84 protein-coding genes and 2 pseudogenes are annotated in these 98053 nt (G+C 41.5%); 53 read left to right on the top strand and 33 right to left on the bottom strand.

Annotation, left to right across the window (positions count from 1 at the left end; translation table 11 throughout):
• The coding region (locus tag F9Y84_RS21980; RefSeq protein ID WP_211091637.1) for a hypothetical protein at positions 1-206 on the top strand (206 nt) is incomplete at its 5' end.
• A gap of 278 nt (positions 207-484) precedes the next feature.
• A complete protein-coding gene (locus tag F9Y84_RS14020; protein WP_147390837.1) occupies positions 485-889 on the top strand; it encodes a hypothetical protein in 405 nt (134 codons plus the stop codon).
• 435 nt (positions 890-1324) lie between these two features.
• On the opposite strand, the pseudogene F9Y84_RS14015 reads toward F9Y84_RS14020, so the two are convergent.
• Positions 1325-2207, bottom strand: a pseudogene (locus tag F9Y84_RS14015) (transposase).
• A 1116-nt stretch (positions 2208-3323) separates the two neighbouring features.
• Between F9Y84_RS14015 and F9Y84_RS14010 the strand changes: the two are divergent.
• From F9Y84_RS14010 to F9Y84_RS13995, 5 genes are all read left to right on the top strand, one after another.
• Positions 3324-3980, top strand: coding sequence for a hypothetical protein (locus tag F9Y84_RS14010; protein WP_128731705.1), 657 nt, complete (start codon positions 3324-3326; stop codon positions 3978-3980).
• A 93-nt stretch (positions 3981-4073) separates the two neighbouring features.
• Positions 4074-4352, top strand: a complete 279-nt coding sequence (locus tag F9Y84_RS22225) for a pyridoxamine 5'-phosphate oxidase family protein (protein WP_225740812.1) — start codon at positions 4074-4076, stop codon at positions 4350-4352.
• A 66-nt stretch (positions 4353-4418) separates the two neighbouring features.
• A complete protein-coding gene (locus F9Y84_RS22220; RefSeq protein WP_345719113.1) occupies positions 4419-4652 on the top strand; it encodes a pyridoxine 5'-phosphate oxidase C-terminal domain-containing protein in 234 nt (77 codons plus the stop codon).
• A 621-nt stretch (positions 4653-5273) separates the two neighbouring features.
• On the top strand, positions 5274-6302 hold the full coding sequence (locus F9Y84_RS14000; RefSeq protein WP_147390846.1) for a S66 family peptidase: 1029 nt from the start codon (positions 5274-5276) through the stop codon (positions 6300-6302).
• Positions 6299-6733: a GNAT family N-acetyltransferase gene (locus tag F9Y84_RS13995; RefSeq protein ID WP_125253435.1), complete on the top strand. Its 435-nt coding sequence runs from the start codon at positions 6299-6301 to the stop codon at positions 6731-6733. The genes F9Y84_RS14000 and F9Y84_RS13995 overlap by 4 nt, the downstream gene beginning before the upstream one ends.
• Before the next feature lie 18 nt (positions 6734-6751).
• Here the strand turns inward: F9Y84_RS13995 and F9Y84_RS13990 are convergent, their stop codons facing one another.
• Positions 6752-7696: a bile acid:sodium symporter family protein gene (locus F9Y84_RS13990; protein WP_147390847.1), complete on the bottom strand. Its 945-nt coding sequence runs from the start codon at positions 7694-7696 to the stop codon at positions 6752-6754.
• A 216-nt stretch (positions 7697-7912) separates the two neighbouring features.
• Between F9Y84_RS13990 and F9Y84_RS13985 the strand changes: the two genes are divergently transcribed.
• Positions 7913-8158 (top strand): hypothetical protein, encoded by a 246-nt coding sequence (locus F9Y84_RS13985; RefSeq protein ID WP_147390839.1) that lies wholly within the window; start codon positions 7913-7915, stop codon positions 8156-8158.
• A gap of 169 nt (positions 8159-8327) precedes the next feature.
• Here F9Y84_RS13985 and F9Y84_RS13980 read toward each other — a convergent pair whose 3' ends face one another.
• Complete coding sequence (locus F9Y84_RS13980) at positions 8328-9173, bottom strand: EamA family transporter (protein WP_147390840.1); 846 nt, start codon at positions 9171-9173, stop codon at positions 8328-8330.
• Between the two features lie 538 nt (positions 9174-9711).
• Between F9Y84_RS13980 and F9Y84_RS13975 the strand changes: the two genes are divergently transcribed.
• The 12 genes from F9Y84_RS13975 (at position 9712) to F9Y84_RS13920 (ending at position 23674) form a co-directional block, all read left to right on the top strand.
• A complete protein-coding gene (locus F9Y84_RS13975) occupies positions 9712-10575 on the top strand; it encodes a tetratricopeptide repeat protein (protein ID WP_147390841.1) in 864 nt (287 codons plus the stop codon).
• 459 nt (positions 10576-11034) lie between these two features.
• Complete coding sequence (locus F9Y84_RS13970) at positions 11035-11793, top strand: metalloregulator ArsR/SmtB family transcription factor (protein WP_147390842.1); 759 nt, start codon at positions 11035-11037, stop codon at positions 11791-11793.
• Positions 11794-11833: 40 nt separating this feature from the next.
• The gene (locus tag F9Y84_RS13965; protein WP_147390843.1) at positions 11834-12844 is read left to right on the top strand and encodes an ArsJ-associated glyceraldehyde-3-phosphate dehydrogenase; all 1011 of its coding nucleotides are present in this window, start codon (positions 11834-11836) and stop codon (positions 12842-12844) included.
• A gap of 5 nt (positions 12845-12849) precedes the next feature.
• Complete coding sequence (gene arsJ / locus F9Y84_RS13960; protein WP_147390844.1) at positions 12850-14043, top strand: organoarsenical effux MFS transporter ArsJ; 1194 nt, start codon at positions 12850-12852, stop codon at positions 14041-14043.
• A 92-nt stretch (positions 14044-14135) separates the two neighbouring features.
• Positions 14136-15248, top strand: coding sequence for a hypothetical protein (locus F9Y84_RS13955; RefSeq protein ID WP_147390845.1), 1113 nt, complete (start codon positions 14136-14138; stop codon positions 15246-15248).
• A 350-nt stretch (positions 15249-15598) separates the two neighbouring features.
• A complete protein-coding gene (locus F9Y84_RS13950; RefSeq protein ID WP_128731696.1) occupies positions 15599-15832 on the top strand; it encodes a FeoA family protein in 234 nt (77 codons plus the stop codon).
• Between the two features lie 176 nt (positions 15833-16008).
• A complete protein-coding gene (feoB, locus tag F9Y84_RS13945) occupies positions 16009-18093 on the top strand; it encodes a ferrous iron transport protein B (RefSeq protein WP_147391431.1) in 2085 nt (694 codons plus the stop codon).
• A gap of 572 nt (positions 18094-18665) precedes the next feature.
• On the top strand, positions 18666-18824 hold the full coding sequence (locus tag F9Y84_RS13940; protein ID WP_167508309.1) for a hypothetical protein: 159 nt from the start codon (positions 18666-18668) through the stop codon (positions 18822-18824).
• A gap of 354 nt (positions 18825-19178) precedes the next feature.
• On the top strand, positions 19179-19598 hold the full coding sequence (locus tag F9Y84_RS13935; protein WP_125253444.1) for a GNAT family N-acetyltransferase: 420 nt from the start codon (positions 19179-19181) through the stop codon (positions 19596-19598).
• 511 nt (positions 19599-20109) lie between these two features.
• The gene (locus tag F9Y84_RS13930) at positions 20110-21963 is read left to right on the top strand and encodes a monovalent cation:proton antiporter-2 (CPA2) family protein (protein WP_147391428.1); all 1854 of its coding nucleotides are present in this window, start codon (positions 20110-20112) and stop codon (positions 21961-21963) included.
• 11 nt (positions 21964-21974) lie between these two features.
• Complete coding sequence (locus F9Y84_RS13925; RefSeq protein WP_147391427.1) at positions 21975-22871, top strand: LysR family transcriptional regulator; 897 nt, start codon at positions 21975-21977, stop codon at positions 22869-22871.
• Positions 22872-22906: 35 nt separating this feature from the next.
• Positions 22907-23674, top strand: a complete 768-nt coding sequence (locus F9Y84_RS13920) for a sulfite exporter TauE/SafE family protein (RefSeq protein WP_128732441.1) — start codon at positions 22907-22909, stop codon at positions 23672-23674.
• Between the two features lie 251 nt (positions 23675-23925).
• Here the strand turns inward: F9Y84_RS13920 and F9Y84_RS13915 are convergent, their stop codons facing one another.
• Entirely contained in the window at positions 23926-24360 is a 435-nt protein-coding gene (locus F9Y84_RS13915; RefSeq protein ID WP_125253448.1) for a hemerythrin domain-containing protein, read from the bottom strand.
• Between the two features lie 176 nt (positions 24361-24536).
• Positions 24537-24905 carry a hypothetical protein gene (locus F9Y84_RS13910; RefSeq protein WP_225740814.1) on the bottom strand — a complete coding sequence of 123 codons (369 nt, stop codon included), beginning with the start codon at positions 24903-24905 and terminating at the stop codon, positions 24537-24539.
• A gap of 524 nt (positions 24906-25429) precedes the next feature.
• Here F9Y84_RS13910 and F9Y84_RS13905 point away from each other — a divergent pair.
• From F9Y84_RS13905 to F9Y84_RS13870, 7 genes are all read left to right on the top strand, one after another.
• Positions 25430-27613, top strand: coding sequence for a M4 family metallopeptidase (locus F9Y84_RS13905; RefSeq protein WP_128732738.1), 2184 nt, complete (start codon positions 25430-25432; stop codon positions 27611-27613).
• Between the two features lie 563 nt (positions 27614-28176).
• Positions 28177-30006 carry a M28 family metallopeptidase gene (locus F9Y84_RS13900; RefSeq protein ID WP_147391197.1) on the top strand — a complete coding sequence of 610 codons (1830 nt, stop codon included), beginning with the start codon at positions 28177-28179 and terminating at the stop codon, positions 30004-30006.
• 273 nt (positions 30007-30279) lie between these two features.
• Positions 30280-32001 carry a sensor histidine kinase gene (locus tag F9Y84_RS13895; RefSeq protein ID WP_147391198.1) on the top strand — a complete coding sequence of 574 codons (1722 nt, stop codon included), beginning with the start codon at positions 30280-30282 and terminating at the stop codon, positions 31999-32001.
• Positions 31994-33346 carry a sigma-54-dependent transcriptional regulator gene (locus F9Y84_RS13890; protein WP_125253453.1) on the top strand — a complete coding sequence of 451 codons (1353 nt, stop codon included), beginning with the start codon at positions 31994-31996 and terminating at the stop codon, positions 33344-33346. The genes F9Y84_RS13895 and F9Y84_RS13890 overlap by 8 nt, the downstream gene beginning before the upstream one ends.
• Positions 33347-33876: 530 nt before the next feature.
• Entirely contained in the window at positions 33877-34821 is a 945-nt protein-coding gene (locus tag F9Y84_RS13880; protein ID WP_147391200.1) for a porin, read from the top strand.
• Between the two features lie 12 nt (positions 34822-34833).
• Positions 34834-36282 (top strand): SLC13 family permease, encoded by a 1449-nt coding sequence (locus F9Y84_RS13875; protein ID WP_147391201.1) that lies wholly within the window; start codon positions 34834-34836, stop codon positions 36280-36282.
• Positions 36283-36702: 420 nt separating this feature from the next.
• Positions 36703-38103, top strand: a complete 1401-nt coding sequence (locus F9Y84_RS13870; RefSeq protein WP_147391019.1) for an aldehyde dehydrogenase family protein — start codon at positions 36703-36705, stop codon at positions 38101-38103.
• A 94-nt stretch (positions 38104-38197) separates the two neighbouring features.
• On the opposite strand, the gene F9Y84_RS13865 is transcribed toward F9Y84_RS13870, so the two are convergent.
• Positions 38198-38923 carry a tetratricopeptide repeat protein gene (locus F9Y84_RS13865; protein WP_147391025.1) on the bottom strand — a complete coding sequence of 242 codons (726 nt, stop codon included), beginning with the start codon at positions 38921-38923 and terminating at the stop codon, positions 38198-38200.
• A 137-nt stretch (positions 38924-39060) separates the two neighbouring features.
• Between F9Y84_RS13865 and F9Y84_RS13860 the strand changes: the two genes are divergently transcribed.
• Positions 39061-39846, top strand: coding sequence for a DUF6279 family lipoprotein (locus F9Y84_RS13860; RefSeq protein WP_147391020.1), 786 nt, complete (start codon positions 39061-39063; stop codon positions 39844-39846).
• Between the two features lie 4 nt (positions 39847-39850).
• Here F9Y84_RS13860 and F9Y84_RS13855 read toward each other — a convergent pair whose 3' ends face one another.
• From F9Y84_RS13855 to F9Y84_RS13845, 3 genes are read right to left on the bottom strand one after another with little or no spacing between them, the layout of a single operon-like run.
• Positions 39851-40492: a flavin reductase family protein gene (locus F9Y84_RS13855; RefSeq protein ID WP_125253458.1), complete on the bottom strand. Its 642-nt coding sequence runs from the start codon at positions 40490-40492 to the stop codon at positions 39851-39853.
• Positions 40493-40499: 7 nt separating this feature from the next.
• Positions 40500-41225, bottom strand: coding sequence for an SDR family NAD(P)-dependent oxidoreductase (locus tag F9Y84_RS13850; protein WP_147391021.1), 726 nt, complete (start codon positions 41223-41225; stop codon positions 40500-40502).
• Positions 41215-41607: a thiol-disulfide oxidoreductase DCC family protein gene (locus F9Y84_RS13845; protein WP_147391022.1), complete on the bottom strand. Its 393-nt coding sequence runs from the start codon at positions 41605-41607 to the stop codon at positions 41215-41217. Before F9Y84_RS13845 ends, F9Y84_RS13850 begins: the two co-directional genes overlap by 11 nt.
• Positions 41608-41732: 125 nt before the next feature.
• On the opposite strand from F9Y84_RS13845, the gene ppc reads away from it, so the two are divergent.
• From ppc to cdd, 3 genes are all read left to right on the top strand, one after another.
• Positions 41733-44366, top strand: coding sequence for a phosphoenolpyruvate carboxylase (gene ppc, locus F9Y84_RS13840; protein ID WP_147391023.1), 2634 nt, complete (start codon positions 41733-41735; stop codon positions 44364-44366).
• Between the two features lie 217 nt (positions 44367-44583).
• Positions 44584-44952, top strand: coding sequence for a hypothetical protein (locus tag F9Y84_RS13835; protein ID WP_125253462.1), 369 nt, complete (start codon positions 44584-44586; stop codon positions 44950-44952).
• A gap of 43 nt (positions 44953-44995) precedes the next feature.
• On the top strand, positions 44996-45862 hold the full coding sequence (gene cdd / locus F9Y84_RS13830; RefSeq protein WP_147391024.1) for a cytidine deaminase: 867 nt from the start codon (positions 44996-44998) through the stop codon (positions 45860-45862).
• An 86-nt stretch (positions 45863-45948) separates the two neighbouring features.
• On the opposite strand, the gene udp is transcribed toward cdd, so the two are convergent.
• Positions 45949-46713 carry a uridine phosphorylase gene (gene udp, locus F9Y84_RS13825; protein WP_125253464.1) on the bottom strand — a complete coding sequence of 255 codons (765 nt, stop codon included), beginning with the start codon at positions 46711-46713 and terminating at the stop codon, positions 45949-45951.
• Positions 46714-46882: 169 nt separating this feature from the next.
• Between udp and F9Y84_RS13820 the strand changes: the two genes are divergently transcribed.
• The 3 genes from F9Y84_RS13820 to F9Y84_RS13810 all read left to right on the top strand — a co-directional run bounded on the left by F9Y84_RS13820 (position 46883) and on the right by F9Y84_RS13810 (position 50161).
• Entirely contained in the window at positions 46883-47662 is a 780-nt protein-coding gene (locus F9Y84_RS13820) for a DUF2189 domain-containing protein (protein WP_125253465.1), read from the top strand.
• Between the two features lie 297 nt (positions 47663-47959).
• Positions 47960-49072, top strand: coding sequence for an arginase family protein (locus F9Y84_RS13815; protein ID WP_125253466.1), 1113 nt, complete (start codon positions 47960-47962; stop codon positions 49070-49072).
• A gap of 378 nt (positions 49073-49450) precedes the next feature.
• On the top strand, positions 49451-50161 hold the full coding sequence (locus F9Y84_RS13810; protein ID WP_147390614.1) for a substrate-binding periplasmic protein: 711 nt from the start codon (positions 49451-49453) through the stop codon (positions 50159-50161).
• A 171-nt stretch (positions 50162-50332) separates the two neighbouring features.
• On the opposite strand, the gene F9Y84_RS13805 is transcribed toward F9Y84_RS13810, so the two are convergent.
• Both F9Y84_RS13805 and F9Y84_RS13800 read right to left on the bottom strand, forming a co-directional pair.
• A complete protein-coding gene (locus tag F9Y84_RS13805; RefSeq protein WP_125253468.1) occupies positions 50333-50575 on the bottom strand; it encodes a VF530 family protein in 243 nt (80 codons plus the stop codon).
• Positions 50576-50608: 33 nt separating this feature from the next.
• A complete protein-coding gene (locus tag F9Y84_RS13800) occupies positions 50609-50890 on the bottom strand; it encodes a DUF1496 domain-containing protein (RefSeq protein WP_147390613.1) in 282 nt (93 codons plus the stop codon).
• Between the two features lie 60 nt (positions 50891-50950).
• On the opposite strand from F9Y84_RS13800, the gene F9Y84_RS13795 reads away from it, so the two are divergent.
• On the top strand, positions 50951-51181 hold the full coding sequence (locus tag F9Y84_RS13795) for a TIGR02647 family protein (RefSeq protein WP_125253470.1): 231 nt from the start codon (positions 50951-50953) through the stop codon (positions 51179-51181).
• A 69-nt stretch (positions 51182-51250) separates the two neighbouring features.
• Here F9Y84_RS13795 and maiA read toward each other — a convergent pair whose 3' ends face one another.
• Together maiA and hmgA are read right to left on the bottom strand one after the other, a co-directional pair.
• Entirely contained in the window at positions 51251-51877 is a 627-nt protein-coding gene (gene maiA, locus F9Y84_RS13790) for a maleylacetoacetate isomerase (RefSeq protein WP_192503301.1), read from the bottom strand.
• Positions 51878-51885: 8 nt separating this feature from the next.
• On the bottom strand, positions 51886-53181 hold the full coding sequence (gene hmgA, locus F9Y84_RS13785) for a homogentisate 1,2-dioxygenase (RefSeq protein ID WP_147390611.1): 1296 nt from the start codon (positions 53179-53181) through the stop codon (positions 51886-51888).
• A gap of 112 nt (positions 53182-53293) precedes the next feature.
• Here hmgA and F9Y84_RS13780 point away from each other — a divergent pair, with 112 nt between their 5' ends.
• Entirely contained in the window at positions 53294-53764 is a 471-nt protein-coding gene (locus F9Y84_RS13780) for a MarR family winged helix-turn-helix transcriptional regulator (protein WP_147390610.1), read from the top strand.
• A 56-nt stretch (positions 53765-53820) separates the two neighbouring features.
• Here F9Y84_RS13780 and F9Y84_RS13775 read toward each other — a convergent pair whose 3' ends face one another.
• From F9Y84_RS13775 to F9Y84_RS13765, 3 genes are all read right to left on the bottom strand, one after another.
• A complete protein-coding gene (locus F9Y84_RS13775) occupies positions 53821-57099 on the bottom strand; it encodes a TonB-dependent receptor (protein WP_125253474.1) in 3279 nt (1092 codons plus the stop codon).
• Positions 57100-57828: 729 nt separating this feature from the next.
• Positions 57829-60963: a TonB-dependent receptor gene (locus tag F9Y84_RS13770; protein WP_147390609.1), complete on the bottom strand. Its 3135-nt coding sequence runs from the start codon at positions 60961-60963 to the stop codon at positions 57829-57831.
• A gap of 40 nt (positions 60964-61003) precedes the next feature.
• Positions 61004-61855 carry a S1/P1 nuclease gene (locus F9Y84_RS13765; protein WP_147390608.1) on the bottom strand — a complete coding sequence of 284 codons (852 nt, stop codon included), beginning with the start codon at positions 61853-61855 and terminating at the stop codon, positions 61004-61006.
• A 344-nt stretch (positions 61856-62199) separates the two neighbouring features.
• On the opposite strand from F9Y84_RS13765, the gene F9Y84_RS13760 reads away from it, so the two are divergent.
• Both F9Y84_RS13760 and F9Y84_RS13755 read left to right on the top strand, forming a co-directional pair.
• Complete coding sequence (locus tag F9Y84_RS13760) at positions 62200-62973, top strand: PhnD/SsuA/transferrin family substrate-binding protein (RefSeq protein ID WP_244297404.1); 774 nt, start codon at positions 62200-62202, stop codon at positions 62971-62973.
• On the top strand, positions 62960-63886 hold the full coding sequence (locus F9Y84_RS13755) for a hypothetical protein (protein WP_147390607.1): 927 nt from the start codon (positions 62960-62962) through the stop codon (positions 63884-63886). The genes F9Y84_RS13760 and F9Y84_RS13755 overlap by 14 nt, the downstream gene beginning before the upstream one ends.
• Positions 63887-64166: 280 nt before the next feature.
• Here F9Y84_RS13755 and ushA read toward each other — a convergent pair whose 3' ends face one another.
• From ushA to F9Y84_RS13740, 3 genes are all read right to left on the bottom strand, one after another.
• Entirely contained in the window at positions 64167-65753 is a 1587-nt protein-coding gene (ushA, locus tag F9Y84_RS13750) for a bifunctional UDP-sugar hydrolase/5'-nucleotidase UshA (protein ID WP_147390606.1), read from the bottom strand.
• Positions 65754-65814: 61 nt separating this feature from the next.
• Complete coding sequence (locus F9Y84_RS13745) at positions 65815-66006, bottom strand: hypothetical protein (protein WP_125253479.1); 192 nt, start codon at positions 66004-66006, stop codon at positions 65815-65817.
• 102 nt (positions 66007-66108) lie between these two features.
• Positions 66109-66531 carry an MAPEG family protein gene (locus tag F9Y84_RS13740; RefSeq protein WP_147390605.1) on the bottom strand — a complete coding sequence of 141 codons (423 nt, stop codon included), beginning with the start codon at positions 66529-66531 and terminating at the stop codon, positions 66109-66111.
• A gap of 117 nt (positions 66532-66648) precedes the next feature.
• Between F9Y84_RS13740 and F9Y84_RS13735 the strand changes: the two genes are divergently transcribed.
• Positions 66649-69534 carry an insulinase family protein gene (locus F9Y84_RS13735; protein WP_147390604.1) on the top strand — a complete coding sequence of 962 codons (2886 nt, stop codon included), beginning with the start codon at positions 66649-66651 and terminating at the stop codon, positions 69532-69534.
• A 297-nt stretch (positions 69535-69831) separates the two neighbouring features.
• The gene (locus tag F9Y84_RS13730; protein WP_147391180.1) at positions 69832-70341 is read left to right on the top strand and encodes a GNAT family N-acetyltransferase; all 510 of its coding nucleotides are present in this window, start codon (positions 69832-69834) and stop codon (positions 70339-70341) included.
• Here F9Y84_RS13730 and F9Y84_RS13725 read toward each other — a convergent pair.
• The 4 genes from F9Y84_RS13725 to F9Y84_RS13710 form a co-directional block, all read right to left on the bottom strand.
• Positions 70336-70920: a PqiC family protein gene (locus F9Y84_RS13725; RefSeq protein ID WP_147391179.1), complete on the bottom strand. Its 585-nt coding sequence runs from the start codon at positions 70918-70920 to the stop codon at positions 70336-70338. The two genes, F9Y84_RS13730 and F9Y84_RS13725, sit on opposite strands and share 6 nt — an antisense overlap.
• Complete coding sequence (pqiB, locus tag F9Y84_RS13720) at positions 70917-72575, bottom strand: intermembrane transport protein PqiB (RefSeq protein ID WP_147391178.1); 1659 nt, start codon at positions 72573-72575, stop codon at positions 70917-70919. The genes F9Y84_RS13725 and pqiB overlap by 4 nt, the downstream gene beginning before the upstream one ends.
• Positions 72572-73777, bottom strand: coding sequence for a PqiA/YebS family transporter subunit (locus F9Y84_RS13715; protein WP_147391177.1), 1206 nt, complete (start codon positions 73775-73777; stop codon positions 72572-72574). The genes pqiB and F9Y84_RS13715 overlap by 4 nt, the downstream gene beginning before the upstream one ends.
• A 226-nt stretch (positions 73778-74003) precedes the next feature.
• Positions 74004-74798, bottom strand: coding sequence for a thioesterase family protein (locus F9Y84_RS13710; protein WP_147391176.1), 795 nt, complete (start codon positions 74796-74798; stop codon positions 74004-74006).
• 343 nt (positions 74799-75141) lie between these two features.
• Here F9Y84_RS13710 and dnaK point away from each other — a divergent pair, with 343 nt between their 5' ends.
• Together dnaK and dnaJ are read left to right on the top strand one after the other, a co-directional pair.
• Positions 75142-77064, top strand: coding sequence for a molecular chaperone DnaK (gene dnaK, locus F9Y84_RS13705; protein WP_147391175.1), 1923 nt, complete (start codon positions 75142-75144; stop codon positions 77062-77064).
• Between the two features lie 153 nt (positions 77065-77217).
• Complete coding sequence (gene dnaJ, locus F9Y84_RS13700; RefSeq protein ID WP_125253487.1) at positions 77218-78354, top strand: molecular chaperone DnaJ; 1137 nt, start codon at positions 77218-77220, stop codon at positions 78352-78354.
• Positions 78355-78880: 526 nt separating this feature from the next.
• Here the strand turns inward: dnaJ and F9Y84_RS13695 are convergent.
• Positions 78881-79054 (bottom strand): hypothetical protein, encoded by a 174-nt coding sequence (locus F9Y84_RS13695; protein ID WP_168756765.1) that lies wholly within the window; start codon positions 79052-79054, stop codon positions 78881-78883.
• A gap of 278 nt (positions 79055-79332) precedes the next feature.
• Here F9Y84_RS13695 and ybaK point away from each other — a divergent pair, with 278 nt between their 5' ends.
• The 4 genes from ybaK (at position 79333) to F9Y84_RS13675 (ending at position 84707) form a co-directional block, all read left to right on the top strand.
• A complete protein-coding gene (gene ybaK, locus F9Y84_RS13690; RefSeq protein ID WP_125253489.1) occupies positions 79333-79791 on the top strand; it encodes a Cys-tRNA(Pro) deacylase in 459 nt (152 codons plus the stop codon).
• Between the two features lie 615 nt (positions 79792-80406).
• Positions 80407-82662, top strand: coding sequence for an acyl-CoA dehydrogenase (locus F9Y84_RS13685; protein WP_147390955.1), 2256 nt, complete (start codon positions 80407-80409; stop codon positions 82660-82662).
• Positions 82663-82934: 272 nt separating this feature from the next.
• Entirely contained in the window at positions 82935-83876 is a 942-nt protein-coding gene (locus F9Y84_RS13680; RefSeq protein WP_147390954.1) for a phosphotransferase, read from the top strand.
• A complete protein-coding gene (locus F9Y84_RS13675; protein WP_147390953.1) occupies positions 83877-84707 on the top strand; it encodes an EamA family transporter in 831 nt (276 codons plus the stop codon). It abuts the gene before it with no gap.
• A gap of 21 nt (positions 84708-84728) precedes the next feature.
• Here the strand turns inward: F9Y84_RS13675 and F9Y84_RS13670 are convergent, their stop codons facing one another.
• Both F9Y84_RS13670 and F9Y84_RS13665 read right to left on the bottom strand, forming a co-directional pair.
• Entirely contained in the window at positions 84729-86375 is a 1647-nt protein-coding gene (locus tag F9Y84_RS13670) for a S8 family serine peptidase (protein WP_147390952.1), read from the bottom strand.
• Between the two features lie 159 nt (positions 86376-86534).
• A complete protein-coding gene (locus tag F9Y84_RS13665; protein ID WP_147390951.1) occupies positions 86535-87584 on the bottom strand; it encodes an ABC transporter substrate-binding protein in 1050 nt (349 codons plus the stop codon).
• Positions 87585-87823: 239 nt separating this feature from the next.
• Between F9Y84_RS13665 and F9Y84_RS13660 the strand changes: the two genes are divergently transcribed.
• Entirely contained in the window at positions 87824-88219 is a 396-nt protein-coding gene (locus F9Y84_RS13660; protein ID WP_125253495.1) for a cytochrome b562, read from the top strand.
• A gap of 61 nt (positions 88220-88280) precedes the next feature.
• Here the strand turns inward: F9Y84_RS13660 and ykgO are convergent, their stop codons facing one another.
• Together ykgO and F9Y84_RS13650 are read right to left on the bottom strand one after the other, a co-directional pair.
• A complete protein-coding gene (gene ykgO / locus F9Y84_RS13655) occupies positions 88281-88418 on the bottom strand; it encodes a type B 50S ribosomal protein L36 (RefSeq protein WP_080672543.1) in 138 nt (45 codons plus the stop codon).
• 5 nt (positions 88419-88423) lie between these two features.
• Positions 88424-88681: a type B 50S ribosomal protein L31 gene (locus F9Y84_RS13650; RefSeq protein ID WP_125253496.1), complete on the bottom strand. Its 258-nt coding sequence runs from the start codon at positions 88679-88681 to the stop codon at positions 88424-88426.
• 531 nt (positions 88682-89212) lie between these two features.
• Here F9Y84_RS13650 and F9Y84_RS13645 point away from each other — a divergent pair.
• Positions 89213-89467, top strand: a complete 255-nt coding sequence (locus tag F9Y84_RS13645) for a hypothetical protein (protein WP_125253497.1) — start codon at positions 89213-89215, stop codon at positions 89465-89467.
• Positions 89468-89811: 344 nt separating this feature from the next.
• On the opposite strand, the gene F9Y84_RS13640 is transcribed toward F9Y84_RS13645, so the two are convergent.
• On the bottom strand, positions 89812-90465 hold the full coding sequence (locus tag F9Y84_RS13640; RefSeq protein ID WP_125253507.1) for a DUF6058 family natural product biosynthesis protein: 654 nt from the start codon (positions 90463-90465) through the stop codon (positions 89812-89814).
• Between the two features lie 174 nt (positions 90466-90639).
• On the opposite strand from F9Y84_RS13640, the gene F9Y84_RS13635 reads away from it, so the two are divergent.
• The 4 genes from F9Y84_RS13635 (at position 90640) to F9Y84_RS13620 (ending at position 96458) form a co-directional block, all read left to right on the top strand.
• Complete coding sequence (locus F9Y84_RS13635) at positions 90640-91554, top strand: 4-hydroxy-tetrahydrodipicolinate synthase (protein ID WP_128732325.1); 915 nt, start codon at positions 90640-90642, stop codon at positions 91552-91554.
• A gap of 55 nt (positions 91555-91609) precedes the next feature.
• Positions 91610-92893 (top strand): DEAD/DEAH box helicase, encoded by a 1284-nt coding sequence (locus tag F9Y84_RS13630; RefSeq protein ID WP_128732324.1) that lies wholly within the window; start codon positions 91610-91612, stop codon positions 92891-92893.
• Between the two features lie 506 nt (positions 92894-93399).
• The gene (locus F9Y84_RS13625; RefSeq protein WP_147391409.1) at positions 93400-95169 is read left to right on the top strand and encodes a hypothetical protein; all 1770 of its coding nucleotides are present in this window, start codon (positions 93400-93402) and stop codon (positions 95167-95169) included.
• A gap of 92 nt (positions 95170-95261) precedes the next feature.
• Positions 95262-96458, top strand: a complete 1197-nt coding sequence (locus F9Y84_RS13620) for an alpha/beta hydrolase-fold protein (protein ID WP_147391410.1) — start codon at positions 95262-95264, stop codon at positions 96456-96458.
• Positions 96459-96526: 68 nt separating this feature from the next.
• Here F9Y84_RS13620 and F9Y84_RS22435 read toward each other — a convergent pair whose 3' ends face one another.
• The 3 genes from F9Y84_RS22435 to F9Y84_RS13610 form a co-directional block, all read right to left on the bottom strand.
• The gene (locus F9Y84_RS22435) at positions 96527-96658 is read right to left on the bottom strand and encodes a hypothetical protein (RefSeq protein ID WP_280177928.1); all 132 of its coding nucleotides are present in this window, start codon (positions 96656-96658) and stop codon (positions 96527-96529) included.
• A 69-nt stretch (positions 96659-96727) separates the two neighbouring features.
• Positions 96728-96964: a hypothetical protein gene (locus F9Y84_RS22215; RefSeq protein ID WP_225740815.1), complete on the bottom strand. Its 237-nt coding sequence runs from the start codon at positions 96962-96964 to the stop codon at positions 96728-96730.
• A 25-nt stretch (positions 96965-96989) separates the two neighbouring features.
• Positions 96990-97478 carry a hypothetical protein gene (locus F9Y84_RS13610; RefSeq protein ID WP_125253511.1) on the bottom strand — a complete coding sequence of 163 codons (489 nt, stop codon included), beginning with the start codon at positions 97476-97478 and terminating at the stop codon, positions 96990-96992.
• Between the two features lie 391 nt (positions 97479-97869).
• Between F9Y84_RS13610 and F9Y84_RS13605 the strand changes: the two are divergent.
• Positions 97870-98053, top strand: a pseudogene (locus F9Y84_RS13605) (transposase); the annotation flags it as partial.

Genomic DNA, 98053 nt, shown 5'->3' with positions numbered 1-98053 from the left:
TTTTTGTTAATATCAGAGCGAGTTTCTTCTACAACTGTAAGGTGTTCAATCAGGTTCATTGGTTGCGCCTAGCAATGGGATTGGCGCTATTTGATCATAAATTAGCTAAAAGTGCGATCCCGCCCTGGGGAGGAAGCAGCGGTCATTGGATACAAGAAAATATTGATAGTGGAAAATTAATAATTCTAGAAGGTGACTCTATTTGAGAAATAGAGCCTTTAGAGCAAATTGATGCAATGCTATGGCTTCCTATTTCAGAAATCACAGTTGCAACATCCGATAGGGGGTCTCCTGGATACGACTACTTACTTATCAATACTGATGATAATGAAAAAGCTCACGCCAAGTATTTAGGTAGCAAGTAAGGCTAAATAAGTTAATTAAGTATGGGACTGCTAACGCTTGGCTCAGTTCCACTACACAAGTTTATCCAAGCATTATCAGCTCCTTATTGGGGCGTTAGAAATAAAATGGAGTATCTGCAATGAAGAAAGTCTTAGTGGTCTTTTTCACTTTATTAATTTTCGGATGTAACACTACACCTAAAGAATCTATTTCGACGGATAGCTTTCACTTAACGTCAAATGATCCTGAATACGGCTACACAGAGAAAAAGCCAATAGAATTGGGCAGTTTTTTACGTGGTACTAAAAGTGCGAGTGCACACATAGAATATTTTGACGGGCTAATAGGTCCGAACGGTGAAAAAGTTAAAGTGACACGGCTTGGGAGTTGCTGTGCATTTGAAGATAAATCCATGCCTTTTGGCGGTGGTTTATTAGATCGCTACCAACTGACATACGAAGGTCAAGAAAAGCCAGCTATTATTTACGTCAATTTATACAAATTTAATAAACCTTTAGCGCCTAAAGGTTTTTCATTGCTGTAAATTATTTCTAACAAGGCAGTTATATAACTCGGAGTTACATTGAGTTAAGATTTAAATTATAAATTTCGAATTTGATTACCTTCATGTGCCTATATGGCTGCACCTATGGTTCTTGGTTCATTTTTAATGCATTTACTATTAGTTACTAAAAATGCCGCTGAAGCTAATGTTTTAACGCTTCTCAATATTAAAGGTGTTACGGTTTGATTTACAAAAACAATACAGACATCCACTGTTATCTATTCACCATAGTTACGGCAGTTTCGACTTCGAATTGCAAAAAAGTGTTCGCCACTCATATCAAAAATGCTCCTAAAATAAGCTAATTATTGGCGTTTACGTATTTCTCGACGCCAAAATCAGCGTATCGCACACGGCATGAGGGAGACTGCGTTTCGCGCAGCTTGCGGGGTTATCGCGAAAAGTTTTATTTCGTTAGACCAACAAGCGTTCACAATTGGCTAGATTTGTGCGCCGTCGTTTTTTAAGTGTTTCACAGTAAGCGGTGAGTACTTGCTCTCGACCAACAGCACCATGGAAAATACGAGAAAATTGGGTTGTGAGTTTCATCCAATTATCAGGTTCGATATTGAGTCGAGACAAAATTGGTTGAGACTCTAAGATAGCGCCTTTTTTATCGGTGCGAATACATTTACCCGTAAGCTCTACTAATGCTAAGTAAGACTTGAGTTCAAAAGGCAGCCCTTTTGGCATGTGCTTCCGGGGGCTTCCCGCAAATCGCAATAGGCTGTTTCCCCTGCCTAGCATGGTCGATGCGCTTTTTGATACTGGTAAAATCAGAGGTCTCAGGGGTTGGGGCTAATTTGGCTCGAATGGGGGTTAAGTCGACTTATGCCATACAAGCAGCTAATGCAGCTTCGCCTAGCAAGGGTTGAGATTTGAATCTGCCTTCCCAAAATCGGCCTGTACATTCATCCTCTTTATTTGCTCTGCGGGCAATATGCTCGTTGAGTATCCGCATAAACCAACTAATATCTGTCAATCTTTGTCTGTACTTGGCAATATATTCACTGAACATCAACTGCTCTGACTCGCTTAGAGGCTCCTCCTCAATAAACTTCCACGTTACCCAGTTACCTTTAAACAGCTTGTGCCAGCGTATCACAATGGCTTTGTCAGATAAGCGCTTTGCCTTTTTATCATCAACATGCAATACAATGTGAGTGTGATTACTCATCACCGCATACGCACAGACGTCGATACAAAAGACGGCAGACAATATCAGGAGCTTTTCTTCAACCCAATCACGGCGCCTTGAGTACAGAGTTAGAGCGTAGACGACTTTTAAAAAAGGCACAAATTAACAGTGGGTGTCTTTGGTTTCTTGCGATTCCCAAGTTCTAGGCGTTTTACAAACGCTATCCAAAGCATGAGTTTTGGTTAAACCTAAAGAATAACGACGCACGCTCATTCGAAACTCTATATGAGTATCTATATGGAAAAAATGTGGCCTTATTGTGATGACCTTTAAAAACGATATGAAGTGGTTTAGTAACAAGGGGGCGTCTTCACGGTTAGCGGATATTAATAATGTAAGCGTTGTCGGTTAGGCTTTTTTACGCTGGATGCGAAGCATAACTCCTGAGTGATTTAGGAGCACCGTTCTTTTAACACAGCCTTCGGTGACAATGTACTTTTAGGCCTACCCAAAACGCCTAGGATCAAGGTTGCAGAACTGTGAATCGGTTGCCTTTCTTTGGTATTGACATCGTTCGATTACCCAACTCTGCTATGACGTTGTCACATCAGGTATTGGTCTTACCACTAGAAATCTTAGTTTTTACGTGCAACCCATACTGTCAAAAACCATCAAAGCATTAACTAATAAACCCGGCTCACCAGCTTTAGCCAAGCTCTACTAGCCAATTGAACGAAATTTTTAAACGTCTGGTAGTTAACACTCAATTATTGCCTCTTCGAAGTTTTAACAGCCATGAAGACTTATTTTTTTCAGCGTCATAAAACACTGCCATGGTGAAAAAAAACATCAGTAACAGTATTACATGAGCTGCTAAGCTAATTCCAAAATATATTATACTTCCAAAATAGATAGCAAAAGAAAAGCTCCACATACCCGCTAAAATTGTCATTATGTAGAATCTACTGACAGGGTCAGGAATGTGCCTGAGAGGGTTTTTCTTTGAATCAAAAAAATATGTGTAGCACTCATATAATCTCAGTGTAAACATCTTCATAATATGCTCACCTTTTCAACCATTTTTTCATGATCCAATACGGTTGAATTATCAATTTAGATCTTAAATTTTCACAAATTTAGCCATTATGATTTTAATGTTCATGTAACAAGCTGTTAAATAAGGACGAAATACAGTTGGCTTTTGTTCCTTCGTCGCTTATTCTAGCCAAAATTTTTTGCTTGTTATTTAGGCGTTACACCTTAAAAGGAATTACTATGTTAAAAGTAGCTACTTTAGTATTATCATTATTTGCATTCAATGCGTATGCTGATTTTTCAGCTATTGTAATCGCATACGATACAGGCGATGTTCCAGTAAACGGCTCCATTGATATTGAAGCCGAATACATAGCGATGTCTGTGACCCTGTCAAGCGATGCGAAGTATCCTTCTGAGAGAGCAAAACTTATTAAAAGCCTGCAGAACTCTATACGCTCAGCGGCATCAAAATCTGAAGGAATAGATTTTCAACAAGGTGTTATTTCGCTTTCGCCTCAAGAAAAATCATCTTTCTCTATATCTAAATCCTATGGTAGGAGTGCAGGCTCTAGCTTTTATATACTTTCTAAGTTACGCAAAGGAAAGGATGTCTACTCAGCCACTCAAGATATATACTCCTTCATAAATCGTATCAAAAGGCCTGAAGACACTAGCTTAAGGCTGGGCAATACTTCACTGGCCATAAGCTCGCCTAGTGAATATAGGGCATCTTTACTTGAAAAAATAAAATTAGAGATTAACACAACAAAGGAAGCCTTAGGAACAGGCTATAAGGTATCTATATCAGGCCTTGAGAACCCTGTGATCGTAAGGCAAAAGGATGATAAGCAGGTAACTCTTTTTATTGACTATCAAGTCCAGTTTAGTGAATAGATATAATAAGTCGATTAACTTCGCGCTTTCGGTGCCGGACGCAAAAAGCTGCGCTGGTTAGTGAGGCGCTATACCTAAGGGAGAATGTTGTAAATGGATGATCCAATAGATAAGTTTAATACCTTATGGGAGCAGGCGCTTTTGGATACGCCGCTCAAGCAAAAAAGTGCAGTCTGCGTTTCAACAATAAATGAAGACGGATTTCCTGAAAGTCGTTTTGTCGATTTAAAATCGGTAAGTAAATGTGGCTTGGTATTTTGCACATATCTTGATTCAAATAAAGGAAACGATATTCGCAGGGATCCAAAAGTTTCTTTAGCTTTATGGTGGGATCATATTGGCATTCAAATACGAGCCGTTGGCGTTGCGTAACAAATATCTGAAGACGAAGCAATTAAATATTGGCAAACGCGTTCAAGGGATGCTCAATTGACCACAATGTGTTTTAACCAGAGTAAACCTCTATCTTCAGAATCAGAATTAATATCAAAATTTGATGATATAAAAGAACAAATGGCAGGTAACATCGTACCAAAACCAAAAAATTGGGGTGGTTACATAATAAAGCCTTTATCAATTGAGTTTTTGACATTTAAAGAAAACCGCTTACATCTGCGTGAGCTATACAAAAATGCGGATGGGCAATGGAGCAAGATGCTATTGCAACCTTAAATTCCAAGACTCAAAGCCGAACAGGTAACCGTTGGCTTGGTTTCACTTCGTTTCATAAAATAGCTAACCCACCGCTTAAGGCAGGGTTAGCTATTGAACGGAGTTAACATGCTGAAGTATATAATGAAAAGCAAGGGTGGGCTATTTCCTGGTGCTGGAACCTTTTTACGTACACTTGTTTTTCACTGCTTTTTGAACGCAAATTTTCAGCCAAACTAAGTACTATAGAGTCAGCATGTGGATGCTAAGGAAGTTGATGGTTTGTATAATGTTTCATCTAATGAACTGACCAAAGTGGAAAAGTGACAAAACGGTTTCGGACGATTCAAGTGTTAATGAACGAAGGGAGGAATGACTCGCAATTTACTATTCCTCAGTTACCTCAATTAATGAAGCTCCACAAAGTTTTTGCATCAACACTGACATTCACTATTATTTGCTCATCATGCCTAGGCTAGCTATTTATGCACAAATTTGACTTGTAGTAAGAAGTAACTTCAGACTAGAGCGATATTACGCTTTTGAGCATAGGTATGTTAGTGGATTAACTAACTTCTTTATATCGAGCTCAGATTAAAATAGAAATAGATCGGGTACAATGGAGTAAAAGAAGGAGTCATGATGAAGTATCCTAAACCGTTAAAAGTGGGCAGTAAAATTGCAATCACAGCATTCTCAGCAGGTGTCCCTGCTTCTATGCACGCGAGACTAGATAATGCTTTGGGTTATCTAGCGCAACAAGGTTTCGAGTTGGTGGTTGGTGAATGCCTGAGAGATAACCACAATTATGTAAGCGCAGATGCCAAAACCCGTGTTAATGAACTTATGGGATACTTACTCGATGATACAATAGACGCCATTATGCCACCATGGGGCGGAGCAATTGCGATGGATGTTCTGAGCCAACTTGATTGGGAGCAGTTAGCACAAGCTAGGCCAAAGTGGATCATCGGTTTCTCTGACGTCAGCACTTTGCTTAGTGCCGTAACTTGCAAACTAGGTTGGGCGAGCGTTCATGGGACTAACCTTATGCAGTTAAATGGCCACCAGCAAGACCCGCTGACGATAGGGCTTTTTGACCATTTGAGGTGCACGCCTAATAACTCCTTCACACAGTTTCCTTCTACTCACTATGAGGCTGATCCACTCAATTTTGTTGACTTTCCCGATGCTGGATTTAACTTGTCCACCACGACTCAGTGGCGTACTTTAGCGAATCGCGAAAGCAGCAAGCGGTTTGCTGGTAGATTATTAGGCGGCTGTTTAGATATTCACATGTTATTGGCAGGCACTGAATATTTTGATTTGGATGCTTTTTTACAGGAGCATCCCAACGAATCAATAATTTTATACTTTGAAAACGGCGAAATGCCGCCAGCTGCTTACTATCGTGCGCTGCAAAGTATTAAACTACGGGGCTGGTTTTCGAAAGTTGCAGCGGTCTTAATTGGTCGTAACCCCGAGCCGCTAGCAAAAGATAGCGACTGGACGCACGTAGATGCCTTACAATATGTATTTGCTGATTGCGATTTCCCCGTGCTATATGATGTCGACATCGGCCATCAAGCACCGAATTTAACGCTTATTAACGGCGCATTTGCTGAAGTGATATGTAACGACGCTTTTTCAATTACACAGACATTAATATGAACCTAGAATATAAAATTGGCTTGGTAGATGACCTGCTTGCGATAGAGAACCAAATTCCTGAATTTGCTACGCCAAGAAAGCGTGAGGAAGTCGTAGATAAGCTGCGAGATAAACAACATTTATTGCTGGTGGCGTACGATCAAGGTAAGCCTGTAGGGTATAAGTTAGGTCACGAACTACCAAACAATGAGTTTTATAGTTGGTTAGGCGCGGTTGTTCCTGAACATCGTGGTAATGGTATTGCGAAACAGCTATTGGTGATGCAAGAGGCTTGGTGTAAGGCACAAGGCTATAGCGCCATCAGAGTAAAGTCGAGAAACCTTTTTAAAAACATGCTATTGATGCTAATAAGTCGCGACTACCAAATTGTAAAATGTGAACAGATCAATGGCGTATCAGATAGCAAAATTCACTTCTATAAACAATTATAAAAAGCCCAGTATTTGATACTAGGCTATGTTGTCATCAGATGAGCTGGTGGCGCTTCGCCGCCATATTCCTGCTAATATTGAGCCACTGATATTATGCCAAATTGAAAATAGGGTACCAGCCACAGCCGCCGCAGGAGTAAAGAACTTCATGGCAAGTGCGACGGCAAGTCCTGAGTTTTGCATCCCCACTTCAAAAGCCATTGTACGGCATACTTTTTCTTCAAAACCGAGTCTTTTTGGAATGAAATAACCCAAAAGTAATCCTGTGATATTGTGTAAGATCACAGCGACCAGCACAACGAGTCCGATATTTTCAAGCTTAGGTTGATTAAGAGAAACAATCACTGCGATAATAAAAATGATGGAGAGCATGGACAGTAAAGGTAAAATAGGGGTTGTGTTGATAACGGAACGCGCCAACGACTTGGCAAATAAAGTATTGAAGGCAACGCCAACAGCCACTGGAACTAGCACAATTTTTAGCAGGCTCATCAACATATCAGAAAATTGAATATCAACCACTTGTCCTATCATTACCGTAGTGAGTAATGGTGTTAAAAGCACGCCGAGTAACGTACTCGTTGCTGTCATAGAAATCGATAACGCGACGTCTCCTTTGGCGAGATAACACAAAACATTACTTGCCGTACCGCCAGCAACTGTGCCCACTAAAATCATACCAATTAATAAGTCGGTTTCTAAGCTCATTGTGGTTGCAATAAAGTAGGCAACACTCGGCATCACTGTAAATTGTAGGCAGACCGCCACGATAATCGCTTTTTTGTTATCGAGAACACGCAAAAAATCTTTTGCGGTAAGGGTCAACCCCATAGTGAGCATAATAAACATAAGTAGAGGAATAATTGTACTTTTAAATGGGATCAAGAAGGCAGGGTAAAGGTATGCAATCATTGCTGCTGCGATAGCCCAAAGTGGAAATAACTGTAAGATTTTTTTCATGATGTTTTGATTTGAGTGGGTAACCATGTATTGATACCCCGATACTAACGAACTTTTTAAAAAATACCTATGGCGTGAAGAGTTTGTAAGTTATTTATCCAAGCCTCAGGTTAATTAAATAACATAGATGGTTACACTTTAGGTCATATTCTCATTGAGATTGTTACTTGGCGCTGTGTATAGTTGTGAAAGTTACGTCAAGGTCCATGGAATATAAAAATGAAAACAATTTCTTCTAGCTTTAAAAAACTACTATTACTGGTTGCATTGATTTTAGTTGCGGGATTCTATGGGTATTCAAAATATCAATTTGCACTAACTGTAAGTAACGATGTAAAGCAGCTACAACCATACGGCTCAGAGCAGTTAGAGTTAATAGATGTCTCTGATTCGGCAAAGCGTTTTACTGTGCGTATTGCCGTTAGCGGGCTGGAGCCTAAATTTGGGGAGTCGGCAGTACAGTAACATAGCACGCAACTATGTTTGCCAAAGTGATTATTTTGAGCCTAAATTTGAAGAAGGACACCAAATTAGCATTGAGTTTAGCAAAGCCGATTCTGCTCAAACCGTTTATGAAAGAGCCTCAGTGATAAAAAGTGACTGTAGTGTAAGCCGCAGTTAACGTATCTCAAAATTAACCTGAACTGGCTCGTTTGCTATGCACTAGCGCAGCAAATATAATTAGACTCCCGATCCCAAGTCGAATGAGATCGGCTTCTTTGTTCCAGATAAGTAAGTTGACTAAAATTCCCGCAGGGATAAGGGCGTTATTCATCACAGCTAACTCGCCGACAGATACGCGGGTTAATCCCACATTCCACACAAAATATCCTATACCCGAAGCAATGAGGCCTAAGTAAATCAAAATCCCCCACTGTTGGCCAGTAGTGGGTAGCTGTTGTAAATTACCAAATAAAACAAGGCCAAGAGCTAAGACACAAGATGCACCGATGAAGAAAAAGCCGAAACTTTGGCGATGAATTAGCGAGTGTTGTGCACTCAAGCGCTTATAACTGACTTGTCCTATAGCAAAACAAAGGTTTGCACCTTGTACCAATAATAAACCAAAAAAATAGTCACTCGTTAGCTCTGTAAATCGAATAGTAATTGCACCGAACATTGCGATAAGCGCTGAAGTTAAAAAAGTACGATTAAACGACTTGTTGAGTAAATCATTAAGAAGTGTAATGTAAACGGGGGTCATCACAGTAAATAGCAGCACCTCTGGCACACTGAGATATAAAAATGAGTGATAATAAAAGCTATACATTAAGCCAATCTGTACAGCACCAATGGCCATCAATTTTAGCATTAGCGTTTTAGTAACTGATGTAGGCCGCAAAAATGGCAGAAAAACCAGTGCTGCTAACACCGTTCTTGATAAAGCGCTAAACCACGGGTCTACATTTCCTGCCAAATAGACACCGATAAGTGAAAAGGAAAAAGCCCAAAGTAAGGTGATAGTCCAAAGTAAAGTCATAGGTGTTATTTTTTAAGTATTGATATAAGAGTGTATCACGAGCTGGATCATACAATGAATGTTCGAAAAAAGCGATGATAACAATCATTATAATGTGATTTTAATTTACAATATTTCGCATAAAATAACTCCCGTATTCACAGATACATCCCTTCATTGTTTTACCCATGATGTGTTTGGCCGCCGCTGCGGCCTTTTTTCTTTCCAAATATGTTTGATGATAACCGCCTGAAAAATCTCACTAGCAAATGCGATATTGAACAATCGCGACAAGTTAAATTTTTGATTGTGTAAACACAACTAGAGTCAGTTTATTTTTGAAGTTGGTTTTGCTGCGGTTTAATTGGTATTTAGACAAATCAGAGCCTGCGTAACAAAGTCACTTTATGTGATTTAAAAAGTAAAGACTTAGGGCTCCTGCAAAGCGCCTTAAGCCATTCCGAAAAATGAAAATTAAACAGCAAAAGTCAATAGGCTTTAGAATAAAGTGTTACAAATTTTACGGTACGAATCTTATTTACTTCATGTAGTATTTTGTATGAATAAAATATTTTTTGTTGTTATGCGTAATCTAATTTGTAATCTTTTTGTCATATTGCCTACATTGTTCTTCGTTGCAGCTGTTTGGCGTGAACACGACAACGCTCAATATCGCCTTGATACGGTTAATTATTTTTTAGAGTCCGATCCACACAAAGCACATAAACTACATCAAGCTATTGAATTAGAGGATTTTACTCCAGCCCATACCGCTCATTTCCATCATTTAGGCGTATCGATAGCGTTATCACTTGGTCAGTTAGAGCAGGCGCAGCGCGCATTAGCTGTATTGTTTCAGAACCCGCAAAATACGTATTTCAGCGAGCATCGATTTTCACTTACTTATGATGCCAGTGTATGGCTAAGAAAAGGTGGTTATATCCGCCAATCTGAGCACCTATTACTGTGCGCGCTAAAAAGTGCACGGTCCGCGAAAGAAAAAATTAAAACGCTGAATGCCCTCGCGGTGATTGCCTATAATTACGGCGATAACATCTCGGCAAAAGACTATTTTGTGCGCTCTTTGGCTATAGGCACTCGTATTAAAAATCAGCGCGCGATGGGGATTATCGAAAACAACCTCGGGGTATTGGCACTTAAAACAAGTCACTTTGAGGATGCGGTTAACTATTTTAAGTTAGCCTATGCTAGGCATCAGCTAGCAGGAAGAGAAAGTAGTGAACTAAATACCGGTCTTAACTTGCTGTTTGTATATATATTACGGGGTGAAAAAGAGATGTACGAGCGCTTGTGCAAAAGCACAAAAATGCCGCTCAATCAGCCTATTCACTGTGGATCGAGCGTTTTTATGACGTTATTTTCACGGCAGCTAAACTATCAAAAAGAGAAAAAGCCGAGTTAATAGCAGCATTTAACAACCTCAGTGAAGCTGGTCTAAAATCACTTTTAAAACAGCATATAGGTAGGGTAGCAGGCATTAATCCTACAACCTTACCTATTGCGGTACCACAAAAAATGATGTTGGAAACAACGAATAATCATTGGTTAAATAGCGCACTGTCTTGCAATTTCTAGTCAGACCAAAGGTAATACTTCAAGACTCACCTAAACTATACGCTGTCACGCCGTGTTCAAATTTATGAGTTCTATAAAGCTTCTGGTCTTCCTAAATCAGCTCGACACACGTGAAAAGGTATCAGAAAACATTTCCTCTAAAATTTTTAAACTACTGATTTTAAATTGTAAATTTAAGGCTTTGGCAAGAACCAAAGAGCGACCTCACCGTTACTAAAAATCTGAGCTTGACACTGCACTTTTATCATATAATAATTTTGTTATATAATTAAATTGTTATGTATTTATGAAGATACTTTTTTTATGTTCGGGAAATGCGACGCGCTCAATTATCGCCCAAGCAATCGCGAACTTTCATGGTGGCGCTGATGTACAAGCCTTTAGTGCTGGCACTAAACCGAGTGAGATAAAGCCCGAAGTGCTAGCGCTTTTGCAGCACAAAGGCATAAAAACTGACAGCCTCTATAGTAAGCATCTTGATACCTACCAGGGCGAGCATTTTGATGTTGTGGTCACCCTTTGTGATGAAGTGCGTGCCGAATGTGAACACCAATTACAAGGTCAACACATCTTGCCGTGGGAAATAGCCAGTCCCTCAGCTCGACATAGTGTAAATGCCCTTCAACAAACGCTATTCGAAATAAACGAACAAGTAACTGCATTACTGGATCAAAAAAAAATAAGGCCAGATGAAATCTCACCTTTGCTATTTTATAAGTGCTTAGCGGATGACATTCGCTTGAAGACGCTTGCCATGCTGAACGTTGAGGGCGAGTTGTGTGTTTGTGAGTTGATGATTGCGCTAGAGCAAGAAAGTCAACCTAAAGTATCAAGGCATTTATCACAACTGAAAAAAGCTGGAATATTGTGTGACCGGAAATACAAAAAGTGGGTTTTTTACTCAATCAACCCAACGCTTCCAGAGTGGATGCAGGCTGTTATAAACACGACAGTTCTGCATCAACCTAACTATATTGCATTGGAATTAAAGCGACTGTCTTCAATGGGTGAACGCCCTAGTCAGGCTGCTGCATGTTGCGAATAATTTAGTATTAAATTTATTAACTTTCATAGTAGGAGTACGTATGACAATTAAAGTTGGAATTAATGGCTTTGGGCGTATGGGGCGCTTAGCGCTTCGAGCAAGTTTCGATTGGCCTGAGCTTGAGTTTGTACAAATCAACGATCCTGCGGGCAACGCCGAGACTCTTGCCCATTTATTGGAGTTTGACTCGGTACATGGCAAGTGGGAACACGCAGTTTCTCATCAAGATGACCATATCATAATAGCTGGTCATCAGTTATCAGTAACCCAAAATAAAGACATTGCTGATACTGACTGGTCACAATGCGATGTCGTTATAGAAGCCTCTGGTAAAATGAAAACCAAAGCTCTACTACAACAATATTTAGATCAGGGTGTTAAAAGGGTTGTCGTTACTGCACCAGTAAAAGAAGATGGGGTACTAAACATAGTGATGGGTGTGAACGACCATCTTTATGATGAAAAGCCACATGAAATCGTGACTGCAGCATCTTGTACTACAAACTGTTTAGCACCTGTTGTTAAAGTACTACAAGACAAAATAGGTATTAAGCATGGCTCAATGACTACGATCCATGACATTACCAACACCCAAACTATCTTAGATGCACCGCATAAAGATCTGCGCAGAGCAAGAGCATGTGGCATGAGCCTCATTCCAACTACGACTGGTTCCGCGACAGCGATTACACATATATTCCCTGAGCTAAAAGGGAAACTCAATGGTCATGCGGTACGTATCCCACTGGCAAATGCCTCATTAACCGATTGTGTTTTTGAGGTAAAACGCCCCACTTCTGTTGAGGAAATCAATCAGTGGATGAAAGAAGCTGCACAGACTCATCTTGAAGGGATCCTTGGATATGAGCCAAGGCCTTTAGTTTCTATTGATTATAAAACGGATCCACGCTCAAGTATTGTTGATGCGTTATCCACTATGGTTGTAAACGGTACACAGGTTAAGTTGTACGTGTGGTATGACAATGAATGGGGCTATGCAAATCGTACTGCCGAGTTGGTTTTAAAGGTTGGGCTTTCACTGGGTAAATAAATACGATGACGTTACATTCCTTACCTCAAGATATTAGACAGTATTTGATAGTTACCGGCAATTACTGGACATTCACGCTCACCGACGGTGCTTTAAGAATGTTAGTGGTACTGCATTTTCATAAGCTAGGCTACAACCCGTTGGAAATTGCGATGCTGTTTTTGTTTTACGAGATTTTCGGCGTTATCACCAATCTGGTGGGGGGCTGGCTCGGCGCTCGGATCGGGTTGAACCGAACAATGAATATTGGTCTTGGTCTACAAATAATCGCTTTATTAATGTTGGTTGTACCGGCAAATTGGCTGAGTATTCCTTATGTTATGGCGGCGCAGGCGCTCTCTGGGGTAGCCAAAGATCTCAATAAAATGAGTGCTAAAAGTGCCATAAAGGCGATTGTAAAATCTGGTCAGGAAGGAACGTTATTTAAGTGGGTGGCAATACTTACAGGGTCTAAAAATGCGCTCAAGGGGGTTGGATTCTTTCTTGGTGGCGTACTGTTGACATTACTCGGCTTTACGGAGGCCATGTGGGTGATGGCTGCCGCTTTGATGGCGGTGTGGTTTTTGAGTATGATCTGTTTGAAAAGTGAACTGGGGAAATCTAAGCATAAGCCAAAATTTACTGAGGTATTCTCAAAAAGCCGAGCAATTAACCGCTTGTCGGCTGCACGCCTATTTTTGTTTGCTGCCAGAGATGTTTGGTTTGTTGTTGCATTACCTGTGTATCTGTCAAAGCAATTTGCATGGGATCATTGGTGGGTTGGTGGATTTATGGCGACGTGGGTGATCGGATATGGATTGGTTCAGTCTTTGACACCAAACTTGCTCAACCGTGATAGCTACGCCCATAACCCACAAGCAGTTGCTATTTGGGCGTTTTATTTGGCTATTTTACCTATGGCTATTGCGGTATCACTTTACACAGAACATTGGCCTAACATTACGCTTGTGGGAGGGCTATTACTTTTTGGTGTTGTGTTTGCGATTAACTCCTCAATACACAGCTATCTAATTGTTAGCCTTGCAGATAGTGATGGCGTATCACTAGATGTCGGCTTTTATTATATGGCCAATGCGATGGGAAGATTAATAGGGACAGTTTTATCCGGTTGGGTATTTTTGCACTACGGATTGGTTGCCTGCTTGGTGTTATCAAGCCTCTTTTTGATATTAGCAGGCTACACGTCAAAAAGGATCTAAATGTACTCGTTTTGTATATTTGTTGGCCTTTTAATGTATTTATGCTCTACTTGTACCCGGATTATTCATAGTAATTATTAAGGAAAATATAAGTGAATAAGAATATAGCTAGAGCAATATTTACGTCAATTTGTCTTCTTGGCTTGGCGTACGTATCCGATGCTGAGTCTGCGACGAGAAAAATGTATGACTCAGAATTATGTTACACATGTGATACAGGAAATGCCCTGAGTTTTGCAAAGAAGTACGAGCCTGAAATAACGTGTTATGAGCACGGTGGTTCAGTTGATCATAACGACTCTCAACGCTGTTATTCAAACCCTAAAGATGTATTAATTATTAATGCAAACACAAATCAAAAGTGGCTGTATAAATTATCGCATCTAAACCAAGGTGGATGGCGCCATGAGCTGACTAATAACCTGCAGGCGGTTGCTCAGACGGTTCCTCGTGATGCTAGTAATTTAGCGGATGAATTGATTAAGTACTATGATGCTTGGGATCGGGCAGTAACCAAAGTTTCCCAAGAGTACAATTCATCTAGTATGCAATCCACGCTGGCTATCAGTACTAACACTATACTCCAGCAAATGTTATCTGAAAATAATTGTGAAAATGAAGCTTTTACCCGAGTCGCCAAACTAGCCTTTGACGGCAGGACAAAAACGACGCTGCAAGAACGTACAGAAAAAGCACTAATTGAGGAGTATGGTAGCTTAGGGGCGGCATTTGAGACTACTCGTATGACTCAGTTTGGCTACACGGTAGGTGTGGGCAATGTTGGATTCTCAGGTCAAGCAGAGTACGTACCAAAGAGAAGGATGATTGACTTAAAATTTCATGATGCCATCAATGGTAATCATCGAGTGGTGTATAACTTAGACTTTAGTAAAGGTATTCGCATGGATTTAAACAAAGACATGACGAAATTTGGCGGAGTCTCAGTGCGTTCACTGCATCAAAACCCAGCTAGCCGAAATAAAGTCTCAAACTGCATGCTTGAAACACTTAATATATATAGAGAAGCGAGTGTGAAAAGTAGTGGTACTTCAGGTGGTGGAATTGACTTACCGCCCGCAGTTGGCCGACATCCAGGTCGCAGTTATGGAGAGTCGGGTGAAGAGTTTTGTACATGGACATTCTATGACCCTTGGGGCGAGATACTTTTTACAATGATGGGAAGTTGCCCGTTATTTCCTAAGTAAAACAGGAGTACAGGTCGGTTTAGCACCTGTACCAAAAGCAATAGTTAGCTTTTCGGCTGCTTATTGCTTTGATAAGACCCGTTCTGAAATCCTCCACCATCAAAGTGAAGACACCTAAAATGAACTGAACAACAGGTCAGCCTACTGCAAACAAATTTAGTGTAGCAGCAAGGGATAACCGCAGCTAGGGAACAAATTATTACCCAGAGTTACGGTTTATTGAACCTTAGCGCCTTTCGTCTGAGGTTAAATAACTGGAAATAATAGATTATTATCGCAACTCCGTTTAAAGCGAATTAGTAATAAGGTATGATGCGCCTCACTTTTATTGCAAATTGTTATCATACTCAATGACATTAGATAAACTCCCCAAAAATAGCACCGCGACAATTACTTCATTAACCCACCCTGATACCGCGCTGCTAAGCCGAATAATGGCACTTGGTATTATTCCTAGTGAGCAAATAGAAGTGATCAACGTCGCCCCACTTGGATGCCCGTTGCAAGTGAAAGTGGGTGATACCTTTGTGAGTGTGCGTAAGGCCGACGCACAGTTCGTGGAAATTAATACCAATTTGACTTAATACTTGCTCAATTTGAAGGAGCAAATCTGACGCTAACCGCGTTAAAAATTTCTTATTTAGAACAACTAAATAGCAAAATTTTTGCCGGGTTATCGACAAGATTTTCTCGCCTCCAAATAGACCACTTAATTAAGAAAATTGGTTTAAAACGTTATAATTTGAGAAGGTCATCGCGGATGAAAATTGCGTTAGTGGGTAACCCAAATTGCGGGAAAACCACAATATTTAACCGCCTAACAGGTTCAAAACAAAAAGTTGGAAACTGGCCAGGTGTTACAGTTGAAAAGAAATTTGGCTATTTTGCTTTAGAAAACACAAACGTAGAACTGGTTGATTTACCCGGGCTATATAGCATGGAGCAGATCGAGCCAAGTCAAGATGAACAGATCGCTTGTGACTTCCTAAAGCAAAATGAAGCCGATGTCATTATTAACATTGTAGATGCCGCTAACTTGCAGCGAAATCTGATATTAACGTCACAACTTAAAGAGTTAGGTAAACCGATCATCGTTGTGGCGAATATGGTTGATGTTGCGACTCAGCGAGGTCGGACACTTGATTTACCACGTTTGTCTGAACAACTAGGTTTACCAGTGGTGGCATTTCATGGAGCAAAAGGCACAGGGCAAGAGAAGCTGTTGGAGCAGCTTATTGAAATCACTCGGTTTCCTAGTAAGCCTGAGGGAGCAGAGCCTCCGAAACTTGAGCATGATCCATTGGAAAAAGCGATCGCACGCCATCAAGCGGTTAAAAAGCTAGCGGCTGGTGTAAGCACTATCACGCCAAAACGTGCAGATACAACAGAAACCCTTGATAGAGTAGTGCTGAATAAATGGTTAGGTGTTCCAATTTTTTTAGCCATGATGTACTTGATGTTCACGATAGCTGTGAACGTTGGTGCTGTTTTTATCGACTTTTTTGACATCGCCGTAGGTGCCATTCTCATTGATGGTGTAAAAGTGTTACTTGCAGATGTTGGTGCACCTCAATGGCTTGGCGTGTTACTTGCTGACGGATTTGGGGCAGGGGTTCAGCTAGTCGCTACTTTTATTCCAGTGATAGCCGTATTGTACCTTTGTTTGTCAATATTAGAAGATAGCGGTTATTTGTCTCGTGCCGCATTTGTTATTGACCGATTGATGTCCTCCATTGGGCTGCCAGGTAATGCGTTTGTTCCTTTGATTGTGGGCTTTGGTTGCAATGTACCTGCGGTGATGGCTGCTAGAACCATGGGGCGAGAATCAGACCGCTTATTGACAATTGTTATGGCGCCTTTCATGTCGTGTGGTGCGCGGTTAACTGTTTATGCGTTATTTGCTGCGGCTTTTTTTCCAACCAATGGTGCCAATGTTGTCTTTGGGTTATACCTACTAGGTATTTTAGTCGCTATCGGCTCTGGCTTTTTGTTCAGAAAGCAGGTGTTTAAAACCCAAAAGTTACCTTCTTTTACTGAAATGCCAGCTTACCATATGCCCATTTGGCGAAACATATTGATGACGACATGGCAGCGTTTAAGCGGTTTTATAAAACGTGCGGGTAAGACGATTGTGATGGTAGTTATTTTGCTAAGTGCGTTAAATTCAATTGGGACTGATGGCTCATTTGGTAATGAGAATACTGAACATTCATTACTGGCAAAAACGGCTCAAATCGTCACGCCAGTGTTTGAGCCTATTGGGTTAAAAGAGGAAAACTGGCCTGCAACGGTTGGAGTGGTTACAGGTATGTTTGCCAAAGAGGCGATCGTTGGCACGCTGGACGCACTTTATACAGGCTCAGCTGAAAATAATGACGCTTTTTCATTACTTGATTCAATGCAAGCAGCGTTAATGTCCATCGTTGATAATAGCAAAGACCTAATCGCCAACCTTGGCGATCCCTTGGGATTGAATGAACTTGATAGCGGGGAAGACAATGGCGCTGAGCTACTTACTGCCATGGCCGCTAAGTTCAACGGTCAGATTGGCGCATTTAGCTACTTGGTATTTATTTTACTCTACACGCCTTGTGTGGCCGTGCTCGGTGCAATAAAGCGTGAATCTGGTAGTAGATGGATGTGGCTGGTCATAGGCTGGACGACCTCAATTGCGTATATTATGGCAACGCTTGTCTATCAGTATAGCCAATTAGCGACATCAACGTTAAGCGCATCTTTATGGATAGTTGCTATGTTACTGTTTGGGTTCGCGTGGTGGAAAGGGCTTTCCGCGCTCGGGAATAGGTTGAATCAGCCCCCGACATACCCAATAGAGTTGCATTAACCTGTTTAACTGACGACACTTTGTGTGTCGTCAGTTATCTGTATCTCATTATTCGATAGTTATCTGCCACTTAATCTGGACTTTGGATAGCTAATGCCTTTCTAACATCCTGTTTTATCGCTAACCGCGTGCATTCACCTCACATAGCGAGCTATTGATGCATATATTCGCCTTACCTACATTGCTCACAAGATGTAGGCACCATAGCAAGAGCAGTGCGCGGCAGCGGTATTGCCCTTGCTATGGTGAAATAAAGAAATAATTTAATGTAATTTTAAAAATCAGGAATTAGCTCACTTGCTATCCAAACTTCAGGTAATTTAAGTGTGTCGACTGTGGCATACTGCTTTAACTCTATGTTGGCAGCATTGAAGTGGTGATTATAGTTTATAATTTTAGAATAGTGCATTTATGTAGATTAAGTGGTTAAATTAAGATCGTAAATTATAAAATATTTTTATATTGTTGTTTTTAATTTTATCTAGATCAAGTTTTTTATTATTTTCTCTTGTTTGTGTTTATTTATCTGTTATCTTTGCTCCGAATTTTGTGACTAACCAAAGGAAATTAATATGTTACTTAAATTAAACAAAAAACCAATGAAGAACCTGAGTACAGCTTCAGCTAAATTAAACTCTCAACAAACACCACAAGTTGCTGGTGGCGCAGGCATTGACACGCTTATGTGTTTAAGAACAATGCAATGTCCTAAAACATGGCAATGTGCGTAAAATAAATGCAGCGATTAAAAATCAACCTAAAATCAATTTTTTCATGTCATTATATTTTTTAAATATTAAATTTATGGTTTATTTAATTTTATATTAAATTTTTATGGCATAAATAACCTTTCCTTCTTGGTTTTAGGCTTGATATTTTTAGTAGGCTAGTTTTTAGCCTACTATCTGATCCTCTATACAAGTATTCCCTCTTTATGTACAAAATTATGTAATTTGATGTGGTAATGGCATGTTCTTATCGTCTTAACAGAACCTTGGGCAAAAATTATCTACAAAAAATTTTACTTTTCATTGTCCGTCTGATCGCTTACTTTAGTAGCCTATTCGTTATCAAGGGAGCATTGAATGATAATCACAGACACCACACAAATACTCACTCATCTTGATAAAATACACGCACTGATCTCTGGCTCTTATTGGGCGAAGCAGATCCCCAAATCTCTTTTGGAAAAGTCAATTAGAAATAGCCTGAGTTTTATGTCTGTTGATGATGAGGGTCAATTTCAAGGGTTTTGTCGTGTGATAACGGATTACGCCACATTTGCATATTTGGCTGATGTGATTGTTACAGAGCAAGAAAGGGGTAAAGGGGTGGCTAAAACTATCATGCAAGCCGTGATGACACACCCAGAGTTACAGGGTTTAAGAAGATTTATGCTTGCGACTGCAGATGCTCACTCTCTATACAGTAAATTTGGCTTTAAAGCGATTGAGGACCCAAGTATCTTAATGCAAATAAACCAACCCAATCTTTACGCTAATTGAAATGAAACCACCTATCAATGCTCGGTTTTAAATGATTATCTCATTACATCAGTAAGTAAACCTGACATCAAACACGTAATACCAATTTGACTTAATACTTGCTCAATTTGAAGGAGTAAATCTGACGCTAACAGCGTTAAAAATTTCTCATTTAGAACAACTAAATAGCAAAATTTTTGCCTTGCCTATATGGATGTAGGTACCTTAGCGATAGCAGGACGCGGTAGCGGAGTTATCGATAAGGTTTTCTCGCCTCAAAATAGACCACTTAATTAAGCAAATAGGTATAATCCATTTTTTGGATGACTACGTTGGATCTGCAATAAAATCAGACTTTTAAAAACGCTTATTGTTTGCTTGGTTGGTTGCAATCGTTCGGCGAATTGGCTCATCATGATCACCCAGTGATACTGAGAAAATGTGTTTCGTACATTCACCTTAGTGTAAAAACTGGATTATTCTTGCACCCCAAAACATAATAAAGACAACAATAAAATGGGATAAAACGACTATGCTATTACTGGCTACTATCTACCTTGCTGCAGCAATATTGGCGGTGCCAATCGCCAAACGCTTAGGGCTTGGCTCCGTGCTTGGTTATTTACTAGCTGGTATTTTAATTGGGCCCCACCTTTTGCACCTTGTAGGTGAACAAACAGACATTATGCACTTTGCTGAGTTTGGTGTGGTGATGATGCTGTTTTTAGTCGGACTAGAGCTGCAACCCAAAAGGCTCTGGACGATGCGCCGATCGATAGTTGGCCTCGGTGGTTTACAAGTGCTGATAACAACCGCTGTTCTTTATGTTGCAATTGATTTAGCGCTTGGCTTTTTGTGGCAACAATCAATCGCAATTGCGTTAATGTTAGCACTCTCTTCTACGGCTATTGCACTTCAGACGTTAAATGAAAAGGGTTTGATTAAACAATCGGGCGGTCAAAATGCGTTTTCTGTATTGTTATTTCAAGATATCGCAGTGATCCCCATTCTTGCGATTATGCCGTTGTTAGCATTTAGTGATTTAGCCGTGAGTGATGGACATGGAAACTTATTACATACTTTTCCTACTTACCTTCAAGTCATTATTTCTGTTTTTGTCATTTTAGCTATCATCGCTGCTGGGCACTATGTTGCCGCGCCATTATTTCGATATATCGCCAGTACTCGAATGCGCGAGTTATTTACCGTGGTTGCGCTATTTATTGTTATTGCAACCGCGCTATTGATGCAAAGTATCGGGCTATCTCCTGCGCTTGGGACATTTCTTGCGGGGGTTGTCCTCGCGGAAAGCGAATTTCGCCATGAATTGGAAGCCGATATTGAACCCTTTAAAGGGTTACTCCTAGGGTTATTTTTTATGACTGTAGGGGCATCAATCGACTTTTCTTTATTAGCAGAAAAGTGGCTATTTATCTTGGCTTCAGTCGCACTATTAATGGGATTGAAGGCGGCTATTTTATATTTGTTGGCAACAGCATTTTCACTGCACAAGCGAGCGAAATGGTTATTTACCGCAGCGCTTTGTCAAGGCGGTGAATTTGCTTTTGTGCTACTTTCCGTGACTGGTAGCTTAGCAATTCTAACACCTGATCAGGCCGCCTTAGTCACATTGGTGGTTGCGGTATCTATGCTTGGCTCGCCGCTCATTTTTATTCTTTACGATAAAGTGGTAGAGCGTCAGGCTAATACGACTCAAGAACAAGACAGCGTAGAGACGATGGAAGCGACACAAAATGTGATTGTGGTCGGTTACGGTCGTTTTGGTCAAGTGATAGGACGTTTGCTCCATGCACAGGGTTATCACTTGTCGATTTTGGATCACAGTCCGAGTCAAATAGAACTACTACGTCGCTTTGGCAATCAGGTATTTTATGGCGATGGTGCAAGACTAGATTTGCTTGAAGCCGCAGGAGCCCATGATGCACAAATGCTGGTTGTAGCGATTGATGAACCAGATAAGACCTTTGAAATCGTCAGGTTGGCACAGCAACACTTTCCTCATCTAAAGCTTGTAGTTCGTGCAACGGATCGTCGTCATGCCTACCAGTTAATAAAACTGGGGGTCACCGCTTTTGAGCGTGAAACGTTTGTCTCTGCGGTGAAGTTAGGTGAGCAGGCGCTCAAATTATTGGGCCACAGTGATGAAGATGTCGAACGAGCGGGCGATCTATTTACTCAACACGATGTTGAGTCGATGCACATACTCGCTGACGTGTGGGGAGACGATGAAAGTTACGGTATTGCAATTCGTCAGCGGATGGCTGATCTGAAACAAGTACTTCAGGCTGACGAAAAAGCACAAGAAGATCTTAATACCTGTCATGGTGAACACTGCGACGATAAAACAAAAGAAATAACACCCTAGGCTAAGTAAGTATGCTAAGAGTAACGCTAGAGCAATGGCGAATGTTTAAGGCGGTTGTGGAATACGGTGGATTTAATCAAGCCGCTAAAAAAGTACACAAAAGCCAATCCAGCATCCACACCGCGGTACATAAAATAGAACAAGGGCTTGGCGTCAAGCTCTTTACAGTGCAGGGGAGGAAAACACAGTTGACGGAAGCTGGCGAGATGATGCTTCGCCGTGCAAATTTCCTGTTAGAAGAAGCTGCTAAAGTTGAGGCAGTAGGGCAGACATTGGGAGAGGGAATAGAAAGTCAATTACGCATTGCGGTTGATGAAATTTTTCCACAGCATTTACTGTATAAAGTGCTAGAGCAAACATCCAATCAATACCCTTTATTGCGCATAGAGCTTATGGAGTCAGTCCTTACCGGGGGATCGGAGTTATTGCAAAATACAGATGTGGACATTGCAATATCACCTGTTGTTTTATCTGACGGATTCAGTGAAGAATTATGCCACATTGAGTTTGTTGCTGTCGCGAGTCCTGATCACGCTCTTCACCGTTATGAACGTGACCTCACTCTTGAGGATTTAAAATCACACCGACAAATTGTTGTGAGAGACTCAGCGATAGCCCGCAAAAAAGATGACGGTTGGCTAGGTGCTCATCAGCGCTGGACAGTAAGTCATATGACGACTTCTATTGATATGATAACCAAGGGATTGGGCTTCGCTTGGCTGCCAATTCCTGCAATTCAAGTTTTGTTAGATACTGGACGTCTAAAACCCCTCCCTTTGCTGCAACAAAGCCAACGAAAAGCACAGCTTCATCTAATTTTTAAAGATGGTGACAGACTTGGGCCCGCAGCACGTGCGTTTATCGGTGAGTTAAGATATCAATGTATGCAGCTTGAAGAGGTAATGTGATAACGCGCAAATTGGCCGACTTAAAAGAGGTGTGAATGACAGAACCGTTACAACTTGTTGTAATTGCGCTTGTTGTGCTACTAAGTGGTATCTCAAAATCCGGTTTTGCAGGCGCACTAGGGGCGTTTTCTGTACCGCTGCTACTGATGGTATTAGAACCAAAGGATGCAGTAGCCTTGATGCTACCGATATTGATAGTAGCCGACGTATTTAGCCTAAAAAGCTACTGGAAACAGTGGAATGTCGATGAATTAAAACGTTTGTTGCCAGGCACACTGCTGGGGATCGCTCTGGCGACAATATTCTTGCAAGAAGTCAGTGAGTTTTGGTTGACCATAGTTATCGCATTGATGAGTATCGGGTTTGCGTTAAAGAGTATTGCGGCTAATAAACAGCCAGAGCAAAGCTTACGCTTTTTCTCTCAGCGTGTTTTGGCAATAAGTACATCTACTATGGCTGGTATTTCTACAACGCTAATTCACGCTGGTGGTCCGCCATTGATGATTTATTTTAACGCGCTCAGAGTGGCGCCAGCAGCATATATCGCGACCGTTGCAGTACTATTTGCTTTAATGAATGCCGTGAAGCTAGTAACTTTTACTGCCTCAGGATTGTTACAGCTAGAGCACTTCTTGTTGGCCGTTTGTTTTACTCCAATTGCCCTAATTGGTAATCGGCTTGGTGTTATATTAGCCAAAACATTACCAAGGCAGCAGTTTTTGTCACTCATGAACTGGCTCTTATTAATACTAGGATTAGCGCTAGTAATAATACCGATTAGACTTTATATTTGCTCAATTTGAAGGAGTAAATCTGACGCTAACAGCGTTAAAAATTTCTTATTTAGTACAACTAAATAGCAAAACTTTTGCCTTGCCTACAGGACGTAGGTACCTCGGCGTGAGCAGGACGCGGAAGCGGTGTTATCGACAATATTTTCTTGCTTCAAAATAGACCTCTTAATTAAGATAATTGGTATAAACCTGAGCTTGGGATGACTTTACTGTCACTTACAAGCTCAGGACGTAGGTTTTTGGGCGTTTAGTTTTAGTGTTTATTGCTGCTCTTCCATCTCTTTTTGATACTCCTGTGCAAGTTGCGATTTTTCACTTTTATCAAGTACCTTACCCGCACGCTGGAAAAATGCTTGCTCTTCGTCAGCTAAATGATGTTCGACTTTATCTTTGAGCTTTTTTAGTTTGCCAAGCCAACTGGGATCTGAAAACTCCGTATTATCAAGTGCCTCAATTAACTCATCGATTTCATGGTGCTCCGCGATACCGTGACGAGAGTCTTCAATCGTCATGTCGCTGTGCATTAATGGAGCGTAAAAGTACCGTTCTTCTGCGACAGCATGTGCCTCTAGCGCGTCTTTCAACTCTTGATAGTACTTTTCGCGGACTTTTGAATCACCGGAAGTCTCCGCTAACATGTTTAGAAGCGCACGTTGATGATCATGATCTTGTTTAATCGCGTTAAAAATTTCCATACCGGTACCTCGGGTTGTCTAGTTTAAAAGGTTAATTTGATTGTTTTTCCTGAAAAATGACATCAACTTGGCTCTGTGAGCCTCATTGTTGGCACAAATGATCAGCAGCCACTTGCCTTTTGCAACTTTTGATAACGCTGCCTGATTAAATGGGTCTTTGTCTGGGCGTAGCGATACTAAGCCTGATGCGAATAACCCAAGAACAAGCCCGGACTGAGCAGTGCAATAAAGGTCAAGTAGGGGTTTGCTTGAGTAAACATTGGCCCATAATTGACTAACCATCCTGCTAGCAAAAATGCCAAGATGAGTCCAATCGCGCCTAAATAGATATGCCAATTGAGCATGTTACTCGCCAGCTCGGGATCAGGTTTGCTAATTAATTGCTTTTCAGGGTCGCTTTGCTGGGGGCCAAGTAATGTTAGTTGTTGTTGCTGAACTAAACGTTCATTGAGCAAATCATCTTGTAGTTGCCTTACCGCGGCTTTTTCCGACAAAACGGCGCCAACTCTATGATCTGAAAAGGATAAAATTTCTACACTCGTCACAACATTTCCCTTAACTATTGATGTCTTAGCGAAAGAGCTGCAAGCGTTATACCTAATTATTCAAGTGTATGAAATATAAGTATAATTTTATCTTTCATACGATTTCTAGTTGGCTAAGAGTCATTGATTGAGTAGGGATCACAGAGTAGAAATTACATATTTTGATATAACATAACTTACTGAATGTTTTAAGAAAGGGTAGACTGTTATATTCCCCGTTCTGTATCAAATTTTTTACATTTATATCGATGTGAAATATAAAGCTCTCCCCATTTTTAGTACGTATTTTGAGCAAGCGCATGAAATTATTGCATAAATATTTAAGGTGAATTAAATATTATTAAAATGTTAACTTTGGGGTTTATTTATTTTCATTGCTGCCTAGTCTAATAAGACATGGGAAGCCAACATGTGTTTCCCATGTCTTCTGAAGTTGAAGGAGAAAGAAGTCATTTGTTATCGCAGGATGTAAAAAGCGAGAAAGTAAAAGTGACGATAAAACAACAATACTAGGAGTGTAATAAGTGAAATTATCTACAGTAACTATGGCTACAGCATGTGCAATTGCGTTTACGTCATTGAGCGCTCAGGCTGCAACAAAACAATACTTAAATCAAAAATCAGATCTAAACACAATGTTAAAGTCGGCGTCTCAAACTGTACTCAGTACGCAGCCTAAGGTGCTTATTGGGTTAGAAAGTGCAAGCCAACTTAAAGAGTTAAAAAGCTTTAGCAATAAAAAGGGTGAAACGACCACACGCTTTCAGCAAACCTATCATGGCTTACCGGTGATCGGCGACACCGTTATTCTTACATTCGATGACGCTGGTACATTAAAAAAAGCACATGGTGCAGCGGTATATAACATTGCAGCGGATCTTGCTGCCGTTAAACCAACGCTTAACGCAGCTAAGGCGTTAAAAATGGCTGAAAAGCAGTCTTTGCAAAGCGAGAAACAGCACAAAAAGCACAACGAAAAGTCTCGTTTAGCAATTTGGCTCGATAGCAACTCGACAGCTCGATTAGTTTATGAGATCACCTTCGTTACTTACGGGGATGAGCCGAAACGCCCATATTTAATTGTGGATGCAAACACCGGCGAAATATTAGAAAGTTTTGACAACTTACAACACGCTAACGCAACCGGCCCGGGCGGTAACGAAAAAACTGGCCGCTATGAGTATGGTACTGACTACGGGTACTTGGATGTAGCACAGTCAGGCAATACGTGTTCGATGACTAATGCGAATGTTAAGACCATTAATTTGAACCATGGTAGCGGTGGATCTTCAGCACACAGCTTTACTTGTCCAGAAAACACCTTTAAAGAAATCAATGGCGCTTATTCTCCATTAAACGATGCGCATTATTTCGGTAACGTTGTTTTTAACATGTACAATGATTGGCTTGGTACTGCGCCGCTTTCATTCCAGCTGCAAATGCGCGTTCATTACAGTAACAATTATGAAAACGCATTTTGGGATGGTAGCGCGATGACCTTTGGTGACGGTGCCAATACTTTTTATCCTTTGGTCAGCCTAGATGTCTCTGCTCACGAAGTAAGCCACGGATTCACCGAACAAAATTCTGGCCTAGTATATCGCTATAAATCTGGTGGCCTAAACGAAGCCTTTTCTGACATGGCGGGTGAAGCGGCTGAATTTTATATGAAAGGCAGCAATGACTGGTTAGTAGGACAGGATATCTTCAAAGGTAGCGGTGCATTACGTTATATGAATGACCCTACCCGTGATGGCCGCTCTATTGACCATCAGTCGAATTATACATCAAGCATGGATGTCCACTACACATCAGGTGTGTTCAATAAAGCATTTTATAACCTTGCAACCACAGCTGGCTGGGATACTAAAAAAGCTTTTATCGTGATGGCTAAAGCGAACCAAATGTATTGGACAGCGAATACTGATTGGGATTTAGCTGGTAATGGGGTAATGGATGCAGCTTGTGACCTAGGCTATGAACCAAATGATGTAAAAGCCGCGTTAGCTGCGGTTGGCGTTAACTCTGACCTAAGTGCAGGAAGCAGCTGTTCAACAACACCGCCTCCACCTCCAGGCGGTGATGAAGAGTTAGTTAATGGTCAACCGCGTACCGGTATTGATGGTGCAGCAAAAGCTCAAATGTTCTTCACGCTTGATGTGCCCGCTGATGCGACGAGCCTAAATTTCACAACTTCCGGTGGAAGCGGTGATGCGGATCTTTACGTGAAGTATGGCTCTCGCCCAACACTGAGTAGCTATGACTGCAATAGTACCACGTCTACAAGCAACGAAAGCTGCGATATTAGCAATATTCAAGCCGGTAGATACCACGTTATGGTAGAGGCATGGAACCAGATCTCTGGGGTGACATTAACAGGCACCTATAGTGCAGCCGGTGGAACGCAACCAATTGATCGCACTGAGTCTAATATTGACGTCGCTTCTGGTGGTTGGGCTCGTTTCACACAGGAATTAGCTGCGGGTTACAGCAACCTTGAAGTCAACATTTCTGGTGGCTCAGGTGATGCTGATCTATACGTCAACTTTGGTTCTCAATCGACAACATCAAGCTATCAATGCCGTCCGTTTAAAAACGGTAACAACGAGAGCTGTACAATTGCGAACCCACAACAAGGTACATGGCACATAGATTTAAGAGGTTACAATGCAGCAAGCGGCGTAACTTTGAATATTAAAGCGAATTAATCTGCCAATTCAATAGGGAGCGGAAGCTCCCTCTTACTTTTTAGGGTGATGGACTAATAACGTGAGCAACTGGTTAGTAATACTTTTCGCTTCATGCTTTGTAAGCACTTGATTGCAACTAATACCAATTTGACTTAATACTTGCTCAATTTGAAGGAGTAAATCTGACGCTAACAGCGTTAAAAATTTCTTATTTAGAACAACTAAATAGCAAAATTTTTTCCTGGTTATCGACAAGATTTTCTCGCCTCAAAATAGACCTCTTAATTAAGAAAATTGGTATAACTTCAGCAACGACTGTTACGGGTAAGCAAGCCTAAAACAATACGTTGATTAACCTGAGGTTTGGATGAGAAATATTCCAATTCATTGTTGCTAAAGCACAACGCAGTTAACGCTATGACTGACTGCGAGAAAGGCAGTAATTATCGGCAGCTCAAGTTAATTAATATCGCGCCACACGATACTTAGTCTATCAACCATGATATTTCTCATTTGAACACGCTGATTTATATTGATGTATTTGGATAAAGATTAGGTTCAAGTGAGCAGAGGATACAACAATGAATGTTACCACCCCATTACTAATGAGTATGGCTTGCCTAAGTTGTGTAGCCACAGCATCTGAGGAAATATGGATCACCATGGATGCGGATTCAAGCCAACATTTTCAGGTGCATAACTCAATAAGAGGCAACCACTTTGAACAACTTTCGATAGCCAATAGCGACATTAAAGCGCTCAAAGTCCCAGAACATTATCACAGCGAGCTAAGTGCATTTATGCATGATGAATATCACCGCTGTGGTGGATTTGTAGCTCATGATTCTCTGGAAAGTGCGCAAAGCTACTTAGCGCAACTTGAAACCATAGATCCAGCGGCAACGTTGGTCAATTACAGCATTGATAACCCCGAGCGAGTCAATAGTCTGCTATCTAAGGTCAATACTGCTAATTTAAGTGCCACGGTTAGCTCACTGACTAGTTTTTATAATCGTTATTACACCTCACAATCAGGGATTGATGCTGCGCAGTGGGTAAAACAAAATTGGTCTGATATTGCAGCTAGTCGCTCAGATATTACTGTTGAATATTTTTCTCACAGCTGGGCACAGTCATCCGTAATTGTCACCATCGCTGGGAGTGAGCTTAGTGACGAAATTGTGGTGATTGGTGGACACCTTGATTCTATCAATCAGTCCAATAGTAGTGGCTTGGCACCCGGTGCTGACGATAATGCGTCAGGGATCGCGGTATTAACACAAGCGCTTAAAGCAATTGTTGCTGATGGATATAAACCACAACGTACTATTCAAATTATGGGTTTTGCCGCAGAGGAAGTGGGTTTACGTGGCTCCAAAGCGATTGCTCAGGCTTACAGTTCACAAGGTAAAAATGTAGTAGGGATGGCGCAGTTTGATATGACAGGCAGAAATGGTAGCAGTGCAGACATCGTGATGATGACAGACTATACCAATAGCGCTCAAAATCAGTTTCTAGGTCAGTTGATAGAAACCTATTTACCCAACCTAACTTATGCTTACGACCAATGTGGCTATGGCTGCTCTGATCACGCATCTTGGTATCAGCAGGGCTTTCCAGCTTCAATGCCATTTGAGTCTAGAATGTCAGATATTAATAGAAAAATTCATACAACAAACGACACTGAATTTGATGCAACTCATGCGCAAAAATTTGCCAAATTGGCGTTGGCGTTTGTTGCTGAACTCGGTAAAAGTGCAGGAGACCCACCTCCTCCTTTACCTGATAATAAACTCGAAAATGGTGTTGCGAAAACGGGCATTTCAGGCAATGCGAAGAGCCAACAGTTTTTTATCATGGAGGTGGCAGAGGGGGCATCTAACTTAAGTTTTAGCACTTCAGGCGGCTCAGGTGATGCTGATCTTTACGTCCGATTTGGTGCAAAGCCAACATTAGAAACGTATGACTGCAAAAGTACTAATTCTACTAGTAACGAGCAATGTGATATATCAACGGCACAGGCCGGTACTTACCATGTAATGGTGGAGGCGTGGAACGCTATTTCAGGCGTCAGTCTGCTAGGTAAATATGATACCTCCAGTGGAACCCCTCCGATTGACAAGACCGTAGAAAACATAGCAGTTGCCAGTGGTCAGTGGCAATACTTTACCCAAGCGTTGGGTGCTGGATATCAAACGTTAACAATCAGTACTTCTGGCGGAACCGGTGATGCTGATCTTTATGTTAATCTCGGTACACAACCCGATACTGGTACATATCAATGCCGACCATACAAAAACGGCAACAATGAACAGTGTACTATTTCAACGCCACAAGCCGGTACTTGGCATATCGGTTTACAAGGGTACCAAGCTGCGAATAATGTCACACTGAGTATCAGCGCTAACTGACGCCAGCTCGCAGTATCAAAGAAAGTAGCTGATAACGATAAAACTACATTGATGTATCAGTGCGAGGAGAAAATCAGTCACTAAATAGGTTTAAATTTGCTATTTAGAACAACTAAGTAGTAAAGCTTTTACCAGCTTAAAAGGAACCAACTGCGGTGTTAGTGACAAGGTTTTCTCGCCTTAGCATAGGCCATTTAATTAATGGGTATAAAGATGTGATTTTATTGACATGTGGCTTCTGTTAGACTCATCGAGTCTGCTCAGGAGTCACATGTGTCGCATAAGTTCTCAATTAAGATATTAATTTACTTTTTACTATTATTGTGTGGGCTTTGGATAAGCTATTTTTTTAATGTCACGCAGGATGAAGAGCGAATACTCAGCCAGACTAAAAGTAATTTGGAAAAGCTCAAGGGGTACGTTCAAGCTGAGTTTAGCCGTTACCAGGCGATACAATCTCAATTGAGTCAAAGTCCTTTGGTAAAGCTTGGCCTTCAGCCAAAAAGCGATGACAATGACAACGAACTCGATCGTTACCTTCAAGATATACAAATCTCCAGTGGTGCATCAGACATCTATTTACTAGACCTTAGCGGCACAGTGATCGCCAGCAGCAACTGGGACAAACTACATAGCTATAAGGGAAGCAATTTTGCTTTTCGTCCTTATTTCTACCAAACCATCAAAGGCGATGCAAATGTATCGTTTGCTCTGGGATTGAGATCTAAGACACGAGGCTTTTACTTTGCTAACCCTGTGTATGAGGACAGTTTGCTGTTAGGTGTAGTGGTCATGAAAGTGAATGCCAGTAAATTTGAGTCAGACAAAGCTCAACTAGATACCGGCACCAATAGCCACTTCTTAATCGCAGACAGTAATAATATTGTACTTGCATCGAATGTAGAGCAGTGGCACCTGGGAACATTATTGGCATTATCGTCAACTCAACGTGAGCGAATCACTGTTGCAAGACAGTTTGAGGATGAGCCTCTAAAGCCTATTGGCTGGCGCGAATTGTCTGACAACCGAGCGTGGAGTGCGACGCACCAAGGGGAAGTGTTAGTGCAACAACAAGTACTCTTGCCGCAATACACGCTTTATTTGTTATACGAGGTGGCAGCAATTAAGTCAGCGCAGTGGGGACGGCTTGGGATCACAGCACTTATCCTGATAATTATATTCGCTGTCGCTGAGTATACATTGAGTAAGCTTACAGGCTATCGACAACTACTATACAGTCAGCGCACGTTGGAAGCTGAAGTTGCATATCGTCGGCAGGAGCTAGAGCATGCGCAAGATGCGTTGATCCGGGCGGCAAAACTTGCCACCATAGGGCAGTTGAGTGCGAGTATCAACCATGAGATAAACCAACCTCTTAGCGCCATGAGTGCGTATGTTGCAAGTGCCAAACGTCTTGCACAAAAAGGCGAGGTGCAGCCTGTTGTCGAAAACATGGTGTTGATTCAATCATTGATCACCAGAGTGCACAAAATTGTTGCGCAATTAAAGTCTTTTAGTCAGCATCATGATAATAAAATGCTGACGACTAGCCTCAAGCATTCAGTAGATAACGCTCTGGTGATAGTTGGCCCAGAGCTAAAGCGCACAGGTGTTGAAGTGCAATGCGAAGGCTTAGCGTGCAATATCTGGGTAGACCCATTTAAATTTGAACAAGTGTTGGTCAATATCATTAGTAACGCCTGTCAAGCACTGACTGAGCAGCATCAAAAGTGTATAAAAATATGTGCCCAAGCCCATGAAAGCAAAGTACAGCTGTCTATTATTGATAATGGCGAGGGAATTAAGCAACATGCTTTATCGACTATATTTGAGCCGTTTTTTACTACTAAAAGTGGTAACGGGTTAGGACTTGGATTGTCTATTTCAAAACAAATTATCGAGTCGTTTCAGGGTCAATTGAGTGCCCACAATCACCCCCAAGGTGGTGCAGAATTTTTAATTAGTTTATATATGAAGAACCCGCAGCATGACTGAAAACAAGACGTTGTTAATTATTGATGATGAACCAAGTATCCTCGATGCGCTCAAGCAGCTATTCGAAATTGAAGGATATGAAGTCCATTGTTATACCAATGCCGCTCCTGCCTTAAAAAAACTCTCGCGCCAATTTCAGGGGGTGGTGCTGTGCGACATTAATATGCCTGAAATGAATGGCATCGAGTTTTTGGAGCAATTAACTCAATTTGATTCTGAGCTACCGGTGGTGTTTCTCACAGGATATGCTGATGTAGAGGTCGCGGTTAAGGCTATTCAGAAGGGCGCTTATGACTTTTTTGAAAAGCCAGTGTCTGAACCTCTTTTAGACTGTATAGAGCGGGCGCTTGATAAGCGCCGCTTGGTGATGGAAAACCGCGCTCTTAAAGCTCAAGTGAAGAAGAAATCAGCCCCAGGTGTTAGGATCCTCGGTGAGACAAAGCAAATGCAACAAATGCTGCATTTACTTGATGCAATTATTGATACGCCAGCAGATGTATTAATCGAGGGTGAAACTGGCACAGGAAAAGAGCTGGTTGCACGTTATTTACACGACCACAGTGAGCGTTCTAAGCATAACTTTGTGGCCATAAACTGTGGTGCAATTCCAGAAGAACTTATAGAGAGTGAATTATTTGGAGCTAAAAGCGGTGCATATACTGGAGCAAAGGAGTCACGCGAGGGAAAGTTCTCTTTTGCTCAAGGAGGTACTTTATTTTTAGATGAGATTGAAGCAATGTCAGCTGCGCTGCAAGTTAAGCTGTTGCGAGTGCTTGAAGAGCGCAGTGTAACGCCAGTGGGTAGCAACATTTCTATCGCGCTTGATATTAGAGTGGTTGCCGCAACCAAAGTAGAGTTGCATGAACTTGTCGAGCAAGGTAAGTTCCGATCAGATCTGTACTACCGACTGAATCTTGTAAAAGTGAAGATCCCACCGCTGCGCTCGAGGAAAGCAGATATTCCTTTACTTTATAAGCATTTTAGCTCAATAGCAGCCACGCGGTTTCACAAGCCAATGCAACCGATAAGTCCAGAGCTTGAATCGCAACTATTGGCTCAGCCTTGGCCGGGTAACGTCAGGGAGCTACGCAATCATGCTGAACGACATATCTTGCTTGGTGGAGCGATGAGTGACAGCAGCATCAACCCAACTTGGTCTGAAGACACGCTAAGCTTGGCTGAAAAAGTCAGTTATTATGAGCAGTCTCTGATTGAGGAAGCCTTGGCTCAAAGCCAAGGCAGCATCAAAGAAGCCATGAGTTTGCTACAAATCCCAAGAAAAACACTTTACGACAAGATGAATAAATATGGCTTAAATCGCACTATGTTTGCTGGTGGGGATTAGCTTTTACGTGTAGCCACTCCCTCTTGATGTAAACTAAGGGCAGATTTAAACCACTGCTCAGTTAACCACTTCACACTACGCTCAATACATTCATAGTAATTAGGGGTCGTTGGCCTTTGCTGTTTGATTTTTGTTCCTCTGCATGTGTTTTGAACGCAACGCTCGACTTATCGCCTAATAATCCTAGCAAACGTTGAGTAACAATGAACAAAACGCATTCAGATGAACCCGAATGGCTGCGCTTGATTGGCATTTTATTGTGTTGCCCGACAAGGATATGGGGTAAGGTGACTTTGCAAAAATGGAGGAGACCCATATATGAACTTCGGATAATTAAAAGGTCTGTGAGCTTGCACGAGTGTGGGTGAAGTTAGTGACAAACATAAAGGTTGCGTGTGTGGAAAACCGCACACTATGTATCAATTAGTTGTAGTGAATTTTTATATCTTCATGATTCTAAATTAAAAAATAATGCTGGTCTCAGAATTGCGTTACACCGAGTGACAACAATCAAAAAAATGAGATAAGCAATGACAGCAAGTAAATTTATCGTGGCTGTGTTAGCCACATCAGCGACCGCCAGTGTGATGGCAGCAGACTATCGTATTTACGGCAAAGCAGAAGTCCAAATCGCAAATACGGATAAAGGGGTCATGCGATACACTAAAGCTGGGACGCAAATTGATGCACCGTTTTCAAGAATTGGGGTAAAGGGCGAGCATACGTTAGCAAGTGACCTAAAACTTGTTTATAAATATGAAGTGCAGGTAAAGGGCTTTGAACATGACGACACAACAGAGCCATTTTCTGCTAGAAACACCTATCTTGGCCTTGCTGGACAATTTGGCACTGTGCTAATTGGTCGCAATGATACTCGCTTTAAGTTTAGTGAAGGTAAAGTTGATCAGTTTAATGAAACACAAAGTGATATCGCCCAAGTCCTTGCTGGACAAGATAGAGTTGGAGACTCAATTACATACACTTCGCCAAATTGGAATAATATGTCGTTCTCTCTCACTTATACTCCAAAAGATGATGCGAGTAATGAACAAGCAGGGTTTGCTGCGACAGCAATTTATGGCGATCGAGCATTAAAAAATAAACAGTATTATATAGCGCTCAGTCATACAGACAGTATCGGCAACTTGCTAGCTACGCGCATTGCTCTGGCTTACAAGTGGCAAAAGTTACAACTTGGTGCCATTATCCAAGACAGTGAAAATCTGGCAAAAGATAAATCAGGCAAGGGCTATGTGGTGAGTGCCAGTTATCAGCTAAGCGATCATTGGCGTCCTAAATTACAGTTTGCCCGAGACACCAGCGGATTACGCCATAACGAAGATGCAACGCAATGGAGTTTGGGAACAGACTATCTCTTTGATAAGCAAACTAACTTGTATGCAATGGCAACACGGCTCGACCTTGATACAGAAGATGATACGAGTATAGCGCTTGGATTGAAGTACAGATTTTAAAGGGATCCGATCATGACAGTTGAAAGTACAAAAAACAAAAGGTCGCAATTATTCTTGTGGCTAGGTCCTATCGTTATGTTGATAGCGTGTTTAACCGAGCCACCAGCAGGTATGTCCATTGAAGCGTGGCGAACCGCAGGGCTAACATTTTGGTTAGCGTCGTGGTGGATAACGGAAGCTGTCCCTATCCCTGCGGCTTCTTTGTTGCCTTTAGTGGTCTCTCCCTTGGCCGGAATAACTTCAATGAAAAGTGCTGCAGCTCCTTTTGCACACCCTTTAATTTACTTGTTCTTGGGCGGTTTTCTTATCTCTATCGCGATGGAAAAGTGGGGGCTACACAAGCGTATTGCACTCAACACCATGTTAGTCGCGGGCAGCAAACCTAGCACTCAAATTTTGGCGATGATGGCCGTCACAGCTTTTTTATCCATGTGGATGTCTAACACAGCAACGGCAGTGATGATGTTACCAATTGCGCTCTCTGTTATTCACCTAGTGAGAGAGCAAGGTGGTGACAGTCAAAGCTTTGCTAAAGCGTTACTTTTATCTATTGCTTATGGTGCCAGTATCGGTGGAATTGCAACGCTCATTGGCACACCGCCAAACGCTCTAATGGCAGCCTATTTGTCGGATAGCTATCAAATAGAAATTGGTTTTGCCACATGGATGATGATAGGTGTGCCGCTATCAATCGTGATGTTAGCATTTGCTTGGTTTTGGCTAACAAAAGTGACTTATAAGGTAGACCAAGAAGCGGTAAGTATTGATACCAAGTCTCTATTTACCAGTCAGCTAGCAGCGCTAGGTAGCATGTCTAGGGCTGAAAAAGGTGTATTTGCCATATTTGTGCTTGCAGCGCTTAGTTGGGTTTTTAGGCCGCTTATTGGTGATTTTACTGGTTTAAAACTATCTGACACTGGTATCGCAATTGCAGCTGCATTACTGCTTTTTGTGTTACCGGCAAAATCAAATAGTGATGAGCGCCTACTTGATTGGGAAAGCGCAGCAAAAGTACCTTGGGGAATCTTATTGCTTTTTGGTGGTGGACTGTCATTGGCTGCGCAAATTAAGTCATCAGGCCTTGCTAACTACATTGCTAACCTGTTGGCTGGCGCGGATGCAATAGGGCTGGTACTGAGCGTGTTAGTGGTTGCGGCGCTGATCACGTTTTTAACGGAAATTACCAGTAATACTGCGACAGCGGCCGGGTTTTTACCTTTGCTTGGTCCCGTCGCAGAGTCGATAACAGGCTCGCCCTTAGTTTGGGTGGTGCCCGCTGCTATTGCTGCAAGCTGTGCATTTATGATGCCTGTAGCAACTCCACCAAATGCCATCGTATTTGGGTCAGGGAAGATAAGAATCAAAGATATGATCCGAGCTGGGTTCGTGTTGAACTTGGTGGCGATATGTTTAATTACGTTTGTAACCTTGACTTTAGCGAGCGCCATACTAGGGTTTTAAAGTTGCCATTCTCCACAGGCTGTGTCCATCGAAGGGCAACTCGGTCATACGCAGCCTGTCTCAACGAGTATAAAACCAATCTTCTAACCCATTTTTTCTAGTTAACCCACCGTTTACTGTTGAATCGCTCTTAGGGGTTATCCAAAATGTTATACCAATTATCTTAATTAAGTGGTTTATTTTGAGGCTAGAAAATCTTGCCCATAACCCCGCTACCGCTTTCTGCTATAGCCAAGGTACCTAGCTCCGTGTAGGCAAGGCAAAAATTTTGCTATTTAGTTGTTCTAAATAAGGATTTTCTAACGCTGCTCACGTCAGACTTACTCCTTCAAATTGAGCAAGTATTAAGTCTAATTGGTATTAATAGACCCTAGGTTTGTTCCTTGCTATATTCGAGTCGAGTGATAGTAGGATCTTACAATGATTGAAGACAATACCAGCAATTTAATTGCCACCTTCACACAGCTAAAAAGTCAGTTTAATCAAGAGCCTTACCCGGCTATTGAGAAGCGATTGCGTTTACTGCGTGATGTGAAAAGCAGAATGTTAAAACTTCAAGAGCAGTTTGTTGCTGCCGCAGACAAAGACTTTGGCAAAAGAAGTCGGTTTGACACACTTATTGCTGATATTATGCCGTGTGTTAATGCAATTGACTACATAAGTAAACACCTGCCCCGCTGGAGTAGAAGCAAGCGTCGATTTGCAGGTATACAGTGGCTACCCAGTCGCGCTGGTATTGATATTGTGCCCAAGGGAGTAATAGGGGTGATAGCGCCATGGAATTACCCGATCCAGCTTGCGATAGTTCCTGTTATCACAGCGCTCGCTGCTGGCAATAAAGCAATGCTTAAACTCAGTGAGTTTACGCCAGCAGTCAATAAAGTGATCCGTACATTATTTGATGGGCTAGATAATGAGGTCAGTGTGATTGAGGGAGGCCCTGATATTGCCGCTATGTTCACTGAACAGCCATTTGATCACTTGCTTTTTACTGGATCAACTGAGGTCGGCAAAAAAGTAATGGCAGCAGCAGCGAAAAATCTGACTCCGGTGACCTTAGAACTCGGTGGAAAATCCCCTGTCATTGTCTTGGATGATGCCGATATTGATACAGCTGCAATGAGTATCTTAATGGGGAAACTGTCTAATTCCGGACAGATCTGCGTCGCACCTGATTATGTGCTGGTTCATCATGAACAGTTTGATGCACTGGTTGCAGCATTAAAGCGCCACTATAAGAAATCCTATCAGCCCAAAGTTGGCCTCAAAAATCAAACAGCCATCATTAATGAAAGGCAGTTTCAGCGCTTAAACACCATCATTAGCGATGCTAAAAACAAGGGGGCTAATGTATGGCAGGCAGAGCCGTCTCAAGATAACCGGCAATTACCACTACATATTGTCACTGAGGTCGACAAGTCTATGCGGGTGCTGCAAGAAGAGTTGTTTGGGCCCATTTTACCGATTTTAAAGGTAGCCAACCTACAAGGTGCGATTGCATATATCAGAGAAGATACAACCCCGCTTGCAAGCTACCTATTTACGCAGTCATCAGATGCGATTAATAAGGCCTCTAGGGAGTTAGCTGCGGGTGCGCTTGCTATTAATGAAACGATTATTCACGTTGCAGTAGAGTCATTACCATTTGGTGGGTTAGGGCATTCTGGAATGGGGCAGTACCATGGCGAAGAAGGGTTTTATACTTTTAGTCACAAGAAGTCGGTGTTGCACTCTAAAAACACCAAATGGCGCAATAAGATGCTGCTCGGTCATTCTAAGTTGTTAACCAAGCCCTTAGAGTGGTTATATTTGCGAAAATAATAATAAATATGGGGCGCTGAAATGCGCAGACCGCTTAGTAGCGATGCACTGGCCTAGCTTCCTAAAGCCAGTTCACCGCTACAACTGTGCTAAATTACTTAGTTCTTGTTTCAGCTACATATTTACCGGCTTGAATACGCTCGTAAATACTATTGGCAAGCTCCGTTGCTTGCTCTATTTGTGAAGGTGAAAGCTGTTTCTCATCAAGGAGGCGACTTTTTGTTGCTTCTGCATAACCATTGAACTCTGCTAAGGTGTTCCAAACATAGGAGCGCTCAATACTCTTTTCAACACCTAACCCCTGGAAGTACATCAAAGCTAAATTGAACATGGCTAAGGTATAGTTGTTTGCTGCAGCTTTTTCGTACCAGTTTAGAGCCTGACGGTAGCTTTGCGTTACGCCATCTCCGTTAGCATACATAAGTGCAACGTTAAATTGTGCTGCGGGCATGTTTTTGTTTGCCGCTCGTTTCATTAATTCAACGTACTTTGAACGATCTTTTTTTACACCGCGACCTTCGTCATACATCACTGCCAGAGCAAACATTGCATCTGCTTCCCCAAGTTTTACGGCTTGTTGAAATAACTCAGCAGCTTTGCGCTGGTTTTTGATAACGCCATAGCCACCTTCATACATTACACCTAATTGATAAATACCTGGGGCATAATTCATTTCTGCTAAATAGTTGAATTCTTGTAGCGCCTCTTCAAATCTGCCGGCATTAAGCGCATCAATACCTTCCTCTAATCCTGCGTTTGCAAATGGCGCTTGGCTAAGTAATGCCAACATGACACATGCCTTGGAAATTTTGCCTAACATCATAGATCTCCTTTAGGTAGCTATGCTTATTGTATTGTTTGTTATTCTAATCCCAGAAACAAGGATTTACAAAATTCAAATCTAAAATGCGATTGCTTACGTTAATATAAAATAATAAAAAAGAGCAGGATAGTGGAATGAAAAAGGGCGTGCTATTGATTTTCTGCGTCACCATTTTGGTTGGTTGTAGCCAACGCTTGGCGTACAACAACCTTGGGTGGCTTGCGAGCTATTATATATCAGACTTTGTGGATCTCACCGATCAACAAGAAGACCAACTAGAGTCTGATGTTGAAGCCTTGGTCAATTGGCATAGACAATCAGAATTACCCAAGTATCAGTCTCAAGTTCAATCACTTATCAACAATTGGCAGGAGATGACAGAAGCGGATGTAGTGGCAATGTTCGATACCACACGTCACTACTGGTATTCTGTTGTCGCTCAAGTGTTTCCAAAGTTAGTGCATCATTTAAACACGTTAAATCGGCAACAAAAGGAGATGCTCATCACTAATTTGGAGACTCAGTTGCTAAAGGATGACTGGCAAGACGGAGATCAGTATCGCCGATATGAGCGTTGGCTTGGTAAGCTGAATAACGCTCAAAGAGCGATAATAAATGAGCATTACCAGCAAGGAGAATTTGCACGGCAAGTGTGGCGCGCACATCAACAGCGCCGCTTCAACCAATTTCAGCAAGCGCTAATGCTCAGTAATGACGAGCACCTATCTAGGGGCTTATTTCAAAAAGCGATTGTTACTGAACCACAGCAGCTGCCTGCACGCATCGTTGAAATACAAAATAGAAGAATAGCTGCGACCGCATCTTTAGCAATACGGCTAAGAGCGACAATGAGCGATAAACAAGAGGCGCATTTTGAGGAAGAGCTCCGCGATTTGCTGGAGCTATTAAAGAGTTTGTAACGCCTTAACCTAATTTTTTAATGCGCGTCGGCTGGTGTGCTTTGGCATACTCAAGTCTATTTAAGCGTTTGGTTGTGTGATAACCGTCTAAGCTTGAAATTGCAACGCTCTCTAGTGCTTCTATATCAACATAGCCGTCTGGTTGTAGCGCAATTTCATCGACATGCAAAGCGGTTATCTCTCCTATGACCAACTCGGTATCATTGAGTTTTATGCGTTGGTGATCTCGTAATTCGAGTGCGTACTTTAGACGGCTTTCTCCTACGAAGGGAGCAGAGAAACCGTTTAAATATTCAGCAGTAAGCCCTGTGTGCTCGAATTCGGACTCTGTTTTATCATACCGTGCTGAGGTTTGATGAGCTGCGGTATAAATCTGTGCATTTACTTGGTTAATAGTATAAGTCTTGGTTTCTAATATGTTTTCAAGTGTATGCCTTGAAACACTATGGGGGCGAAATATAACCCCAACTAATGGCGGACACGCACCGAGGTGAAACACAGAGCTAACAATAGAGAGGTTTTCTTGTCCTGCACTATCCACTGTACCAATTAGGTTTGCGCTTTTAAAACCAGAGAGAGAGTTTACCAACAACGCACGGTAACGCTGTTCAAGTTTGTTAATGTCTTCGTTTGAAAAGTGTTTCATTATTTATCTACCAATCGATCGGTTTATTTTGCCAGTCTACATAACTTACGGTGCCATCAACTTTTTGTCTCGCAATAATATCGCTGAGTTGTGCTGCTACGAATGTGGGACTAAACAGCTTTTGACTAGGTACATTGGCTTGAAAAGGTTTAGATAGCGGAGTATCGGTTGTGCCCGGGTGAAACAGTACCAGCTTGATGTTTTTTGCTCGCCTTGCAAGTTCCACGGCAGCGGACTTAAACATCATGTTTAAGGCGGCTTTAGAGCTGCGATAGCTATACCAACCGCCAAGTTGATTGTCACTGATGCTACCAACTCGGGCGGATAATGCTGTTACCACGCATGAATGTTTACCTTTCAAGGTTGGGAGCAGGGCTTGCAACCACAACATAGGCAGCATTGTATTTATGTTAAACAGCATCATGCTGTAATCGAGGTCTATTTCCTCCAGCTTTTTTTCTGGTAGCTTGCCATCTTCTCTGTGTAGCACTCCGTTAAAGATAGTAACGCCTACAATAGTGAGGTTGAGCTCTTTTATAGATTTACCGACTTGAGAAATTTGACTTGGTGAATAATCGCATTGAAAGTGAGCCGCTATATTTTGGTCATGACCGCTAGGTTTTTTTGAGATGCTAATCACTTTTAGGTCAGGGTTGCGATTGGCCTGCTCGGTGATAAAAGCTTTGGCAATCTCTGAACTGGCGCCAATCACCACAATCGCCTTATCTGTCACTGTCACACTTCCCTTTTTGATTAATACCACATTGATTTGGCATCAGTAAATTCGATATTTTCATTCTATGGGCTGCAAAAAATAGATAAAATTTGTCCGCGATAAACTTTACGCCAGGCAGGCGAAGTAACCCTAGCCAGCGATGCTTGCCTACTGTCCTCCATACGCCTACCGTGACATCTAGCCCGAGAAGAAGCTGGCCTTGATTGTCATAAGCATGGAGTTTGGTCATAGCGGCTTGTTTGCTAATTTCGGGGAAGTCCTGCTCAAAGCGCAAGCTATGAATGTTTACTAGATCTAGTTTATTTGCCTTGTCTGCACTTTTTAACGCGTCCATTTCTTTCATACATAGTGGACAGTTACCATCATAAAATACAATCATTCCCAAACCGTATTAACGTGATTCTTTGTCATTTTTTTACGTTATTGTCTTGAAAATAGATCGTTCGCAATTAAAAAAATTCTCGGTATAGTGAAGTTCGAGTATCTTTTCATCAAGGAGATTGTATGACAGAGCAATACACAAGCCTACGCAGTAACGTAAGCCTTCTAGGCCAGATGTTAGGACAGATAATTCAACAAGCACAAGGGCAAGAGACGTTAGACAAAGTTGAAGAAATCAGGCATTTGGCAAAATCCTCCAGAAGTGGGAACGAGTCAGATAGGCTGGTATTAATCGAAACGTTACGCAGTTTAAGTGACGAGGCTTTATTGCCTGTTGCCCGTTCATTCAATCACTTTCTAAACCTTGCAAATGTTGCTGAGCAATTTCACACCATCTCAAAATCGGGGGCGCCAGACGGCGTGATGGGTGAAATAGACCGCACACTCGACGAGTTACAAAGCAAAGTAGAAGCAGGTGAGTTGACTTTAAATGAAGTCGCTGACGTGATCAGCAAACTTAAAATTGATTTAGTGTTAACAGCGCACCCGACAGAAGTGACTCGACGAACCATAATCAACAAACATGTGGAGCTAAGCGAGTGTTTAAAGCTGTTGGAAAACATTTCAGGTGAAGACCCTGTTTACGATGAAGTACTTGATCGCATTGAACAGTTAATTTCTCAGGCATGGCATACCAGTGATATTCGAGAGAAGCGACCGACACCTCTGGACGAGGCAAAGTGGGGTTTTGCGGTTATTGAGAATAGCCTGTGGGAGGCAGTACCGAAGTTTGTTCGCTATTTTAATACGCAAGTTAAAACACGATTAAATTTACAATTACCTGCACACTTTAGCCCAATTCAACTGACTTCTTGGATGGGAGGTGACAGAGACGGAAACCCATTTGTTACCTCGCATGTTACTCAGTCTGTACTAGATCATGGTCGTTGGATGGCATTGGATTTATACCGTCGAGACTTACAAACGCTTGGAGCTGAGCTGTCGATGCGTCACGCGTCAGCACCTTTTAGTGAACGTGCCAATGGTAATCACGAGCCTTATCGCTATGTGCTCAAACAGCTGCGGGCCGATGTAGAAGAAACTATTGCGGCGCTAGAGTATAAGATCAAAGGTATGCCTTCTCAGTACCAAGATAAAATAAAAGAAGTGGTTCAAATCAGAGAGCCACTTGAAGCCTGTTATCAGTCTTTGGTTGCCTGCCGCATGAGTAATATTGCTGATGGATTACTATTAGATGTATTGAGACGAATAGACTGTTTTGGTGTGTCCTTGTGTAAATTGGATATACGTCAAGACTCGGCAAGGCACACTGAAGTATTTTCTGAGCTCACGCGTTATCTCGGGTTGGGCGATTATGCGCAGTGGCAAGAGGAAGATAAACAGGCCTTTTTGCTTACAGAGCTGAGCTCTAGACGGCCGTTACTACCGCGTCACTGGCAACCGAGTGCAAATGTCCAAGAAGTAATAGAAACATTTGAAGTTATTGCCCAGCAAGATAGCAGTGCTTTGGGTATTTATATTATATCAATGGCACAAAGTGCATCTGACATACTCGCGGTGTACCTATTGTTACAAGAAAGCGGTTGCCAATTTGATTTACCTGTTGCCCCATTATTTGAAACCTTAGATGATTTAAATAACGCACAAACAGTCATTTCCGGTTTGTTTGATAACACCTGGTATAAAGGAACTATTGGCGCAAAACAGTATGTAATGATTGGCTACTCCGATTCAGCAAAAGATGCGGGTATGATGGCTGCTGGCTGGGCACAGTATGAGGCTATGGAGCAGCTGGTTACGTTGGCTGATACAAAAGGTATTGAACTGGTTTTATTCCACGGTCGGGGTGGTACGATTGGTCGCGGCGGTGCTCCAGCTGCTCAAGCGTTACGCTCACAACCACCAGGCTCGTTAAAAAGTGGATTACGAGTCACCGAACAGGGTGAAATGATCCGCTTTAAATTCGGTTTACCGAAAGTGGCGATGCAAAGTCTCTCTATCTATACCAGTGCAATTCTTCAAAGTAATTTATTACCTCCTCCAAAACCCGAGCCTACTTGGGTTGAAGTAATGCGCACAATCAGTGAGGCCTCTTGTCATAAGTATCGACAAGTAGTTCGGGAAACGCCTGAGTTTGTGCCTTACTTTAGAATGGCTACGCCAGAGCAAGAACTATCTAAGTTACCGCTCGGTTCAAGGCCATCCAAGCGTAACCCACAAGGCGGGGTTGAAAGCTTAAGAGCGATACCGTGGATTTTCGCTTGGAGCCAAAACCGCCTGATGCTACCTGCATGGTTAGGCGCTAAGGAAGGGCTCGAGGCTGCAATTGAAGCCTTTGGCAAAGACACCTTGCAGCAGATGAGTGCGAAGTGGCCGTTTTTTAGGACACGTCTTGAGATGCTAGAGATGGTATTTTGTAAAGCAGACCTTTGGTTGAGCGAAATGTACGATACCAGTCTTGTCAGCGCTGAATATAAAGGTCTTGGTGATGAACTAAGAGAAAATTTACAACAAGCAATCGAGCTTATTAGAGGGCTTGCGCCTGAGTCTTCATTACTATCGCAGCAGCCTTGGATTAAAGAGTCAATAGCACTTAGAAACCCCTATACAGATCCGCTTAATTTATTGCAGGTGGAGCTTCTTAAACGTGTGAGAGAAGAGACAAATCATGACCTAGAGCTCGCCTTAATGATAACGATGACGGGGATAGCTGCTGGAATGCGAAATACTGGTTGATGTGCCATGTGGGATAATTCATTCACATGGTAATTAACATTTGTATTGATCATATAAAAAAAACCAATCCCAATGGATTGGTTTTTTCATTTTGTTTAGTTTTTTAATCTTATATTTGTTGACAGTAATTCTCATTGAGCTATACAATGCGCGGCTGGTTCAACCAGTTATTATATTTGTTTTAGTCAAGAATAGTTTGGTGATAGGTTTTCGAAACATGCACAAAATTTCTACTAGCGTCACATTCGATGAGTGTCATGATTTAATCATGATGAAGGTCAGAGGTGTTGCTACTGCAAATGATGTTGTCAGCGCGTATGAAAAAGCTAATTTGTACGCTAAAAAGCATAATAGTAGTAAAGTCCTAGTAGATGTGAGCGAGCTAGAGCACCGTTTTGCGGCTATTGATATTGTCAATATTATGCCAAAAGTTGTACATCATATTGGTAATCTGCATATCGCACGAGTAGTGGGTTTTGAAGGCTACATGCACGACTTATTCTTACAAAAAGTAAAACGCTTTAATATCAGCGCCGAGAATTTTGAATGCTTTAAATCTGCAAGAGAATGGTTGAGTCGACTCTAACTCTTGCGTAAACTATCCTGCCATAGATAAACATGACAACAATATGGCAAAACAAGAACTATCTTTAAAAAACGCGTTGAAGCAAGATGCCATAGCTAAACGCGGAATATTCAGTTATGACCTTTTAACTACCTACAAAGCACGCTTTCAATTGTTGGAGTCTGAACTGGAAGCGGTGTTACTTGAAGTTGCAGCAGAATTTGCAACGCCTCCTATTTCACATTTTTATGTTGGTGCTATTGCTTGGGACGATAAGTCCGGCCAAGCGTTTTTAGGCGCCAACCTTGAATTTTCTCATCAAGCTCTCTCTTTGGTGGTACATGCTGAGCAAGCTGCAATCAACAATGCGTGGCTAAATGGGGCGGCAGAAATTTCAAGAATGACAATCAATGCTGCACCTTGTGGCTTTTGTCGTCAGTTCATGAATGAATTAAGCACAGCTAAAGAACTTGATATTTTATTGCCTTCGGGCAAAACAACGCTCAATGCGCTGCTGCCGACTTCATTTGGTCCAGACGACTTAGACAACCAAGAAAAACTGTTTGCACAGCATCCACACAGCGAAGCAGTTTTGGGTCTTCCTGCAACGATAAGTGACAAGTTGTATCAACACTATCTTGCTTCTTATTGCCCTTACACAAAAAATCGCAGTGCGGTGGAAATAACGTTAGCAACCGGAGAGCGCTTTTTTGGCCGATACGCTGAAAATGCAGCTTATAATCCAAGTTTGTCGCCGCTACAGAGCGCATTAAGTCAGTTGGCAATGTCAGGAAGAACGTTGTTGGACGCTGATGTGGAGTCAATTACACTTGTGGAAAAACGCGGCAAAGCGAACCAGCACGCGGTGAGTTTAGCTGTGCTCAGTGCCTATGACGCGCAAAATCTATTAAGGCATGTAGAGATTGAGTAACTACTCAATCTCTATAATTCTCGAGCCTTAGCAGCGAAGATCGGCTTGAACCTACTTATTACAGTTAAGATCAAGCAGAAGTAATTTTACTTGTGTTGATGTAAAAGGATGTCCGCCGCTTTTAGTACCGCAGTAACCGCTTTTTTCTCGACGTCATGGTGGTCGACATTAGGTATCTCTTGACGTGTTCTGTTCACGAGTACGCCTGCAAGGCAAGCTGCTTTTAACCCTAATGCTGCACACATAGTGAATAAGGTTGCAGACTCCATTTCGTAATTCATAACATTTAACTTTTGCCACTCAGCACACGAGCCTTGGTATGCCTTACGTACATATCCTGAGTAAGTGTCATAACGCTCTTGGCCTGGATAAAAAGTGTCGCTTGATGCTGTGATACCGACATGATGGGTAATACCTAGCGATTCACATGCTTGAACCATTGCTGAAGTAGCGCCAAAGTCGGACACCGCTGGAAATTCAATTGGTGCAAAATGTTGGCTAGCGCCATCTAAGCGCACAGAGGCAGTACTAACTAGGATATCCCCTTCATTGATGTGTGGCTGAATAGCGCCTGTTGTACCAATTCTTAGAAAAGTGGTGATACCAAGTTGGGCTAGCTCTTCAACAGCGATGGAAGTTGATGGACCACCAATACCTGTTGAGCAAATTACTACTGGACTTTCATTTAAAAAGCCAAGGTAGATATGAAATTCGCGAGTTTGTGCTAAGCACACCGGAGAGTCTAAATATTCAGAGATACGCTTTGAACGTTCTGGATCACCCGGAACAATTGCGAGTGAGGCGCCTTTTAGGTCGGCTTTGGTAAGACCTAAGTGAAATACCTTTTCCATAGTAAACCTTAGTGATTAGTAAAGCGTAATGTTTATAGTTAATGCCTTTCAAGTACAGGACAGATGTCCTGTTTGGGCGCGGCGATTCTTAAATTATAGCTTGTTCTAGCTTGCGGGATTGTCAATGTTCCACTAAACCTAAACATGAGAGCAACTACGAGGAATGGTTATGCCTGCTACACATTCTATAGATAAAAATCACCAGTTTGCGCGTTGCTTTGAGTGCAATAAAGTACCTGCGATGGCGCCGTTTCATTGGCTTGCACTAGCGTGCAAAGATTTGGCTAATGCCCCTTTACTTAGTTTACTATACGGACTGATCTTTACCTTAATTCCAGCTACCATCATGTGGCTTGTGTATCAATCTGGCACCCATTTGGTGATCCTGCCTGCAGCTGTTGCCTTTGCATTAATTGGCCCTGCTTTTGCCGCGGGGTTGTATGATGTTGCATGGGAATTAGAGAAAGGTCACAAGCCAACTTTGATACATAGCCTGAAGTCTATGTTTAGAAACCCCGCAGGAGAGTGGGGGTTTGCAGTGCTATTAATGGTTATCATGATCGTGTGGATGCGCCTTGCAGCACTAATTCACGCTCTGTATCCAAACGTACCCAACCCCACATTTGAGCAACTCTCAGCATTTTTAGCCTTGGGCTCTATTGTGGGAGGGATCTTACTGGTATGTGTGTTTGCAATTTCGGCATTTACCCCACAAATCATGATGGAGCGTCGCGTCGATATTATGACAGCAGTGATAAGCTCTATGCATGCCGTGAAAGAGAATTTCGGCGCTATGGTTGTGTGGTGTGGAATTTTGGTATTCCTCGTTATGGTCGGGTTTGCTACTGGAACTGCTGGCTTTATCGTGATTATGCCACTGCTTGCATACGCCAGTTGGCATGGGTATATCGCTGTTATTAAAACCAAAGTACCGCGTCATTACGAATAACTAAACATCCTCTATGAATAATCAACCAGAGTGTATTGCTTGCATCAATACGCTTTGGTTGACTTCCCAATTTAAGCTGTTATACGTTCACCAACTTATATCTAACGCGCAGATTCAAGCTAACGAAAAACGAGTATGATAATTTGCTAAGTGCATGATTATTATTAAGTTAACTTGTTTTCTGGCAATGTTTCTGAGATTTGGGCTGATCTTGAAGGCAACTCTTACACGAATATCGTGAATAAGTTGGCTGGAATTTTCCGAATCGCATGATTATTCACAAAAAAGGGGATAGCGATGTCTGATAGTAAACAACAATTCCACAAAAAACTGGAGCACTGTTTATGTCCACCGGGGGATGGTGTTTTCACCGTAAACACTGCAAAAGAGAGAAAGGATGCGTTGAGACAAAAGCTATATGGGCAAACTGAAGGTATTGACACCCTGTGGAAAGCATCTTTGAATAGCCTTACTGATAGTGAAAAAAAAGCAGCCATTTTGGGAATTAGTTCAGATTGTGGTGGCGGTATTTTACGCGGAGCGAATTGGGGACCTCTATTTTTACGTTCCACACTAATAGAGCAACAGCCGCACACAAGTGCTTTTGATCTTGGTGATGTAAGAGTTATTCCGCATCTGCTTCATGATAAGTACCTAAATGAGAGTACGATCAGTAATTGTCAAAAAGCGCTCTATGCAGACCCTGAGAGTGAATATTACGTGTCACCTTTATCCATTACAGAAGATGTCTGTGATGGTTTTTACGAGAATTACCCTGATAAGGGTATCTTTGGTATAGGTGGCGACCATTCGATTAGCTATCCGCTTACCAAATCGTACCTGAAAGCAAAACGTGCTCGCGGTATAAAAACAGCAATTATTCATTTTGACGCGCATACGGATTTACTGGTTGAGCGCTTAGGTATTGATTTATGCTTCGGTTCTTGGTGTACACATATTTTGGAGTTTCTGCCTGCACCTTCTCATCTCGTGCAATTTGGGATCCGCTCAAGTGGTAAGCCTAAATCGCATTGGGAATCGACATTTGGTGTGAAACAACACTGGGCGCATGAAATTAGAGAACGCGGAGCGCAAGCAATCGTTGACGAAGTTATCGCACAGTTAAAAGCTGATGGTGTTGAAGAGCTGTATGTTAGTTTCGATATTGACGCGTTAGATGAAGCATTTGCTTCAGCGACAGGGACACCTGAAGCTGGAGGCATGACGCCAGAAGAAGCGATGTTGATTTTAAGCGCATTGCATGAAGAGTTTAAGATAACTGGTGCAGATATGATGGAAATCGCGCCGTTCACCGACAGTTCTTTAGCCGGTCAATCAAGCTCAGAAACGACACTAAGAGAAGGTGCCAAGTTAAGCGCATTTTTAATCGATGCGATTAACAACAGCTAAAAAACCTTGCTTATGTCAGTGGTGGGTGATCTAGTTTTACCCACCATATCTCCAGTTAAAAAAACTAATACCAATTTTCTTAATTAAGTGAAGTGGTCTATTTTGAGGCGAGAAAATCTTGTCGATAACTCCGCTACCGCGTCCTACTGTCGCTAAGGTACCTACATCCATATAAGCAAGGCAGAAATTTTGCTATTTATATGTTCTAAATAATAAATTTTTAACGCGGTTAGCGTCAGATTGACTCCTTCAAATTGAGCAAGTATTAAGTCAAATTGGTATAACGTCTGCTCTTCTCCCAAAACTTTCATTTTGTGTTAAAAATTGCTCAACTTCCAAGTTAAGACTATATTATTCAAGTCACTACGGGAGAGTTTCATGAAGGGTATACTTTGGTTTTGTATGGGCACACTAGTAACTAGTTTCTGTGCTGGCGCGTTTACCTTGAATATCGTGACTGAGAACTTTCCGGATTTTCAATATCAGAATGAAAAAGGAGAATTGATAGGGCGAGCGGCCGATAAAGTGAAAACGGTGCTCGACGATGCAGGGATAAAATACACCATTAACGTACTCACTTGGCCAGCAGCTTACAATGCCGCATTAAGAAAAGATGATACTTGTGTCTTTTCAACTGCTCGAAACAACGTAAGAGAAAATGAGTTTGAATGGGTGTTTCCTATTGATGCCTTTACGACCTCTTTTTATGGGCTTCGCGAAAATGAAATTGAATTAGAGTCTTTAGAGGATGCCAAACGTTATCGCACGGCGGTAATAAGGGATAACTTTAGCCACCAGTTTTTGATGGAGCATGGCTTTATAGAAGGAAAGCAACTATTAATCATCAACTCTTTTGATAAAGTGTTTGAGTTACTTAATACAAGGAAAGACTTTGTTGATTTGGTGGTATTGAGTGATGCTCAGTTTAGGTTTCGAAGAACACAAGAGCAAACGGCTTATTTATTGGAACCGGTGTATACTTTGGATGACTTCAGTACATCATTATATTTCGCGTGTAACAAAAATGTGCCCAAATACATTCTTAATAAAATACATGAAACCTATCAATCTCATTATTCAGCGCATTAGCTCAAGCACCCAAGAAGCTTTAAAGCAGATAGCGATGATGATGCTAGGAATGGGCAAAATAGGGCTTGGTAACAAGACTTTTTAAGCTGGATAGGCTGTTTGTTCGAGCTCACCAGTATAGAGCGATGAGCTCGATTTTAAATTTGAAAATAGAAGGGAAGATAAGCCGGACTATTTTTTTATCTCAGGCCATTGAAAACCATGAAAGGTATCAAGGTATAGCTGTTCTACTTTTGCTCGAGCCCAAGGCGTTCGTCGTAAAAACTTTAAACTGGATTTAACGCTCGGGTTATCCTTAAAACAGTTTATGTCCACGGCGGCTGACATGGCTTTCCAGCCAAGCTGTTGCTCTAGTTTAATAATTATTTCTTCTAGCTTGACCCCATGTAGTGGGTTGTTTGCTTGGGTACTCATTAATTGCTTCTATATTGACTACTATAATTGTTGTTAGTTTACCTGAATTTTCTTGATAATTTCAGGCCTTATTGGTTTACCTGATGTATCAGCTTTAATCCAAATAAGCTGACCATTGTCTTCGTTGTGTTTTTTGGGAGCACATACAAAGAGCATATCGAATTGCTGCAGCAGTGCGCCTTCGCTATATGACTGTCCTTGGTACCAACATACTCGTTTGGGTAACTCGCCATAAAGTCTTAACTCGTGGGGACTTAGTGCCAAAACACTGGGTGAGATCAAAGTTGCTGTTATTAAACCTATTAAAAACTTCATCAAATTTAAAATTTTGAACTAGAGTGTAAAAAGAATATAGAAGAATAAGGAAAAATGACAATGGCATTAGATCAAAAATTATTGGATGAGCTAACCTTACTTGCCAGGTTTCCTAGGCATAGTTTACATCAGGGGATTAAAATTCACAGTAATGCACCAGAAGGGATCCAGGGCGCTGCGATGCGTCTATTTGAAAAAGGGGTTATTGATAGCCCCGATGGAGGGTACTTAACCGATTTGGGCCATGACCTTATCGGCCATTTTGATCACGTTTATAGCGCGCTGAAATAAAAAGGTTTGATTTACGGGGTGATATGCGCGCCATATTACCCCGTACAAAGGATCTATCTCGTAATTAAGTTACTGTGCATCTAATTGATTTTCAGGCGCGGCATCGGAAAACGCGCTTAGCGTATTGCAATGCTCATATACTCGAGCGATCTTAGGAAATGCAGTCATATCCACTTTAAAACGCAGTGCATTAAATACTTGTGGCACTAAACAAACGTCGGCTAGTGTAGGCTCTGTACCAAAGCAAAATTGATCATCACCAATCATAGGTTCTAGCTTTTTAAAGCCCTCGATAACCCAATGACGATACCATTCGTTTTTCTGGTCGTCAGATGCGCCTAGCTCGTTTGATAAGTATTTAAGTACACGTAAATTATCAATAGGGTGGATATCACAAGCGATGGCATAGCAAAAACTTCTTACTTGCGCTTTCTGCCATGAATCTTGAGGTAACAAAGCTTGGCCGCTTTGCGTTTCTTCCAACCACTCCAGTATTGCTAAAGATTGTGCAAGGACGCCATACTCTGTTTCTAAAGCAGGCAGTAAGCCTTGACCATTTTTACTTAAATATGCCTCTGCGCTTTGCTCTGATTTAAGCAAGTTCACAGGCACTAATTCGTGGTCTAAACCCTTTAAGTTTAAAGCAATACGCACACGGTAGGCGGCTGAGGAACGAAAATAAGTATACAGTTTCAACATAATCTTTATGCTCCTTTAAAGTACTTTTTAATGCCTTTCCAGCAATCAGCATAATTAGGCTGACGTGCTTTGCCTTCAAGAGCATACTTTGTTGGAGAGATAATGTAACGTGACTCAAACATAAACGCGAGCGTGTTTTCATAGCGTTGCGGCGCAAGCTCTGCATTGCTCGCTTTTTCAAATACATCCGCTTCTGGACCATGTGGAGACATGCAGTTATGCAGGCTCATACCACCAGGTACAAAGCCATGCTCTTTTGCGTCGTAGACCCCTTCGATCAACCCCATAAACTCACTCATGATATTACGGTGATAATAAGGAGGGCGGAAGGTATTTTCTGCCACCATCCAGCGCGGTGGGAAGATCACAAAGTCTACATTGGCAACACCTGGTGTGCCTGATGGCGAAGTCAGTACAGTGAATATTGATGGATCGGGGTGATCAAAACTTACAGTATTCATCACGTTAAATCGCGCTAAGTCATATTTGTATGGAGCGCTATTACCTGTCCATGCAACCACATCAAGTGGCGAGTGGCCAATGTCACAGCGAAATAAGTTACCGTTGAACTTGGCAACCAGTTCAAAATCGCCTTCTATGTCTTCAAAGGCAGCCACTGGGTATTGGAAATCACGCTCGTTAGTATAACCATTTGCGCCAACGGGGCCTCGCTCCGGCAGGATGTAGGGATTGCCGTAGTTTTCACAAATATAACCGCGCACTGTATCGCTGAATAGCTCAACTCTAAATTTGATCCCACGAGGGATAACGGCAATCTCACCTGGTTTAATCGCGAGTTTTCCGCACTCTGTATGTAAAACGAGTTCACCTTGTTGTGGGACGAATAGCAATTCGCCATCCGCATTATAAAAGTAACGTCCCTCCATCGATGCGTTAGCAACATATACATGAATACCTATTCCGCTTTGTCCGTTGGCACTGCCGTTAGCTGCCATAGTGACCAAGCCATCGATAAAATCCGTTTTCTCTTGTGGTATATCGATAGGATCCCAACGCAACATAGAAGGTGGAGTCGCTACCTCTGTAATAGGGGCTGTGCGCAGTAAACCATTATCAATGGCCTCGTATTCCCCTTGTAAAACGGAGGGGCGAATACGGTAAAACCAATTTCTGCGGTTATCAGCCCGAGGTGCTGTAAATGCTGTAGTGTTATATTGCTCTGCATAAAGGTCGTATTTTACTTTTTGCGGTGAAAATTGACCGATAGGTAAAGCGCTCGGCAATGCTTCACTTTCAAACTCATTACCAAACCCTGTTAAATATTGAAGTTCTTGGCTCATCTGTCTCGACTCCTTACTGTTTTATAGTAAGATACTCTCATGTGAGAGTATTTTCAATCTTCATCGTTGAGTAAGGCCGTAAAGTTATGATGACACTTAGGAGTAATTGACAATGACAAAAAAAGACGAAAAGCCACTGAATATTAAAGAGTTTTTACCATATCAATTAGTTTCGTTGTCAACAAAAGTGAGCAATGACTTTGCACAGGTGTATAAACAGCAAGGGAAACTGACACAGCCGCAGTGGCGGGTGCTATCTCATGCGATACAACATAATGGGATCACGGCAGCACACATTTGTGAACTGGCAAAAATGGACAAATCAACCGTTTCGAGGGCGATCAAGCAGTTACAAGACAGAGAGTTGATTGAGATGTTAGTGAGTTCAAGTGACAAGCGTGCAAAAACTATTGCGGTGACAGAGCAAGGAAGAGTGCTCTATCAAACGTTAACGCCACTTGCTCTAGCATGGGAAGCCGAGCTACTTAGTTGTTTTAGCGATGAGCAGAAAGAAAAGTTTATTGAATTATTAACGGTGCTTAATAATAGACTAGTGAATAGTGATACCAGCAATGCTGATTAACGAAAAAGGCCAGCATTTGCTGGCCTTTGGAAGGTTATCTAATTATCTGTTAGATATTAGAATGTGTAACGAATACCAATTTTAGCTTGCCATGCTGATGCGCCTTTATCGATAGTCGAGTAGTTACGAACATCTGCACCCTTATAACGAGGAGAGATAATGAGCTTGCCATCGTCGTCTAAGCCACCAAAGTCATAAACAGCTTGGTCAGAGTAACCTAATTTCTTCTCTATACCCCAGTCACTGTTTAGTAGGTTAGCAAAGTTTTCGATCATAAAGTAAAGCTCACCTTTATGCTCTTTGTAGAAACCTGGGATCTCTTGCTTAAAGCTTACGTCCATAGTAGTGACCCAAGGTTGAGTGCCGGTGTTACGGTCAAGCAGTTGGCCACGCTCGGTGATACCTGCGCGATTAAGTAAGGTCTCTAACTCGTTCCAAGATAGTCTTGATTCTTCCCAATTTACATTGGCGTCATCAGGGCCCGATGGAATGTAAGCTAGGTATGCAGAGGTACCAGCAAAGTCGCGAGTATCACCAAAGTCATAGTCATTATAAGACCCCATTGTGTAGCTAAATGGACGACCAGAGCGACGTTCAAAGAATACGTTAAACTTAGACGCGTAACCGTCAAAGAATTCAGTTGTATAGCGTAGATTTAACTTGAAGCTGTGCTCAACTTCGTAGTGGCCGCGGCCAACCAATTCAACGTTACGGCTGTGCGTGGTTGCATGTTTATAGTTTCCATCAGCTTGAGATGCGCTGCCTGGAGACACATCTTCAACATCTTGGTTTGTATAGCTTGCTGAAACATAAAGCCCGTTATCCCACTCTTTAGCAATAGCTGTGCTAATGATAACTGAACGCGCGTCTTTATCTGCGTTAGTCATCATGATGTCGTAGTTATCTCTTAACTCACCAGAGTACTTGTTTTCATATATGATACGACCTGTTGCAGAACGAACGATATCGCCGTTTTCATCAAGTTTAGGGGTAATAGAAGTATTCTTCCAAATCGCTTCATCTTGCTTATTGTGATAAGCAAGTTCAGCTGTCCACTTAAAGCCATCGCCTAATAGCTCTGAATCAAAATCATATTCAAAGCCAATTTGAGCACGAATACTTGACGGTAACTCGAAGTTTGGATCTGTATAGGCTGTGCTACCTGCGCCTTGCTGTAGAGAATCTTGAATTGGCTGTGGCACACGAGTGAAGTCAACTTGCTCAACGCCAGCGAAGTAATCGTTGATAGCGTCTTGGTTTGCGCTAACCTGCGTTAACCCGTCTTTTTGGAATGGGTTGTTAAACCAAACATTTGGGATACCGCCGTGGAAGCGACCAACACCACCATTAATGGTGAGTGATTCAGTGGCATAATACTTGAAGCCGATACGTGGTAAAATGATATCTGCACCGTCCAAGTTTTCTTGGTTTGTATAGCCGTATGTTTCTTGGAAAGCGGTATTTAACGTTGGCTTATCGCTTGAAGATAAGCGTTCGTAACGAACACCCGCTGTCATTTCAAGGTCGTCAGTTACATAGAACTTATCTTCAATATAAAGCGCAAGTTGTTCACGTGTAGCATCATAAGCTAAGTCATTGACATTGTTAGTATAAGCATTGGTATAAGAGAACTTATAGTCATCATACTTGTTTAAGAATAGCTTTTTGTTTTCAAAATCTTCTATGCTACCAAACGTCCAGCTACCTCTTGAGTCTTCACCGAACAAGTTGTAAAGGCGCTTGCTCTCGTACTGACCACCGAAGTTAATCTCGTGGTCACCCATTAGGTAAGTTGCATCAAGTGTAAACGCGTATGTTTCTGTTTCAGACTCGTTAACATGACGGTATCTATCGCGTCCAAATTGGAAGCCAGCACCGCGCTCACCGAAGAGATTTACACGAATATTGCCTAGATCTGAGTTTGTAACGCTATCGTTTGTTACGTTTTTATAAGCAAGGCCAACCTCTGTCGAGAAATCATCTGTCCAATCAGAGTATAATTTGGCAGCGAAATTATCGAATTTGGTCGTATAGGTATAACGACTTGACGCCATTGATACTGTGTCGCCACCTGTTGCAAAGCCTCTTGCATCTTCTTCATCTTGCCATTGGTAAGTGAAGTCTGCACGGTGAAGATCTGAAATGTTCCAGCTTAGCTTGATTAAGATGCTATCGCTGGTGTCTTCAGGGTTACCACCAAGCTCATCTTGAATACCGTATACGCTGTTTAAAGCATTAACAAAATCGAGATAATCGTCTGCACTAACGTCAAACTCATGAGCTGTACCTGAACCATCAAAACCGTAGTCCATGTCCATCTCTTGCTTCCAAGCGTTGTAGTTTACAAAGTAAAATAGCTTGTCTTGGATAATCGCACCACCGGTACTAAAGCCTAAACGCTTTTCGGTAACGATAGGATCTGTGCGTGCCACTTCATAAGTTCTATGGCCATCTTCATCAAGAATGTTAGAACCAGCGCGGTGGATTATTTTACCGTCAGCGTCTTTTATGTCTTCTTTGTATTTCGCTTCTGAGATGTTATCTAGCTTACCTGCAAGGCTTGGTGTGCTAGTTTCGTAGAAACCAGTAAAGGTGTATTCATTAGAGCCTGACTTAGTAACCGCATTGATCGTACCGCCACCAAAGTTGCCTTTTTTAGCTGAGAAAGGGGAGGTATCTACAGAAATCTGCTCAATTGCATCAAGTGCTACCGGTGGTTGTGCTGTCGGGTAACCGCCAAAGTTTAGACCGAAATCATCATTTTGACCGATACCGTCAACGGTTAAACCGTTGGTTCTTGGGTTATTACCCGCAATTGTTAGTTCGCCATTACCATTGATGCTGGCGAGTGGGTTTAAGCGTGCAATGTCTTTGATATCATTATTGAAGCTAGGTACATTTTCAATGGTATCTGCACCAAATACACTGCTTGAGCCACCAGCTTGTTGCACTAGTTTATATCCAGTGACTTCGATTTTTTCTATTTGTTGTAACGGTTGAAGCTGGTTGGTTAGGCGGTGAGTATCACCAAGCTCTAGATAAATATTGTCAAGTTGTGTATCTGAATACTTGTTAGAATCCAAGATTACGCGGTAAGGACCACCTACACGAAGGCCTTTTGCGATAAACGTACCTGACTCGTTGGTTAGAAAAGTACTTGTTGTTCCAGTTGGTTCGTGAATAACTGTAACTTTAACGTTTGCAGCGGCTTCACCGGTTGGCGTTGTAATTTTACCGCGCATTGCAGATGACGTGTCAGCAGCGTAAGCACTCACTGATACGCCAAGTGCCAGAGCTAATGCGCCAGCTACTTTAGTTAAGCGAACGTTTCTCATTATGTCATTTCCCGTGTGTTTTGACTGTTTCAATGTAAATTACTGCGAACACAACATTTTTATATCAATCCTAAAGACGTTGTGTTCATAAACATTTCTATCAACTGCGCTTTGGGTTTCTGAAGCCAGAATCCCAAAATAGTGCTGATGAGAGTGTTTGGTCGATCTAAGTTGTGTTATCGACCTGGTATGCGCACACAAAGCTCAGTCTGTGTCGACTAAACAGTAAGCACCTCATAAGAGGTTCTCTTTCTTCCAAAACCACGTAGTTAACGCTATCTTTTGATGTCAAAAAGGCCGCTTACTTAATGCGATTGGTATTAAATCAAAAAGAGCAAAAAATATACTATTCTTAATTCTGCATACTTGCGAATTATACAGTAATAATAGGGCGGTTATCAAAAGTTTATGCTTTACTTTTAAGGTTTTTTGATTGAAACAATGGTGAAAATGTGGAGACACTGGTGTTGTTGTAACCATTTGACAAATAAGGTTTTTTGTCTTTTTTCGAGTTTGCGGCGGCCGGTACTTTGTAGTGATGATATAGGCTGTCAATACTTTCAGTTATCTTCAAAGACAACTATTCATTTACACCAAATATTTATATTTTATTTTTTGAATTTTATATTGAGCAGTTTCAAAGATTTAATAAAAATGCGTCACCTAGAGATAAAGGTGACGCATTTTACTTAAGCTGCTAACTTGTTAAGTATGCGTAGTAACTAGATATTAAAATTTATAATTAACACCTAGCTTGATACGCCATGAAGAGCGTTCCGCATCAAACGTAGTTGGTGCATCACTTTCATAACCTTCGCTGTAGATATACTGATTTGCAGCTTGGTCATACTCAACACCAACTAATTCGCGACCGTTAAAGAAGTCAGTTCTGTATACCTTACCTGCGCTACTATCAATTAAGTTAAGCAAGTTTTTCACTGAGAAGTAAACAGAACCTTTATGACCTTCCATAAACCCAGGGATTTCTTGGGTAAATTTGAAGTCTAGGCGTGTAGTCCAAGGACCATTAACAGTGTTTCTATCAACGATGCCGCCGGCTTGGCCCGCAAGACCGTGTTGGTCAATTACGGCTTTCAATTGCTCATAGCTATAACCATCTGCATAGCGTACTTTGGCATCATCTGCACCAGTTGGGATGTAGGCTAAGAACTCACCATCATCGAAGTTGTTTTGTCCACCAAAAGTGTCGTAGCCATTAGCATAAATCCAGCTATATGGTCTACCTGAACTACGCTCACCTTGTAGTGAGAAAGTAGACTTGTAACCTTCAAACAATTCTGCTGCGTAAGAAATATTAAGTTTAAAGCTGTGTTCAATCTCATAGCGGCTGCGGCCAACAACTGGGTTGTTTCTATCAGCTGCATTATACTTCTCATAGTTTGAGTTCGCTGTTGACGAAGTACCGCCAACTAGAGAGGTTGCATCTTGGTTAGCGTATGAAGCGTTTACGTAAAAACCATTCTCAAATGCTTTTGACAAACTAAGTGTAAATGTTTTACGCGTACCGCCTTCACCATTGGTTAGCATGATATCTGCACGGTCACGTTCACCAGTACCTACGTAAATGTTACGACCATCAGGGCCTGTAACAACCTCTTGTGTTTCACGGTATAACTCTTTCCAGCGGACAGCATCTTTTTCGTCGACATACATAAAGCTCGCTTCTAGATCCCAGTTATCACCTAGGCCGAAATCAGAGAAGTCAGCTGAATAGTTAGCCGTGATGCCATAGCGCCACTCTGAAGGTAACTCGAAGCTTGGGTCAATTAGGTTAACGTCACCATTACCTGGAGATAAGGTTGCACCCGCTGGCGCTTGTGTAAAGTCTGGGCTATTAAGGTCAACATCATCAGTATTAGCACGGACATTGATTTGGCCGTCGTTTGAGTATGAGTTTGAAATCCAAACGTTTGGTGTACCACCGTAATAACGGCCAACACCACCACTGATGGTTAAGTTATCCGCTGCTGTCCAGTTAAAGCCTACGCGTGGTAGGAAGATATCTTTTCCATCCAAGCTATTGGTATTCGAGAAGCTGTATAGGTCAGTGAATGTAGAATTCTCACGGATTAGGCCTGAAGTCGAGATTTTCTCATAACGAACACCTGCATTAATCCATAAATCATCGCGAATATCCCAACGATCTTCTACGAACATATGAAGATTTTTTACTTTAAAGTCAGCTGCAGCATCATTTGGGTTACCTGTGTAAGCATTTGAATAAGAAACGCTCTTCGCTTTACCAGCTTTAAAGTCCTCAAGTGAGGCAAATCTCCAGTCACCTCGAGAGAAAGGAACAAACTGGTTAAACACATCGATTTCTTCAACACCCACACCAAAGCTTAGGGTGTGATAATCAAATAGGTACTCACCCTCAACGTCAAAAGTAGTTGTAGTGTTCTCTAACTTATTAGCGTGACGGTAAGGATCTGTGCCGAAGTACACACGGTTATCATCAAAATCAATACGTACTTGACCAACTTTCGCATCGTTTAGCGTGTCAGAGAATGGGGCTTGGTTTGTTTTGGTGTCTTTGTATGACACTTTTACCTGTGTTGAAAACTCATCCGTCCAGTCTGAGTAAAACTGTGCTGCATAAGAGGTAATTTCTCCCTTTTTATCATACCAGTTACTCAATAATGAAAAACGACTACTATTAGTGTTTTGGGGCGTAATCGAGTTGTCGGTAGAGTCTTGGTAAGTAAATGCTGCACGATGGTAGTCATTAATATTCCAGTCAAGCTTTACGAGTAGTTTCTCACTGTCGTTATCTAGCCCCTTAGGAGTGCTACCAGTATTAACATTGTACTTGCTACTCGCAACGCTTTGGATCTCTTCAAGCTGAGCACCAGTTAACCAATCTAGTTCATTTGCCGCGCCAGAGCCGTCTACTCCCCACTCAGTAACGAATGGAGTAGTCGATTCTTCATAAGCAACAAAAAAGAATAGCTTGTCTTCGATAAGCTTACCACCAAGCGCAGCACCAAATGTTTTACGCTCATATTCTAAGTCTACATCAGTACCATCTTCACGTTTTGGCGTACCAGCCATAGAGTCATCTTCATACTCATAGAAGAATTCACCAGATAACTCATTGGTACCTGACTTTGTCACTGCATTTACAGAAGCACCGGTAAAACCAGATGCTTTTGCATTAAATGGTGTGATGTCTACTGACACTTGGTCTATAGCTAATAATGAAATCGGTGAACCATTCGTTGGGTAACCATTATCGTTTAAGCCAAAGTCATCATTTTGTTTAACGCCGTCAATAGAAATACTATTGAAGCGCGGGTTTACACCACCTACTGACATCTCACCGCGAGAGTCATCAGAGATATTAACAAGCGGGTTTTGACGCACGATATCTTTTATGTCACGGTCAAATGAAGGTGAACGCTCAATATCGCCTGCACCATAAACACTTCCCATTGTGTCTTTTGAGGCATTGATAATTGAGTGACGAGATGCACCTGTGATGGTGATTGTTTCGATATCAGAAGTTAGTTCTATATCCAGTGCCGAAGTTTTGCCAAGCGTTAGGAATAGATCTGTTAGTGTTTTATCTTTATGTTTCTTAGAGTCAATTACAACAGTGTATGGACCACCTACGCGTAAGCCAGACGCATTAAAAACACCACTCTCATTGGGAGAGAGGGTTTTCTTTGAACCTGTTGGTTCGTGAATAATTGTTACGACAGAAGAAGTATCTGGGTTACCTTGTGGCCCCACAATAGTTCCTTTAATCGTCGATGTTAAAGAGTTTGCACTGGCTGCGCCACTAACACCTACAGCTGCAACTATCGCTACAGAAAGTGCTGTTTTGCGTAAAATAGTGTTCATTATGTTGTTTCCCGTATTTTTAGAACTAGCTACAATTATATTATTTCGCAGTCACAGAAGTCTTTAGTGCTTCTTTTAGTGGCTGCGAGTCCTTATCAAAAATTTGGTTTAATAAACCAGCAAGTCTAATACCGCCTTGTTGCAGTCTAAACTTCACTGTTGGCATATGCTTGTAAATGTACCCATAACTTATTTCAGTTTCATTGCTGTTATATACATTTTCGGCAATATTATTTGATTCAAGTAGCCAATCAGCTGGTGCGCTGTTTAAATATTCAGCAATTATTTCAGAGTTTGTGGTTTGAATAAAGCGAGTAAACTCAGTAAACGAGAGATTTTCGTTCTCAATTAATTTGGTATCCCACGTACTGTGTAAATTAGAGTCGCTACCGAAAAACTTTACTTTAATCATATTGCCCCCACGATCCTCACCCCTGCCGGCGTGGAAAGGTTGGTGACTATCGCCTACAAGGTGGACAAGGAAGCGTAACGCAAAACGTTTTTCGTCTATCGATTTGGAGTCGGATTGGAGCGTGTTGATAGAGTAATAAATGCCATCTAGAATATTTTTTACTTTTTCTTTGTCGTCTAGATTTGAATGGACATGTTGGTGCATGTTTTTAGGATCTTCGATATTAATGTAATGCCATTTCGAAGACTGTTTGCGCCAAAAGGTGCTTGGATCTGAGCGCATCTCGTCAGCCCATGTGGATACTTCAGCTAAAGAATCGCCTTCTAGTAAAGGCTTAATAGCAAGGCGGGTGTGGTCAGTTAAATGTAATTCAGCTAATTCGCCAATGATCCTGTGCCCATTTTGGCCCCATGCTGCTGCATCTGAAGTGGTTAACGTCATTCCTACTGCAAAAAGTAATGAAATGCTTTTACGTAACATTTTTATCTCTTGTGGAAAAGGGAACAATCTTCCCAATAAAAAGTGAGGCCAATTGTCCGCATTTTTCAACAAAATAAAAGGACTCAATAAGATTCATAATTTCTTATCAATAAAGTATTTAAATCAATTGTTTATGTCTTTTTAGTAAAATTACCTATTGCAATAAGTAAAGAAAATTGATCTAATAGACGACAAGAAATGGTAGGTTATGTGTAAATGTGATATATAGTAACGTTTTGGTTAGTAAAGCAGCAATTTTCTCCGTGTTTTTTACAGGTGCATTATTGTGTTGGTTCCTCGGTAGTAGGCTGGTATCTGTTAAACCTTTGTCAATCGAACCAGTTGTGCAATATTCAAGTTCGTGTAAAACGCGCTCTGTTTCCAATATCAACACGCTAAAAGTACATGTACCTATTAAAAGTCTAGCTTTGGAAGTGCTTGTTAGAGCCTGCGAAAATGACGTTGTTACTAGGCAATATGGTGAGGTAAAGGTATATTGGGGTGGCAGCCTAGGAGAGCAAATTGAATTTTTGGCCAAAGGTATTGCTGACGTAATCTTGACCAAAGACAATATTATGTCGGCATTAATGGCCGAGTCTACACATAGTTACAAACCGGTTATTGGGTATCCTGCTTATTCTGCATTTTTTATTTCAAACACCGAAAAACCGACTTTATCCAAGTCTTACTTTTTGGACAAAAAGATCGGTTTACTAGATTACCCAACCAGCCGCTCGGGGCATATTCTGCCAAAAAGTGCGCTCAAAGACCTAGATATAGATATTAACGCACTCGACATTACGTATTTGAGTTCGCATCAAGCACTGCGTGAACGACTTGCATCCGGAGAAGTAGATATTATCGCTTCGTACTGGTCTGATGAAGATGAGGTGAGGTTTTCAAAAAATTATATTACACCGATTGCGGATAATGTCAGCGGTAGTAAGTGGTATTTGAAAATGAACAACAATAACACCGATTTAGTGTGTGCGTTACAAGGGATTGTACACCAGATAGCTCAGTCAAGAACATCCAGCTATTTTGATAAAGTAGATACCTATTGGCAGTGTGAGAAGGCTCCTTACCGCTTTATTGGAGAAAAAAATGGAGCTAAATAAACGTAATATATTTTTATTTATGGGCTTATCTTTGCTTTTTTGCTGTATTTTCCACTTATCTCAAACTACCACAGTAACAGATGTGTTAAAGCAGCAAAAAGAAGCAGTTGCATTGAGAGTGGCTATTGATTTAAATAAACTCCCTGTAGCAGATCCATTTTTACACTACGCAGGAAATGAAGTTGAATTAAATGAGTATATCAACGCTTTAAATTTATCTTTGCAAAATAAAGGTGCTCGACTTACTGTTTTAGATATTAATACCTCAGGTGCTGGAGAAAGTAAAAATAGTGAAATACTGACATTAACTGCCCCACATAGAAATTTTTATGTAGCTATTTCTATCGATAACTCTAAACCTGTTTTTACTTTTATATTTCCTTTCATCATGGCTTTAATTGGCGTCGCTTTTTATAGTTGGAATAGAAAGAAGCATATCGCAGCAAAGGTTAATAAAGTTGAACTACCAGAAAATTTACCTGAGTTTAAGCTGATTATTGATTTACACTCAAAAACAGTAACCACTAACCGTGATAAACAGGTAAGGGTACAGCTTGCAAATAAGCCATTATGCTTTTATTTGGCATTGATAGAATATTGTGATGTCCACCCAGATGTTATTTTGAACCAAAACAAAGCGATGCCAGAGCCATTGCTAGAATTGGCTGATAAATACTTTTATCGACTGGTTGAGCTTGGTCACACTATCAGAAAACGGCCAAATTTTACTAATAGTCTTGAGAAGACACTAAGTGAAATTAGAGCTGCTTTAGATGAAGCACTAGAAGCATTTCCAGAGAAAAAAGCGCTGTTTTATCCACCCAAAGCCCATGGAGAAGGCTCACGCTCTAAGCTTCATAGTTATGGGCTTAATGGAGTTAAAAAGTCAGAAGTAGAAGTGATAGGTAAGTGATACCAGCATCATTCAAACAACCTTAGGTTTGGATAAGGAGTGCTCTAATTTGTCTCTGGGTCAAACCAGAGAGTTTTAGGGGAAGTGGTGTTATCGACAAAGTTTTTTGCCTCAACATAGCAAGCTTAATTAAGATAATTGGAATAAGCGAGCGACTCTTCTACTATCTACAGACGCTAATCGAGTAACAACGTTAGGCTCTGTCTGCCACTTTTATTAGGCTAGCATTAATATAGATAACACCTAAAAGCGCTATCTAATATTAATGCTAGTTTCCGTATCACAGATCGACTGCTTTGATCGGGCTGTGCTTTTGCAGGTAATCCCTCAGTACTTGAGCATCAGTGAAGTCTGTAGCGGTATATTCTGCAAGTTGGTTAACTTTAGGGTAGCCATCACCACCTGCGGCATTATAGCTGTTAATACTCATACGGTAGCGTTGATTAAGCGCCAAAGGCTGCCCTGCAATTTTTACATTAACCACTTTATTATCTTTTAAATCAAAAGTAATGTGGTGATACTGCATATACGCACCAGAATCTGGTGGAAATTGTGCGACTGTGTTCAGGTAGTTGATTAGATCTTTACCTTGCCAGTCGACGTAAGTAATGCGGTTTCTAAAAGGGTGTACCTTTAATACATCTTTATAGCTTATATCACCTTGTTCAATACTGTCTCTGATCCCGCCGCCACTGATAATACCAAAATCCGCTTCCACAGCGGCCATCTGAGCATTAATAATCAAATCAGCAAGCTTGCTTTGTTTAAATCTAACCGTGCTTCGACGGCCATCAAGAAAACTATCTACAGATCCAACCGCACCAGCTATTTGCGCTTGCCCTTTATCTTGAAAGGGCTTCAAGAACGCAAGAAGTTGTAAATCTTCTTCGATACTTTCCCCAATTACCACACCTTTGTCATCCTTAAGATTGACTGGGATCAGGTTGTAACTGACCAAGGTTTTAATATCTCCGCTGATTTTAAACACGGCTTTACCCACATACTTACCCCATTCATGTGCTTGCATTATCCAAGTACCATTTTGGTTGTCGGGTTTACATGTTTTGCCCGGAGAAAAGTGCGTATTCTCTTTACCGCTTTTATCTACGCAAACAGGCTCTTGAGAGTGCCCGCCTACAATTAAGTCGAGTGTGCCGGGGGCGAGCTGGCGTGCTAGCGTCACATCACCTGGTGCATTGATCCCATGTGCAGCATCATGATAATGACCCATATGAGTCACTGCTATCATCACATCAGGGTTATATTTCGCTTTTATCTTAGGTGCCCAGTCTTGTGTCGCAGCCAATGGCTCAATAAATGTCAATCCATCAATATGCTTAGGGTTTGCTATCTTTACCGTATCAACGGTCGTCAGACCAAGCACGGCAATCGTTAAGCCTTCCTTTTTTATAATAGTGTATGGAGTGTAAGCTGGGGATTGAGAGGTGTTGTCGATGATATTAGCTGACAAAATAGGGAAACCAGCCCACTCAATTTGTTTCGCGAGGACATCACGACTGTTATCAAATTCGTGATTACCGAGCGCCATAGCGTCATAACCTAACTTTTTCATTCCTTTAAAGTCGGGCTCTGCAAATTGCAAATCTGATTCTGGAACACCGGTATTAATATCTCCACCCGAAAGCAAGATAACGGCATGACCTGAATTTTCGGCTTCGCTCTTTAGTTTATCGATTAAGGTTTTTCTTGCGGCCATACCATACTCACCCTTATCATTTCGCCAGAAGCGACCATGGTTATCGTTGGTATGTAGCACAGTCAGGTACTGTGTAGATTGCGGCTCATTGGGAGAATACTGACAAGCTGATAACAGCAATGCCGTTGAAAAAATCAAAATATTGCGCATAATTCAGTATCGTTAGTAAATTATGCGCGTATTTTAGAACAATAAAATTATTTTAATAGTGCTAACACTCAAAATCGCTAAATTTTCTATTACTATTTTCAGCGGCACAAACCCGCCTGTTAAGTTCCACTTTTGCGTACTCTCGTTTGTCATGGCCTGTTTCAACCATCCAATTTAAAAAGCTTGCTGGTAGTGATGAATACGGTTCACCAGCATGAAGACCAAAGTCGCAAATAAGATTATCCTGTTTCATTTGATTGCCCCTGTTGTTCTTTTAATCATCGACATGCTAGCAAATTGGTTCAGACTTTAAAGAATAGTTGGTTAAAAGAGATGGCTTTTTTAGTCCTTTTGGTTATATAAGTGTTAATATAAGCGTGAGCCATTGGGCTAGTACGAATACGCAGCCGGTTAAATAAAGCCTAAAGCGTAAAGTCAGGTGATTGCTACCAATATGCACGTATGAATGCGCGATACGACTAAATACAAATAACAAGGCAAAAAGACTAAACCATAATGTGACTAGTTTTAAAGAAAGTGCTGCGAGGGAGACAACAAAGAATAGAATGGGGATCTCAAACTGATTACTAAAATTACGTGAAGCGAGTATGACTTCTTCTGGAGCGTCGTTAAGCTGCATAGTCTTGAACTGATCGATGTGTATTAGGCTTTTCTTTGCTGCAGCAAAGCGTCGCTTTCCCATTACCAGCATCACACTAAAAGTTAACAGCGTCTGTAAAAATAGTGCTACGAGTAGTATATAAATAGAAGTTGTCATCATTTTCCAATTTACGAAGTGTTACAAAACAAAAATATCGAGTGTTGCAAAAGGCTAACGCAATGACCATGATAGTGTGACTATTAATAGTCATTTATCACCATAATGGATTGTTTTATGAAAAAGCTATTCGCAATTAGTGCCCTTACTGTAGCAGTTATAACCGGGTGCAGTACAACTTCTTCGTTAAATAGCACGTCTGTTAAGTCAAATTTACTCTCACCTAAACTTATCGTCAGTCCAAACGATGACAGACAATATCAAACACTGACTTTAGAAAATGGCATAGATGTCATCTTGGTATCTGACCCTTCGGTGTCCAAGTCAGCTGCTGCGTTGAGTGTTGGTGTTGGCTTACTTCATGATCCTATGTCGCAGCAGGGAATGGCGCACTATTTGGAGCACATGCTGTTTCTCGGGACAGAAAAGTACCCCGATAGCAAAGGGTATTCAGAGTTCATGACCAATAACGGTGGTGCCCATAATGCTTATACATGGCTAGATATCACCAATTATATGTTTAAGGTAAATAATGATGCTTATGATGAAGCGCTAGACCGCTTTTCAGATTTTTTTAAGTCACCTAAATTGTACCCTGAATATACCGAAAAAGAGAAAAATGCGGTAAATGCTGAATGGTCAATGCGAAGAGAAATGGATTTTTTTGGCCAGTTTAAGCTTGCGAGAAACATGATGGGCGAGCACCCTGCAAACCGATTCTTGATCGGAAATCTTGAAACCTTAGGGGATAAGGAAGGGAGCAACCTTCATCAAGAAACTGTCAATTTCTACAACAAATATTATTCGGGGAATATTATGAAATTAGCGATGATTTCAAATGAGCCGATTGAGCAAATGGTCGCCAAAGCGAAAAAGCATTTTACTTCAATTAAAAATAAGCATATTGAAAAACCTTCAGTAACACAGGAACTTAACTATAACAAAGTAGGGCAAAAGCTTGTTCATTATAAGCCCAACGAAGATGTAAAGACGCTGAAACTTGATTTTACGATTGAAAATAATGCGGCAGAGTTTGCAGTTAAGCCCAACTACTTCATCACTTATCTATTAAGCAATGAAATGGCAGGAAGCCCTGCACAAGTGCTAAAAGAGCAGGGGCTTATCTCTTCATTGACCGCTTATGCTACGCCAAATAGTTATGGTAATTATGGCACGCTCCAAGTTGATATTCAGTTAACTGATCAAGGTATTAAGCAGCGTGAGTTAATCACAGGCACTGTGCTAGATTACATTGAGTTAATTAAGCAGCAAGGTGTCGATAGCCGCTATTTTAAAGAGATCCAAACATCGCTAAACAATCAATTTAGGTTTTTGGAAAAAGGAGATGAATTCGGCTACGTCAGTAATTTAGCCGATAGCATGCAGCATTTTCCAGTAAACCACGCCATCAACGCAAGTTATTATTACGCTCAATTCGATGCTGATGCGGTAAACGCTGTATTAGAGCAATTAACTCCAGAGCACATGCGAGTGTGGTACATCAGTAAAGATGAACCTACCGAAGATAAGCTGCATTTTTATGACGGTGAATATAAAATTGTAGATCTAAAAGAAAGCGACTTTGAACACTGGAAAAAAGCTGCAAACTTTACCTTATCACTCCCTAGCGTAAATACGCTCTTACCGGAGCACTTTGCTTTAAAAACTGTGCCAGCTGATGCAAAAAAAGGCGTACAAAAAGTAATTGATGCTGATGGGGTAACAATCTGGCATGCAGCCAGCGAGCGATTTTATGCTCAGCCAAAGGGCAGCTTAAAAATTTATATCAATAACCCAGAATCATTGGATGATATTAAAACTGAAGTCGCATTGGCGATTTGGTCGGATTTATATCGATTAGATAAAGCGAAATTGATGACAGAAGCAAGTGTTGCAGGAATGTATTTAGGCCTCACGCCGAGCAACGGTTTAATGCTGGATATTTCAGGTTTTACTGACAAGCAATCGCTGCTATTAAAAGACGCATTATCTGGACTGCAAATCAGTGTCAGTGAGCGGGCTTTTGAGCAAGCAGTAGACCGCTACGTGAGAGGCATTCAAAACCAAGCTAAAGAATTTCCATTTAGACAGGCATTTAGCGTCTACCAAAAGCTAGTACGTTCTGGTAGTTATGACGATGCTGCATTAATTGCGGCCGCAAAATCGCTCACAGTGGGCGATTTAGAAACAGTGCAAGATCACGTGTTGAGTAATAACCAAGTAAGAGTATTTGCCTACGGCAATTATGATAAATCGGATTTAGAAGTACTTAAATCAACGCTCGACAATATTTTGGCAAAACGCAAAAATATTACCCAATATGCCCGAGCTGCTTACTGGAAACCTGAGAAAAAACAAACCTTAGTGTGGCAGCAAGATATAGATGTCGCAGATGTGGCTGTGATTGATTTTGCAGTACACCCCGTGCCAGGCTACGCGCAAAAAGCGGCGGCGATGATACTGCAAGGGCACCTCAGAACTGCGGCATTTGAGCGCCTGAGGACACAAGAGCAGTTGGCTTATGCCGTAGGCGCGACAGGTGTTGCTATTGATGAGTACTCTGCGCTTGGGTTTTACATTCAGACTCCAGTGAAAGACGCAAAAAGTATGCAAGCTCGCTTTGATGAATATAAGCTCGAATATGCTGAGGAACTGAACAAGTTAACGTCTGAGACATTTGCGCAGCTTAAAAATGCGGTGTTGGTGTCGTTGACCGAAGCGCCTAAAAACTTGTCTGAAGAGTTGCAGCCATTGTTAGGTGATTGGTTTAAAGAAAATATGGAGTTTGACTCTAAAGCTAAATTGATAGCGGCTGTTGAAGCGATAACATTGGCGGATGTAAAAGATTACTACCAAAAGACGGTAATGAATCCAGATGCTGCTCGACTGAATATTCAACTTCGTGGCAGCAAATTCAAATCTGAACCGTTTGCTGATCTGCCCATGCAAATTAAACTAGACTCATTAGAGCAGGCTAAAAAGCAAGTTAAATTTCAGCCGTAAAATAAAAGTAGGCAATTTCGTAAAAGCTGGTTAGGGTAGTCCTGCCAGCTTTTTTATTTATAAATAACCTAAGCTACGGATAATTAATACCTTTCTATCAGCCGAGTGTTAGCGCTAACGGCGTAAACTCGGCTGGTCTATAGAATGTAGGCAAGGCAAAAATTTTGCTATTTAGTCATTCTAAATAAGAAACTTTTAACGCTGTTAGCGTCAGATTTACTCCTTCAAATTGAGCAAGTATTGAGTCTAATTGGTATAATATCAATAACATCACGAATAACCTGTACAGGAAGCATTATGGTCATAGCAAAAGGAAAGCGTGTTTATTTGAGAAAGGCCAACTTAAATGATACTGGTTTTATGCTTCAGTTACTTAACCAAAAAAGCTTTATAGATAATATTAGAGATAAAAATATTAAAACCCATCGTGAGGCGCAAGAACACATTGAGCATGCGTATCTCATTCCGTATCAAATTGGCTTACCTGCACCTTACATTGTTGCACAAGCGAGTAGCGGTCAGAGTGTTGGTGTATGCGGTTTATATCAGCGTAATTTTCTCCGCTATCCTGATGTTGGCTACGCGTTTTTAGATCACTTCACCGGCAAAGGGTATGCAGCAGAAGCAGTAATGGCACTCATAGAATATGTTAAATTGCACGAAAGCTATCAATGCCTTAGTGCAATAACACTAGAATCAAATACAGCGAGCATAAATGTACTGAAGAGGACGGGTTTTACAAGTTGTGGCGCAATTATTATTGATCAAGACCACAAGCCTGTGGTTGTGTTTGAACGCAATTTATAATGATTGATTTATATGTAAACTCAATTGTTTAACATTTTTCTGGTGCGCGGCCACTAGCGCGTTAAAACCATCTTGTGCTAATTCAGTTTCAAAGTGAAATGGGTGCACTTGGCTAAGTTGGTAGCTTTTGTCTTTATAGGTATACAAGTACCATGTGCCACTCATTACGGCACCTTTTTCAAAATGACCAGCAAACTCATCCACTTCAACAACGAGACGCCGATGTTTTTCATTATGACGATAAAATTTATCGCTCTTTATTGCGGTGGTATCCGAAGCGGTATTTAGTCCGTTGATTAAATGCCAAGTCAGCATATCAGAGGGGGGTTGTGCCCAAAAATGGAAGTTTGCAATATTCACTTTATTATTGGGCTGAAGCTGCACGAGGGCTTGTTGATTAAACAACTCAATTAACTGCACCTTGTCAACGATAATAATATTGCTCGATTGTGATAGTGCAGAGGCTTCACTGAGAGTCTGCGTTGTGCTCAACTGGTAATAGCTTACTGGTAACGATTTATTTGTCATACACCCAGCGAGCAAAACACACAACATAGATACAGTGAATCGTGTTTTCATTTTGTTTTCCTTGGCTGTGGATCTGCCTCAGCCTCTTTGTTAAAAATCAGCATATTAGGTTGTTCGTTCAGTCCTTTTGAAATGGGCTTTAAGCGATTTGAAAGACTCTCAATTTCTTCTAGTGTGCTGTTCAACTGTTCCATCACGCCAGAGCCTTTTTGATACTGAGTCATTGTCTGTTCAAATTGTTTTAAGCTGGAAGTAAGCTGATTTAATGTGTCTTTAAGACTGGTTAAGTTGCCACCAACCTTTTCTGTAATGTCATTCTCGTTAACCGATTTTACGAGTTGATTCATTTCCATTGCTAGTAACCTGTGTTGCTGAAGGGCGCCTTCTAATTCCTTAACAGTTGTTTCAAGAGGTAACCCATTTAGTTTGTTTAATAAGCTGGTGACTTGTTCCGAAAGTGCAGTGATCCCGCTTGAAACACTCGGCAACACTGGGTAAACAGTCGCTTTGTCGGTACTCACGATTTCAGCACTTGGGTAGAAATCTAGCTCTATATATACCGCACCTGTTAACAAATTACCACTTTTTAGTGACGCTCTTAATCCATTCCTAATCCATTTTTCTATATTGGTTGACCAATACTCTTGTGCCAGCTCTGCATCTTCGTAAATGCGACCGTATTCAATTTTAACTAAAACAGGGACGGATGTATTGTCTCTTTGAAAATAAAGAGGCCTGTCGTCACTGACACCCGTTGCCGGAACTTGCTCAATTGTACCTATTCTCATCCCTCTGTATTCTACAGGAGCACCTGCTTTTAAGCCTCGAATAGACTGTTCAAACTCAACAAGATAGTAATCAAAGTGATCAAAGCGTCGCTCGAGCGCCATCGAAAAGTTTTTATGTAGGGCATAGCTTTTATTTTCGATGGAAATTTTACCGCTGGGCATTGAGGGTGGGTAGTCAACGGAGATCCCACCTTTGATCATCTTGGCTAATGACCCAGTTGAGACTTCTACGCCTTCGGTTGACAGCTTAAAGTCAATCCCAGAGCTAATCCAAAAAATAGCATTGTCTGTAATGAGTTTATCGTAGGGAGAGTAGATAAAAATACCATATTCCATTTTTAGGCTTTCAACACTGAAATGTGCTGATTCCACCTGACCAATTTTAAAGTTTCGGAAAAATATACTAGAACCAACATCCAAAACCTCGGCATCTGATGCCACCAATTTATAACGTTTCCCTTCAACCTCTGCACTAATGAGGGCTGGCTCATCCATCAAGGTAAAAATGCTAGAGCGAGCTTTCGCTTCACCAGGTGATAACTCGATGTAAACCCCAGATAGAAGGGTGTTCATACCTGAAATTCCAGATTCATCTATCCGTGGTTTAACGACCCAAAAGGATGAGTCTTCCGCGAGCAAGTCGCTGTAAGGTTGCAAGACTCTGACTTTGGCAACAACAGCATTTTGATTAAGCTCTAACTTTAATGACTCAACCAAGCCAACTTTCACACTTTTAACCCGTACCTCAGTTTTACCTGCAATAATGCCATCGGCATCATTCATCTTGATGAAAATGGTATGGCCTTTATTAACTTGGTGTTGATAAAGCATCCAACCTGTAATGAGCAACGCGATAATAGGAATTATCCATATTACGGAAAATTTTGGTTTGTCTTCGATATCGGCTTGAGTAGTCATTGATTATTTTTATCCCACAATAATCTTGGATCAAAACTATTAACGGCAGCTATCTGGCAAAGCACCATTAGCGTAAAGAATACAATGCCAATTTCCGGTTCCACATTCAACACCGTACCAAGTTGAACCAAAGAGACCAAAATAATGACAACGAAGACATCAATCATCGACCAGCGACCAATAAATTCGAGTAGTCGATACACTTTTGTCGCTTTTAGCGGATCCTTGGGTATTTTCACTCGGATCAGCAAGTAACTCAATAATAATGCTTTTAGCGCGGGAATACATATACTTGCGAGAAAAATAAGCGTCGCGACAGGGTAGGAGCCATCTTCCCATAAAACTTGGACGCCGGAAAAGATAGTCGCCGGTGTATGCAAGCCAAGGCTTATAGTATCCATAATCGGAAGAAAGTTAGCTGGAATAAGTAGCACCACGCTGGTAAGCATCCAGGCTAAACTTTTTTGAATAGATTGAGCTTTTCGATATTTTAACTTGGCATAACAACGCTGGCACTTATCACCTTCTCCTAAAAAACCACAGACTTTACAGCGCTTTAATACTGCGGGTAGAGTGGTAGCATTCTCTTTAGGCTCAATTAGGTTTAGATTGCACTGAGTTTGATTGCGCCACATAAACTCATGATCAAATAGAGATAGAGCTTCTATAAAACACAGTACAAATAAAATGTAAGCCCAAAAACCTAATCCCATTTCAAGTTCGGCAAAAGACATCAGTTTAAATGCACTGACAAGCACCGCGACCAGGAATATATCGGTCAGATTAAGTGGTTTTAGTACTGATAGTAGTTTTGCTAAATGTCTAGCATTGTGCGCGTTAAGCACTTGCCAATAATTAGTGTGTGCAAGAAGTAGTAAAAGGCTAACTGCAATCGGCATAATCAAAATAGTGAATGCAAATAATCCAGCTAAGAAGTAGCTGTAATGATCTGCAAGTAACATCAACGCTTGCCAAAGGCTCACCACCTGAGTGATACCGTGTTGAGTATAGGTAATGAAGTTGGGGAACAAACTTGCGCATAAAAATAACAGGGCGGAAAAGCTAAAAGCCTGTATCAGTTGATTATGATGGCCTTGCACGTGGCAAAGTACGCACCGGCAATTTGGGCATACCGCACGTTTTTGCGAGTCGATCTGATCAATTTGAACGAGCGTGTCGCATTCTGGGCAAGCTGTTAACACACAAAAATCCGTTGGTTTTATTTTTATCTAGTTTGCTTGATGCACTTAAATAATTCAAATATTTAAGGTCGTTGAGGTCGTTGAGGTCGTGAGGCAGCTCGATTGGTGGGCATAGACTTTTTTAGAATAAGCCCAAGCGATGGTTATATGATATTTTGAATTTCTACATTCTAATCAAGCTGCAATTTGGATAAGGAATGCGCCAACTCCTTATCCTGAGTTTAGCTTAATCAAATACCGCAACTGTTTGACGGCTCAGTGCGGCCAATTTACCATCTTGTGTCCAAATCTTTGCATCTTCTATCCCATAGCCGTTGTTGCTGTGGTGTGTAATAGCTTCAAAACCCAGCCAAGATTGAGACGATAGGTCAATATCACTCAGAAACTCAATATACCATGACATACTACTAGCAGGGCTTGGTGCTTTACACATTTGCAGTAGAGTCGGTGGCCACGCATCCGCTAGTGCTAGCACGTGCAGCTCATTCATGTTGGCATTTTGCTGCTTGAACCTCATCCATCCACCTAAATTAGAAGATGCAGCGCCTGAAAAAGGCAATGCTCCTTGCTGGGCATTTAAGGCAACATGTTGGAAAAACGCTGGCATAACACCTTCTTGATACGGTAAAACTGCTGCTGTATTGACTTCCTGTAGAGAAGGGCGTTCATTATTAGAGACAGCAATGGCTGACTCTCTATCTTTGCCAAAACAACCGATAGCAATTAAACATACTTGGCCTGATTGAACTAATTGTGTTTGCATTTGAGTTGCATTTTTGCCGCTACGTAGAATAGTTGTAGATACTGTAAATGGAGTACCTTCAAGCAATGGGCCTACAAAGTTTACACTCACGGAGAGTAACCGACGAGGCTCATCAAGTTGGTGCTTCATGTTTTGTACCGCAATAGCTGCTGACAATCCGCCGAATGCAGTGCGACCTTGACACCAGTTTGCTGGGAAGGTCATTTGTGCTTCTTTCTTTTTTAAGCACGGAGAATGAATAAGTTCATCAAATGTCATGTTGTCATTTCTCATTATTTGCTATGTTTGCAATTAGCATAACTGGTCTAACCAGGTAATCAAGAGAGAAATGTTAGAACCATTATTATCTGGTAACACTAAATCGACGTATTTATTGGTCGCTATAGGTCGATGCTTGAGTAATGGTTTATCAGTTGTCGATTTAAATAAGGCTATTACGAAATAGGCAATAAAAGTTGATTTTTTGAGCGAAATACATGAAACAGGAAAAAAATTCGATTTTTTTTAATTTTTTTTAGTTGTGACGCTTGAATTACAAATTGGCGGCCCTATTTATCAAAGCAACTAACTGAACAACGAATTTTGAAGTCGGAGATGATTCATGGGTAAAATTATTGGAATCGATTTAGGTACTACTAACTCTTGTGTAGCGGTACTTGATGGTGACAAGCCGCGCGTTATTGAAAATGCTGAGGGCGACCGCACAACTCCTTCTGTTATTGCATTTACAGATGACGGTGAAACACTAGTAGGTCAGCCGGCAAAACGCCAGGCGGTGACTAACCCTAAAAACACACTATACGCGATAAAGCGTCTAATTGGTCGTCGTTTTGAAGATGAAGAAGTACAGCGTGACCTTAGCATCATGCCTTTCAACATCGTAAAAGCGGACAACGGTGACGCTTGGGTTGAAGTGCGTGGTGAGAAAAGAGCTGCACCTCAGATCTCAGCTGAAGTTCTTAAGAAGATGAAAAAAACAGCTGAAGACTTTCTTGGTGAGGCAGTAACAGAAGCTGTTATTACAGTTCCTGCATACTTTAACGATTCACAGCGTCAAGCAACAAAAGATGCAGGTCGTATCGCAGGTCTTGAAGTTAAGCGTATTATCAATGAGCCAACAGCAGCAGCTCTTGCTTACGGCATGGATAAAAAACAAGGCGACAATGTTGTTGCGGTATACGACCTAGGTGGTGGTACATTCGATATCTCAATCATCGAGATTGATGAAGTTGAAGGCGAGCACACCTTTGAAGTACTAGCAACCAACGGTGACACTCACTTAGGTGGTGAAGACTTTGATAACCGCGTTATCAACTACTTAGTTGCTGAATTCAAAAAAGATCAAGGCATTGACCTGAAAGCTGACCCGCTAGCGATGCAGCGTGTTAAAGAAGCCGCAGAAAAAGCAAAAATTGAGCTTTCATCTGCACAGCAAACAGAGGTTAATCTACCTTACGTAACTGCTGACGCGACAGGTCCTAAGCACATGAATGTGAAGCTTACTCGTGCAAAACTTGAGTCACTAGTTGAAGACTTGGTTGCGCAATCAATCGAGCCACTAAAGCGTGCATTAGCTGATGCAGATCTGTCTGTAAGCGACGTGAACGACATCATCCTAGTTGGTGGTCAAACACGTATGCCACTGGTACAGAAGAAAGTTGCAGAGTTCTTTGGTAAAGAGCCACGTAAAGACGTAAACCCTGATGAAGCGGTAGCAGTCGGTGCTGCGGTTCAAGGTGGTGTACTTGCGGGTGACGTGAAAGACGTACTACTACTTGACGTTTGTCCTCTGTCTCTAGGTATTGAGACTATGGGTCAAGTAATGACTGCGTTAATCGAGAAAAATACGACTATCCCTACTAAAAAGTCGCAAACTTTCTCAACAGCAGAAGACAACCAGTCTGCAGTAACAATTCACGTACTACAAGGTGAGCGTAAGCGCTCAAGCGATAACAAGTCTCTAGGTCAATTCAACCTAGAAGGTATTCGTCCAGCTCAGCGTGGTGTACCACAAATCGAAGTTACTTTTGATGTGGATGCAGATGGTATCTTACACGTATCTGCGAAAGACAAAGATACAGGTAAAGAGCAGAAAATCACTATCCAAGCTTCTTCAGGTCTAAGCGATGATGAAGTAGAAAAAATGGTACGTGATGCAGAAGCAAATGCTGAAGAAGACAAAAAGTTTGAAGAGCTAGTTGGCGCTCGTAACCAAGCTGATGCGCTTGTTCATGCTACACGCAAACAAGTTGAAGAAGCGGGTGACGACCTTCCTGCTGATGACAAGACAGCAATTGAAGCTGCACTTGGCGAGCTAGAAGCAGCAATTAAGGGCGATAGCAAGGAAGAAATCGATGCTAAGACACAAGCGCTAGCAGAGAAATCTCAAAAGCTAATGGAAATCGCTCAAGCAAAAGCGCAAGCTCAACAAGCTGGCGGTGATGCAGGTGCCCAACAAGATTCAGCGAAAAAAGACGATGACGTAGTTGACGCTGAATTTGAAGAAGTTAAAGACGACAAGTAATTGTAGGTCTTAAAGGAGGGCGCGCTGGCTGTATGGCTTGTCGCGCCCTACGTGTTTGTAAATTAGACTGTTGTCTCGCAATTATTTGCAAGCGACAGGGCTCAATAGAGTCTGCAACGACATAAGTTGCCAAGAAAGAGTAGTGTGATAAAAATGTCTAAACCTGACTATTATGAAGTATTAGGTGTTGCAAGAGACGCCAGTGAACGTGACATTAAAAAGGCGTATAAACGTCTTGCAATGAAGTATCACCCTGACCGTACTGCTGGTAACGCTGAACTCGAAGCGAAATTTAAAGAAGTAAAAGAAGCTTACGAGATATTGACTGATAGTCAAAAACGCCAGATGTATGATCAATACGGCCATGCAGCTTTCGAACAAGGCGGTGGTGCTGGTCATGGTGGATTTGGCGGTGCTGGCGACTTCGGCGATATTTTCGGGGACGTATTCGGTGATATCTTTGGTGGTGGCGGTGGCCGTCGTCAATCAAGACAACAACGTGGTGCTGATTTAAGATATAACCTTGAGTTAAGTCTTGAAGAAGCGGTACGTGGTAAGCAGGTTGATATTCAAGTGCCAACTTGGGTGAGCTGTAAACCATGCGATGGCAGTGGTGCAAAAGCTGGCTCGAAGCCCAAGACTTGTACAACTTGTCATGGTGCAGGTCAAGTTCAAATGCGCCAAGGCTTTTTTGCTGTACAGCAAACTTGCCCAACTTGTCAGGGCACAGGTCAGATAATTTCAGATCCATGTAACAGCTGTCATGGACAAGGGCGTGTAGAAAAAACGAAGACACTGAATGTTAAGATCCCAGCTGGGGTTGATACGGGTGACAGAGTACGTTTATCTGGTGAAGGGGAAGCCGGTGCACATGGTGCTCCAGCCGGTGATTTATATGTACAGGTGAGTGTAAAAGAACACCCTATCTTTGTACGCGATGGCAATAATCTATACTGTGAAGTGCCAATTAGCTTTACAACAGCCGCACTTGGTGGCGAAATTGAAGTCCCGACGCTAGATGGTCGTGCAAAACTGAAAATTCCATCAGAAAGCCAAACTGGTAAAATGTTCCGTATGCGCGGTAAAGGTGTGAAGTCTGTGCGCAGTGGTGCGGTAGGTGACTTAATTTGTAAAGTCGTACTGGAGACGCCAGTAAACTTAAACGAGCGTCAAAAAGCGCTTCTCCAAGAATTTGAAGACTCTATGGGCGAAAATAATGGTAAAAACCGCCCTAAAGCGCAAGGCTTTTTTGACGGCGTTAAAAAGTTCTTTGACGACTTAACGAAGTAGCTTGAATTTCGGATAATCAATGCTGTTCTAGTCGTGGACTTTTGTCCTAACAGCATTGAATGTACGTTTGGTAGCTAGCTTACTTATAATGCCCGCAAATAATGTGGGCATTATTGATTGGAAAGAATATTACGATTCAACAATCAAGATGTGTGTTGGTGCTTTTCCGCAATAACAAACAGCACCACTGATCTTGGCGTGCACGCGAATATTTTTCGTCGCTGTGAGATGGGCACACTTATTACTGCATAGCTGCATGGTTTTCCAATGTTCATACTCTTGACATAAAACTAATATCAATAAGAAGAACCCGACAAGGCAAAACAGATATTTAACTATCAATATTTTCATTACCTTCCACCGAAATAACAGGAGGTGCTTGTCCTTTGCCGTTTGGTTTTTATTCTCCTGAGTGTATTTTGGTCGCAACACTCTACTTGCCGCCAGTAATCTAAGCAGAAGTTGAGCAACAATGTACAAAATCACTTAGGTGGACTCAAAGAGCAGCGCTTGATCCACATTACTACTATGTTGCCATACAAGAATACAGGCTAAGGTGGCTTTGCAGGTGCACAGGGCCTTTATCGCCTGACTCACATTGAGTAACTATGGTGCGTAGCGGCTGCCTTATATCAGTACTAATACCAATTTGACTTAATACTTGCTCAATTTGAAGGAGTAAATCTGACGCTAACAGCATTAAAAATTTCTTATTTAGAACAATTAAGTAGCAAAATTTTTGCCTAGTTATCGACAAGACTTTCTCGCCTCAAAATAGATCACTTAATTAAGCAAATGGATATAACCAAACTGCTACAAAAACAAACTTAAAAAATAAGCAGAGCTGAGATCCTCACCTGAAATCTAGACTTGCTTGTTTGGTATTTATCAGTATAGACAAGATTGACATCTTAAAGAGAAAGCGCATTAATATCAGAATACGTGCGCAATAGTAACAGAAGTGTAAAAGGAAGCTTGATGACTCCAGCGATTAACTTACTCAAAAAGACTAACGTTGAATTTAAAATACTGCAATTTGAGCATGATCCTAACGACAATGACTTTGCAAATGAAGCTGCAACAAAGCTTAACTTAGATAGAGAAAAAGTATTCAAAACATTATTAATAGAGGTTGATGGGCAACTATATGTAGCGGTATCACCAGCAACTAAACAGGTGGACCTGAAAGCATTTGCAAAGGCATGTGAAGGTAAAAAAGCGCAGCTTGCTGAACAGCTGTATGCACAAAAAGTTACCGGTTATTTGGTCGGCGGGATTAGCCCATTTGCCCAGAAAAAACAACTGCCTACATTACTCCACGAAAGTGCTTTGTCATTTGAACAAGTGTATGTGAGTGCAGGGAAACGTGGAGTGGAAGTGGCCATTTCGCCGACAGATATAAAAGCTATTTGCAAAGCAAAAATAGCATGTTTTTAGCGTCACAACTTTGCACAGCGTTTAGTTATCAGTGTGGCTAAGAAACGTTTATTTCATAATGAAGGTAACTTAAGCTTGGGATCAAGCAAAAATCGCCGACTACACCTACCTTAGATTATAGCTTTGGTGCGCTACTATGACGCCCAAAAGACTATTATACCGGATGAATAAGGTGCTCTATTGTAGCTGTTTTTGACGAAATATTATTTGTATAGATGTGATAAGCCATTATTTTTAAGGAGCTAAAACGCTTCATTTATTAGTACCAAGGCGTTGTTGTGCATTGTAAGTTATAGCCAAAAAATAGCGCCATACTGAACAGCATGTTTTGCTACCTCATGATATCAAGCGCCTTCATTTTGGGCGTAAGCTAACATCTACCTCAGCTTCTCTCATGTAACAACGGAGAGCTTCCCTTTTTTAAGCATATTTTTGTCATCGCTCTGCAAAATATTACTTTCAACTTACACGTGTAAGCTATTAATTTTGCAGTCATTTATATTAACCGCTAGATAACTCAGTAAAAAAAGCGTTAAAAAGTGAGATAGAGTAATTGATCTAAACGCATTTTTATGCCGTAATGTAGGTATATTTATCTGGTCGGATGAGTTAATTATGAGCTTAAGAACGAATTTAAGAAAGATCCTCCCAAGCATTTCAATCACAGAACAAGAAGCATTAGATGCCGGTGATGTTTGGTTAGAAGGATCGATTTATCAAGGTAAACCTGATTTTGCAGCACTACGCGCTGTGCCAGAAGCCAAGCTAAGTACTGAAGAACAAGCGTTTTTAGATGGTCCTGTGAAAGAACTCATGGGTATGATAGATGACTCAGAAATTCAAAATGGCAAACACTTGCCAGAGCATGTGCTTGAATTTTTGAAAAAAGAAAGATTTTTTTCACTAATCATTCCAAAAGAGTACGGTGGTCTAGAGTTTAGCCCTTACGCCAACTCAACGATTGTTGGCACGATTGCTACCAAGTCTTCAGCTGTAGCGGTAACCGTTATGGTTCCAAACTCGCTGGGTCCTGGCGAGTTGTTGCTCCACTACGGTACTAAAGAGCAGCAGGCGCACTACCTTCCTCGTCTAGCCAATGGCCGTGATATTCCGTGTTTCGCATTAACAAGCCCTGAAGCGGGTTCCGACGCTGGTGGCATTCCGGATCAAGGCATTGTTACAAAAGGTGTGCACAATGGTGAAGAAGTTCTAGGTCTCGAAATAACTTGGGATAAACGCTACATTACTCTTGCGCCTATCGCAACCGTTCTTGGTCTAGCATTCAAAGTACTTGATCCAGAAGGTTTGCTTGGCGGTAAAAAAGAACTTGGCATTACCTGTGCGTTAATACCGCATGATCACCCGGGTGTGCAGCTTGGTAATCGTCATGACCCAATGGGAATTCGCTTTTATAACGGTACAACCCGCGGTGAAAAAGTCTTTATTCCTATGGACTTTATTATCGGCGGCAAAAAGAATATTGGTCGTGGCTGGCAAATGCTGGTCAGTTGCTTAGGTGCCGGTCGTGGTATTTCATTACCTGCGCTTGGCGTATCGACAAGCCAAGTGGCACTAAAATCGGCATCTGAATACGCGGCTGTCCGTGAGCAATTTGGCCTGTCTATTGGTCAGTTTGAAGGTATTCAGGAAAAGTTGGCGGATATCGCAGGCAAAGCATATTTGCAAGAAGCAATGCGAGTGCTAACTACTGAAGGTTTGGGGATGGGTCTTAAGCCATCAGTAGTGACGGCTATCGCTAAATATCACATGACGGAAACTGGTCGTGACGTGCTTGACTCAGCGATGGATATTCTTGCTGGTAAGGCAATCCAAAACGGTCCGCAAAACACACTTGCAAGCGGTTATGTTGCTCAGCCAATAGCGATCACGGTGGAAGGGGCAAATATTTTGACTCGTAACCTGATGATTTTTGGTCAAGGTGTAATGCGTTGTCACCCTTACTTGCAATCAATGGTAGAGTCAATCCACAGCGAAGATAAGGATGCTGACAGTAAGTTCAGAGGTATTCTGACCAAAACGGTAAGCTACAGCGTTGCAAACAGTTTGCGGGCATTCAAGTACGGTGTGATGCCATTTACTGCTGATGCTAAGTCATCACTACCAGAAGTTCGAGAGTATGAAAAAGCGGCACATAGGCTTGCTGCTAAACTTGCTGTATATGCTGACTTTTCATTACTTGTGTTGGGCGGTAAATTGAAGCAAGCAGAGATGCTCTCCGCCCGACTAGGCGATGTAATGAGTTACCTATATGCGGCAATGGCGTCCATTAAATACTATGAGCAGAAAGTTGCGGTATCTGAGCGTGAGCAGGCGGCTCCTTATTTCCACTACGCAACAAGATACGCGTTAACTAGCGCAGAAGAAGCACTACATAAGTTCTTGGACAACTTCCCTGCGAGCGGTACTCGTAAATTCATGCGTGTAATCACGATGCAGTTTAGTGGAAAGCATATGCCGAAAATAAATGATGACATGGTGCGCGAGCTTGCCGCTGCTGCACAAATGGATACACCATTTAAGGCTCAATTAACCCACCTTGTTAAGCCTACAGCAGGTGACGGACACGATATTAATGAGCAGGCATATAAAGCTAAAATGGGCTGTTTAGATTTACTTGCTAAGGTGAAAAAAGCAGTTCGTCGACGTGAAATCCAACCTGGTGTTCGTTTTGAGCAAACTCTTGATAATGCACTAGTTGCAAATCTTATCAATGAAGAAGAATACGCAAAATTAGTTGACTACAATCGTAAGCGTGAAAAAGCCATTCGCGTAGATGAGTTTGACTTTGATTTAAACTTACTTAATGAGGAAACCGCAAAAGAAGCTGCCAAGCAAGCGGTAAACGAATAAGTTAGTCATTCACTTGTTGGTAAACTTAAAGCCCTTAGCCGATTGGTTAAGGGCTTTTTCATGTTGGGTAAAGATAATAACAGCAGCTATACTAAGAGTCTCACGGCACAATAGCTTGTTTATATTAGGTGACCGAGTGTTGTTGATTTTGACGCTCAGGGCTTATCAAACGAGCAGGCTTTGGGGTTGTGTTTGAATAACTTGGGCGAATAATTAATCAGATAGATTGATTAATTACATTTCAAGTTAAATAACAAAAAGGGTATAACTCAGTGAAAATAATTATTCCTAATGATGTAATTTCTGTGCCCATGTCATTAAAAAGAAATCAGCAACTTTGGAGCGGTTGTGGTGATATGCTGTTTATCAACCATGACGTTGGTAAATTAGCGATAAAAAGAACCAAAGTGCCTAAGCAGGTAACACACCCACGCATTTCACAGTCAGCTGTGGCCTTAAAGAGAAAAGCGCACTCATACCAAGTAGAAAGGCACTTTTATAAGTATCATGCTTGCGAGCTTATACCGCCTTGTAATACCGCGAGTTATTTAGGGGAAGGTGGAGCTAATGGTATGGATTACATTGTATTTAGGGACTTCTCTAGTCAGGGGTTTGTGCAAGTTGATAAACCATCTGAAGAACAAATAATGGCTGTGATTGGCTGGCTTGCCAAGTTTCATGCTCACTTTTTACAAAGCCCCGCAGAGCATGTTTGGGAGCAAGGAAATTACTGGCACCTAGAAACTCGTCCTGATGAATTTAAAAGAATGGCTGATGGTGAAGTAAAGCAAGCCGCCAGTTTATTGCACCATAAAATAAAAAATAGCTACTGGCACACATGGATCCACGGAGACGCAAAATTAGCTAATTTTGCATTTAATGGAGAGCAAGCGCTGGGATTTGATTTCCAATACGTGGGCAAAGGCATTGGAGTTTCAGATTTAATGCTGTTCATTACCTCGGTTTTAGATGAACAAGCACAACTACTTTATGCGGATGACTACCTTAAGTTGTACTTAGATACCTTACGGGTAGAGCTGTTAGGCAAAGCAGCTTCAATAGACGTAGCACAGCTACTTAGCGAGTGGGAAGCGCTTTGGCCGGTTGTGTGGGCTGACTTCTATCGATTTTTGTTAGGCTGGAAGCCTGATCACTTTAAAATTAATAAATACATGAAGTTTCAAACTCAAATTGCTTTACAACAAGGGCGGTAAATGGCGGTTGCCCTACTAAGCGCTTTACACTGGGCTATTTTTGATTTTTTAAGAAAAAGGCTAGCGAGCTATTATAGCGCGGCACAGATGTCAGTGATGTTGAGTATGCTTGTGCTACCAGTCTACCTTGGTTATTGGTGTTTCGTTGATAAGCAGCTACCTGATTGGAACTATTTTAAACCCGCACTAATTAGCGGAGTACTTGCAGCTATTGGTAGCGTCAGCTTTATTCAAGCGTTGGCACAGGGCAGGATGGCATTGATCTTACCTCTGTTATCGGTTACTCCTGCTGTTGCTGGCATTTTTGCTTGGCTATTACTGGGGGAATTATTAACCTTACATCAGTCACTTCTTCTTACGGTGATTGTGAGTGCGTCTTTCATATTGCAAGGTGGCAAATTTATCTTTCAAGAGCCTGGTGCAAAACAAGTAACTATCACATCATTTTGTTGGGGGTTATGTATTGTTTTTGACAAGCAAGCATTACAGTACAGTTCGCTTTCTTTTCATGCCACGTTTATTACCCTAATGGTGCTCATGGTTAACTTCATCTTTCTACGCCCGAGGTATTCATTTCACGAGCTAACAAAGCATACTGGGCTTTGGGGGTTGTCGACGCTTGTGTTTGCCATTGCTGTTATTGCCCAGATGCAGGCATTAAGTGGGCTACAGCCTGGGATGGTGGAGGGGCTGAAAAGAGCCATTGGTATCGTCAGTGCGAGTTTGCTCGGCATGTGGTGTTTTAAAGAACAGCTATCAATAAGAGAGTGGTGGATGATATTAGTTATCTTGATTGCCAGTGTTTTGTTAGCAATGAGTAGTGGTGCTTAAACACCACTACTCATCAAGTTGTTATTTACACTGTGCCACCTTTGTCCAAACATTTGAGTAGATTTCAGGGCTTGCACCTTGTGACCAGTATGTCGCTTTGTACTCGAAGCCTTTGAATGATACTCGGTCACCTTTATAGTAGCGCTTTGTCGCATTCCATTCTTGAATACCTTTACATCCCGTAGGCGCGCCATCTACTGTAACGGAAACAGTTTTTGATGCTGTTTTATTGTTTGCAGCAGTTACAGTTAATGTCACTTGATAAGTACCAGCTGAAGCATAGGTATGTGATGGGTTTGTTTGCGAGCTCGTTGCACCATCACCAAATTGCCACTGGTAGCGACCAGACGTCGATTGGTTACTGAATGTAGCGGTCATACCATCTACAGCAACGCTAAAGTTCGCATTGACAGCGCCTGAGGTATCACAGCCATTCGCAGTTAAATAATCTACAGCAGCTTTCGCTTGGACAATACCGTGACCATAAGACGTATCACGTCCAGCTTGACCTTTATCTTTTGCCGTTGCATTTAACACATTTCGGATTTGCTTGGCTGTACATTGCGGGAATTGACTCCAAACCAATGCTGCAACGCCGGAAACGTGAGGTGTTGCCATCGATGTACCACTAATGCTTCTGTAAGCACCGTTATTCCATGTAGAGTTAACACCAACACCAGGCCCTGCAATTTCAACCTGGCTGTTGTACTGTGAGAATGAAGCTTTAGATTCTGAGCTATCTACCGCAGCAACTGACACAACTGCATCATAAGATGCCGGATAGCTTAGCGAGCTGTTACCGCCGTTACCTGCTGCGGCAATATGTAGCATGCCACGTTGATAACTTTGTTCAAAGGCATTTCGTTCCGCCGTAGAGCTGCCACTGCCTCCTAAGCTCATGCTGGTTACGTTAGCGCCTGCTTGCTCACACTGCTCAATCGCTTTAATAAGATTAGAGCCATATGCCCAACGGCCTTGGTCGTTAAATACTTTAACAATATGCAGACCTAATTGACCTGATGGGTTTACACCAACCACACCTGTTCCATTACCACCAAGCGCTGCTATTGTGCCAGCTACGTGAGTGCCATGTCCGTTGCCGTCATTACTCCATAAACCTGTATCGTAATTACCATAGCCATCATTACCGGTGATCCCAGTATTAGGTAAGTCTTGATGACCTAGCGTGTAGCCTGTATCCATGATACAAACCTTGCGATTACTGCTATAACTATCTGAAACCTGATCAGCCTGTACCATTCTAATCCCATATGGAGTGGCTTCTGCTAGCAAGTCAATTGCAGTCGGCTCTATCGCCGGCAAGTAACGCTTTGGGTCAATCTCAACTTGAGCAATATTCTTATCTTCCTGCAGTTGTTGCATTTGTGCAGGAGATACCTCTGCAACATACGCATTGACACTCGGAAGTGTGCCCAAAGCCGTTGTACCTAATGTTGTGTATGCCGCCTCCGAAAGGAGCTGAGACTTCAAATGCGCGGCTTCAAGATCGTTTAGCTGTAGCGGTAATACGTTAGTTGTGGCGTTATCTTTTAATGTCACGATAACTCGCTGAGTGTCTGCCTGCGCTACTGATGAGAGGCTCGCGCAAACACATACGCTTAACGCCGAAAGCTTGATAAATTTTGTTGCTTTTTTACTGTTTTTCATAAGTCCACCTGTTTTACATGTTGTTTACGTTTGTAACTAAAACAGGTGTTGACATCGCTGTCAATTGGAAGGTGTCATTAGTTTCCAAATTGCATTGTTTATAGTTTTTAATTTCTGTATTTGAATTGATAATTTTAAAAGTATAAATATATGGGTGGCTTATTGTTGTTTTTTTTGCTTTATTGAGTTGTTTATTCCCCGTATTGTAAATTGCTCTGGCTCATTAATGTAACGTGAAAATTCCAGCTGTCCAATAAAGTTTCCATGGATCGCGTTAAAAAGAAGTAAGTTTGACGTGTCTAGTTGTTCGAAAATTGATACTTTTAAATGTCCAATGTAGTTTTGGAATTGATGATAGTGGGCAAGCCTAGTAAGTGTGTAAGCCCCAAGAAGAACATGACCACCTATAGAAACGTCAAGTTGCGGGGCAATATTCTTATCCCAATTAATACCACCTACGACTACTTTTCGCTGCAGTTCATTTGCAGCTTTTAAGGCGCCCATGGCTATTGGATCATTGGCAGCCCATATTGTTGTAATTGATGGATCTCGACGTAACCATGCTGCTGTTATTCTGTACGCTTCTTGTTGTGACCACTGACTGTTTTCTTCAGCGATTAACTCAATCTCTTTATTATGTTCAAGGTAGGCTAGCATGCCCTTCTGTCTATCCAATGCAGCTGCAGTTGCGACATCACCTAGCAGTGCTAACAGGTGTTTAGATGGGGCGGTGGACTTCATTGATTTTCTCGCAAGTTGGTGCATTAACTTAAACCCGGCTTGGAAATTATTAGGTTCAATAGTGCCAATAATTTGATGTCCTGCATTGGCTAGCGCGAGTTCTGCTTCTTTTGACGGGCCGTTTAGCAAAAATATGATTTTTACGTTTGAGGCTGGTATTGATAATAAATAAGGAATAACGCTGGATTTCTCATCTACGACAATAAGGTAGTCTGGCTGATTGGATAATGCTTGGCTTATCAGTTGCTTCATTAAAATATGATTGCGCTCAGCATAGCTAATTTTTAACTCGATATTTAGGTTATTGGCGCTTGCTTGCATAATCCTGCTTACATTACGCCAGAAGTCTCCTGTGGGGTTTTCGTTGGCAAAGCCTGGATTCACAAACGTAACACTGAATCGTGGTGCAGCTAAAGCTATCTTTGAGGTAATTAAGAGCAGGATGAAAAGTACGAGTTTTTTGAACATAAGCCATAGCTGCGAAATTGTATTGATAAGTCAAAAGAACCGTTGCTTTACAAATTATAGCTCATAAATGCGCTTTAGTGACTGTCATTGTCACGCACATCATGTGGCTTAATAAAGGAGGGTCGGGTACTAGTTGTTTTAAGCCAGCTGTTTACGAAGGTACTTAGGTTATCAACAATAAATGTAGCTCTGATTGCATTTGCTTTATACTAAGCGGCAAATCTAATAGGGAGACCCTCATGATAAAAGTAATTTACGCTATCATATTTTTTGTTGCTACTTCTGTCATCGCAAACGAGCAAAGTGACCTGAATAAAACAATGAAAAAGATGGGACATATATACAAATTAGCAGTGCAGTCTGAAACAAAACAACAGATGCAGGTACATCTAGATGAATTTAAGCTACTTGTACGTGAAAGCAAAGCGTTTAATTTTAAGAAAACGGTAGCTTCAGAATCATTAACCGGTCTTGAGCAAGTATTAGAAACTGTGGCGTTAGTTGAGCAGCGACTTGAGTCAGGCGAACTTGATGCTGCACGTCAAAAATTACTGGAAGTCGATAAGTTGAGGAAGAAATATCACGAGCTCCATGAGCCACCAAGCTTTTGGGAACTGTTATTTGGAAACAAGTGATAGTAAAGTCTATTCTAATCAAGTGCCGATCAGCGATGTTGATTGGCACTTGTTTATACATTTAGCGCTTTTTCTTTTTACCCTGTACCGCCTTAAATCTAGGGTTAGTTTTACAGATCACATACACTCTGCCTCTTCTTTTCACAACTTGACATCCTGGCCTATTTTTAGCGCTTTTAAGTGAGCTTAAGACTTTCATGATTTTTATCCTTTTTTAGACGCTAAATTTTTAAAGCGACGATTAAATTGCGCAACGCGGCCATCACTTGCAACAAGTTTTTGCTTACCTGTATAGAAAGGGTGAGAAGCGCTAGACACATCGATCGGAAAATAGGGATAAGTATTACCATCTAACTCAATCGTTCGGTCAGTTTTAATAGTGGATCCCACGATAAAGTATTTGTCTACAGATGTGTCATGAAAAGCAACAAGTTGATAGTCAGGGTGAATATTTGGTTTCATTACAACGATTCCTACATTTATGTGTTGTTATACTATATCAAATATAAATTAAATAAAAACTATTCTCAACAACTAAATTTTGATGAGATGATATTTACAGCATAATGGTTGTTTTATCGTCGCTACAAACATGAAACTGAACGTATCTTGAGCAGTTAAAAAAAAGGGGGTTACTTTCCTCAAAATTGCCTGATATAACTAATGCTGTATAACAGATCATTATGATATGCGTATCAAAAAATTAGCGTAGTGCAGGTATATTGTTCATACCTGTTTTTACGGTAATTTGATTCGAAGCCATATAAATGTAAGGGCAGTTTGCATAACGACATTATTATTAGTCAAAAGCTTTTACCGAAGCTAGGAGTGGACTTTATCCTCCCGACTTGTTGGTGGAAGAATGTAACTCGTATTACGTACATCGTGCGTGGTATAAAGCAGTAGCCTCATAAATAACTAAAACCTAGTACAATGGTTTGCAACAGAGCATCGTTGTTGACCGATATAAATACAGATAAAAGAGCATTCATTATGGATAAACAAGCTGAATTAGATAACTCAATTTTAGCTAAACTGCAAAGCAGCGATGACTCTGCACTACAGCAAGAGCTGGATTCTTTGTCTTGTACACACAGCGATATTGTGACGCTATTAGCGCAGTATCAGACACTTAGCGAGCAAGAAGATGAATTGTTTGATGCTTGGTATGACAGTTTATGTGAAGATCAATTGAAAGTATTAAAAGCGTTTGAGATTATTCGTGCGCATATTGAGCAGCAAATATAGCCACAGCTTCTCTCGCTGTAATTACAAACGACCAATACCAAGGATTAGTGTTTAAGAAAAGTGCTATCGACAAGGCTTCAAGCTCCAGAAACAGCACATCTATTCGTGCTGTTATCAATAATTCATCAGAGCTTTAGACAATCACTGTTTTATTCGCTTGAAGCTAGCAGCAGTCTGTAGGTTGCAACCGCCCATAGAGGGAGTTAGGCGATAAAGTGTCTTGTACCCGAAGAAGTACAAATTGGTATCTGATTTGTTCCAAGAAGTATTTAATTTTTGCTAGCAAGACGAAGCCCCTCTTTTGACGCTCAGCGAAGTCAGTTAAGTATGATATTAAATTTACGCTACTTTATAGACAAATCATACTTACGGATTAACTGATCAATGTACTTTGACCGTAGCGACTCAGTTTGCTCAGCTTGAGTGTTTGCTGCTAACGCTTTGTTGAGTAATTTCATTGCATTGTGCACTTGTTCTCGTTGCTCAGCTGCAATATTACTAGCTGTTCTGGCTTCTGTAATGTCGTCAATAATGGCACGGCCTAAATCAATATACAGCGCTTCTTCAATGAGCCCATTTTGGCTGATAACGCCGTATTTACCACACAAAAACTGTTGCCACACCTGCTGAACATGTTCAACTAAATCATCACTAAACGACGGATCTTCAGTATAAAAGCCTTTTTCTACACATCTACCCAATGCGTCACAATATTTTTGTCTAAAAAGTTCAAAGGCATTACTCGATTGATCTATTTTGTGTTTTTGTATCAATTGACCCCAATTTAATAAGCCGCGAGCGTAAAAGTCGGTGTACTCTTCGCATTCATAAAGTCCGAAGTAAGAACTACACTTTATTTGGTTCTGAATGCTGTAGCTTGGGTTAGGAAAAAGACTCAGACTTTGCCATTCGGCCAGTCGGTCTTCGGTAATTTTTAAGCTACTGCTCAGCTCAGCAGTGGTATAAAAGTGCGTATTTAAAAAATGTGACAATCCCATAAAGTTAACTGGATGGATATACAGTGGATGTAATTCTGATGGATCTTTACACAAATAACAAGTGTGCAAAGGCAAAATTAATCAGTTTTAATTGATTTCCATGATTTTATGGGTCGGATCTCCGTCGTATTTATGGTAAAAATGGCGGTTAACAGAATGAGTAATAGAAAAACCATGTATCATATCCAATCAATAAAAAAATCGAGCTTAATCACAGCAATTAAAACGCCTTATACCATGGCGGGCGAAATAGATTTAGATACCTTTGATAAATTGGTGGAAGCCCAAATTACGAACGGTGTAGACGGTATCGTAGTTGCGGGTACGACTGGTGAAGGTCAACTAATGAACTGGGAGGAGCACTTGATGCTGATTGCTCACTCAGCGAATAAGTTTGGTGATAGATTATTAATTGTTGGTAATACAGGAAGCAACAACACCAGAGAAGCAAAAAAAGCAACTGAATATGGCTTTGCTTCAGGCATGCACTGCGCGCTTCAAATTAACCCTTATTACGGCAAAACTTCGATTACAGGCGTGAAAGCGCATTTAAACGAGGTGTTAGAAATCGGTCCGGCCTTTATCTACAACGTGCCGGGTAGAACGGGGCAAGATCTTACCCCCGACATTATTGAACCGCTTGCAAATCACAAGCACTTCGTTGGCATGAAAGAGTGTGCCGGTGATGCTCGTATCGCTCATTATGAGGCAATGGGGATTGCTTGTTGGTCTGGGAATGATGATGAGGCTCATGATAGCCGCCATAAAAGCCAGTCCCACGGTGTTATCTCTGTGACGTCAAATTTGGTACCAGGGTTATTCCGGCAATTAATGGACGCACCGAATGACGCGCTTAACAAATCTTTGCTTCCACTAATGAAGTGGTTATTCTGCGAGCCAAATCCAATCGCGATTAATTCCGCTTTAATCATGACCGCAGCGGTAAAGCCCGTATTTAGATTACCTTATGTGCCGCTTTCTGTTGCACAGCAACAAGAGGGGATTGCGCTTCTTTCGCAATTGAAAGAAAGCGATTTTATTGGCGCTACACCAAAATTAATCGACGAAACGCTGCTTAAGTTTTGTTAAAAGCCCGTTTGTCATTTATAATCTGCGACCGTTTTTGATTCGGTCGTAGGTTATTATGGCAACGTTTTCTTCATTTAGTTTCGCACAGCCTCTTTTAGATGCGCTGCAAGACATCAATTTTCACACATTAACGCCAATTCAGCAGGCCGCAATTCCTGCCATTCGTCAGGGCAACGATGTGCTCGCTACAGCGCAAACTGGAACAGGGAAAACCGCAGCGTTTGCATTACCTATTATCCAAAAATTGCTAGAGACTGAGTCGCAGCTAACACCTCGTGCGCTTATTCTGGCTCCAACTCGAGAACTTGCTGAGCAAATCGCCAATAATTGCGCTACGTTTGCAAAATATACAGACTTAAAAGTGCAAGCGCTTTTTGGTGGAGTCAATGTTAACGGCCAAGCTGAGCGTTTAAAACAGGGAGTTGATATTCTGGTCGCTACGCCAGGTCGCCTGTTAGATCATATCCGCCTTGGTAATGTTGCTTTGAACACAGTAAAGTATCTCGTGCTGGATGAAGCTGACCGTATGCTCGACATGGGCTTTATCACAGACATGCAAAAGGTAATTGCATCGGTAGATGAGAACAAGCAGTTGTTACTATTCTCGGCGACTTTTCCGTCAGCGATGAAGCAATTTGCCAAACAAGTCCTGAATCAACCTAAGCTTATTCAGGCAACACCTGACAATAGCACTGCAGAGACTGTTCGCCATGTTGTATATCCAGTCAAAGAAGAGCGTAAACGGGAGCTACTCTCGGAACTAATTGGTAAAAAGAATTGGCAACAGGTGTTGGTATTTGTCAACATGAAAGAAACAGCGGACAAACTGGTTGAAGAGTTAAAGCTCGACGGGATTGACGCGAATGTTTGTCATGGTGATAAAACTCAAGGAGCCCGTCGCAGAGCGCTAAGGGAATTTACTGAGGGTAAAGTGCGTGTGATGGTCGCCACTGAAGTAGCAGCCCGCGGCCTTGATATTGTTGGTTTACCACGAGTAGTGAACTATGACGTCCCTTATCTGGCTGAAGACTATGTACACCGTATTGGTAGAACAGGACGTGCAGGGCAGTTTGGTTACGCCATTACTTTTGTGAGCCGTGAAGAAGAGTCGGATCTGATCCATATCGAGCAGTTAATTGAACAGCAGATCTCGCGTTACTACTTACCAGGGTATGAAGTCGCTAATCGGGAAAAACTAGTGGAAACAATTCAGAAAAAGCCTGCACATCAACGTCGCAAAGCTCGTGTGAACAAGCCATCGAACCAAGCAAGTGCAGAAGCTCGATTAAAAAACCGTTCTCGTATTGCAAATGTGCGCAAGCAGCAGAAGCAAAAATAATCGTTAGTTAATTCACTTCAGCAACAACGCCAGTCTTTATGCTGGCGTTGTTGAGCTTACTCAGAGTGATACTTCCTTAATATTTACTCAATTTGAGTGATTAAATCAGCTGCTAATGGCAGAACAGATAAACAGTTTTCTTTACGGTTACAGAGACTATCGTTGATAGCTGGACACGACATCAGTGTTATCGACAAGGCCTTTGCGTCTCAAATGGGGCGCTTTTCGTAAAGTAAGTAGGTATAGTAGGTTCTAATATAGTAGAATGTTCGAATACAACACAGCTCTGATGTAATACCAATTTGACTTAATACTTGCTCAATTTGAAGGAGTCAATCTGACGCTAACAGCGTTAAAAATTTCTTATTTAGAACAACTAAATAGCAAAATTTTTGCCTAGTTATCGACAAGGTTTTCTCGCCTCAAAATAGACCACTTAATTAAGAAAATTGGTATAAAAGAGCGTCATTCATAATTTAGCGTTGAATCGATAACAAGGAAAAGAGATGTATTCGAGTTTTTTCGCACAGCTATCCGCTTGTTTAATTTTTAGTAGTGTACTTTTCACACACCCTGCCATGTCTCAAACTGCTCGGGTACTATCACCAACAAATGATGCTATTGGTGTTTTTCCACAGCGAGGTGGGGTTGCAGATCCGGTTGTTTATCTTAAAACTCGTAAAAAAGCGTTGTTTTTTGTACGTGAAAAGCGCTGGCAACAGGCGTTACCTCTATTACAAAGCTTAACATCGTCTTATAAAGATGATGGAGATACTTGGTACCTACTTGGGTTGACGCAGATGCAATTGGGGCATCATGAGCAAGCGATAGTCGCTTTGAAAAATGCACTGACGCTTGGGGTAAACGTAACCAATATCCCAAATGCTTCACGCCCTTCAAACGACATCATGATAAAAGTGTCGGAGGCTTATGCACAGCTTGGGAATATAGAGCAAGCACACGAGTGGCTAAGAAAATCTCTGTCAGCGAGATATGATGAGCGCAGCAGTATAGCGGGAAAAGCCGCATTTGATGCTATCAAAGATAATACGCAATTTCAGATATTGGCAGGACAGTACAAAGACCCCACACTAACACGGGTGCAACAATGGCGTGCTGATTTGGAATTTTTACTTGCTGAAATTAATCGCTTACATATAAATGAAATGGCTGGCACCAACGCTGAGCTGGTGGCATTGGCGAAGAATTTACACGCGGATATACCAAACCTTAATGACCAGCAAATTGTATTTAGAATGATGGAACTAGTTGGCACCTTAGGTAATGGCCATAACCTTATCGTACCAACCTTTGGAGAAAAAGGTAATTTCAGCCGTTTGCCAGTGCAGTTTTACGTATTTACAGATGGACTCTATATCGTTGATGCAACACCAAATTACTCTGCTTTGATAGGTCAAAAAGTCATGGCTTTTGAGGGCACTTCTAGCGAGGAGGCAATCGCAAAAGCAGCAAAAATAAACCCTCGTGATAATGAAATGCAGCAGCTTTGGTTAGCGCCTTATTATTTAGCTATGCCTGAAGTGTTAACTGGGTTAGGTATTGCTGATAGTACAAATAAAATTACTATCACAGTTCAAAGTACTGATAATGTTACAGAAAAAATTCATCTTGAGGGGCAAGCATTTGCATTTAGTGGTTTGCCCACACTTCCAAAAAATCATAAAAATGCGCCAGAGTACCTACAGCATAAAGACAAGCACTACTGGCAATACTTAAATAAATCTAATGGGGTACTACAGGTACAGTTTAATGCAGTGGCACAAATGAAAACACAGTCGCTAGCCCAATTTAGTAAGACGTTAATCGACACGGTTAAACAGGATGGAGTAAAGCATTTAGTACTGGATTTACGGCACAACAGTGGCGGGAACGGCTCTATTTTACCGCCTTTACTTAAAGCGTTAATTTACTTTGAGGCAGCAAAACCTGATGGCAAACTATTTGTTATAATGGGTCGCAATACATTTTCGGCTGCTCAAAATTTACTGACCAATATAAATCTTTTCACTGATGCTATTTTGGTTGGTGAGCCAAGCGGTTCTAGACCTAATCATGTCGGTGAAGCTGGGCGGTTCAAGTTGCCTTATAGTGGGGTATTTGGTCTGATTTCATCTCAGTTTCATCAAACATCTCGTGCGGAAGATCACCGTATATGGGTACCGCCACATATGCCTATACTACCTGATTCGAAAAGTTACTTTGCAGGTATTGATCCTGCGATAAACGCTATTTATCGGCTATTAGATAATTTATGAAGATAACAGCTTCATTTGGTTGAGATCTATCCTATCAATCCCTTTTTCTATATGCTAGCTTTACCAATAAAATCATATAAATGGAATAATAAATGATAATTGGTAAAGCGGCTCAATGGTTTTTCACGGTTTTTTTTGTAGTTTTTCTCTCGTGTTCTGCAATGGCTCAGGACACTCAAAAAGCAAATAAAGAATACGATCGACACACAAAAACGCTAAACTCAATAGTGCTCGGTGAAACGCGCACTGTTACGATACAACTTCCTAAAAGTTATCACACCAATTCTAATAAAACATATCCTGTAATATATCGCCTTGACGGTAAAGGGAGCCTTCCACTTATGAGTGCAGTGCTTGCACGTTTGCAAAAGGCAAGCGTCTCTGCTGCACCTGAGGTCATAATTGTTGCTATTGAAAATACAGAGCGGTTGCGAGATCTTTATCCAACAAAAAACAAAGAGCCAGCAGGCCCGATGAACATGGGCGGTGGCGCACCAAAGTTTTTAGAGTTTATCGAGACAGAGCTTATTCCTTTTGTAAATAAGAAGTACCGCACTCACGATTTTAAAGTGATTGCCGGCGCATCGGCAGCTGGTACTTTCGTACTCTACGCGTTGCAGACTAAGCCTACGTTATTTCAAGGCCACATAGCATATAGTCCAGCGGTATGGTGGAATTTTGGTGCCACCGCAAAAAGCACCAAAGCATTTATATCCAAAACCAAGCAATTAAATAACTTTTTATTTATTGCAATTGGCGAAGAGGGGGGCGTGATGCGCGAACGGTATGAAGATATGGCGCACTTTTTAGCTGATAACAAACCTGTAGAGCTGCGTTTTTTCAGCGAGGCTTACGATAATGTCCCTCATGGGCTTGTCTCTAGCGCCGGTATTTTTAGTGCGTACCAAAAGCTGTTTTTTCCGACCCAAATGCCAGTTCGTGCTTATAACGGCGAATTGAGCTCCATTAATGAGTATTATCAGCAGCTATCCGTTCAGTATGGCGAAGTGATTGAGCCTCAAGAATCGACGATAAGAGGGCTCGGCTATCACCATGTGAGTACGGGTAACGTGAAAGAAGCAATTAAGTTGTTTAAGTATGGCATTTCACGCTATCCACATAATGCAGACGCATACAACGGTTTAGCTTACGGTTATGAAACCGATAAACAATATCGAGCATCGTTAGAGCAAGTAAACAGAGCGCTAGCATTATCATCGAAGGATGATGATGGCTACGATGTTTTTGTTGCTCGTAAAGAGCGATTAACTAAGTTACTTGGTGAGTGAGATTTCAAATACGTAAATAGACCACGCAAGTATTTGACTTGGTCTATTTGCTGGGTATTTAGTGCTACTTAAAAATAGTGGCGAATACGTTTAATTTTTTCGCCGCTAAACTCAAACAGTGTCACAAGCTTTTGCTTATTTTCTTTTTCATTCGTGTTACCTTGCTGATCAATGCAAGGGTGTAAATACTCAACGGTCACTGCATTAAGGCCTTCAATGATGTTTGTTACTTGGATATCGCACTTTGTGTATTGGCCTAGATAGCTGAGTCAGCCCGCCTTATATTCTTCTTTTGATAATATGTCATTAAACCTAGGATGCTCGAATGTGGCATCGGGTGTTAAAAGCATCAGTAGATTGGTAACATCAGATTCTTTTGAATGTTGGTGTTCAACGGCTTTTTGGGCGTAAAAATAAGCGTTGACCTTGTCACTCAGCGCTTCTGCAGAGCAAGCACTTGAAACAAGCATGAATGGTAGCAGTGCATATAGCGCTTTCATTTTCATTATGATTTTCCCTAATTTATTGTTTTTACTCTGTATAGAATGCAGCGTTTCGACCGGGAAACGCAAGTTTAGAAAATGGCCACGCCGTTTTTAACCAATGAGTAATTGTTTGATAGAGTAGGTCATCCAATGCTATATCTTCTGACCCTATCCACAGATACACATCACAATCAAAATCTGAAGATTGAGGCGGATCGATATAGACACAACCGATATACCTTTCACTGTGTCTGGTGTAAACCGCATAAGCAAATGCTGCTCGCGACATGAATTCTTCCCTGTGCGTGGCTAAACTTGCAATGTTTTCCTCAAAAGTCATAGAAGCTTTTGGCCAGTTTGAACTTGGGCCAAATATGCCCTGTAAGCGTGGTTGATTAGCCATCACCAATTCATAATCTGCAGTCGCAATTTGCTCGTCTAGCACGGTAAAAGAAAAATGAGATGTGCTAACCCTTTTTGGTGGTTCAAAAGAATCGGGAATAAAGGGCTGACCTTGTTTTTGTTGCTTAGTCACTGTTACTGGCACTCATTAACAACGGAAGCTTTTTCATCGAAGCATCTCTTTTATAATTAGTTACAGCACGTTATCATTTGGTTGTAGCCAATACAATTACAAAAGCCATAAACTCAGTGACACATCGGCTAGGAACATAACCAGTACTTTGGCTTCGTAACACTCATCGATAAAGAAGAAAACCAAACAAAAACCAAACAAAACCAAAGACACCCAACAAAACCAAAGACACCCACCACTAAATTGTGCCTTTTTTAAAAGTCGGCTACGCTTTAACTCTGCACTCAACACGAAAACCAAAGAAAACCAAAGACACCCACCACTAATTTGTGCCTTTTTTAAAAGTCGTCTACGCTCTAACTCTGCACTCAAGGATTGAGGAAAACAAACGATGGCGACTGCCCGTAAAAACCAAATCAGCTTAACAGATACCAAATACTATCACTGTATCTCCCGCTGCGTTAGACGTGCGTATTTATGCGGTGAAGATAAACTAACTGGAAAATCCTATACACATCGCCGTGATTGGGTTGAAGAAAAGCTCCTGATGTTAGCTACCGTCTTTTGTATCGACG

The sequence above is a fragment of the Pseudoalteromonas peptidolytica genome (assembly GCF_012641745.1).
Lineage (GTDB): Bacteria > Pseudomonadota > Gammaproteobacteria > Enterobacterales > Alteromonadaceae > Pseudoalteromonas > Pseudoalteromonas peptidolytica.
The sequence above is the reverse complement of the archived record's forward strand: the minus strand, read 5'-3'. Positions and strand labels throughout refer to the sequence as shown.

Coding starts and splice junctions, on each gene's coding strand:
- F9Y84_RS13940 (WP_167508309.1), top strand. CDS start 18,666: ATGTTACTTAAATTAAACAAAAAACCAATGAAGAACCTGAGTACAGCT.
- hmgA (WP_147390611.1), bottom strand. CDS start 53,181: ATGAGCCAAGAACTTCAATATTTAACAGGGTTTGGTAATGAGTTTGAA.
- F9Y84_RS13985 (WP_147390839.1), top strand. CDS start 7,913: ATGAAAACAATTTCTTCTAGCTTTAAAAAACTACTATTACTGGTTGCA.
- ybaK (WP_125253489.1), top strand. CDS start 79,333: ATGACTCCAGCGATTAACTTACTCAAAAAGACTAACGTTGAATTTAAA.
- F9Y84_RS13900 (WP_147391197.1), top strand. CDS start 28,177: ATGAATGTTACCACCCCATTACTAATGAGTATGGCTTGCCTAAGTTGT.
- F9Y84_RS13660 (WP_125253495.1), top strand. CDS start 87,824: ATGATAAAAGTAATTTACGCTATCATATTTTTTGTTGCTACTTCTGTC.
- cdd (WP_147391024.1), top strand. CDS start 44,996: ATGGCAAAACAAGAACTATCTTTAAAAAACGCGTTGAAGCAAGATGCC.
- F9Y84_RS13965 (WP_147390843.1), top strand. CDS start 11,834: ATGACAATTAAAGTTGGAATTAATGGCTTTGGGCGTATGGGGCGCTTA.
- F9Y84_RS13950 (WP_128731696.1), top strand. CDS start 15,599: ATGACATTAGATAAACTCCCCAAAAATAGCACCGCGACAATTACTTCA.
- ykgO (WP_080672543.1), bottom strand. CDS start 88,418: ATGAAAGTCTTAAGCTCACTTAAAAGCGCTAAAAATAGGCCAGGATGT.
- F9Y84_RS13745 (WP_125253479.1), bottom strand. CDS start 66,006: ATGAAACAGGATAATCTTATTTGCGACTTTGGTCTTCATGCTGGTGAA.
- F9Y84_RS22225 (WP_225740812.1), top strand. CDS start 4,074: ATGGATGATCCAATAGATAAGTTTAATACCTTATGGGAGCAGGCGCTT.
- dnaK (WP_147391175.1), top strand. CDS start 75,142: ATGGGTAAAATTATTGGAATCGATTTAGGTACTACTAACTCTTGTGTA.
- F9Y84_RS13805 (WP_125253468.1), bottom strand. CDS start 50,575: ATGAGTACCCAAGCAAACAACCCACTACATGGGGTCAAGCTAGAAGAA.
- F9Y84_RS13685 (WP_147390955.1), top strand. CDS start 80,407: ATGAGCTTAAGAACGAATTTAAGAAAGATCCTCCCAAGCATTTCAATC.
- F9Y84_RS13775 (WP_125253474.1), bottom strand. CDS start 57,099: ATGAGAAACGTTCGCTTAACTAAAGTAGCTGGCGCATTAGCTCTGGCA.
- F9Y84_RS13635 (WP_128732325.1), top strand. CDS start 90,640: ATGTATCATATCCAATCAATAAAAAAATCGAGCTTAATCACAGCAATT.
- ushA (WP_147390606.1), bottom strand. CDS start 65,753: ATGCGCAATATTTTGATTTTTTCAACGGCATTGCTGTTATCAGCTTGT.
- feoB (WP_147391431.1), top strand. CDS start 16,009: ATGAAAATTGCGTTAGTGGGTAACCCAAATTGCGGGAAAACCACAATA.
- F9Y84_RS13870 (WP_147391019.1), top strand. CDS start 36,703: ATGATTGAAGACAATACCAGCAATTTAATTGCCACCTTCACACAGCTA.
- F9Y84_RS13975 (WP_147390841.1), top strand. CDS start 9,712: ATGAATAAAATATTTTTTGTTGTTATGCGTAATCTAATTTGTAATCTT.
- F9Y84_RS13835 (WP_125253462.1), top strand. CDS start 44,584: ATGCACAAAATTTCTACTAGCGTCACATTCGATGAGTGTCATGATTTA.
- F9Y84_RS13810 (WP_147390614.1), top strand. CDS start 49,451: ATGAAGGGTATACTTTGGTTTTGTATGGGCACACTAGTAACTAGTTTC.
- F9Y84_RS13755 (WP_147390607.1), top strand. CDS start 62,960: ATGGAGCTAAATAAACGTAATATATTTTTATTTATGGGCTTATCTTTG.
- F9Y84_RS13930 (WP_147391428.1), top strand. CDS start 20,110: ATGCTATTACTGGCTACTATCTACCTTGCTGCAGCAATATTGGCGGTG.
- F9Y84_RS13780 (WP_147390610.1), top strand. CDS start 53,294: ATGACAAAAAAAGACGAAAAGCCACTGAATATTAAAGAGTTTTTACCA.
- F9Y84_RS13735 (WP_147390604.1), top strand. CDS start 66,649: ATGAAAAAGCTATTCGCAATTAGTGCCCTTACTGTAGCAGTTATAACC.
- ppc (WP_147391023.1), top strand. CDS start 41,733: ATGACAGAGCAATACACAAGCCTACGCAGTAACGTAAGCCTTCTAGGC.
- F9Y84_RS13925 (WP_147391427.1), top strand. CDS start 21,975: ATGCTAAGAGTAACGCTAGAGCAATGGCGAATGTTTAAGGCGGTTGTG.
- F9Y84_RS13675 (WP_147390953.1), top strand. CDS start 83,877: ATGGCGGTTGCCCTACTAAGCGCTTTACACTGGGCTATTTTTGATTTT.
- F9Y84_RS13995 (WP_125253435.1), top strand. CDS start 6,299: ATGAACCTAGAATATAAAATTGGCTTGGTAGATGACCTGCTTGCGATA.
- pqiB (WP_147391178.1), bottom strand. CDS start 72,575: ATGACTACTCAAGCCGATATCGAAGACAAACCAAAATTTTCCGTAATA.
- F9Y84_RS13770 (WP_147390609.1), bottom strand. CDS start 60,963: ATGAACACTATTTTACGCAAAACAGCACTTTCTGTAGCGATAGTTGCA.
- F9Y84_RS13890 (WP_125253453.1), top strand. CDS start 31,994: ATGACTGAAAACAAGACGTTGTTAATTATTGATGATGAACCAAGTATC.
- F9Y84_RS13670 (WP_147390952.1), bottom strand. CDS start 86,375: ATGAAAAACAGTAAAAAAGCAACAAAATTTATCAAGCTTTCGGCGTTA.
- F9Y84_RS13935 (WP_125253444.1), top strand. CDS start 19,179: ATGATAATCACAGACACCACACAAATACTCACTCATCTTGATAAAATA.
- F9Y84_RS13860 (WP_147391020.1), top strand. CDS start 39,061: ATGAAAAAGGGCGTGCTATTGATTTTCTGCGTCACCATTTTGGTTGGT.
- F9Y84_RS13645 (WP_125253497.1), top strand. CDS start 89,213: ATGGATAAACAAGCTGAATTAGATAACTCAATTTTAGCTAAACTGCAA.
- F9Y84_RS13625 (WP_147391409.1), top strand. CDS start 93,400: ATGTATTCGAGTTTTTTCGCACAGCTATCCGCTTGTTTAATTTTTAGT.
- F9Y84_RS14020 (WP_147390837.1), top strand. CDS start 485: ATGAAGAAAGTCTTAGTGGTCTTTTTCACTTTATTAATTTTCGGATGT.
- F9Y84_RS13740 (WP_147390605.1), bottom strand. CDS start 66,531: ATGACAACTTCTATTTATATACTACTCGTAGCACTATTTTTACAGACG.
- F9Y84_RS13710 (WP_147391176.1), bottom strand. CDS start 74,798: ATGACATTTGATGAACTTATTCATTCTCCGTGCTTAAAAAAGAAAGAA.
- F9Y84_RS13725 (WP_147391179.1), bottom strand. CDS start 70,920: ATGAAAACACGATTCACTGTATCTATGTTGTGTGTTTTGCTCGCTGGG.
- udp (WP_125253464.1), bottom strand. CDS start 46,713: ATGGAAAAGGTATTTCACTTAGGTCTTACCAAAGCCGACCTAAAAGGC.
- F9Y84_RS13765 (WP_147390608.1), bottom strand. CDS start 61,855: ATGTTACGTAAAAGCATTTCATTACTTTTTGCAGTAGGAATGACGTTA.
- F9Y84_RS13920 (WP_128732441.1), top strand. CDS start 22,907: ATGACAGAACCGTTACAACTTGTTGTAATTGCGCTTGTTGTGCTACTA.
- arsJ (WP_147390844.1), top strand. CDS start 12,850: ATGACGTTACATTCCTTACCTCAAGATATTAGACAGTATTTGATAGTT.
- F9Y84_RS13980 (WP_147390840.1), bottom strand. CDS start 9,173: ATGACTTTACTTTGGACTATCACCTTACTTTGGGCTTTTTCCTTTTCA.
- F9Y84_RS13620 (WP_147391410.1), top strand. CDS start 95,262: ATGATAATTGGTAAAGCGGCTCAATGGTTTTTCACGGTTTTTTTTGTA.
- F9Y84_RS22215 (WP_225740815.1), bottom strand. CDS start 96,964: ATGAAAATGAAAGCGCTATATGCACTGCTACCATTCATGCTTGTTTCA.
- F9Y84_RS13630 (WP_128732324.1), top strand. CDS start 91,610: ATGGCAACGTTTTCTTCATTTAGTTTCGCACAGCCTCTTTTAGATGCG.
- F9Y84_RS13795 (WP_125253470.1), top strand. CDS start 50,951: ATGGCATTAGATCAAAAATTATTGGATGAGCTAACCTTACTTGCCAGG.
- F9Y84_RS13665 (WP_147390951.1), bottom strand. CDS start 87,584: ATGTTCAAAAAACTCGTACTTTTCATCCTGCTCTTAATTACCTCAAAG.
- F9Y84_RS13970 (WP_147390842.1), top strand. CDS start 11,035: ATGAAGATACTTTTTTTATGTTCGGGAAATGCGACGCGCTCAATTATC.
- F9Y84_RS13880 (WP_147391200.1), top strand. CDS start 33,877: ATGACAGCAAGTAAATTTATCGTGGCTGTGTTAGCCACATCAGCGACC.
- F9Y84_RS13695 (WP_168756765.1), bottom strand. CDS start 79,054: ATGCTGTTAGCGTCAGATTTACTCCTTCAAATTGAGCAAGTATTAAGT.
- dnaJ (WP_125253487.1), top strand. CDS start 77,218: ATGTCTAAACCTGACTATTATGAAGTATTAGGTGTTGCAAGAGACGCC.
- F9Y84_RS14000 (WP_147390846.1), top strand. CDS start 5,274: ATGAAGTATCCTAAACCGTTAAAAGTGGGCAGTAAAATTGCAATCACA.
- F9Y84_RS13875 (WP_147391201.1), top strand. CDS start 34,834: ATGACAGTTGAAAGTACAAAAAACAAAAGGTCGCAATTATTCTTGTGG.
- F9Y84_RS13865 (WP_147391025.1), bottom strand. CDS start 38,923: ATGTTAGGCAAAATTTCCAAGGCATGTGTCATGTTGGCATTACTTAGC.
- F9Y84_RS13915 (WP_125253448.1), bottom strand. CDS start 24,360: ATGGAAATTTTTAACGCGATTAAACAAGATCATGATCATCAACGTGCG.
- F9Y84_RS13640 (WP_125253507.1), bottom strand. CDS start 90,465: ATGGGATTGTCACATTTTTTAAATACGCACTTTTATACCACTGCTGAG.
- F9Y84_RS13730 (WP_147391180.1), top strand. CDS start 69,832: ATGGTCATAGCAAAAGGAAAGCGTGTTTATTTGAGAAAGGCCAACTTA.
- F9Y84_RS13650 (WP_125253496.1), bottom strand. CDS start 88,681: ATGAAACCAAATATTCACCCTGACTATCAACTTGTTGCTTTTCATGAC.
- F9Y84_RS14010 (WP_128731705.1), top strand. CDS start 3,324: ATGTTAAAAGTAGCTACTTTAGTATTATCATTATTTGCATTCAATGCG.
- F9Y84_RS13845 (WP_147391022.1), bottom strand. CDS start 41,607: ATGATTGTATTTTATGATGGTAACTGTCCACTATGTATGAAAGAAATG.
- F9Y84_RS13815 (WP_125253466.1), top strand. CDS start 47,960: ATGTCTGATAGTAAACAACAATTCCACAAAAAACTGGAGCACTGTTTA.
- F9Y84_RS13855 (WP_125253458.1), bottom strand. CDS start 40,492: ATGAAACACTTTTCAAACGAAGACATTAACAAACTTGAACAGCGTTAC.
- F9Y84_RS13820 (WP_125253465.1), top strand. CDS start 46,883: ATGCCTGCTACACATTCTATAGATAAAAATCACCAGTTTGCGCGTTGC.
- F9Y84_RS13800 (WP_147390613.1), bottom strand. CDS start 50,890: ATGAAGTTTTTAATAGGTTTAATAACAGCAACTTTGATCTCACCCAGT.
- F9Y84_RS22220 (WP_345719113.1), top strand. CDS start 4,419: ATGTGTTTTAACCAGAGTAAACCTCTATCTTCAGAATCAGAATTAATA.